This is a genomic window from Pseudomonas sp. FP603 (assembly GCF_030687415.1).
GTDB classification, from domain to species: Bacteria; Pseudomonadota; Gammaproteobacteria; order Pseudomonadales; family Pseudomonadaceae; genus Aquipseudomonas; species Aquipseudomonas wuhanensis.
Genome location: NZ_CP117431.1, coordinates 5,219,921 through 5,335,263 on the forward strand (window position 1 = coordinate 5,219,921; position 115,343 = coordinate 5,335,263).

The 115,343-nt window shown below is 57.6% G+C and carries 98 protein-coding genes, 4 tRNA genes, 6 pseudogenes and 1 riboswitch (2 of these 109 running past the window's edge); of the genes and pseudogenes, 49 read left to right on the plus strand and 59 right to left on the minus strand.

The features are described 5' to 3' along the window. The 4 genes from PSH65_RS24130 to PSH65_RS24145 form a co-directional block, all read right to left on the minus strand. Positions 1–728, minus strand: partial view of an MFS transporter gene (locus PSH65_RS24130; protein WP_305422797.1) — the 5' portion only. The gene continues 655 nt to the left of window position 1, outside the view; the window shows 728 of its 1,383 coding nt (coding positions 1–728); its start codon is at positions 726–728; its stop codon lies off the left edge, out of view. Positions 729–799: 71 nt separating this feature from the next. Next, positions 800–2,041, minus strand: coding sequence for a glutamine synthetase family protein (locus PSH65_RS24135; protein WP_305427044.1), 1,242 nt, complete (start codon positions 2,039–2,041; stop codon positions 800–802). Positions 2,042–2,240: 199 nt separating this feature from the next. Beyond that, positions 2,241–2,933, minus strand: a complete 693-nt coding sequence (locus PSH65_RS24140; RefSeq protein ID WP_305422798.1) for a sensor histidine kinase KdpD — start codon at positions 2,931–2,933, stop codon at positions 2,241–2,243. Then, on the minus strand, positions 2,930–4,534 hold the full coding sequence (locus tag PSH65_RS24145; RefSeq protein WP_052966588.1) for a tetratricopeptide repeat-containing response regulator: 1,605 nt from the start codon (positions 4,532–4,534) through the stop codon (positions 2,930–2,932). The genes PSH65_RS24140 and PSH65_RS24145 overlap by 4 nt, the downstream gene beginning before the upstream one ends. A 361-nt stretch (positions 4,535–4,895) precedes the next feature. On the opposite strand from PSH65_RS24145, the gene PSH65_RS24150 reads away from it, so the two are divergent. After that, positions 4,896–9,044 carry a CheR family methyltransferase gene (locus PSH65_RS24150; protein WP_305422800.1) on the plus strand — a complete coding sequence of 1,383 codons (4,149 nt, stop codon included), beginning with the start codon at positions 4,896–4,898 and terminating at the stop codon, positions 9,042–9,044. A 1-nt stretch (position 9,045) separates the two neighbouring features. Here the strand turns inward: PSH65_RS24150 and PSH65_RS24155 are convergent, their stop codons facing one another. Continuing rightward, on the minus strand, positions 9,046–9,585 hold the full coding sequence (locus PSH65_RS24155) for a hypothetical protein (RefSeq protein ID WP_305422801.1): 540 nt from the start codon (positions 9,583–9,585) through the stop codon (positions 9,046–9,048). A 728-nt stretch (positions 9,586–10,313) separates the two neighbouring features. Between PSH65_RS24155 and PSH65_RS24160 the strand changes: the two genes are divergently transcribed. The 8 genes from PSH65_RS24160 (at position 10,314) to PSH65_RS24195 (ending at position 22,667) form a co-directional block, all read left to right on the plus strand. Further along, positions 10,314–17,300, plus strand: a complete 6,987-nt coding sequence (locus tag PSH65_RS24160) for a VCBS domain-containing protein (RefSeq protein ID WP_305422802.1) — start codon at positions 10,314–10,316, stop codon at positions 17,298–17,300. 256 nt (positions 17,301–17,556) lie between these two features. Then, a complete protein-coding gene (locus PSH65_RS24165; RefSeq protein ID WP_305422804.1) occupies positions 17,557–18,768 on the plus strand; it encodes a site-specific integrase in 1,212 nt (403 codons plus the stop codon). Positions 18,769–19,504: 736 nt separating this feature from the next. Continuing rightward, positions 19,505–19,645, plus strand: a complete 141-nt coding sequence (locus tag PSH65_RS24170; protein WP_370694666.1) for a helix-turn-helix domain-containing protein — start codon at positions 19,505–19,507, stop codon at positions 19,643–19,645. Between the two features lie 118 nt (positions 19,646–19,763). Continuing rightward, positions 19,764–20,000, plus strand: a complete 237-nt coding sequence (locus PSH65_RS24175; protein ID WP_026067396.1) for a helix-turn-helix domain-containing protein — start codon at positions 19,764–19,766, stop codon at positions 19,998–20,000. 64 nt (positions 20,001–20,064) lie between these two features. Beyond that, positions 20,065–20,469, plus strand: coding sequence for a hypothetical protein (locus PSH65_RS24180; RefSeq protein ID WP_305422805.1), 405 nt, complete (start codon positions 20,065–20,067; stop codon positions 20,467–20,469). A 989-nt stretch (positions 20,470–21,458) separates the two neighbouring features. Then, positions 21,459–21,647 (plus strand): YodC family protein, encoded by a 189-nt coding sequence (locus PSH65_RS24185; RefSeq protein ID WP_305422807.1) that lies wholly within the window; start codon positions 21,459–21,461, stop codon positions 21,645–21,647. Further along, complete coding sequence (locus tag PSH65_RS24190; RefSeq protein ID WP_305422809.1) at positions 21,647–21,913, plus strand: hypothetical protein; 267 nt, start codon at positions 21,647–21,649, stop codon at positions 21,911–21,913. Before PSH65_RS24185 ends, PSH65_RS24190 begins: the two co-directional genes overlap by 1 nt. 94 nt (positions 21,914–22,007) lie before the next feature. Next, the gene (locus tag PSH65_RS24195; RefSeq protein WP_305422810.1) at positions 22,008–22,667 is read left to right on the plus strand and encodes a DUF4145 domain-containing protein; all 660 of its coding nucleotides are present in this window, start codon (positions 22,008–22,010) and stop codon (positions 22,665–22,667) included. 376 nt (positions 22,668–23,043) lie between these two features. On the opposite strand, the gene PSH65_RS24200 is transcribed toward PSH65_RS24195, so the two are convergent. From PSH65_RS24200 to PSH65_RS24210, 3 genes are read right to left on the minus strand one after another with little or no spacing between them, the layout of a single operon-like run. After that, on the minus strand, positions 23,044–23,535 hold the full coding sequence (locus tag PSH65_RS24200; RefSeq protein ID WP_305422811.1) for a hypothetical protein: 492 nt from the start codon (positions 23,533–23,535) through the stop codon (positions 23,044–23,046). Continuing rightward, positions 23,532–24,029, minus strand: a complete 498-nt coding sequence (locus tag PSH65_RS24205) for a toxin-antitoxin system HicB family antitoxin (protein WP_305422812.1) — start codon at positions 24,027–24,029, stop codon at positions 23,532–23,534. The genes PSH65_RS24200 and PSH65_RS24205 overlap by 4 nt, the downstream gene beginning before the upstream one ends. Continuing rightward, positions 24,026–24,244, minus strand: a complete 219-nt coding sequence (locus PSH65_RS24210) for a hypothetical protein (RefSeq protein ID WP_305422814.1) — start codon at positions 24,242–24,244, stop codon at positions 24,026–24,028. Before PSH65_RS24210 ends, PSH65_RS24205 begins: the two co-directional genes overlap by 4 nt. Positions 24,245–25,491: 1,247 nt before the next feature. Here PSH65_RS24210 and PSH65_RS24215 point away from each other — a divergent pair. From PSH65_RS24215 to lgt, 4 genes are all read left to right on the plus strand, one after another. Continuing rightward, entirely contained in the window at positions 25,492–25,710 is a 219-nt protein-coding gene (locus PSH65_RS24215; RefSeq protein WP_305422815.1) for a hypothetical protein, read from the plus strand. Between the two features lie 482 nt (positions 25,711–26,192). After that, a complete protein-coding gene (locus tag PSH65_RS24220; RefSeq protein ID WP_305422816.1) occupies positions 26,193–26,366 on the plus strand; it encodes a hypothetical protein in 174 nt (57 codons plus the stop codon). A 257-nt stretch (positions 26,367–26,623) separates the two neighbouring features. Continuing rightward, complete coding sequence (locus tag PSH65_RS24225) at positions 26,624–26,929, plus strand: hypothetical protein (RefSeq protein ID WP_305422817.1); 306 nt, start codon at positions 26,624–26,626, stop codon at positions 26,927–26,929. Between the two features lie 612 nt (positions 26,930–27,541). Next, positions 27,542–28,351, plus strand: coding sequence for a prolipoprotein diacylglyceryl transferase (lgt, locus tag PSH65_RS24230; RefSeq protein ID WP_305422818.1), 810 nt, complete (start codon positions 27,542–27,544; stop codon positions 28,349–28,351). Here the strand turns inward: lgt and PSH65_RS24235 are convergent. From PSH65_RS24235 to PSH65_RS24245, 3 genes and pseudogenes are all read right to left on the minus strand, one after another. Next, a pseudogene (locus PSH65_RS24235) lies at positions 28,348–28,485 on the minus strand (transposase domain-containing protein); the annotation flags it as partial. The gene lgt and the pseudogene PSH65_RS24235 overlap by 4 nt on opposite strands. Positions 28,486–28,642: 157 nt before the next feature. Further along, a complete protein-coding gene (locus PSH65_RS24240) occupies positions 28,643–29,188 on the minus strand; it encodes a hypothetical protein (protein ID WP_305422820.1) in 546 nt (181 codons plus the stop codon). 86 nt (positions 29,189–29,274) lie between these two features. Continuing rightward, the gene (locus tag PSH65_RS24245; protein WP_305422822.1) at positions 29,275–29,835 is read right to left on the minus strand and encodes a hypothetical protein; all 561 of its coding nucleotides are present in this window, start codon (positions 29,833–29,835) and stop codon (positions 29,275–29,277) included. 76 nt (positions 29,836–29,911) lie between these two features. On the opposite strand from PSH65_RS24245, the gene PSH65_RS24250 reads away from it, so the two are divergent. After that, a complete protein-coding gene (locus PSH65_RS24250) occupies positions 29,912–30,085 on the plus strand; it encodes a hypothetical protein (protein ID WP_305422823.1) in 174 nt (57 codons plus the stop codon). A 211-nt stretch (positions 30,086–30,296) separates the two neighbouring features. Here the strand turns inward: PSH65_RS24250 and PSH65_RS24255 are convergent, their stop codons facing one another. From PSH65_RS24255 to PSH65_RS24270, 4 genes and pseudogenes are all read right to left on the minus strand, one after another. Further along, entirely contained in the window at positions 30,297–30,518 is a 222-nt protein-coding gene (locus PSH65_RS24255; RefSeq protein ID WP_305422824.1) for a ribbon-helix-helix protein, CopG family, read from the minus strand. Between the two features lie 1,239 nt (positions 30,519–31,757). Further along, complete coding sequence (locus tag PSH65_RS24260) at positions 31,758–33,215, minus strand: hypothetical protein (RefSeq protein WP_305422825.1); 1,458 nt, start codon at positions 33,213–33,215, stop codon at positions 31,758–31,760. A gap of 785 nt (positions 33,216–34,000) precedes the next feature. Further along, complete coding sequence (locus PSH65_RS24265) at positions 34,001–38,254, minus strand: cadherin-like domain-containing protein (protein WP_305422826.1); 4,254 nt, start codon at positions 38,252–38,254, stop codon at positions 34,001–34,003. A gap of 224 nt (positions 38,255–38,478) precedes the next feature. Beyond that, positions 38,479–39,807: pseudogene (locus tag PSH65_RS24270) on the minus strand (MFS transporter); the annotation flags it as partial. A gap of 143 nt (positions 39,808–39,950) precedes the next feature. On the opposite strand from PSH65_RS24270, the gene PSH65_RS24275 reads away from it, so the two are divergent. Continuing rightward, positions 39,951–40,874 (plus strand): LysR substrate-binding domain-containing protein, encoded by a 924-nt coding sequence (locus tag PSH65_RS24275; protein ID WP_305422828.1) that lies wholly within the window; start codon positions 39,951–39,953, stop codon positions 40,872–40,874. Between the two features lie 210 nt (positions 40,875–41,084). Here the strand turns inward: PSH65_RS24275 and PSH65_RS24280 are convergent, their stop codons facing one another. Beyond that, a complete protein-coding gene (locus PSH65_RS24280; protein WP_305422829.1) occupies positions 41,085–41,900 on the minus strand; it encodes a DUF3427 domain-containing protein in 816 nt (271 codons plus the stop codon). 387 nt (positions 41,901–42,287) lie between these two features. On the opposite strand from PSH65_RS24280, the gene PSH65_RS24285 reads away from it, so the two are divergent. After that, on the plus strand, positions 42,288–42,905 hold the full coding sequence (locus tag PSH65_RS24285) for a recombinase family protein (protein ID WP_305422830.1): 618 nt from the start codon (positions 42,288–42,290) through the stop codon (positions 42,903–42,905). Here the strand turns inward: PSH65_RS24285 and PSH65_RS24290 are convergent. Then, positions 42,891–43,706, minus strand: coding sequence for a hypothetical protein (locus tag PSH65_RS24290; protein ID WP_305422832.1), 816 nt, complete (start codon positions 43,704–43,706; stop codon positions 42,891–42,893). The two genes, PSH65_RS24285 and PSH65_RS24290, sit on opposite strands and share 15 nt — an antisense overlap. 141 nt (positions 43,707–43,847) lie before the next feature. Beyond that, a tRNA-Arg gene (locus PSH65_RS24295) sits at positions 43,848–43,924 on the minus strand. Between the two features lie 292 nt (positions 43,925–44,216). Between PSH65_RS24295 and PSH65_RS24300 the strand changes: the two genes are divergently transcribed. Both PSH65_RS24300 and PSH65_RS24305 read left to right on the plus strand, forming a co-directional pair. Next, positions 44,217–44,450: a hypothetical protein gene (locus PSH65_RS24300; RefSeq protein ID WP_305422834.1), complete on the plus strand. Its 234-nt coding sequence runs from the start codon at positions 44,217–44,219 to the stop codon at positions 44,448–44,450. Between the two features lie 22 nt (positions 44,451–44,472). Next, positions 44,473–44,652: a PA3371 family protein gene (locus tag PSH65_RS24305; protein ID WP_305422836.1), complete on the plus strand. Its 180-nt coding sequence runs from the start codon at positions 44,473–44,475 to the stop codon at positions 44,650–44,652. Here PSH65_RS24305 and phnN read toward each other — a convergent pair. Further along, the gene (phnN, locus tag PSH65_RS24310) at positions 44,627–45,199 is read right to left on the minus strand and encodes a phosphonate metabolism protein/1,5-bisphosphokinase (PRPP-forming) PhnN (protein ID WP_305422837.1); all 573 of its coding nucleotides are present in this window, start codon (positions 45,197–45,199) and stop codon (positions 44,627–44,629) included. The two genes, PSH65_RS24305 and phnN, sit on opposite strands and share 26 nt — an antisense overlap. 387 nt (positions 45,200–45,586) lie before the next feature. On the opposite strand from phnN, the gene PSH65_RS24315 reads away from it, so the two are divergent. Continuing rightward, positions 45,587–45,913, plus strand: coding sequence for an Arc family DNA-binding protein (locus tag PSH65_RS24315; RefSeq protein ID WP_003178899.1), 327 nt, complete (start codon positions 45,587–45,589; stop codon positions 45,911–45,913). Between the two features lie 117 nt (positions 45,914–46,030). Here the strand turns inward: PSH65_RS24315 and mgtE are convergent, their stop codons facing one another. Further along, positions 46,031–47,473 carry a magnesium transporter gene (gene mgtE / locus PSH65_RS24320; protein ID WP_095630443.1) on the minus strand — a complete coding sequence of 481 codons (1,443 nt, stop codon included), beginning with the start codon at positions 47,471–47,473 and terminating at the stop codon, positions 46,031–46,033. Between the two features lie 321 nt (positions 47,474–47,794). On the opposite strand from mgtE, the gene PSH65_RS24325 reads away from it, so the two are divergent. After that, positions 47,795–48,310, plus strand: a complete 516-nt coding sequence (locus tag PSH65_RS24325) for a cell envelope protein SmpA (RefSeq protein WP_305422840.1) — start codon at positions 47,795–47,797, stop codon at positions 48,308–48,310. A gap of 19 nt (positions 48,311–48,329) precedes the next feature. On the opposite strand, the gene PSH65_RS24330 is transcribed toward PSH65_RS24325, so the two are convergent. The 7 genes from PSH65_RS24330 to ltaE form a co-directional block, all read right to left on the minus strand. After that, a tRNA-Arg gene (locus PSH65_RS24330) sits at positions 48,330–48,406 on the minus strand. A gap of 71 nt (positions 48,407–48,477) precedes the next feature. Further along, positions 48,478–48,554: transfer RNA gene (locus PSH65_RS24335), tRNA-Arg, on the minus strand. Between the two features lie 107 nt (positions 48,555–48,661). After that, positions 48,662–48,752, minus strand: a tRNA-Ser gene (locus PSH65_RS24340). 62 nt (positions 48,753–48,814) lie between these two features. Next, the gene (gene csrA, locus PSH65_RS24345) at positions 48,815–49,003 is read right to left on the minus strand and encodes a carbon storage regulator CsrA (RefSeq protein ID WP_002554426.1); all 189 of its coding nucleotides are present in this window, start codon (positions 49,001–49,003) and stop codon (positions 48,815–48,817) included. Between the two features lie 186 nt (positions 49,004–49,189). Then, complete coding sequence (locus PSH65_RS24350; RefSeq protein WP_253553734.1) at positions 49,190–50,431, minus strand: aspartate kinase; 1,242 nt, start codon at positions 50,429–50,431, stop codon at positions 49,190–49,192. A gap of 90 nt (positions 50,432–50,521) precedes the next feature. Beyond that, entirely contained in the window at positions 50,522–53,143 is a 2,622-nt protein-coding gene (gene alaS / locus PSH65_RS24355; protein ID WP_305422845.1) for an alanine--tRNA ligase, read from the minus strand. A gap of 146 nt (positions 53,144–53,289) precedes the next feature. After that, a complete protein-coding gene (gene ltaE / locus PSH65_RS24360) occupies positions 53,290–54,294 on the minus strand; it encodes a low-specificity L-threonine aldolase (RefSeq protein WP_305422847.1) in 1,005 nt (334 codons plus the stop codon). Positions 54,295–54,593: 299 nt separating this feature from the next. After that, a riboswitch (FMN riboswitch) is annotated at positions 54,594–54,764 on the plus strand. A gap of 100 nt (positions 54,765–54,864) precedes the next feature. Between ltaE and PSH65_RS24365 the strand changes: the two genes are divergently transcribed. Then, the gene (locus PSH65_RS24365; protein ID WP_237884060.1) at positions 54,865–55,374 is read left to right on the plus strand and encodes a 6,7-dimethyl-8-ribityllumazine synthase; all 510 of its coding nucleotides are present in this window, start codon (positions 54,865–54,867) and stop codon (positions 55,372–55,374) included. Positions 55,375–55,502: 128 nt separating this feature from the next. On the opposite strand, the gene astE is transcribed toward PSH65_RS24365, so the two are convergent. The 7 genes from astE to PSH65_RS24400 form a co-directional block, all read right to left on the minus strand. Further along, positions 55,503–56,513, minus strand: coding sequence for a succinylglutamate desuccinylase (gene astE, locus PSH65_RS24370; RefSeq protein ID WP_305422849.1), 1,011 nt, complete (start codon positions 56,511–56,513; stop codon positions 55,503–55,505). A 12-nt stretch (positions 56,514–56,525) separates the two neighbouring features. Beyond that, a complete protein-coding gene (locus PSH65_RS24375) occupies positions 56,526–56,816 on the minus strand; it encodes a hypothetical protein (protein ID WP_007904718.1) in 291 nt (96 codons plus the stop codon). A 54-nt stretch (positions 56,817–56,870) separates the two neighbouring features. Then, positions 56,871–58,217 (minus strand): N-succinylarginine dihydrolase, encoded by a 1,347-nt coding sequence (astB, locus tag PSH65_RS24380; RefSeq protein WP_305422850.1) that lies wholly within the window; start codon positions 58,215–58,217, stop codon positions 56,871–56,873. 167 nt (positions 58,218–58,384) lie between these two features. Next, complete coding sequence (gene astD, locus PSH65_RS24385) at positions 58,385–59,854, minus strand: succinylglutamate-semialdehyde dehydrogenase (RefSeq protein ID WP_305427045.1); 1,470 nt, start codon at positions 59,852–59,854, stop codon at positions 58,385–58,387. Then, positions 59,851–60,876, minus strand: coding sequence for an arginine N-succinyltransferase (astA, locus tag PSH65_RS24390; protein ID WP_095051595.1), 1,026 nt, complete (start codon positions 60,874–60,876; stop codon positions 59,851–59,853). Before astA ends, astD begins: the two co-directional genes overlap by 4 nt. Positions 60,877–60,963: 87 nt before the next feature. After that, complete coding sequence (gene aruF, locus PSH65_RS24395; RefSeq protein WP_095634598.1) at positions 60,964–61,983, minus strand: arginine/ornithine succinyltransferase subunit alpha; 1,020 nt, start codon at positions 61,981–61,983, stop codon at positions 60,964–60,966. A 202-nt stretch (positions 61,984–62,185) separates the two neighbouring features. Next, on the minus strand, positions 62,186–63,406 hold the full coding sequence (locus PSH65_RS24400; RefSeq protein ID WP_007904683.1) for an aspartate aminotransferase family protein: 1,221 nt from the start codon (positions 63,404–63,406) through the stop codon (positions 62,186–62,188). 304 nt (positions 63,407–63,710) lie between these two features. Here PSH65_RS24400 and PSH65_RS24405 point away from each other — a divergent pair, with 304 nt between their 5' ends. Next, a complete protein-coding gene (locus PSH65_RS24405; protein ID WP_348529741.1) occupies positions 63,711–68,756 on the plus strand; it encodes a dermonecrotic toxin domain-containing protein in 5,046 nt (1,681 codons plus the stop codon). A 23-nt stretch (positions 68,757–68,779) separates the two neighbouring features. Here the strand turns inward: PSH65_RS24405 and argR are convergent, their stop codons facing one another. The 8 genes from argR to acs all read right to left on the minus strand — a co-directional run bounded on the left by argR (position 68,780) and on the right by acs (position 78,059). Next, complete coding sequence (gene argR, locus PSH65_RS24410; protein WP_305422854.1) at positions 68,780–69,760, minus strand: transcriptional regulator ArgR; 981 nt, start codon at positions 69,758–69,760, stop codon at positions 68,780–68,782. 200 nt (positions 69,761–69,960) lie between these two features. Next, positions 69,961–70,890: a transposase gene (locus PSH65_RS24415; protein ID WP_305421584.1), complete on the minus strand. Its 930-nt coding sequence runs from the start codon at positions 70,888–70,890 to the stop codon at positions 69,961–69,963. A 359-nt stretch (positions 70,891–71,249) separates the two neighbouring features. Next, positions 71,250–72,014 (minus strand): ABC transporter ATP-binding protein, encoded by a 765-nt coding sequence (locus tag PSH65_RS24420; protein ID WP_305422855.1) that lies wholly within the window; start codon positions 72,012–72,014, stop codon positions 71,250–71,252. Between the two features lie 27 nt (positions 72,015–72,041). Continuing rightward, the gene (locus tag PSH65_RS24425) at positions 72,042–73,154 is read right to left on the minus strand and encodes a M14 family metallopeptidase (RefSeq protein WP_305422856.1); all 1,113 of its coding nucleotides are present in this window, start codon (positions 73,152–73,154) and stop codon (positions 72,042–72,044) included. Between the two features lies 1 nt (position 73,155). Next, positions 73,156–73,854: an ABC transporter permease gene (locus PSH65_RS24430; RefSeq protein WP_305422857.1), complete on the minus strand. Its 699-nt coding sequence runs from the start codon at positions 73,852–73,854 to the stop codon at positions 73,156–73,158. Beyond that, positions 73,851–74,540, minus strand: coding sequence for an ABC transporter permease (locus PSH65_RS24435; protein WP_305422858.1), 690 nt, complete (start codon positions 74,538–74,540; stop codon positions 73,851–73,853). The genes PSH65_RS24430 and PSH65_RS24435 overlap by 4 nt, the downstream gene beginning before the upstream one ends. Before the next feature lie 90 nt (positions 74,541–74,630). After that, positions 74,631–75,404 carry an ABC transporter substrate-binding protein gene (locus tag PSH65_RS24440; protein ID WP_305422859.1) on the minus strand — a complete coding sequence of 258 codons (774 nt, stop codon included), beginning with the start codon at positions 75,402–75,404 and terminating at the stop codon, positions 74,631–74,633. Positions 75,405–76,103: 699 nt separating this feature from the next. Next, positions 76,104–78,059, minus strand: coding sequence for an acetate--CoA ligase (gene acs, locus PSH65_RS24445; protein ID WP_305422860.1), 1,956 nt, complete (start codon positions 78,057–78,059; stop codon positions 76,104–76,106). Between the two features lie 469 nt (positions 78,060–78,528). Here acs and PSH65_RS24450 point away from each other — a divergent pair, with 469 nt between their 5' ends. The 8 genes and pseudogenes from PSH65_RS24450 to PSH65_RS24485 form a co-directional block, all read left to right on the plus strand. Further along, a complete protein-coding gene (locus PSH65_RS24450; RefSeq protein ID WP_305422862.1) occupies positions 78,529–78,792 on the plus strand; it encodes a DUF2790 domain-containing protein in 264 nt (87 codons plus the stop codon). A 187-nt stretch (positions 78,793–78,979) separates the two neighbouring features. After that, positions 78,980–79,213, plus strand: a complete 234-nt coding sequence (locus PSH65_RS24455; RefSeq protein ID WP_305422863.1) for a hypothetical protein — start codon at positions 78,980–78,982, stop codon at positions 79,211–79,213. Positions 79,214–79,684: 471 nt separating this feature from the next. Then, positions 79,685–80,935: a ribonucleotide-diphosphate reductase subunit beta gene (locus PSH65_RS24460; protein WP_007934889.1), complete on the plus strand. Its 1,251-nt coding sequence runs from the start codon at positions 79,685–79,687 to the stop codon at positions 80,933–80,935. Positions 80,936–81,326: 391 nt separating this feature from the next. Beyond that, on the plus strand, positions 81,327–81,860 hold the full coding sequence (locus PSH65_RS24465; protein ID WP_305427046.1) for a Bro-N domain-containing protein: 534 nt from the start codon (positions 81,327–81,329) through the stop codon (positions 81,858–81,860). A gap of 115 nt (positions 81,861–81,975) precedes the next feature. Beyond that, positions 81,976–82,689: an HNH endonuclease signature motif containing protein gene (locus tag PSH65_RS24470; protein WP_305422865.1), complete on the plus strand. Its 714-nt coding sequence runs from the start codon at positions 81,976–81,978 to the stop codon at positions 82,687–82,689. A 191-nt stretch (positions 82,690–82,880) separates the two neighbouring features. Continuing rightward, entirely contained in the window at positions 82,881–84,071 is a 1,191-nt protein-coding gene (locus PSH65_RS24475; protein ID WP_305422866.1) for an S-type pyocin domain-containing protein, read from the plus strand. 10 nt (positions 84,072–84,081) lie between these two features. After that, complete coding sequence (locus tag PSH65_RS24480) at positions 84,082–84,333, plus strand: pyocin S6 family toxin immunity protein (RefSeq protein ID WP_305422867.1); 252 nt, start codon at positions 84,082–84,084, stop codon at positions 84,331–84,333. A 56-nt stretch (positions 84,334–84,389) separates the two neighbouring features. Continuing rightward, a pseudogene (locus PSH65_RS24485) lies at positions 84,390–84,458 on the plus strand (hypothetical protein); the annotation flags it as partial. Between the two features lie 17 nt (positions 84,459–84,475). Here PSH65_RS24485 and PSH65_RS24490 read toward each other — a convergent pair. Both PSH65_RS24490 and PSH65_RS24495 read right to left on the minus strand, forming a co-directional pair. Further along, on the minus strand, positions 84,476–84,664 hold the full coding sequence (locus PSH65_RS24490; protein ID WP_305427083.1) for a type II toxin-antitoxin system Phd/YefM family antitoxin: 189 nt from the start codon (positions 84,662–84,664) through the stop codon (positions 84,476–84,478). Further along, complete coding sequence (locus PSH65_RS24495; RefSeq protein WP_305422868.1) at positions 84,661–85,086, minus strand: helix-turn-helix domain-containing protein; 426 nt, start codon at positions 85,084–85,086, stop codon at positions 84,661–84,663. Before PSH65_RS24495 ends, PSH65_RS24490 begins: the two co-directional genes overlap by 4 nt. 393 nt (positions 85,087–85,479) lie before the next feature. Here PSH65_RS24495 and PSH65_RS24500 point away from each other — a divergent pair, with 393 nt between their 5' ends. Further along, positions 85,480–86,469 (plus strand): hypothetical protein, encoded by a 990-nt coding sequence (locus PSH65_RS24500; protein ID WP_305422869.1) that lies wholly within the window; start codon positions 85,480–85,482, stop codon positions 86,467–86,469. Positions 86,470–86,472: 3 nt separating this feature from the next. Here the strand turns inward: PSH65_RS24500 and PSH65_RS24505 are convergent. Beyond that, positions 86,473–87,662: pseudogene (locus tag PSH65_RS24505) on the minus strand (hypothetical protein). Between the two features lie 114 nt (positions 87,663–87,776). Next, positions 87,777–88,595, minus strand: a complete 819-nt coding sequence (locus PSH65_RS24510; protein WP_305422870.1) for a sulfite exporter TauE/SafE family protein — start codon at positions 88,593–88,595, stop codon at positions 87,777–87,779. Between the two features lie 111 nt (positions 88,596–88,706). Here PSH65_RS24510 and PSH65_RS24515 point away from each other — a divergent pair, with 111 nt between their 5' ends. Next, positions 88,707–89,474, plus strand: a complete 768-nt coding sequence (locus PSH65_RS24515; RefSeq protein ID WP_305422871.1) for a helix-turn-helix domain-containing protein — start codon at positions 88,707–88,709, stop codon at positions 89,472–89,474. A 157-nt stretch (positions 89,475–89,631) separates the two neighbouring features. Here PSH65_RS24515 and bglX read toward each other — a convergent pair whose 3' ends face one another. Continuing rightward, a complete protein-coding gene (bglX, locus tag PSH65_RS24520) occupies positions 89,632–91,860 on the minus strand; it encodes a beta-glucosidase BglX (RefSeq protein WP_370694715.1) in 2,229 nt (742 codons plus the stop codon). A 338-nt stretch (positions 91,861–92,198) separates the two neighbouring features. On the opposite strand from bglX, the gene PSH65_RS24525 reads away from it, so the two are divergent. Together PSH65_RS24525 and PSH65_RS24530 are read left to right on the plus strand one after the other, a co-directional pair. Next, positions 92,199–92,516, plus strand: a complete 318-nt coding sequence (locus tag PSH65_RS24525) for a helix-turn-helix transcriptional regulator (protein ID WP_305422874.1) — start codon at positions 92,199–92,201, stop codon at positions 92,514–92,516. 11 nt (positions 92,517–92,527) lie between these two features. Further along, a complete protein-coding gene (locus PSH65_RS24530) occupies positions 92,528–92,779 on the plus strand; it encodes an XRE family transcriptional regulator (RefSeq protein ID WP_305422876.1) in 252 nt (83 codons plus the stop codon). Between the two features lie 61 nt (positions 92,780–92,840). On the opposite strand, the gene PSH65_RS24535 is transcribed toward PSH65_RS24530, so the two are convergent. Continuing rightward, positions 92,841–93,899: an MBL fold metallo-hydrolase gene (locus PSH65_RS24535; protein WP_305422878.1), complete on the minus strand. Its 1,059-nt coding sequence runs from the start codon at positions 93,897–93,899 to the stop codon at positions 92,841–92,843. A 215-nt stretch (positions 93,900–94,114) separates the two neighbouring features. Here PSH65_RS24535 and PSH65_RS24540 point away from each other — a divergent pair, with 215 nt between their 5' ends. Together PSH65_RS24540 and PSH65_RS24545 are read left to right on the plus strand one after the other, a co-directional pair. Further along, positions 94,115–94,723, plus strand: a complete 609-nt coding sequence (locus tag PSH65_RS24540; protein WP_305422879.1) for a TetR/AcrR family transcriptional regulator — start codon at positions 94,115–94,117, stop codon at positions 94,721–94,723. A 141-nt stretch (positions 94,724–94,864) separates the two neighbouring features. Further along, positions 94,865–95,410 carry a DUF1003 domain-containing protein gene (locus tag PSH65_RS24545; protein WP_305422880.1) on the plus strand — a complete coding sequence of 182 codons (546 nt, stop codon included), beginning with the start codon at positions 94,865–94,867 and terminating at the stop codon, positions 95,408–95,410. Between the two features lie 6 nt (positions 95,411–95,416). Here the strand turns inward: PSH65_RS24545 and PSH65_RS24550 are convergent, their stop codons facing one another. Further along, positions 95,417–96,358 (minus strand): LysR family transcriptional regulator, encoded by a 942-nt coding sequence (locus PSH65_RS24550; RefSeq protein ID WP_305422882.1) that lies wholly within the window; start codon positions 96,356–96,358, stop codon positions 95,417–95,419. Between the two features lie 15 nt (positions 96,359–96,373). Here PSH65_RS24550 and PSH65_RS24555 point away from each other — a divergent pair, with 15 nt between their 5' ends. Both PSH65_RS24555 and PSH65_RS24560 read left to right on the plus strand, forming a co-directional pair. Next, positions 96,374–97,081, plus strand: a complete 708-nt coding sequence (locus tag PSH65_RS24555) for a CTP synthase (protein WP_305422883.1) — start codon at positions 96,374–96,376, stop codon at positions 97,079–97,081. Continuing rightward, entirely contained in the window at positions 97,078–97,401 is a 324-nt protein-coding gene (locus tag PSH65_RS24560) for an antibiotic biosynthesis monooxygenase (RefSeq protein ID WP_305422884.1), read from the plus strand. The genes PSH65_RS24555 and PSH65_RS24560 overlap by 4 nt, the downstream gene beginning before the upstream one ends. 142 nt (positions 97,402–97,543) lie before the next feature. Here PSH65_RS24560 and PSH65_RS24565 read toward each other — a convergent pair whose 3' ends face one another. Continuing rightward, a complete protein-coding gene (locus PSH65_RS24565) occupies positions 97,544–97,870 on the minus strand; it encodes a DUF2025 family protein (protein WP_030132586.1) in 327 nt (108 codons plus the stop codon). A gap of 236 nt (positions 97,871–98,106) precedes the next feature. On the opposite strand from PSH65_RS24565, the pseudogene PSH65_RS24570 reads away from it, so the two are divergent. The 3 genes and pseudogenes from PSH65_RS24570 to PSH65_RS24580 all read left to right on the plus strand — a co-directional run bounded on the left by PSH65_RS24570 (position 98,107) and on the right by PSH65_RS24580 (position 101,042). Next, positions 98,107–99,235: pseudogene (locus PSH65_RS24570) on the plus strand (glycerophosphodiester phosphodiesterase). A 162-nt stretch (positions 99,236–99,397) separates the two neighbouring features. After that, entirely contained in the window at positions 99,398–99,703 is a 306-nt protein-coding gene (locus tag PSH65_RS24575) for a PepSY domain-containing protein (protein ID WP_305422887.1), read from the plus strand. Positions 99,704–99,863: 160 nt separating this feature from the next. Next, complete coding sequence (locus PSH65_RS24580; RefSeq protein WP_305422888.1) at positions 99,864–101,042, plus strand: GAF domain-containing sensor histidine kinase; 1,179 nt, start codon at positions 99,864–99,866, stop codon at positions 101,040–101,042. On the opposite strand, the gene PSH65_RS24585 is transcribed toward PSH65_RS24580, so the two are convergent. The 3 genes and pseudogenes from PSH65_RS24585 to PSH65_RS31945 all read right to left on the minus strand — a co-directional run. Further along, a complete protein-coding gene (locus PSH65_RS24585; protein WP_305422890.1) occupies positions 101,039–101,473 on the minus strand; it encodes a hypothetical protein in 435 nt (144 codons plus the stop codon). The genes PSH65_RS24580 and PSH65_RS24585 overlap by 4 nt on opposite strands. Before the next feature lie 196 nt (positions 101,474–101,669). Further along, on the minus strand, positions 101,670–102,353 hold the full coding sequence (locus PSH65_RS31940; RefSeq protein ID WP_370694716.1) for a methyl-accepting chemotaxis protein: 684 nt from the start codon (positions 102,351–102,353) through the stop codon (positions 101,670–101,672). A gap of 165 nt (positions 102,354–102,518) precedes the next feature. Next, positions 102,519–103,226: pseudogene (locus PSH65_RS31945) on the minus strand (methyl-accepting chemotaxis protein); the annotation flags it as partial. Positions 103,227–103,486: 260 nt separating this feature from the next. Between PSH65_RS31945 and PSH65_RS24595 the strand changes: the two are divergent. From PSH65_RS24595 to PSH65_RS24610, 4 genes are all read left to right on the plus strand, one after another. Continuing rightward, on the plus strand, positions 103,487–104,509 hold the full coding sequence (locus tag PSH65_RS24595; RefSeq protein ID WP_305422891.1) for a transporter: 1,023 nt from the start codon (positions 103,487–103,489) through the stop codon (positions 104,507–104,509). 278 nt (positions 104,510–104,787) lie between these two features. Next, positions 104,788–106,404 (plus strand): inorganic phosphate transporter, encoded by a 1,617-nt coding sequence (locus tag PSH65_RS24600; RefSeq protein ID WP_305422893.1) that lies wholly within the window; start codon positions 104,788–104,790, stop codon positions 106,402–106,404. 254 nt (positions 106,405–106,658) lie between these two features. Continuing rightward, the gene (locus PSH65_RS24605) at positions 106,659–107,525 is read left to right on the plus strand and encodes a hypothetical protein (protein ID WP_007898748.1); all 867 of its coding nucleotides are present in this window, start codon (positions 106,659–106,661) and stop codon (positions 107,523–107,525) included. Beyond that, complete coding sequence (locus tag PSH65_RS24610; protein ID WP_007898747.1) at positions 107,522–108,244, plus strand: TylF/MycF/NovP-related O-methyltransferase; 723 nt, start codon at positions 107,522–107,524, stop codon at positions 108,242–108,244. Before PSH65_RS24605 ends, PSH65_RS24610 begins: the two co-directional genes overlap by 4 nt. A gap of 113 nt (positions 108,245–108,357) precedes the next feature. Here the strand turns inward: PSH65_RS24610 and PSH65_RS24615 are convergent, their stop codons facing one another. Beyond that, on the minus strand, positions 108,358–108,795 hold the full coding sequence (locus tag PSH65_RS24615; RefSeq protein WP_305422894.1) for a multidrug/biocide efflux PACE transporter: 438 nt from the start codon (positions 108,793–108,795) through the stop codon (positions 108,358–108,360). A gap of 89 nt (positions 108,796–108,884) precedes the next feature. On the opposite strand from PSH65_RS24615, the gene PSH65_RS24620 reads away from it, so the two are divergent. Beyond that, a complete protein-coding gene (locus PSH65_RS24620) occupies positions 108,885–109,739 on the plus strand; it encodes a LysR family transcriptional regulator (RefSeq protein WP_305422895.1) in 855 nt (284 codons plus the stop codon). Positions 109,740–109,878: 139 nt separating this feature from the next. On the opposite strand, the gene PSH65_RS24625 is transcribed toward PSH65_RS24620, so the two are convergent. The 4 genes from PSH65_RS24625 to PSH65_RS24640 form a co-directional block, all read right to left on the minus strand. Continuing rightward, complete coding sequence (locus PSH65_RS24625) at positions 109,879–111,114, minus strand: RNA polymerase sigma factor (RefSeq protein WP_305422896.1); 1,236 nt, start codon at positions 111,112–111,114, stop codon at positions 109,879–109,881. Further along, entirely contained in the window at positions 111,114–111,605 is a 492-nt protein-coding gene (locus PSH65_RS24630) for an SRPBCC family protein (RefSeq protein ID WP_305422898.1), read from the minus strand. Before PSH65_RS24630 ends, PSH65_RS24625 begins: the two co-directional genes overlap by 1 nt. A gap of 26 nt (positions 111,606–111,631) precedes the next feature. Further along, complete coding sequence (locus PSH65_RS24635; RefSeq protein WP_305422899.1) at positions 111,632–111,976, minus strand: YciI family protein; 345 nt, start codon at positions 111,974–111,976, stop codon at positions 111,632–111,634. 116 nt (positions 111,977–112,092) lie between these two features. Further along, complete coding sequence (locus tag PSH65_RS24640) at positions 112,093–112,518, minus strand: nuclear transport factor 2 family protein (protein WP_305422900.1); 426 nt, start codon at positions 112,516–112,518, stop codon at positions 112,093–112,095. Positions 112,519–112,659: 141 nt separating this feature from the next. Between PSH65_RS24640 and PSH65_RS24645 the strand changes: the two genes are divergently transcribed. From PSH65_RS24645 to PSH65_RS24655, 3 genes are all read left to right on the plus strand, one after another. Beyond that, positions 112,660–113,145, plus strand: coding sequence for an N-acetyltransferase (locus PSH65_RS24645; RefSeq protein ID WP_305422902.1), 486 nt, complete (start codon positions 112,660–112,662; stop codon positions 113,143–113,145). 18 nt (positions 113,146–113,163) lie between these two features. Next, positions 113,164–113,769: a pyridoxamine 5'-phosphate oxidase family protein gene (locus PSH65_RS24650; protein WP_305422904.1), complete on the plus strand. Its 606-nt coding sequence runs from the start codon at positions 113,164–113,166 to the stop codon at positions 113,767–113,769. Between the two features lie 220 nt (positions 113,770–113,989). Further along, on the plus strand, positions 113,990–114,919 hold the full coding sequence (locus PSH65_RS24655) for a transposase (protein ID WP_305421584.1): 930 nt from the start codon (positions 113,990–113,992) through the stop codon (positions 114,917–114,919). 134 nt (positions 114,920–115,053) lie between these two features. On the opposite strand, the gene PSH65_RS24660 is transcribed toward PSH65_RS24655, so the two are convergent. Beyond that, a protein-coding gene (locus PSH65_RS24660) for a GNAT family N-acetyltransferase (RefSeq protein WP_305422905.1) crosses the window boundary here: on the minus strand, positions 115,054–115,343 show its final stretch. The gene runs 835 nt beyond the window's last position; only the last 290 of its 1,125 coding nucleotides appear in the window; the start codon falls outside the window, past its right edge; the stop codon is at positions 115,054–115,056.

Consider the following 115,343-nt stretch of genomic DNA (forward strand, 5'->3'; position numbering starts at 1 on the left):
ATGCAGCTACCCATGAACAGACCGACCTGTTCGGTGGACAACCCTTGCTGCGAGGCATACAGCGGCGCCAGACCGTAGAACGAACCGACGATCAAACCCGACCCCAACACCGTACTCAGTGACTGCGGCACGCGCTTGATGAAGAACCGTGGCTCCATCGGCGCCGGGTGCAACGGCGCCGGGTGAATCCGCCGCGTCAGGGCCACTGGCACCAGACACAACGCGAAACACAGTGCGACCAGCATCAGCAGTTCCAAGCCCAGGCCAGGGTGCATGACCAGAATCAGCTGCCCCAACACCAACCCCAGGTACGAGGCGATCATGTAGCCGCTGAACACCACGCCACGTTGCTTGGCTTCTGCCTGCTCATTGAGCCAGCTTTCGATCACCATGTACTGGCACATCATGCCCAGGCCAACGATCACCCGCAGGAATAGCCACGCGGGCAGCCAGTCGACCAGGCCGTGGCCGAGCACCGCCGCGCCGACGATCCCGGCGCAGGCTGAATAGGCTCGAATATGCCCGACCCGGGCAATCAGCCGGTGGCCGATCTTGCCGCCCAGCACCAGGCCGAAATAGTTGGCTGCCATCAACGCACCGACCCACAGGCTGTCGACGTTATCGGCCGCCAGGCGCAGGGCAAGGTAAGTACTCAACAGGCCCGAGCCGATCAACATCATCAGCGAGGCAAAATAAAGCCCCCGAAAAGATTTCAAGATTTGGCGCATCGGCGTTCCGAGCGGCTCCTTGCAGTGAGTATCGGGCTATCGACAAACGATAGCCCGACGGCGACGGATCGTCAGGCCTGGGCTGCTAGAACACGCCGTTCCCAGGGAGTAATTTCATCAAAGAAGCTGGTCAACTCCATGGTCTTCGAAGCGATGTAGCCTTCGATGAATTCCTTGCCGAACAGTTCCTTCGCCAGCTGGCTACGTTTCAGACGTTCGAGAGCGGCATGCAAGGTACACGGCAACGAAAGATTGTCCGGCACAACGAACTCACCCTGGATCGGCTCGCTCGGCTCCAGTTTGTGCTCGATGCCATACAACCCCGAGGCCAGGCTCGCGGCAATCGCCAGATACGGATTGGCATCGGCCCCCGGCAAGCGGTTTTCGACCCGACGAGCGACCGGTGAACTGGCCGGAATGCGCAGCCCCGCCGCGCGATTGTCGTGGGACCAGCAAGCATTATTCGGCGATGCGAAAGGATGGCACAGGCGCTGATAGGAGTTCACGTTCGGCGCAAACAGCGCGGTGAAATCCGCCAGGCCGGCCTGCTGACCACCGATAAAATGACGGAAGGTCTCGGTCGGCTCGCCGGCCTTGTCGCTGAACACGTTACGCCCGGAGCCGATCTCGACGATGCTCTGGTGAATATGCATCGAACTTCCAGGCGTGTGGGCCAACGGCTTGGCCATGCAGACCACGGTCAGGCCATGCTTGAGCGCCACTTCTTTGAGCAGATGCTTGAACAATAAGGTCTGGTCGGCCAACAGCAACGGATCACCGTGCAGCAGGTTGATCTCGAACTGGCTGACGCCCATCTCGTGCATGAAGGTATCGCGCGGCAAGCCCAGCGCCGCCATGCATTCGTAGACTTCATTGAAGAACGGCCGCAAGCCGTTGTTGGAACTGATGCTGAACGCCGAATGGCCATCCTCGCGACGACCGTCCAGACCCAGTGGCGGCTGGAAGGGTTGCATCGGGTCAGGGTTGGGCGCGAAGACGAAGAACTCCAGCTCGGTCGCCACCACCGGCGCCAGACCGAGAGCGGCGTATCGAGCGATCACGGCCTTGAGTTGGCCGCGGGTCGACAATGGCGAGCTCTCGCCAGTCAGCTCGTGCGCATCGCAAATGGCCAGCGCCCGAGGCTGTGAGCTCCAGGGCAAGCGGTGGATCTGCGCGGGATCAGGCACCAGCGCCAGGTCGCCATCATCGCTGCCATAAAAGCGCGCTGGCGGATAACCACCCATGATGCATTGCAGCAGCACTCCTCGCGCCATCTGCAAACGCCGCCCTTCAAGAAATCCTTCGGCGGTCATCACCTTGCCGCGTGGTACGCCGTTCAGGTCCGGCGTGACACATTCAATCTCATCAATGCCCGTCAATCGCTGCGCGAGTGAGCGATGGCCATCGGTTGTCATGACGCAATCCTTGTTGTTGTACGAGCCGCGAACGGCGACCCGTACAAAATAGGCTCCAGCTGTTCAGAATATCAAGCAGCGTCAAACAAAAAGATATTCAGGGAAGGTAAAGGCTGAACACACCGCCGCCCAATGGGCCGCCATTGCTGATTTCGGTGCGGCCGCCCACGCCATTGCGCTGATGCAAGGCGGCAATCCGCCCGGCAAAGTACAGGCCCAGGCCGGTGCTGCCACTGCTGTGGTTGATGCCCTGTACATAATCGGCCTGACGCTCGATCATCTCGGGCGGGTAACCCTCGCCATCGTCATTGATGGTCAGCACCAGTTGCCCGGCCTCATCGCTGACGCTGATCAACAAGGCATGACGGGCATAACGAATGGCGTTGTTGATGCTGTTGGCGAGCACCGAGGCAATCAGCTCCCGGTCGAAGAAACCCAGCGGGCTCAACGGGTCCACTTCGTACGTCGCGATGATGCCGCGGCTGGCGAACACTTCTTGATGAGCCGCCAGTTGCGCCTCAATGAAATCATCCAGCTCATGGTAGGCGGGCTGCAACGGCATCTGGTTGACGCCGAGTTTGTACAACCCCAGCAACTGCACCAGCATGCCATTGAGGTGGGCGAACTCGAAGTCGATCACGCCCTGCTCCGGGGTGTGCTGCTCGGGATCGGGCAAACGCGCCAGCCATTGACTGTGCGCCTGCATCAGCATGGCCAGAGAGTTCTTCATGTCGTGCACGGTGGAGGCAATCACCGTGGAGAAGTCGAGTGACGGTTCGCTGTCGATCATTCGCCGAACGCCTTGATTTTCAGTTTCTGGTAGCGCGGATAACGCGCGTCGGTATCGGGCATCAGGCCGACGGTTTTCAGGCAAGCGCGACACTCTTCCAGTTCGGCCGACGGCACGCTGGTGTCGGTGCCATGCAGCAACGATTGCGCCATGTTCAGGGCAATACTGATGTTCTTCGGCTGCAGCGCCAGGGCTTTGCGGAATACATCCCGGGCTTCCACCAGGTTGCCGGTCTTGTACACCCGTACGCCCTGACGGTTGAGGTCGGCGGCCGCGTTGCCGGAGTTGAGAATCGTCGGGTCGTCGGTCAGCTTGGCGATGCCTTTCATCACGGTGGGATCATCGCCGTAGATCTCCGCGCAGTTTTTCAGCATCGAAGCACCGGCACTCGCCTGCCCCAGCATTTGCAGCTGCTTGGCCACCAGCAGCGCCGCTTCGGCGCTCATGAACTGCTCCATGCCATCGAGGCGCATCATCGCCTGCTCGGTGAGCTTCTCGGCGGTTTCGGCATCGTTGAGCAGCAAGCTGGTGGCTTTCATCAGGCGCGCACGAATTTGCAGGCCTGGATCGGAAGGGTTCTCCTTCGCCACCGCACTCAGCGTTGTGTTGATTTCAAGGCGGGTCCGGGTGTCCAGCCCCTTCTCACTGCCTTTGCTGATCAAGGCATGGGCCAGGCCGAGGTTGCTTTCCGCATCCTTGAAACGCGACTGCGCCCCTTGGGCCACGGCCTGGCGATAAGCTTTGGAGGCAGTATCGAAATCCTCGTTGGCCATCGCCAGCTTGCCCAACAACGCTTGCCGACGCACCGCCAGCGGCGACAGGCGAATAGCCTCTTCCAGGACTCTCTGCGCCCCCTTGGTGTCCCCTTCGGCAACCAGCACATCGGCCATGCCGTCGTAGAGGGCCGGCATCATCGGGAAGACTTTCAAGGCTTTTTCGTAAATGCCCTTGGCCTGGCTGACCTGCCCACGCTTGAACAGCAATTGGCCCAATCCGGCAAACGCCCAGGGCAAAGGCCGATCCGCAATGATGCTGTCGTAAAGACGCTCCAGCGCTTCGTTCTGGTTCAAGTCGCGCAACGCATCGGCGCGATAACGCAGGCACAGCGGCGAATATCGAATGTCCTGTTTGCACAGGGCGATGCAGGCATTGAGCACTTCAACCGGTTTGCCCCGGTCAAGCGCTTGCAGGATCGGCTTGAGCAAGGTCTTGCGCTGTTCCAGTCGCTCCAGGCGCTGAGCCAGGCCGGAGCGGTTGAACGGTTTGGTCAGGTAAGCGTCGGGCTCATGCTCCAGTGCGCTAAGCACCATGGCCTGGCTGGTTTCGGCGGTGACCATGACAAACACACTTTCATGGCTGATCAGCTTCTCGATCATCAGGTCTTCGAGCACCTGCTGACCGTTTTTCTTGCCATCACCCAGGTGGAAATCCTGCAGGATGAAGTCGTAGGACTTCTGCGAGCACATGCGCAGCGCCTGCTCACCGGTATCAGCGGTGTCGACGTCCTTGACGCCCAGCTCCCGCAGCATGGACCTGACGGAACTGCGGAAATCCGAGAAATCATCGACGATCAAAAAGCTTTTTTGGTGATACGACAGCATCGAAGATTTCCAGGCAATTTAAGAAGAAAACCCAAAGACAACTGCACGGGCGGCGTTTTTGGCGCGCAGATGATAGCGAGAGGCCATAGGCTATCAAGTCATTTCGCAGAAGCCCGTGATTGCCGGCCGCCAGCAACGAAAATCACAACGACCGTCAGGGTTATCGGCCACTAGTCGCGTTCCCTTGAAGCAGCGGGAGCGCAATCGCACTTTTTACTGCCAAAAGATCATACGGCTGCGCGTGGGCGCGCTAAATATTTGAAGGTACTATTGAAAAACGGGATTATCCTGATTCATTGAACACGCTAATTATTGTCCGCTTGAACTCACTACGTTCTGAATCGCCGGTAAAGGCCAAGAAATGACCACCACCCCCAAGCACTCGGCCATGGCTCCCGAGCGAAAGGCCCTGACTCCCAGCACCCTGGACTTTCCGGTCGTGGGTATCGGCGCGTCGGCGGGCGGACTGCAATCCATCAAACTTTTTTTCGAGAACATGCCTCACGACAACGGCATGGCGTTTGTGATCATTCTTCATCTGTCACCCGACCACCAAAGCGTCGCAGACAAGATCATCCAGGAATCGACCCGAATGCCGGTTCTGCAGGTCACCGAAACTGTGCCGATCGAGAAAAACCGGGTGTACGTCATCTCACCGGCACAGCGGCTGACGATGAATGGCAATAACCTTGAGGTCAGTGAAAACGACCCACAACTGGGGCGCCACGCCTCGATCGATTTGTTCTTCCGCGACCTGGCGCAGGTGCACCGCGAGCGCGCCTTCTGCCTGGTGCTCTCGGGCAGCGGTTCCGACGGCGCCGTCGGCCTGTCGCGTATCAAGGAACAGGGCGGTATTACCCTGGCACAGGTGCCGGAAGACGCCGAGTTCGACGGTATGCCTCGAGCGGCCATCGAGACCGGCATGGTCGATCTGGTATTGCCCGTCGTAGAAATGCCGCAAAAGCTGCTGGACCTGTGGCACAACTCCCGGGAAATCAGCTTGCCTGCCGCCAACGATCCGGAACTTCAATCCTTCGCTTCGGTGCCCGAACGTGATGCAGCGCTCGCCGAACAAACGCTGCACGACATCCTGATCCTGTTGCGTACCGGCACCGGCCATGACTTCAAACACTATAAACGCGCGACAGTATTGCGGCGGATCGAGCGCCGGATGCAAGTCACCGCCCAGCCAGAGCTGGGGGCTTATTACCGCTACCTGCAAAACAACCCCGAAGAAACCAAGGCGTTGCTGGCAGACATGCTGATCGGCGTGACCAACTTCTTCCGTGATCGCGAAGCCTTCGAAGCGCTGGAGCGCGATATCGTGCCGCAACTGGTCAGCGCCGCGGTGGGGGCGCAGCCTGAAAAAGAAGAAATCCGCATCTGGTCGGCTGGTTGTTCCACCGGCGAAGAAGCCTATAGCCTGGCGATGCTGGTCAACGATCAGCTGCAACAGGAAGCCAGCAAGGCCTCACTGCAAGTTTTCGCCACCGACATCGACGAACGCGCCATCAGCTTCGGCCGGGCCGGCCTGTACCCGCAAGCCATCGTGACGGACGTACCGCCAACGCGGCTGCGGCACTATTTCATCAAGGAAGACGACCACTATCGGATTCGCAAGGAAATCCGCGAAAAGGTGCTGTTCGCCAAACACAGCCTGCTGTCCGACCCGCCCTTTTCGCAAATCGACCTGATCGTGTGCCGGAACCTGTTGATCTACCTGGATCGCGAAGTACAGCGCGAAATCCTGCAGATGTTCCACTTTGCATTACGGCCCGGTGGTTTCCTGTTCCTGGGGTCTTCCGAAAGCGCAGACGCTTGCCATGAGCTGTTCACGCCGGTGGACAAACGCAACCGGATCTTCCGCGCCAAGACCGGCACTGCCAACAGCCGACGCACGCCGACTGTGCCGCGTGGTGGTTACGTGCGCTCCAATATTTCCCATCAGGCACCGCAACACACCGTGCAGCGCAAACTGTCCTTCGCCGACATCCACCAGCGCGCCCTCGAACGCGCGGCTCCGCCGAGCATGATCGTCGATGCCAACGCCGACATCCTGCACATGAGCGAAAGTGCCGGGCGTTTCCTGCGGCATGTGGGCGGTGAGCTGTCACGCAACCTGCTGACGCTGATCCTTCCGGAGCTGCGCCTGGAAATCCGCACCACGCTGTTCCAGGTCCAGCAAAGTGGTCTGGCGGTGAAATCCCGCGAAGTACCGTTCAAGCGCGAAGAGCGGCGTTACAAGGTCAGCCTGGAAGCCCAGCCCTACAAGGATGAAGAGTCGGACGGCGAGTTCGTCCTGGTGATTTTCGAGGAAGTTGAAGTCGATCCTTCGCAAGCGACGGCCACGACCCTGCTGCAAACCGAAAGCCAGGTGCTGTCCAACCTGGAGCGTGAACTGCAACGCACCAAGCTGCACTTGCAGGACACCATAGAACAATCGGAAATCTCCAGCGAAGAACTGAAAGCTTCCAACGAAGAAATGCAGGCGATCAACGAAGAACTGCGCTCGGCCACCGAAGAGCTGGAAACCAGCAAGGAAGAGCTGCAATCGATCAACGAAGAGCTGCTGACGGTCAACTACGAGCTAAAGACCAAAGTTGAAGAAACCGACAAGATCAACGACTACCTGACTAACCTGATCGCCTCCACCGACATTGCCACGGTGTTTGTCGACCGCAGCATGCGAATCAAATGGTTCACCCCGCGCGCCACTGACATTTTCAGCATGTTGCCGATGGATACCGGCCGCTCCCTGCTCGACATCACGCATCGCCTGCACTACGACGACCTGGCGAGTGATGCCGCACAGGTGTTCGAATCATTGAACATGATCGAACGCGAAGTCTGCAGCACTGACAAGCGCTGGTATATCGCTCGCCTGCTGCCCTACCGCTCCAGCGAAGACCGTATCGACGGCACCGTACTGACCTTCATCGACATAACCAAACGTCACGAGGCCGAAGAAGAACTGCGCCGAGGCGAAGAACGAATGCGCCTGGTAGCGGAAAGCACCCGCGACTACGCAATCATCACCCTTGATGAACAAGGCGTGATCACCACCTGGAACAAAGGCGCCGAACTGATCTTCGGCTACAGCAAGGCCGAGGCCGAAGGCGCTTACTACGACTTCATTTTTTCCGCCGAAGACCGCGCCTCCGGCGTGCCTGAAACCGAACTGCTGGGGGCTCGCACCCATGGCCGCTCCGAAGATGAACGCTGGCACCTGCGCAAGGACGGCAGCCGCTTCTATTGCAGCGGCGAAGTGACCCTGCTCAGCGGTGACAACCTTCGCGGCTACGTGAAAATCGCCCGTGACCTGACCGGTCACAAACGCCAGCATGAAGAGCAAAGCCAACAACTGGCCGAGACGCTTAACACCAATTACCTCAAGGATGAGTTCTTCGCGGTCATGTCCCACGAACTCAAGCATCCTCTGAACCTGATCCAGCTCAACGCCGAACTGCTGCGGCGCTTGCCGGTGACCAAGTCGGTGGCACCGGCTGCCAAAGCCGTGAGCACCATCTGCGATGCCGTCAGCAGCCAGGCACGGATCATCGACGACCTGCTGGACGTCGCCCGTGTGCGCACCGGCAAGCTCAAGCTCAAACCGATTGTCGTGGATCTGGCCAGTGTGCTGCGCGATATTTACACCGTTGTCCTCAACGATCAGCACGGCACCACTGTCGAGCTGCAAGTACCTTCGGAGCCGTTGATGGTCCATGCCGATCCGACGCGCCTGGAGCAGATCATCTGGAACCTGGTGAACAACGCACTGAAATTCACCCCGCCCGATGGCCGCGTGCAATTGATCGCCAGCCAGGTCGGGAACATGGCGCGGCTGGACGTCAAGGATAATGGCACCGGCATCGCAGCCGAGAACCTCGAACACGTATTCGATCTGTTTGGCCAGGCTGAAACACAGCACACCCATCACCAGCGCGAGGGGCTGGGCATCGGCTTGTCACTGGTGCGTCAATTGACCGAGGCACAACATGGCACGGTTGAGGTGAGTTCGCCGGGCGTTGGGGAAGGCTGTACCTTCACTGTCTATTTGCCGCTGGCCAGTCGTGAAGGTGAAACCCAAACCACAACGCCAACCGACGAGGTATCAGGAAAACTGAGCGGCTTGACGATTCTGCTGGTCGACGACTCTGCCGAGGTACTGGAAACCCTGAAAATGCTGCTGGAAATGGAAGACGCCGAAGTCGTTGCCTTTGATCGTCCGAAGGACGCTCTGGATGCAGCCGCAAGCAACCACTTCGACCTGATCATTTCGGATTTGGGCATGCCGGTCATGAATGGCCATGAACTGATGCAAGCATTACGTCAGTTGCCGAATGTCAAGAATGTGCCGGCCATTGCCCTGACGGGTTATGGCGCCAACAGCGATATTCAGAAGGCCCGCCAATCGGGGTTTAACCAGCACATTGGAAAACCGGTGTCCTACGATGACCTGATCGCAACCATCGAAGCCCTGCGCCAGCCCCAGACACCAGGTTCTCAATAGTTCAGCGAAAATAGGCGCGTTGCACGCAGACGCGCCGGTCAATCGCCTGTTTCAATCGCTCCTTGTGGTCTGCCCAAATCTTGGGATCGACCTTTTGCGCACGCATGAGGTTCAGCATGGCTGCTTTGGCGGCCAGGTATTCCGACCACGCATCTTCGCAACTGAGCTTGAAACGCTCACGTTCGCTCATTTCCATCCGCCGTAGCGCCAGTACCGACTCATCGGTGATGACCGGTCCTAGCGTCAGTTGCACCCGATGCGGTGCGACGAAGCCCTGCGTGTCCGCCATAATTTCTCCTGCTCGCTGAGCCCCCCACCTCAACGCATCACAGTAAGGTTCATCGCGAGCCCTGTCGTGAGACTCTTCACACAGCATGATCCCATGGTCATCGTAAATACCTACGAACACTTGGGTGACCCCCTCATGGCTCACCCGCGCCCGCACTTCCACCTGCATCCCGTCGCTGAGCACTTCTTCATGAATGTGGAGAGGTAACCGATTGTCGGTCCATAACCAGAACTGCGCACCTCTGTGTCGCATTGCTTGGCTCCTTATGGAGTGAGCAGTAAGGCACAGCAATGACAGACTTTCCATGTAGGTCGTCGGGTGGTTCGAGTCTGAAAAAAAACTGCTGGAGGAATGCTCTGGCGGGGTCTTTTTAACAGCTGACGTTATGCTCCGGCACTGGCATGACGCAGCCAGCCCTTGCCGTGCAAGGGTTTCAGCTGATTTCAGCCTTATCAGCGTTGAGTGCTTGTGGCCATTCGCCAAAAACAGATCGACGTAATATTGACACAAAAACATCCGCCTGTCGGAATATTGGCACTTCGTACTGTTACCTTCGCTTTACACCTTTACAAAGCCTGACCCCACAACTAAACACACATCAAACTGATATCAGGAAAGGCCGTATCCCTGAGTCGGTGCTGTACCAAAACACGGCCTCACCCAGCCTTCACTTCAGGAGTCCCTTCCCTATGGGTACTCTCAGATTATTGCGCGTCATGCGCAACGCAGCCCCAGGTTTGGGCCCACGTTCGCCCGACCGGTCCTGTGATTCGCTCCTCAAGTGCAGCGAACATCTTCACTCCCGCAATAGCAGCGCCCCTCTGCCGGTAGCGCCTGTTCCGTCAGGCCCGGACGGCCGACGATGTCTGGCAGCTGCCTCGCACCACTCCTGAACTCCCGGAGCGGCGCAAAAGCACGGGACTTCGTCCTGTTAGCAGTCCCTGGCGATTCCAATAAAAAAGCATTCTCCGGAGAAAGACATGGCTACCACCACAACGACCAGCGGCGGCACCGTTACTTCGCTTTCCAATACACCGCAGGCTCAGGACGACATTTTCACTACAGGTGTCATTGGCACGAGCAGCGCGGCCATCACTGAAGACCTGCTGGGAGTCGTGTACCTGGACGTCATGTCCAATGACCTCGGCGGTAGCGCAAAGACACTGTGGTCACTCGATGACGCGACCAGTCTTTCTACGGCCACCAAGGTTTATGCTCCGGCCGATCTGCTGGTCCAGGACACGGGCAGAATTGAGGCGACGAGTACCGACACCAGTTTCAACGGGGCAAAGATCTGGATTACCTCGGATGGAAAAGTCGGCTACGACGCCGCTACGTTGTCGACCGCTTTCAAGGCGCAACTCCAGGCGCTTGCTGGCGGAGCGTCCCTGACGGACAGCTTTACGTATGCGATTCGCCTCGGCAATGGCACCCTCAGCTGGGCCACTGCGCAGGTGCAATTCGCAGGTGCGAATGACAGTGTGACGATGAGCCTTGGCGCACAGGCCGGCACGGTAACCGAAGATGCGACCGCGACCCCGAGCCTGACCGATTCGCTGAGCGCGACAGGCACGATTGCGTTTAGCGATGTCGATCTGAGTGACACGCATACCGCCTCATTCGTGGCGGCGGGAGGCAATACCACAGCGCTGGGCAACTTCGCCCTCGCCTCTGTGACTGAAGCGGCCAACGCGGCTAACGGCACCGTTGACTGGACTTACACCCTGAACAATGCGGCAGCCCAGACCCTGGCCCAGGGTCAGACTGCTACCGAAACCTATGTGGTCACCATCAATGATGGGCATGGCTCATCGACCACGCAGAACGTGACGATCACCATCACCGGCACCAACGACCAGGTGCAGATCACCAGCGGCGTGCAGGCCGGCGATGCAGGGGAAGACAGCGGCGACTACGCAGCCAGCGGCAGCATCACCTTCACCGACGTCGACCTGATCGACACTCACAGCGTCACTGTCACGCCGGGCGCTTCTGGCTATTTGGGCAGCTTCACCACCGATCCATTGAGCGACAGCACCGGCACGGGCAGCGGTTCGCTGGGGTGGAACTTCGCGGTGAACAACGCCGCGCTGCAGTTCCTCGGTGAGGGCCAAAGTGTCACTCAAACCTATAACGTGGCGATCGGTGACGGCGCGGTGCAGACTGTGACCATCACGATTACCGGCACCAATGACCAAGTGCAAATCACCAGCGGCGTGCAGGCCGGCGATGCCGGGGAAGACAGCAGCGATTACGCGGCCAGCGGTAGCATCACCTTCACCGACGCCGACCTGATCGACACCCATAGCGTCAGCGTCACGCCGGGTGCATCCGGCTATTTGGGCAACTTCACCACCGATCCACTGAGCGACAGCACCGGCACGGGCAGTGGTTCGCTGGGGTGGAACTTCGCGGTGAACAACGCCGCCCTGCAGTTCCTCGGCGAAGGCCAGAGCGTCACCCAAACCTATAACATGGCGATCGGTGACGGCGCGGTGCAGACCGTGACCATCACGATTACCGGCACCAATGACCAGGTGCAAATCACCAGCGGCGTGCAGGCCGGCGATGCCGGGGAAGACAGCGGCGACTACGCAGCCAGCGGCAGCATCACCTTCACCGACGCCGACCTGATCGATACTCACAGCGTCACTGTCACGCCGGGCACTTCTGGCTATTTGGGCAACTTCACCACCGATCCATTGAGCGACAGCACCGGCACGGGCAGCGGCTCGCTGGGGTGGAACTTCGCGGTGGACAATGCCGCGCTGCAGTTTCTCGGTGAAGGCCAGAGCGTCACTCAAACCTATAACGTGGCGATCGGTGACGGCGCGGTGCAGACCGTGACCATCACGATTACCGGCACCAATGACCAGGTGCAAATCACCAGCGGCGTGCAGGCCGGCGATGCCAAGGAAGACAGCGGCGACTACGCGGCCAGCGGCAGCATCACCTTCACCGATGTCGATCTGATCGACACTCACAGCGTCACTGTCACGCCGGGCGCTTCTGGCTATTTGGGCAGCTTCACCACCGATCCATTGAGCGACAGCACCGACACGGGCAGTGGTTCGCTGGGGTGGAACTTCGCGGTGAACAACGCCGCCCTGCAGTTCCTCGGCGAAGGCCAGAGCGTCACCCAAACCTATAACGTGGCGATTGGCGACGGCGCGGTACAGACCGTGACTATCACAATTACCGGCACCAACGACCAGCCGACGCTGACGATTACCGACACCACCGGCGCGATGAACGAAGGCAACGGCACGGCCACCCTGAGCGACAGCGGCGCCCTGAGCTTTGCCGATCTGGACAGTACCGACACGGTGACCGTGTCGCAGACCGCCAACGGCGACATCGCCTGGAGCGGCGGCGTGCTCAATGCGACCATGGCCTCAGCACTGGTGGCCGGTTTCTCGGTCGACCAGAACAGCTGGGACTACAGCAGCAATCAGAACCTCGACTTCCTCGGTGCAGGTGAAACCATCACCTTCTCGTACGCGGTGGTCGCGACCGACGATAGCGGCGCGGCTAACGCTGCCTCGGCGACGCAGACTGTCACCATCACTATCACCGGCACTAACGACGCGCCCGTGCTCAGCTTCGCAACGGGCAATGATGCCGGCGCGGTGCAGGAAGACACCACGCTCAGCGTCAGCGGCCAGTTCAGTTCGGCTGACATTGATCACGCTGCCACGGCCACCTGGACCATTGCCGGGTCGAATACCGGCACCTATGGTTCGATCGCGGTGGATAGCACCGGCCAGTGGACTTACACCCTGGCCAATGGCACCGATGGCGTCGCCAGTGCGGTGCAGTCGCTGAAGGTTGGCGAAAGTCATGATGAAGTGTTCAGCGTGCAGGTCAGCGATGGCCTCGGCGGCGTCGACACTCAGTTGGTGACCGTCACCGTCAGTGGTACTAACGACGCACCCGTGCTCAGCTTCGCAACGGGCAATGATGCCGGTGCAGTGCAGGAAGACACCACGCTCAGCGTCAGCGGCCAGTTCAGTTCGGCCGATATCGATCATGCTGCCACGGCCACCTGGAGCATCGCCGGGTCGAATGCCGGCACTTACGGCTCAATCGCAGTCGACAACACCGGAAAATGGACTTACACCTTGGCCAATGGGACCGATGGCGTCGCCAGTGCGGTGCAGTCGCTGGGGGCTGGCGAAAGTCACGATGAAGTGTTCAGCGTGCAGGTCAGCGATGGCTTCGGCGGCGTCGACACCCAGCTGGTGACCGTCACCGTCACCGGCACTAACGACGCGGCCGTGTTGTCCTCGGCCAACGTCACGCTGACCGAAACCGATGCCCCGCTGACCACCGGCGGCAGCCTGACTGTCAGCGATATCGACAGCCCGGAAAGCTTCCAGGCGCAAACCAACACCGCCGGCGGCTACGGCCAGTTCTCCATTGGCACCAATGGTGCCTGGAGCTATGTCGCCGACTCCGCCCACAACGAGTTCGCCGCTGGCACCACCTACACCGATACCTTCGCGGTGAGCAGTGCCGATGGCACCCTCACCTCGGTCACTGTGCATATCCTCGGGAGCAACGATGCTGCGGTATTGTCCGCCGACATCGTCAACCTGACCGAAAACGATGCCCCGCTGACCACCAACGGCAGCCTGACCATCAGCGATGTCGACAGCGCCGCGACCTTCGTCGCCCAGTCCAACACCGCCGGCAGCTACGGCCAGTTTTCCCTCGGCACCGACGGTGCCTGGAGCTATGTCGCCGATAGCGCCCACAACGAGTTCGTTGCCGGCACCACCTACACCGATACCTTCGCGGTGAGCAGTGCCGACGGCACCCTCACTTCGGTCACCGTGCATATCCTCGGCAGCAACGATGCCGCGGTGTTGTCCTCGGCCAGCGTCACGCTGACCGAAACCAATGCCCCGCTGACCACCGGCGGCAGCCTGACCATCAGCGACGTCGACAGCCCGGAAACCTTCCAGGCCCAATCCGGTACCGCCGGCGTCAACGGAACCTTCGCCATCGATGTCGCAGGTAATTGGAGCTATACCGCCAACTCGGCCTTCGACACACTCAATGTCGGCGACAGCCTGACCGACACCTTCACGGTACTCAGTACCGACGGTACCGCGACTGCGGTGACGGTGACCATCAACGGCAGCAACGACTCGCCGACGATCACCTCCAACGGTGGAGGTGTGACGGCTTCGGTCAGCGTGGCGGAGAACAGCACGGTGGTCACGACAGTGGCGGCGAGCGATGCCGATCTTCCGGCGCAACCCCTGAGCTACAGCATCGTCGGCGGAGCGGATGCCGCGAAGTTCTCGATCGTTTCGGGCACAGGCGCACTGACCTTTGTCTCTGCACCTAACTTTGAGTCCCCAACTGATTCGGGAACGAACAACGTCTATGACGTGATCGTGCGGGCATCGGACGGCACGCTGTTTGACGACCAGGCGATCGCGGTGAGCGTGACGGGCGTCAACGACAACAACCCGGTGATCACCTCCAATGGTGGAGGTGCGACGGCTTCGGTCAGCGTGGCAGAGAACACCACGGCGGTCACGACAGTGATGGCTATCGATGCTGATCTTCCGGCGCAAACCCTGAGCTACTCGATCCTGAACACGGCCGGAACGGACTTCAGCAAGTTCTCGATCAGTTCGAGCGGGGTGCTGACGTTCAATTCGGCGCCGAATTACGAGAATGCCCAGGATGTCGGTGGTGCTGACGGTGACAATGCCTATGTTGTGGACGTTCTGGTGTCCGACGGCAATGGCGGAACCGACACCCAGACAATTACGGTAAACGTGCAGAACGTAGTTGATACTCCAGTTGATACCGTGGCACCTACAGTGACAGTGACGGGGACGGCCTTAGGGAATTCAATCGGCTCAGTGTCGACAGTCACATTCCAGTTCAGTGAGGCAGTGAGCGGTTTCAACCTTTCGGACGTTACGGTGAGTGCATCAGGGGCAACGCCCCGGGGAACCTGGAGTAATTTCACGCAGGTAGACGGCGATACCTACACGGCGACACTGACTAGAACGCTGGGCGGTAGCGTGAAAGTCGACGTTACCGCGAACAGCTACACCGACCTGGCGGGTAATGCTGGTGCTGCCGGGAGCAGTGCAAACCTTCCGGCAGGCGTTGCCGGCGAACCCATCAATCTAGCCCTCAATACTCCATCGGCCGATATCAGCGGCCCGATAACCGTGTCAATCAGCGGTGTTCCCTCGGGATGGATATTCAATGCGGGAACCGACAACGGCGACGGCACCTGGACCGTGCAGACCAGCGATCCTGGCGCATTGACGGTGACAACCCCAAGCGACTTCGCGGGAGCGTTGGTGCTTGATGTCAATATGTACTGGAGCAATAGTGACGGCAGCGACGGCAGCGCCTATGTGTTCAACAACATCGAAGTCTATGCCCCCGGCTCGCCGATCTTCGCCTTGTCCGCTGACGACAACCTGACCGGCTCGTCCGGTGCCGACACTTTCGTCTTCGCCCAGCCGATCGGCAACAATCAGATCTACAGTTTCGATGCCACGGCGGACAAGATCGACTTGATCGGCTTCACGGGCATCACCAGCTTTGCTGATCTGAGTATCACTAACGACGAAAACGGCAATGCGCTGGTCAGCATAAGCTCCGGCCAGTCGGTCACCCTGAAAGGTGTCGACGCGGCGGACTTAAGCGAATCGAACTTCCAGTTCGATGTGGACCCGGTCATGACCAATACCGGCACCCTCACCATTGCCGACGGCGCGATCATGCCGTTCGGTGGCAGCATTCATAACAGCGGCACCCTCGAACTCGGTTCCACCGGCAGCGAGACCAATCTTGAGATTCTGTTCCGCGGCGCGACATTGACCGGTGGCGGCCAGGTACTGCTATCCGACAGCGCACAAAACGTGATTTTCGGCGGCAGCGCCGACACCGTGCTGACCAACGTCGACAACCGCATTTCCGGCGCCGGCCAGTTGGGCGCCGGGCAGATGGTATTGGTCAATGCGGGGCTGATCCTGGCCAGCGGACTGAACAGCCTTGTGCTCGACACTGGCACCCACACCATCACCAACAGCGGGGTACTGGAATCTACGGGTGAAGGCGGCATGACAGTGGCCAGTGCGGTCGACAACTCAGGCCACTTGTGGGCCAACGGCGGCGACATGCGCCTGCTGGCCGACGTGATGGGCAACGGCAGCGCCACTATCGACGGCGACGCGACCCTGACCTTTTCCGGCGCCGCACACGGGTCCGTCGCCTTCCACGGCGAAGGCGCGGGCACGCTGGTGATCGCACAGGCCGAAGCGGCGGGTTCCTTGGTCGGCATCCTCGGTCTGGAGAGCGATGACATGCTGACCTTCGGCGATCTCGCCTTCGGCGCCAACACCCAGCTCAGATATAGCGCCAACGCCTCGGGCACCGGCGGCCTGCTGACGGTGGACGACGGCATGCACCGGGCCGCGGTGAACTTGCTGGGGCACTACACAGTGGAGGACTTCCAGGCCACCGACGGCGGCGAGACCGGCACCCAAGTCAGTTACAACGGCGCATCCAGCGGCACACTGGTGGGCAGCATGGCGGCGGACGTACTCAGTGGTGGCGACGGTAACGACATCCTGGCGGGTCGTGGCGGGGAGGACACGCTCAGCGGTGGCGCGGGAGCCGATATGTTCGCCTATCTCAACGAGGCTGAAGGCGGGGACACTATCCTCGACTACAACTTCGCCGAAGGTGACGCACTCGACCTCTCCGCACTGCTCAGCGCCAACTTCGTTAGCGGTATCAGCCAGGCGTCCGACTTCGTTCAACTGGCGCAGTCCGGCAGCGACATCACCGTGAAGGTGGATGCCGATGGTGCCGCCAATGGTACGAACTTCGCCGATGTGGCGGTGCTTGCCAACACGGGCACGAGCGGTACCGATCTGGTGCGCACCTGGTTTGGGGAGGGTGACCATACGCTGACGGCTTGATGTTGGGTTGGAGTTGAATCCACCGCTGCAGACGGCCACAAAAAAGCCCCACCAGATCACTCTGCGTGGGGCTTTCAAATATATGGTGTCCCAGGGCAGGTTCGAACTGCCAACCTTCCCCTTAGGAGGGTCAATTTAGAAACCGCCAAGCTTGAGACAGACCAGCAATTACTGGGCTTATCGTCCGGTTGCGTCCGTAAAAACAGCCCCGTATAGTTCTTTTTGCTGCCACGGTGCTGTCACGGAGCTGGATTGCTTGAAAACGAAGATCACTCAAAAGCTCATCAACGGCCTACACTCGGAGCCTAAAGCCTACCGCGTGCATGACACTGTACAGCCCGGCCTATTCATTCGCGTGCTGCCGAGCGGGCATAAATCGTACATGGTCACCTGGGGTCGCAACAAGAATGCCACCCTTGGCCGCGTTGGGGTTGTGACTCTCGATCAAGCGCGCACCGAGGCCGCCCAGTACCTGGCCGATGCGCACGCCCACGGGGAGCCACTGGCCGTCGCCCAAGGGCGGAAAGGTGCCGCCCTGCCCTCCTTGCGCCAGTTCATCGACGACACCTATATGCCCTGGTTCAAGACGCACCACAAAGGGCATGAGAAAACCCTGCACACGCTCGACAACAACTTCGAGGCGATCATGTCTCAGCGTCTCGACGCGATCACCGGCCGCGACCTGGACCAGATCCGCACAGGATGGATGCAGTCAGGCAACAAGCCATCGACGGTAAACCGCAAAATGGGCTCGATCAGCGGCCTATTCAGTAGAGCCGTTGAATGGGAGTACATCAGCGCCCATCCGATGAACAAGCTCAAAGCCCTCAAGGTCGACTCCATGGGGTTGGTCCGCTATCTGGATGCCGACGAGACCAAGCGCCTGCGCGAAGCTCTGGATGCGCGCCAAGACGAAGCGCGGGCCGAACGCGAAAATGCAAACAAGTGGCGAGCAGACCGCGGCAAAGAGCAGATGCAAAGTTTGCTGCAACTGCCCTTCACTGACCACCTGAAGCCCATGGTGCTTGTGTCGCTGAATACCGGCATGAGGCGTGGCGAACTGTTCGACCTGAAATGGTCAGCTGTGAACTTCCATACGAAGACGATCACCGCCAACGGCGCCACCACCAAAACGAGCGACACGCGGCATATCCCAATGAACAAGGAAACGTTCGGCGTGCTGGAAGATTGGAAAAAGCAGGCTGCGAAGTCTCGGTACGTTTTTCCGAGCCAGGCCGGCGGCCGCCTGGAAGATGTGAAGAGCGCGTGGCTTAACCTACTTGAGCGAGCCAAGATTGAAGGCTTCCGCTGGCACGATATGCGTCACGACTTCGCGACACGCCTTGTTATGGCGGGCGTACCGCTCAATACGGTACGGGATCTGCTAGGGCACGCCGATATTAAAATGACGCTTAGGTATGCCCACTTAGCGCCGGGTACCAAGGCGGCAGCGGTGGAGCTCATCTAGGAGGAAAGCCAAGCCCTAAATCGTCATCGGTCATAGGCAATATAGTCGGGGATGCTTTGTTCCTCTCAACGTGATCAAGTATTTCTTGCCAGAAAGAGCGTACATGCGATGCAAGCAGCCGAGATTCTGTTGACCTCGATCCGTTACTGTATTGCTCCCAAAAATGCTCAGTTGCCTTGATGGTTTCCCAAATCCTGAGCTCATCGTACGTCAAGGCTTCAGGCATATGAATGGCCAACTGCACTAGCCTTGAAGACTCGTCAGTAGACCAGATTTTATCGAGAACAGTGGACAGATTACTGCCATCAAAGTCGACTGATTGCTGGGCTATCGCCTGCGCAATTGCCCACTCAATTACGGCTGTCAAAGAGCGCTTTTTGCAGTCTCCCCATTATGTCCAAAGCGAACTTTATCTTCGGATCAATTCTGATCCCAACACTGACTGTTGTGCTCGTCTCGCCGGTGCGCTTGCTCGTCTTAGTGGCCATAGCATTCCATCTGTTCTGTAGTCGGCTCAGCCGACCTGATAGGTGCAGCTTGCTCGACGCGCAAACCACTGTCAATCCATGCAAGTACAAGACTGTATAGCATTTGCTTGCACTGTTAGATTTATGCGTTGTAACCTAGCAACATCTGGCATCCTCTTCGGTGCCGGAATTTAGGGAGACGACCATGGAACAAACCCCACAACAAATGGCTCCGCTGTCGGTGAGCGTCGAAGAATCTGCCCCGCATTTTGGGCATTTCGCGCTCTGCTACTTACGAGCTCATCGCCCAAGGCGAAATCAAGACTTTCAAAATTGGTCGTCGGCGCCTGGCACTGGCGTCCGAACTGAAGGTGTTCATTGAACGTGCAGCTAAGGCCGGCGCACGGTGAAGCACGAAAAGAAAAAAGGGGAAGTATTGCGCAGGACTGCGCGGAGAATTGCCAAGGCGGTGCTCGAACACCGCCTTAGCGAAAACACACTGGATAGCACCAACGTGAGGGGCAAACTATGACACGCCATTCTTCAACTGAGCAAGACCGCAAGATGATGGAGGCGCTGCGAAACGGTCCAGTTTCGACCATCGAAGCGGCAAAAGATCTGGATATCGTCCAGCCACCAAACACCATTCGCCGCCTCAGGAAAAAGGGACATGAAATCCGCACCTACTGGACGCATCAGTCCACTGAGCCGGGCCGCCCACCGCATCGCGTTGCAAAGTACATCTTGATGCGCGAAGCGTCGTAAACCAGATATGCAGCGCTCTCCCCATTTTTGGGGCGAGCGCTCGCACCTGCCTGTGAGCCGCTGAATGGCCAGAAAGAAATCCTACAAGGTCGACTTTGGGGGCGGTCGAGTGCTGGCCCTACCTTATCGACTGCTGATCAGCGACGCCTTCGACAATCTGTCGCCCAAGGCAGTAACCGTGCTGATCAAGCTGGCCAGGAATTACAACGGCCGCAATAACGGCGATCTGTCTTGCACGGCCTCGATGATGGCCAAGGGAAAGTCTATGGATGCCAAAACGCTTGCTTCCGCCCTTTCCGAACTTATCGATGCTGGCTTGATTGTCCGAACCCGGGAGAGCCGCAAGGGAGGGCGGGAACAGGGAATGGCACGTTGTGCGCTTTACGCGCTCACCTGGGCAGCAATAGACGATTGCCTGGGAAAAGAGCTCGAATTATCCCCTGGCCCGCCGCGCTTCAAGTTCATCTGATTTTCGAGTTTTTCGGTGGGAATTTTTCCGCCTAGTACTGGGAATTTTTCCCAGTTAACACGCCTTCATTGTCCGGTTGCGTCCGGTTGTTTTTCTGAAATGGTGAAGTACTGGGATTTTTTCCCAGTACCTTTCAATGAAACCGGGGCCTCCAGAGGGGTATGTAAACGGAAAAAATCCCACCCTTTATAAATTACCACCACCAGGGTTTATAAGATGGGACCTAAGACGTACCAGCAGGCACGATGCACCCATGGGCACGCAGGGAAATGTAAACGTATAGGAGGCTTCACCTTTCTTGTTGTGGACTTCCTCCCTTGGACGCTGATCGGTATGTGTCGTCCATGCGCGGAGGAAGTGAGGAAGGATTTGATCTACCAGGTTGAAAAGGGTCAAGGCCGATAGTCGCCGATCCGCCACCCTAGAAGTCGAGCAGTGTTTCAAACCAAAAAAAAGGCACCACCCTGTTGCGGGGTAGTGCCTTGGTTATTACGAAGCTTTCGCTGTTTGCTTGCTTAGACTTCAACCTCTAGCCGAGTCCGATCAGCACCAGGGTCGTCTGAACCGAAAAGCGCCTGATTCAATGCCTTCCTGCTCTCACACCACAGGTCGTACTCAGGGTGGCTGCCCGCTCCCACAGTATTCACCCATTCTGGCAACTCTTTGCGCCACCGCATCTCATTCAAGTGCGACTCGCGTGACGTTGCTCCGCGACTATTAGCTCGGCCAGCAGCGCGCGTTGTGCGCCGGTGTGCACAAGTAACGTTCCAACCTGAAGGGACGCATTATCGATAGTCATTGCTCACCTCCTTTCAGCCAGAACTTGCGGAAGACGACATAGCTCGCATCGTTCAGCCCGGGGTTGAAGCGTTGGCGAGTCATAGTGCTGACCTGAGTCTCGACAGCACCTACTGGCCACTTGAAAGCAATTGGCCAGTCCCCATATGACAGGTACAGGGATGTCCCCTGCCAACTGAGGTGTAAGCGCTATGGCCAAAGGAAATGAGTTCAAGAGTGGTGACATCGTCAAGCTGAAGTCGGGGGGGCCTGAGATGACACTGAGGCACTGGTCTGCCCTCCAAGCGGGTTTTGAGTGTCAGTGGTTCGCTGGAAAAAAACTCGAGAAGGGCTACTTCAACGCTGAATCTCTTGAGCTCGTAAAGCCTGAGAAAAGCTGATGGACGCTGACTCGGTTTCAAAATGGATGCTAGCTAAGATCGAACGAGATTCGTGCGTCTATCAAGACGACGTTGTGGACTTCCTTGTCAAATCAGGCCGGGAGGATCTGTTGATCGAAAATGCAGACGGCAACCAAGTACTCGGGAAGGCTTTATTAGCCGCTTTCCGGAAGCTCACTCCCGATAACGTTGTCTGGGTGAAACCAGATCGCTACTGGCGTTTCAGGGTCGCAGAAGACGAGCCAGGTCGTGACGCTCGGGGCTAATGTGGTACTCGGGCCGCCCCATTTGGATTGCGGCCCGTTTTGGCCTGACAGCACCTCAGAACACGTACACAAAAAATAGAAAAAGGAGTTCGAAATGACGAAGCTGTTCGAAAAGCGGTTCTCTGAGCTTGAATCTCAGCTATTGGCACTTGAAGCCACCAAGACGATGAAACACAGCGAAATGATGGGGTCATTCCCTTCCATCGATGCGAATTCATTGCTTAGTTGGGGGGTAAAGGCAAAATCCCTCCTATCCAACGTTTGCGGCGAAAAGTCGCACCACATGATGACGTTTATAGAGGCAGAGAAGCCGCGCTCATACTCGAATAATTTCGAAACGCTTCAGCGCGTTAAAGCCGTCTTCCTCGCTGCCAAAGAAGATTATGAAGGTGGCTACCTCAACACCGTACGCAATTTAGTTCAGGCGGAAGTATTCGGAAGCGAGCTTGAACAAGCCGGCGAGCTACTGACCGCAGGATATGCTTCCGCAGCCGCAGTGATTGCCGGAGTGGTACTGGAAACCACCATCCGCAACCTTTGCACCGATAATGGTATCGATCATGGGAAGCTCGACAAGATGAACGCCGACCTGGCGAAAGCGAACGTTTACAACTCAATCCAGCAAAAACGCATCACCGCGATAGCAGGCATCCGCAATGCCGCAGCTCATGGCGATGTCGAGAAGTTCAACCCTGGAGATGTAAAGGGGATGATCGATGACGTTGAGCGCTTCCTCGCTACGACCCTGCAGTGATCAACACTCCAAAGAGACGCGCTCAAATCTGAGCGCATCGGGCGCCTGGACAAGATGCGAGCAGAATTGCGTGCATCTCACCAATGTACTCAGATTTGAGTGTATCTCTGGAGGCCAGGAAAAAACCCTGCAAAATCTCGCTCCCACAGTGGAATATCGCGATGTGTAACGATTTGGTCTCACTGAGACGATTTGAGCTCTTTGGCAGATCAAGTTTGTAGCGACTTTCTCTTTATTTCTCCCGAACGGCGAAAGGACAGCCGTCGCTGCGACTATCGGGCATCTGCCGTTGCGCGCAGATAGCAAGCGCCAATCGCGTCTTTACCCTGCGCTCGAGCCACCGTAGCCAAAAACAAAAAACCCTGCCTCAGCAGGGTTATTCATCGTTTTTAGCTCTGAGTCGCATGGGAAGCACTAACTTTGGCATATTCATGCGTTGAAGCTGAGATGTGACGTATTCTCGCCAATAAGGCCACACGTGATAAGAGACGTTCTTAAGAGCGAAAGCATCGAGAGCTTCTTGATCCTCGGCAATAGCATAATCTACGATATCGTAATCAGCCTCCATCGTAGCTTCGACCAGCGCTAGAACCTCAATATCGTCATCTTTCTTATCTACGTCATCTTTGCAAATAATTCTAACCCCCAGTTCAGAAGTAACTCGAAACATTCTGAACGGACCATCCTCGGCTTCAGCCTCTATAACGGCAGAAGCCGTGATAAAGTTTTTAGTCTGAAAACTCAAACGCTCACTGCGAGCATCAAACTTGGGGTCAAAATCATTACCGAGACTAGATGTAGAGTCTTTTATAAAAATATCAACTAGCTTCAGCGAAGCTATGGCCTTATTGAGCGCATCAGTACTCATGCTGCTTCTGCCGGCGAATAGCTCTTACCGCCCACAACACGCAGCGCAGACTGTCGCACAGTCTTACGCTCAATATGCGCGTTAGATACCGCATAACTCATCGCCACGCTCTGATAGTAACCCCTGCTTCCCGCATCCTGACCAACATCAAACCCGTGAAAATCGGACAGCACTGAAACTACTAACGAATTTAAACTTACATCTTCGCTTTCAGCGACATGAGTTAGATAACGATGCAGTGTTTTTGGGAGACGCAATGTCATCCTGCCGCTATAATCTTCAACGGTGGAAATCGGCGGCGGCATTGTTTTACCCGACGCTTCCATTTCTAAAGCTGTTTGCTCAATACTATCAATAACCAGCGCATATGCCTCCTCATGGGTATCGGCATATTCTTCCAGATAAGGAATTTCTTTAACGCGCGCTTGGAAGCACTCCTCGCCTTCAAAATTCCCTCTACGAATTTCGATGGAGTAGCTGCTTGCATTAATCATTTATTTCTCTCCAGTTTGTCGAGAAGGTCCTGAAAGTCACTCAAAACCCTTATCACCTTGACCACGTAAGGGGTCTTGATGATCGAATCCTTTCCATGTCCACAATTGTAGCTTGAGGACGTAAATTCCTTCAGATCGTGGTGAAAAAAAACCTTGTGCCCAGGCGTCTTTCCTTCCTTGATCGTGAAACCAAATCCTTCAAGAATGCTTCTCATTTCACCACACCTTACACCCGCTTTCCGCGAACGCAGGTCTGCGATGACGGGGCCGACTTTACAACACATATGACACCGCCGGTAGTGTCAGTTCCGAAAATTTCATCGAAATCCATCTCGGTTGGTGAGCGATTAAGGTACGCCGCAATGATGGCGCATCATACGCCAGCGCCTTCAAAATAAAAAAGCTTGCGAAATCGTAAGCTTGCGAAATCGACTCTCGCTTGAAGCGATCCTTTCGCGGTGGGCGGCGCCATTGGCAGCGTGGCGATATGTCGCAGCCAATTATTAAATTTGAGATGCGCTGGCTTATCGTCCCGGCCCGACGAGCGCGTAGTAAACGCCACGTCATTTTTTACACAGTGTGTTGAAGCCACACAGTGCGCGTCGAGACAGACCAAATGGGCCGAGTCGGACCAAATTGCCTGTTGAGAAATGTTGAAGTTGCGCGGCCGCATTCGCTAGGCGAGCATGAGTGAATTCTTGACAGACCCTAGACAGATCCAGCTCATGGCCGCGCTCGATCACGAAATCAAAACCAGATCGCCCTGGGCGCCGCTGTAGAGGAACTATCCAATTGGGTCGAAGCCTGCGGCTCAGCAGATATCGCCGACAATGTGCGCGGCGCGCTTGCCACCCTGGACGATAATCTGGACTTCATCAGGCTCGGCATCGCAAAGCTATCCACGCCGGGCAGCTCACACGCCTAACAGCAGGTTGAAGCAGGCGTAGCGCAATTGTGATCGTGGCTCACCTTTGGCCCATCCAACTCGAGGTGGGATTTCCTCACATTGCCTCGGCACCTTTTCCGCGACACGTTTTCAAAATTCGCAAAACGTGTCGCGCACTCCACTTCTTAGCGGATCTTCCTTGCGTAGCCTTTCCTAACTACGCGCGAAATGTAGCTATTTAGCCCTCTACCGGCTCTCGCCAATCGATGCATTTCCGAGATAGATCCAGGTCCTGCACTTTGATTTGTGTACAGGTACTGCGACCGGTCATTGAATTCAACTGTGATAGACCCGTTCCCTATCTCAAATGCGGCCACATTTGAGTCACCTCCCAGATTCCCATAGCGTTCCATCGTCGTTCCTTTGAGCAAGAAGTTCATCGGCAGGCCAACCATTTGCCCTGCACTCATGACGCTAGCCCAGGATCTCTGCATGCCCAAATAATGGACTGAATAACGTCGACGCTTTCGTCGCAAACCGTCCCTGCTACTCTTCGAGTTCACATGGAGGGATGCAATGAACAACACTCTGATCGCCGGCTTACTCAACGCACAGAATCAAAACCAGATCGCCCTGCGTGCCGCAGTGGAGGAGCTTTCCAATTGGGTAGAGCAGCGCGGATCGGCCGACATCGCCGACAACGTGCGCTGCGCGCTTGCCACGCTGGATGAAAACCTGGAGTTCATCAGGGACGGAATCACGGAGCTTTCAACCTCGGGCCGGCCACGTACCTGACAGCAGGCTGGAGCAGGCGTGATTCAATTGTGATCCAGGCTCACATTTGAGCCATCCGGACCAAAGTGGGATTTTCTCACTTTGCCTCGGTCAGCTCCGCGACACGTTTTCATAACTCGTCAAACGTGTCGCGACACCTGCCCTACCGAAATGGGAGGCCAGGTTGTTGTCGGAAATTCTGACATCCAGCCAACTCCCACCACCACCACCACCACCACCACCACCACCACCACCACCACCACCACCACCACCCTGTTGCAGGGTAGTGCGCCGCCCTATAGAAGCTATTCGTATCACTTTGCCTCACTCCGACTTACTGCAACAAAAACGCCCTCCTCGACCTGCTGCAAACCAACTATTTCAGTCCCATTTAATCCGGTTACGTGTAGCACCTTAGGTGCACCCTAAAAGCACTGGATATACACTCAGATCAGGCCTAATGTGAGCCTTGAACGGCTTTTACAGCTCATAGAGGACAAATCATGTCGACCCCTACCAAGCTCCGCGGCCACCAGGCCAAACCAACCCGCGCCGAAGTCAAAGCCGCCTGGGGACGCCTGCGCAACGCAGCGGATCAAGGCTGCGTCCAGGCAAATGCTCTGCTGATCGCGCTCGTTGAAAATCATCCCCTGATCGTCCCTTTGGTCACTCGATAAAGCAAAAGGCGCACAAGCGCCCCATAAGAACGCAGGCGCTTTTTTTGTGCCTGTCGTTTCGAGTTATGGCGGCTGTTTGTGGGTGGCGTTCGCGCCTGCCGGTTTTTTTTTGCCCCGCTTGACCAACCTGCATACAGTCCGCCTCCATTCGTTTGATCGCGAAGGTGGCGGCTTCCCAGCAAAAGGAGCTGTACCTCATGCAACATGACGCCAGCTCAACCATTAACAGTTTTGTCAGGTAATCCCAGGAGCTAACTATGAGCAGGAAAACGTTAATCAGTGCAGTTCTACTGGAGACGGATCGTGTCTGGGGGGAGGATGGCTTTGGGGGCGAGCCTGATGAGTATGCTTGGCTTGCTGTGACGTTTGGCATTACTTATGACCAAGATGTGCAATGGCAACTTATTCTGGATCACGCTTGCGATTGTCTGGAGGATGATGACTTCGAGGACGAAAAGTTGATGTTATTTCTAGAGGACGAAGGTGCGGTGATGCGTTTTCTTAATACATTCCTTGAAATGTACCAATGCTCATCAGCGGTATTTCCTCGTCCAGTATCTTGAGGGCCTGCTCCAGCCCCACGGGTGTCCCCAAAACCGGGGAGCCCGCCAAGTCAGATTTCAAATCCAGCGTGGATAGAGGTTGGGAGGGGATGCGCTGGGGGCGGTGTGATGACGCCACACCAGCCTACGCAAATCAGATCTACGTCCAGTCGTTCAGATTTGGGTGCCCCTTCCATGGTCCGTTGATGACATCTCCCATCGCTGGAAGAGCTACGCACGGGGCTCTACAGGAGAGGCGGCCCGTGGGGGCAATTGACGACTCAATGTTAGTAAAAAACAAGACCAGGAACTATATGCGTGATGGGGTTTTCAGCCAAAACACCTGCTTTTGGGTGTAAACCACAGCGGGGGTTTCGTGTCTCGAAACCTCTTGGTTCGCGGTAAGCGTCCGCCCAACTCACATTGTGTGACTCAGGCAGCTATCAATCACCTCTATGCCATTTGCCCTGATCCCTGCGGCTAAGTGCTCCATGGCCGATGAACTGGTATGGTTGCGAACTGATTTCTGTGACAGAGCTTGCGGCCCACGAGGCTTCATCTGTAGCGCATTGATTTACAGGGAACGGGATAACTGCAAGTGGAAGCGTCTGCTAGCCAAGGAGAGATTGCGCGATGGAGCAGTATTTTGTATGGAACACCGACCCTGTACTGATGCGGTTCGGAGTGCTCGATATCCACTGGTACGGCCTCCTGTTCGCAGCCGCGTTTGGCTTCGGTATGGCGATCATGAGGTTTATCTTCAGACGAGAAGGTAAGCCTGAGGGTGACCTGGACGCTCTGCTGATCTATCTCGGCTTGGGTACAGTGCTCGGCGCCCGGCTTGGGCACGTGCTGTTTTACGATCCAGCGTTTTACTTCAGCAATCCTGCGGAAATCCTAGCCATCTGGAAAGGCGGTCTAGCAAGCCACGGCGGCGCTATTGGACTCGCCCTTAGCCTCTATCTATTCTGCCGACGTCGTTCCGACATAGGCTATCTCTGGCTGCTGGACAGGATTGCCATAGTAGCTCTTTTGGGCGGCTGCCTGATCAGAGTGGGCAATTTCTTCAATTCTGAGATCGCCGGTGTTCCGACGGATATTCCGTGGGCAATTGTATTCTCCCGAATTGATACGCTGCCTAGGCACCCCACACAACTCTATGAAGCATGCGTCTATCTTGTAATGTTTTTGCTGATGTTCTTGCTGTACCAGAAACGCCGCGCCCCCCTGGAACCGGGGTTCCTGAGCGGGTTGTTTTTGTCAGCAGTTTTCTCGGCGAGATTCCTGCTTGAATTCACCAAGATGCACCAAGCCAGCTATGACTATTCCCTGCCACTAAACGTTGGCCAACTGTTGAGCATTCCGCCTGTTCTCGTCGGGCTAACGCTCATGGTTCTAGCCAAACGGAGTGGCAGAAAATTGCTATGTGAGCAAACGAGTTAGGCAATAGGCCGGCTGTGGGCAAGAAGGGTGAAACCTTGCCACCTGTGTGGCAGCAACTGATCGATTTCACTCGCCCGCTGCGTAGGCAGCCGCGTGAGGACGTCCTTCAAATAGGCATAGGTGACTTGGCCGGACGGTTACAACCATAGCGGGGGTTCGTGCCTCGAAACCTCTTGGTTCGCGCAAGTAACTTGACGTTGGAAAACGACCCAGAAGCCTCACTGAGTAATCTGGGAAACATTAGGTTTTATTACCAAAGCACTGAGCACTCCGCTTGAGCATTAGCTTTCGTCAATCACAAAACCCGAATCGCGTGGGCCTAAGTACAGCAGTTTCGATATCCCCCAGCTCAAGACGTTCACGTCTTTCACGGACGCTAAACTCAACCGCGGCTGTCGAGAGCTGACCTAGCAAAGTGACCAGCTTTGCACCACCACAGATCCGGTCATCAAACTGGGAATGTCGCGCTCGAATGCGAGCAAGGGTTTCGCTGGCTTGCCTAGCGATTTCGAGTGCCTTGCGCAGCCCAACCCTATCTTGACCGAAGCCGACCATCAATACGCCAACGCGGTTCGCCGTAAGGTGTGTTAGCGACTCAAGTGACTCGGTCATGCCCCTCTGAACAGCGCCAGCGATTGCCGCGCTGGGAACATTCTCAGGCGTCGGTCGGCGTGTTGGCACACCCGTCAATCCGAGCAGAAAATCTGCACTCACACCATACAGGCTGGCATACCGCAGAATCTGAAGGGTGCCAGGCAAGCGGCGGCCTTTTTCATGTTGGCAGACCTGTCCAAGATTCCGCTGACTTAAAGCTTTCCTAGCATCATCAAGAGTCATTCCTGCCGCTGCCCTGGCAAGCTTAAGCCTCCTACCCAACTGAGCTGCCAACGTACTCTCAGCTTGGGGATCAATCCGAATTGCCATTAAGCTGAGTGCCCCGCAGCTATACGCTGCGGCAAGGCTTCGATACGGGCTAACATTTGGGCTGTCTCGCGAATGGCTTGACGGCGACCTTCAGCATTATGCCGCAACTCCTGCGCTCGCAAAGTCAGCGCCTTAACATCTGGCTCCGGTCCGATAGCGGCCAATACCTGAGATTCGGTCAAACCGGTTTTAATTAAAGCGGCGAACTTGCGCTGGTACTCAGAACTCGCCACCCTGCACTTAAGCTCGAGGTGCTCCGCCTCGGCATCGAGCTCCCGGGAGTTAACCCTTTCAGCCATCGCAACCTCATCATTAAGCAGACGGTGAGCAGTCTCGCTTTCGACTTTACGCGCCTGTTGAGCAACCTTGCGCCTAACTTCCAGATCGTCCAGAACCCCTTTTTTGAATGCGCGAATATCGCCCCCAGCATCGTCAAAAGCGAATCGGAGCTGGTCGATAGTTTCATCATACCCACCCGCGTCAACGACTGCGGCGCGCGCCTTCAAAACAGCGACGGACAACGCTAGGATATCTGCCTGTGCTTGCTGAGCATCGCTCATGATTGACCCTCCGGTCATTTGATTGAGACTGAAGTTTGACCTATTGGCTCGATGATCGAATGGCCAGTATTCCGGCTTGCTCAAGCTCAATGGTTACAGCTATACCCAAGAGGGCGAACTCAACCAGACGCGGGTGCTCATCGGCGCTATGTGCATTGGTAGCAAAGCCGTTGCGGTGGGCGTTGTGGTCCGCGAGAAAAAAGACGGGCGCCATCACCGCTACCACTTCGAACTGCGCGACAAAGCGTAACGCCAGAAACGCAAAACCCCGGGCAAGGCCGGGGTTTGTGGGGGTTGCTAGAGGTACCTTCTGACGCCGATACCAGCCCCACTCAGCTGGCGTTAGGAATTCAGACCTGCTCTTCGCAACGACTTCAACTTACGCCTGATCACAACACTTGTCGAATGACTGCTGAGTTATCGATTACCGCCCTTGCAGCAAAGCTGCCCGAAGGCGTGCGTTATCGCCCGCGCCTATGCGTTAGCACCTGCTCTAAAGGTATTGTCTCTGAGCTACCGGCTCGAATATCAAGCAGACGCCGCTCTGCGATACTCAAATCTTCAATATCGTCGAGATGTAGCGCAATGGCTTGGGTGACGTAAAAAGCTGTGGACCTGCCAGTAGCTTTAGCGAGCTTTTGAAGGCGTTCTTCAAGATCGGGTGGCAAATGGAGAGTAAGCATGGGTGGGCCCCTGAGCTAATCATTACGCCAGCATAGCAAATGGGCTGATCCCTCACGGTCAGTTTACGACTATGTCGGCACTTCGCTGTTTTCTGCCTGCCTAGGTTACGTAACGCGACTTCAGCAAGCGCTTACAGCGCAAGGGCTTTGAGTGATGGAACACACCTGGCTCTCTAGCAATTATCTCACTGCCCTCTAGACGCAATGGAGCCTCTGAACGGCATGGCGTCCAGTCTCTATATGTGGAGAAATTCCTTGTCCATATGTGGGGAGATGTCTTGTGCCGTCCGTGTACAAAGTGTGCAGAACTACTAAATAGATAAATTTCTTAAAAAAATCTCTATATCTAGAGAAAAATCTTGTCTTTGGCCTATTTTTTAGGGGAAACATTTTCTGGTTGGTCGCTCGGGATGGCGTTGGCCAGGAGATATATGTGGAGAAATACCTTGGCCATATGTGGAGAGATGTCTTGTGCCGTCCACAGACCAAGTATGGATAGACGGAAGTGAAAGCCCGCTGTTCAATTCGAAACCATGTAGTGCAGTACTTTTTTGGCGATCCGGCTCTTGTTGGGTCACGTGCAAATCGAAGAGGTTGCGGCGCGCATCCGCGTCCTTTCGTTGACCAGCAAAATTCTCGCTCTTGTCCAAAGGCTAGAAGTTCAATTTCAACCCCATCCCTCGTAATTAGGCACGCCTCCAGCATTGTCATCCGCAGGTAAGCAGTAGTAGAGCCATTCATCATGTGCTTGATCTTGAGGTCTTTTGCGTGAAGCAATGGCAAGAGCTGACTGCCGTATAACCCCTATCACGCTGGAGGACGCTGATGGGGTGTAAACCATAGCGGGAGTTTCGAGCCTCGAAACCTCTTGGTTCACGCATGCAACTTGACATTGGAGAACGACCCAATGCTTCGTTGGGTAATCTGGGAAACATTAGGTTTTATGTCCAAAGCACCGTGTGAAGTGGGTCGCTGGTGGTGGTCACTGCGCTCGGCGGGCCGCCCGTCGACATCAGCTGCTTGTTGCGTAATTGCATCGCACATGACCACCAAATTGCATTACTACTGACCAGTCATTTGCATTCGTGGTGACCACCGTTTGCATCCGGTTGACCAATGCGCGCACAAGAGACGAGCGACAGAGAGCGGCCATTCTGAGCCATTCGCGACAGGCAGCAATCGGCCAGAACCGTCTATCCATCAGTAGCCGCTGTGGCCGCTAAAGTTTGAGGCCTCCGCTCATGCGAAATGGCCTCTCGACATCAAGGATGCACCTCCGTCTGTGAGCGGCTGCGAAACGAATCGTTCGCTGATCCCAATCCTGGCGCAGTTGTACTCGACGACCAGGCACCGGCGTTGGTCATCGCTAAGCCAAAGCTGGTCTCCTATCGCGTGAGTCAGACCGGGACCTCCTTCCATGATGCGGTCCACTGCCTCCCGAAACGTAGCGGCATCAATGCGTAGATCGAGCAGGTTGCCGATGTAAACCTCAACGCCCCACTTGTCTGCTAGCTCGTAGGCGAGTCGTACCTTCCTGCATGCTCTCTGCACTTCCTGCAGCCGATCTTGGCTGTGCACCAGGCTGATCCCGAAGACTCCTGGGTGGAGATTATCCTTGATGCGCTCCTCAGTACTACGTAGACCTATCCGCCCAACGATGTCCCATCCCGCCGCAATTCTGTCGATGAGAGTCGCGTAGCTCTCGAATGCTTCGCGCTCACGGAACAGAGTGGGCGGTTGCCGGGTGCTCTCCGGCCAGTAGTAGGTACCAAGCTTCATTTCGCTGGCGATGGTGAAAGCGTCAGGTCGGCCGTTGATCTCCATCAACCACTTTACGCCCCCTACCGTGCTCGCCCGGAGGAAGACATCGCCCTGAGATGATGTCGGGTTGTACTTGCACATGATCGTCGCCTTAAGATCAACAGCCTCCAACGCTAGCTCCCCCGTCTCAGGAACGCGTGCCGATATGCTGACCTGGCCATAATCGATCAGCCTGACGTCGTAGGTGCCGGCCTCATACAGTCTCTGGTTGAACTGCGTGGCAATCTCGGTGGCCCATCGGTATTCGCTGGCAATCGCCGTGGTGATAATGGCAGTCTGATCAGAACGCCCAACTTGCTGAATCACGATTGGAAGGGGCTTTCGGGAGAATGAGGACGGGGGCTTCGCGATCGGATGAGCGTCCAAACAGAGGTCGCCGATAAAGCGCTTTCCGACCTCACGGATCTTCTCGATAATCGAGGCTACCACCAAATCAGGAAGATGGTCCCGAACGATCTGATCAAACCGCTGAACGCCCATCCATCGAACCAGATAGGCGGCATCAAACTGGGTAACGGTGAGATGCTGGGCAAACTCCCTTACACGCTTCATCTCATGAATACGCGGGGCAGGGTATTCCCAGCGGAACTTGTCGATCAAGTCGCTGCAGTAAATACACATCCAGGTGCCGTTGGATTGGTCTTTGATCTCCTCCTCAGTCATGCCAACTGGAGGTCTAGGACCATTCTCAGAAGCGGCATAAATGTGAGCGGCCACACCTGTGCCGATGAGGCCATCCTTCCTTTTCTTGCTCTGCCCTGGGGCCTTGGTATTCCGCAGGCAGTCATAGTGCGAGCAGATGTACCCCGCTCTGCCGGCCAGCACTTTTTTTGTGGGCATGCTGAACTCGACCCGGTCGTCCTTCGCCTCACTCATCTACCAGTTCCTTTAAACACGATGGATCAAGGATGGCAATGACGTGCGGGTTCTTCAAGCGAATTTGGGGGGAGGCGACGCTTCCGATAGGGCCTCTAGGCTCATCTGGTTAGCCCGAGCTAGTCTGGCCGAGCCGACTGCCGACTGCCGCCGGACGTGAAGGACTGCTATGGGTTTTCTGCCATTCGCGACGGGCAGAAAACGGCCGATTCTGTTGAAAAAGTCGGCCATGGTTTGCTCAACGGAAAAGTGCGCGTCTGAGATTGAAATCTTTACTTTGAGCAGAGGCTTCCGGATTCAGATTTCACGTAGAAGCGTGCAAAAAAGGCGTTTTCACCGGTCAATGATCAGGCAGTTTGGGCGGACCGACTTTTTCAACAGAATCGGCCAAAAGGAGTCAGTCGCAGTGTCCAAAATCTGTGAGTAAACTTGGTCGTCTCGTTCACGGTTTATCTGTCGAGCTTCCGCCGTCGTTGAAGAAATCGTCCGCTACAACCATGCCGAAATTGTCAGTTAATTTGTCCTATTCATTTTCACTGAACATCGTTTGGGTACGCCTTTCCTGCTTAAGTCTGGCAACTGCCTGGAAAAAGCAGCGTTCAAAGAGGTGTATCTCATCTGACCCTGGAAGGCTGCGCCGCGCGCCTGAACGTCTCTAACACCGTGCGGACCCAGCTGCGTGCACTGTTTCGCAAAACCGGCCCCCCCGCCAGGCGCAACTGATCAACCTCTTTACTCGGCTGATCGGGGGTTGAGGACTTGTTTGTCCTGCAACCCCCGGCATCTTAGACGTACAGCTGCACATCGTTCGCCGTCAGAGTCGCTACTCCGGTCAGGGTCAACACCGCGACGGCGTTGCCATTGGCTGCGCCCTCGGCATCGTAATAGAGCGTGTGGTCATCCTGGTTGAATACAAGATGCGCGCCTGCCGTCTCATGCTGCGCACCGCTGACATTGGCCAGTGACTCGCTGACGGTCTGGGTATAGGCGGAGTCTTCACTGCCAGCGGCCAAGGTCACCGGGCCGCTCACCAGCGGCGCGGTAGTATCGAGGGTGAGTGTGCTGCCGGTGCCATTGACGGTGTTGCCGGCCGTGTCGCTGGCCGTTACCGACACATTGATCGGGCCATCGCTCAGGCTGGACAGGTCGGCGCTGCCGTCGACGCCGACGACGCTTTGGCTGCCATCGCTGAAACTGACGGTGGCGCTGGCGTCCGCGTCGAGGCCGGTAACCGTGTAGGCGACCGCCGTTTTCTCGGCGTTGTTGATAAGGGAATCGGCCAGCGTGACCGTCAGGTCGCCGCTCATGTCGGCGGTGGTGTCGAGTGTCAGGCTGCCGGCGCTCGTGAAGGTAAGATCATCCACCGCGAAGTTCGAGCCCCCGTCGTGGATCGCCAGAAACGCGATCGGGTCGCCCGGGGAGGTCACGCTCATCAGCATATTATTTGTTGCCCCAGGCGTCGATGCTTGCCCTACCAGCACGCCTGAGGCGTTGTAAGCATAGAGGCCGATACTCGTTGAACCCGAAACATAGGCCGACACCGATTGGATATTGCCGGTAATGGCCAAATCGAAGGTGAAGGTCATTAATCCCGTTGGAGCTGAGGAGAGGTTCGATCCTGAGGAAGCAGGCCATGGGGAAAAAATAGCATCAAGAGTTGTGCAGCCAGACAAGATGACGCCAAGACCCTGGTACTGCGACGTCAACGGAGTACCATTTGCATACTCATCGAACGTCAGAGTGGTAGTCGGGCCGCTGTTGCTGGCGCTGTTGCCGACGACATCGGTGGCGACGATCGACACGTTGATCGGGCCATCGCTCAGACTGGACAGGTCGGCGCTGCCGTTGACGCCGACGACGCTTTGGCTGCCATCGCTGAAACTGACGGTGGCGCTGGCGTCCGCATCGAGGCCGGTAACCGTGTAGGCGACCGCCGTTTTCTCGACGTTATTGATAAGGGAATCGGCCAGCGTAACCGTCAGGTCGCCGCCCGTGTCGGCGGTGGTGTCGAGCGTCAGGCTGCCGGCGCTCCTGAAGATAAGGTCATCCACTGCGAAGGTTGTGCCCCCGTCGTGGATCTCCAGCCGCGTGATCGGGCTGCCAGCGGAGGTCACGGTCAGCAGGGTATTAGATGGAGCCCCAAGCGGCAACAGCGCTTGCCCTACTAGCGCGCCCGCGGCGTTGTAAGCAAAGAGGCCGGTATCCTGTGAACCCGAAACATAGGCCGACACCGTTTGGATATTGCCGGTAATGGCCAAATCGAAGGTGAAGGTCATCAAACCCGATGGAGCATAGGAGATGTTCGTTCCTGAGTTAGCAGGCCATACGGAATCAGCAGCATTAATATTTATGGCGCCAGACACGGTGACGCCAAGACCCGCGTACTGCGTACTCAACGAACCATGTGGAATATCATCGAACGTCAGACTTTTAGTCAGGCTGTTAGTCAGGTTGCTGGCGCTGTTGCCCGCAACATCGGTGGCGACGATCGACACGCTGATCGGGCCATCGCTCAGACTCGACAGGTCGACGCTGCCGTTGACGCCGACCACGTGGTGATTGCTCGTGTCGCTGAAGGTGATTGTGGCGCTGGCGTCCGCGTCGAGGCCAGTAACCGTGTAGGCAACCGCGGTCTTTTCGGCGTTGTTGATCAGGCTGTCGTCGAGCATGACCCTCAGGTCGTTACCGACATCGGCGCTGGTATCGAGGGAGTAGCTGTGGCCGGTGCCGGCTTGGCTGTTGCCGGCGGCATTGATGGTCTGGACCAGCAAGCCGGTGCCGCTGCTGATGAGGGTGACGTCGCTGGCGATCCAGCTATGGGTGGCGCTATCGGCCGCCGCATTGACCCAGGTGGTGCCACCATCGGCGGAGACCTGGATGGTCTCGCCGCTGTTCAGTATGCCGGTGTAAGTGCCGCTCACGGTCTGGGTTTCGAAGTTAGTGATGAAGTCGCCGGCGGTGCCGCTGTCATCGCTCAGCGCGGTCACCGTGGCCACTGCGGAGGGTGCATCGTCAACCGGCGCGAGACTGAGGTTGGCCGAAGTGGCAACCGTCGCGCCAGCGCTGTCGGCAATCACTAGTGCAAAATTCACCAGGCCGTTGCGATCCAGCGTCGGGGTGAAGGTCCAGCTACCGTCGGGGTTGGCGGTGATCGAGCCGTCGGCCGGGTTGACGCTGACACTCTGCACGCTCAGGCTGTCGCCGATATCGACGTCGCTGGCGTTGGCCAGCAACTGGGCAGCAGTGAAGGTGTAGGCGCTGTCCTCCACGCCGTCCGGCAAACTAACCGGCCCCGATACGGTCGGCGCATCATTGACCGGCGTCACATTGACACTCAGGATATTGGCATTGACCGCGAAGGCCGTGCCGTCGCTGACCTTGAAGCCGATGCTGACGTAGCCGTTGCCATTACCATTGAGGGCCGGGACGAATTGCAGTTTGCCGGCGTCAAGGTCGGCCTTACTGATGACCTGGTCCTGAACCACCGCGACCCAGGCACTGCCGTTGTTGTACTGCAGGCTGCCGAGCAGCGGCAGGCTGGTGATTTTCACCGCGGCCAGCGGGGTATTTTCCGGGTCGCTGTAGGTGCCGAAGTCGGCGCTGCCTAAGATGACCAGCGTGTCCTCCAGGGTGGTCTGGCTGTCGTTGGTGGAGGTCGGCGCGACGTTGCCTGGGCTGGTAGCCGCGGCCTTGAGGGCGGCGGTGTTCCAGACCACGTTGTTGCCGAAGCGAAGCTGGTCGATCTCGTAATCGGTGCCCAGATAAAAGTTTTTCAGGGTCAGGGTCTGTGAGGTCGCCAGCACCACCATCTGCAGGTCATTGCCGGTGTGCACGAAGCGCACGTTGTTACTGTTGAGCCCCACCAGTTGCACGGTATCGACGTCGGCGTTGGCACCGCCGCTGTTATCGATCACGTCGTTGCCATAGTTGGTGCCATAGAGGTAGGTGTCGTTGCCGCGGCGGCCGGCGAGAAAGTCATCACCGGTACCACCATCGAGGAGGTTATTGCCGGTGTTGCCGGTCAGCTGGTTGGCCAGGGCATTGCCGGTGCCATTGAGATTACTTTTGCCGGTGAGTTCGAGATTTTCCAGGTTGGCGCCCAGGCTGTAGTTCAGCGAAGCGCGGACAGTATCGTTACCGCCACCTGCCAGTTCGGACACGCTGTCGCCACTCTGATCGACGATGTAGGTATCGTCACCGCTGCCGCCCGCCATGCTGTCGGTGCCAGCACCGCCGTCAAGCAGGTTATTACCGGCGTTGCCGATCAGGCTGTTGGCCAGCGAGTTACCGACGCCATTGATGTTGGCGCTGCCGGTCAGAGTCAGGCGCTCGACGTTGTTACCCAAGGTGTAGCTGATACTGGCCTGGACCAGATCATCGCCGGCGTTGTTGGCCTCCACCACCACATCACCGGCGGCATCAACCACATAAGTGTCATTGCCCACGCCGCCTTCCATGCGGTCGTTGTCGCTGCCGCCGTCCAGCGTGTCATTACCGCCGTTGCCATACAGCGTATCGTCTCCACCCAGGCCGAGGAGACTGTCATCGGTGGGATTACCGTTGATCACGTCGGCGCCATCGGTCGGCACGACGGGCGGGTAATAGAGATTGGCCAGCACCACGCTGGCACTCCAACGGCTGCCATCAGCGAACTGGATTCGGTCGATCGCGTGATCCGCATCGAGAAAGTTCTGGCTCACGGTGAGGGTCTCGCCACTTGCCAAAACGCTGAGCACCAGATCGTTGCCGATGCGGGTCAGGCGGATCTGGTTGGCATTGAGGTTGGTCAGCAGGAGGGTGTCGACGTCGTTGTTGACGCCACCGGAATTGTCGATCACATCGAAGCCATAGCCCTGGCCGAACCGATAAGTATCGCTGCCGCGTCCACCAACAAGCAGGTCATTACCAGTGCCGCCGTCCAGCGTATCGTCACCACCGTTGCCGTAGAGTGTGTCGTTACCGCCCAGGCCATTGAGGGTGTCATTGCTGGCGCTACCCGTCAGGATATTGGCATTATCATTGCCATTTACAGTGGCCATGAGCAAACCCCTCTAGAGTTAATGGCATTTTGACGGTTTGAGTGTAGTTCGCGGCAAATACCCAGCCTCATTCATTTGAATGATCAGTAAGCCTTTCGTCTGATGTCCCAACGAACCTGCAATACCGCGCACAACTGTCCCCTCTCGCGCTGCGATTAGTGGTGAATACATCGGAGCAACACAGAGATGAAGCGAGGTGCAGCCGGTACTCAGGAAAGAGCGCAAGCAATAGTTGAATAGTCAACGGCGGACAGTTTGACCAAGGTACTGATGCTCAGATGGTGTGCGACCAGAGCCGTCAGCACCGCAACAGTGATCGCCAGGGCGACACCCTCGCTGGCCACCCGCGTCGTGTTGAAAATACCGGCGGCCATCCCCGCCCGTTCCTTGGGGATCACGCTGATCGACAAACCATCCATCAAGCCCCAGGGCAGGCCTGTACCGATACCGGTCAGCAGCATGGCCGCGATGATCTGCGCGTGCGTGCCGACCGGGATCGTACTCAGCCAGTAGAGCCCGGCCGCTGCGATCACGAAGCCGATTGCGCAGAGTACGCCCGCCGACAACCAGCGAGTTAGCGACGCGGCAATGATCGGGACAATCAGCATCGGGGCAGAGAGTGCCAACATCATCAGCCCCGCTTCAAAGGCACTGGCCCCTTCTACGCCGATAAACCTAAACGGCAGCAATACGATCAAGACGATGTAGCAATAGCAGGTGCCGATCGGCAGGATCTGTACACCGACAAAGCGTGGAAACAAAAATAGCCCCAGTTCCAGCATCGGATGTTTTGCCCGATTCTAAACAATGATAAACAGCAGCAAAAAGACCGCCGACGTTCCAAGCAGTACATGGATGACCGGCGAGCCCCAGCCTTGCTCAGGTGTCAGGATCACCGCCGTGGTAAACATGATCAGCAGGCCGGAAAACGTCAGCACGCCGGGCGTATCCAGTCGCTGTGCTTGCGGGTCGCGGCTTTCGCGCATTTTCGGCAGGGCAAATATCAAGGAAAGGATGGCGAGCAGGGCCGTGAAAAGGAAAATTGCGCGCCAGCCCAAGTACTCGATCAGCAACCCCGATAACAACGGACCGAAGGCCAGGCCAACCCCGAAAGTGGTGCCCAGAAGGCTGAAAGTACGAGTTCTGGCATGCCCATCAAACTCCTGTGCCAACGCCGCCGATCCGCTGGCCAGGGCTGCCGCCGCGGCAATGCCTTGCACGCCACGCAACAGGTCCAGCCAGAAAATATCGGGGACCGCCGCCAACAGGGTCGACACCAGTGCAAACAACGCCATGCCGCACATGAACAGTCGCTTGCGTCCGTAGAGGTCAGCGAGGGTGCCGGCGGCCATCAGCAGGCTGCCGAAGCTAAGCATGAAGGCATTGGTGATCCAGGCCAGTTCCGTGGGATGGGCATCAAAGGTTTGACCAATGAACGGCGTGGCCACTGCCCCGCCGGTAAAGCTCATGGGCAATACCAAGGCGGCGAGGCAAATTGCAGCCAATATGGAGTGCCGGCCATGGGCCGGCAGCGGTTCGGTAGCTGAGTTCATTAGGTGATTCCCTGCATATCTATGAAGTATCCGTGCTGTCCAGGCCGAGGCGCGCGATCGTTCGTACACTCTAGTTAGGATACAATTGAAGATAAACTGGCTCTTATTCCACTTATAGTGAACTAAAAGGATGTAATCGAGTTGTGGACAGTCTTAGTGGGGTGATCTCATTCGTAAAAACCGCCGAGGCGCTCAGTTTCATCAGCGCCGCCAGGGCGTTGGGGATTTCTGCCTCGGCCGTAGGCAAAAACGTCGCCAAACTTGAGGCTTCGCTGAATGTGCGGTTATTGCACCGCAGCACCCGCAAAGTCAGCCTGACTGCGGAGGGACAGTTGTTCTATGAACGCTGCCGCAAGATCCTCGACGATCTTCAAGATGCCCGAGCGATGCTTTCCCATGCCACACAGGAACCCCGTGGAAAGTTACGCGTCAGCTTGCCCACCATCGGTTATCGCTTTCTCTTGCCCCATATGGCGCGGTTCCGCAAAGCCTATCCGGAGATTGAGCTGGAACTGGACTTCAACGACCAGTTGGTGGATGTGATTGATGAAGGCTTTGACGTGGTGATTCGCAGCGGCGGGCAGGCCGACTCCAAGCTGATGGCCCGCAAGCTGGGGCCTTTTAAGTTTGTCCTGTGCGCATCGCCTGACTATTTGCAGCGTAAGGGACGGCCCGTCACTATCAGCGACCTGGAGCGTCACGAGTGCTTGCGTTACCGATTTGTCACGACGGGTAAAATAATGGACTGGAGTATGTCTTCGGCCCCCCAGTTCACGCAGTTACGCCTGCCAACCGCCCTGACATTGAACAACATGGAAGCCATGCTGATGGCCGTGGTGGATGGGCACGGTATCGCATTTGTCCCGGACTTCCTGGCCCGCGAAGCTATCGCCCAGGGGCACCTGGAAACGGTGCTCGACGGGCACAGCGAAGATCAAGGGCAGTTCTGGGCGTTGTGGCCGTCCAGTCGCCATCTTTCACCGAAGATCCGCGTATTCGTGGACTTTGCTGCCGAGTATCTGTTTGCTATCCCTTCCGTCGACAAACCAGCTGTAACTCGCTCATGAAGCCGGTAATCGCTGACCGTCCGTTGTGGGTCGCTTTCTGCCTCACGCGACTGGCAGAGAACCGCCAGAAGGAGACCGTGAGCATTACCCACTACAAGGAGCTAGCGTCGTCCATTCAATTCGAGGGCTGTGCCATGGATGCTATTGCCGACTAAACACCATTGCCTTCAGGCCGCGACCAGATAGGGCCGCCGCGCCTGCAGAGAATGGTTAGCTGCGACCGATCATCTTCTTCAGTTCATCGATAGACAGCGGTGGTCGACGCTGATGAAGCATTGAGTGGCAGTTTGGACACACCGGGCGAAGATCCTTCACCGGATCCACCTTGTAATCTTTGCCGATATCAGCAAGCTGCACGAGGTGGTGGACGTGAATGTAGCCGCGACCAATCTCACCGTACACCTTGCCAAAATCGAAGCAGCATATGACACACGCGGTGCCGTAATGTGCTTTGCACGCTGAAATTGCTTTAGCGCTCCGCTCGTATGCGTTTACCGAAACCTGTTTTACAGCGCCTTCTCCATAGGTTGCGGCACCCGCGACCTCCTCTGGGAATTGCAATTCGCCTGACGCTTGAGATGCTTGCGGTTGTGTTTCAGCCGCAGCCGCACCTGTGAATCCGTGCTGCGGTGCCCCAACTTGAAATGACCAAGTGATTTGTACGGGCGTCGTCCGTTGAAAGCTAGCCGGGGCTGCCTCGCCAGCGTATTTAAAGGGACTCCTATCGTCGGTACGATAGAACACATGAACTCCCCCCTGACGGCTCAGGAGACTCTTAATGGATTCCTGTCCCACATGCGACGCGGTCTTCCCGTACCAATGGAGAAGACCTTCTTCAAAGCGGTTTGCATAGTCATGACCCGTTCGGCCCGCTGTGCCAATATTGCAGAAGATGAACCAATCGCCGCTCCATTGGGTATAGCCCGTGTTCCAGTTGCCCTTCTGCTTGCCCGGCGGAACGCGGCAGATTCTATAGATGTCATCCTTTGTATATCGTTGGCCGACGACGAACGTGAAGTGTGCCAATGAAACTCTCCAAGTTTGAGGAGCAGCTACCTGGCCGTTCTCTGCCGGTCATGGCCATGCGGCTTGCTGGTCAAATCCGATGCAAATAACTGGTCAGGTGGAATGCAAATGGGTGGGCAAATCTGTGCAATTACCCAACTTGTTATTGAGCGCACACCAGAACCTTACAAAACCTAGCGTTTGGACCGCCAGTAGCATAGTAATTTTTTTATCAAGCGAGAGGCCGGAAGCATCACACAGCCTTGATACTTGCTGCATAGGGTGTTCTCCATGGTATGCCTATCCAGATACAGGCTTATTTTATCTTTTTCAGGCTTTCCGCTTGATAAGGAACACCCAAAGTGCAACAGTATTAGTAGAACGCCCTAACTGATACAGGCACCCATCATGTTCATCCGCGCATACCTCCGAGCCTCCACCGAAGAGCAAGACGCTGGCCGCGCCCGAGCCTCGCTTGAGCAGTTCGCCAGCGACCATAATAAGGTCATCGCCAGCGCATACCTGGAGAACGCCAGCGGTGCCACCGCTGACCGGCCGGAGTTGCTGCGCCTGCTGAAAGATGCGCGCAAAGGTGACGTGCTGCTGGTGGAGTCGATAGACCGCCTATCCCGCCTCCCTGTGGAGGACTGGCAAAGGCTCAAGGCTGCCATCGACTCCAAGGGCCTGCGCATCGTCGCGCTTGATCTGCCGACCAGCCACCAGGGAATGCAGGACACCAAAGGCGACGAGTTCACAGGGCGAATGCTGGGGGCGATTAACTCGATGTTGGTGGAAATGATGGCCGCTATTGCTCGAAAGGATTACGAGCAGCGACGCGAGCGCCAAGCGCAGGGTATCGAGAAAGCCAAGGCCGCCGGCAAGTACCTGGGGCGGCCAGTTGATGCTGACCTACACAAGCGAGTTACCGAGCTTCTCCGTGCCGGTCTAGGCATACGTGCGACGGCGCGGCACGCCAGTTGCTCCACTACAACGGTATTGCGTATTAGGGATTCAAGTTGCCTTTGAAGATAAAAGGCCGAGCGTATGCTGAGCGTGAGCCAAAGACTCTGCCCCGAACGCCTTGCCACTGAGCAGGTGGTCAATGGAATTCAGTAGCATTGAATCGAATTGACCATTCATCCAGGTCAATCGGCTGTTGGATAAGTGCTCGAAATCCTCTGACTTACCCTCTCCGAATACGCTCCGAACCAGCCGCTTTATAGTCTCATCTTCGTACCAAACCATTTTCGTCTGGTCCGTTTTTCCCTGAATAAACAAGTAAACGATACGGCTGAGGAGGGCGTGATAGGTAGCAAAATGAGCCCACACAACCTCTCCCAAAAACGGGCGATATTTAGCCAGATCTCCGAAAAATTCGGTAACCATCCCGAATTTTAAGCCGAGAAGCTCTCCCCTCATTTCACCAGAGTAAAGATTCATGATCTCCGACCGTGTAAGGGCGTCGGTAAGTACAATTATCGGGGGAAAGGCCTTGCGCGCGCTAAGAACTCCGATCCAGAGGGCGTCGACAGCTTCGATTTTGCGGACGATCGTCGCCTTTTGCACCTCTGAGAAAGAGGATGCAGCTATTCGAAGCTGCTCAGCTTGACGGTCGACTTCTGACTTTAAAAGAGTGAGGTTAGCTTCACCTTGCCCCTTCAATTCAGCCTTCAGTTGCTCGAGCTGGTGATCATAGTGGTGCTTGAGGCCAGCTTTGAGACGCTCACTAAGCCACGTCCTAAAGAGCCAACCCAAAATTGCTATCAGCCCCGCGGTACCCAGGGAGGATGTAATCGCGGTTATGACGAATTCACTCGGTTCTGCCATGACGACCTTCTCCCTTTGGACGTTCACGAAAAAGCCCCGCCAGGTCATCCTGTGCGGGGCTTTTTTCTACCTGCTGCTGCCACCCTGCTGTCACGAAAAAATCTAACTGTCAGGGATATGGCTGGAGAGGCCCGTAAAATATGGTGTCCCAGGGCAGGTTCGAACTGCCAACCTTCCCCTTAGGAGGGGGATGCTCTATCCAATTGAGCTACTGAGACACAAGTCGCCCGCAAAGGAATGCGCAGCGATGGACGGCGTGCATGTTAACGGGCAGGCCCGCTTTTGTCATGTCGTCCGTAGGGCTTTTTAAGTGTAGGCAGACGCCTCACGGTAGCGTGGCTTTGTTTACCGTGCAAATTGCATCACCGCAAAATGCCATCATTGCAAATTGCAATGTGGGAATTTTGCAGAAATATCTTAATTCGTTGTTTTTAAAGGATTTAATAGCCGTTAAACTTTTGGCATGCGGGCTGCTTCGACTGTTCTCTCAGAACACAGGAGGTCAGCTCCATGAACAGCGCTCTTATAGTCGCAAACGCGGTCGCTTTGGCGGTTCTGGTGGGTTTTCATTTCTTCCCCGAAAACGACGTTGCGACAATTGCTCAACGCATCCCCCATTACCTGCAACTGCAAAAAACACCGCAGTTGGCAGTCATGAGCGATCAACGCGGTTTGGTCAGCCAAGAGGTAAGCCTGGAGACTATTCAGCTGCGCACACAGTCTTTTGAACGCTTGGTATTTTGAATCACCCCATCAGGAGCACAGCATGTCCAAATCAGCCGCAGGATTTTTCATCCTCGCTTTACTGAGTGGCATCCTTCATCTGTCATTGGTCGAGGACACAATCATCACCCTGCCCCTGATTGCTTGCGGCGTGTTCGGCGCACTGTTCGTGCTGGTGCTGATCGCCGGGCGCAAGATCAAGTTCGATCCGGTTTTGCGCTGAAGCTCAGTAGTTTCAGAAGATTGGCGACGGTGCCAGCAAGGTCGCCGGAGTTATCGAGTCGGCGGATCTGAATATTACTAATTGAATCATCAGCCATAAACAACCCATTACGGCGCAATCTTGCTTCAACTTCTGCCGGGTTCTCTCGCCCCCGCCGTAGCAGACGCTCGCGCAGGGCTTCATCCTTGACCGTCAATAGCACCGGCAATAGCGTGGGATAACGCAGTTGCGCCTCTGTCAGGTGCCCGCGCGAACCGTTGATCAACACATGGCGACCCTCCGCGAGCCATTGGTCTATGCGCACAGGAATACCGTAACTCAGCCCATGGGCTTGCCACGACAATGCAAAATCCCCTTTGGCTCTGCGTCGTTCGAACTCTTCGCGGGAAACCTCGATGGCGTCTTCACCCACGGACTCCGCCGAGCGCGTGATAACGCGGCGCACCACTTCACAATTGCCTGCGCGCAACGGCTTGCGAGCGGCTTCGATGAGGCTATCCTTGCCGGATCCCGAAGGCCCCATTAAATAAATCAGCCTGCCACCCATCCTGAAATCAACCCTCGCCACGTGCCCATACTAGTAAATCGGCCATTTGCCACTATCCTGTATAAGGTAAGGAACAAGGATCGAATCCGCATAGCATGCACCTTCAGACGTCTTCGGGCATCACCTGTCGGGCAAGAGGACGCGGTTCAGCGATACGGACTCATGGATTATTTTCAAACCAGTCCGCATTTCTGATAATAGGTGCTGGCATTAAGCCTTTACCCAGATCAATATTTGTCACAGAATTGACGCCAATGATCTGGCTAATTTGAGGCATGATGCGCGCCTCTATCAATTCAGGTTGAACATTTGGCCGGAGTGCTTGTCCTATCTGACATCCTGCGGCCTATCCCGAGAACCGCTCCCCTGAACTAACCGGTTAAATATATGCGCCCATTGAAACAGGCAATTTATTCCAGCCGTACGGCTGACAAGTTCGTCGTACGTCTGCCAGACGGAATGCGTGAACGCATTGCCGAGGTGGCTCGCAATCATCATCGCAGCATGAACTCCGAAATCATCGCGCGCCTTGAGCAGAGCCTTATTCAGGAAGGCGCGTTGGGTGAAGAATTGAGCATGCGCCTGGACAGCCCCGAGCTGTCTTTGCACGAACGCGAACTGCTGCAACGCTTCCGCCAACTCTCCCACCGTCAGCAAAACGCTCTGGTTTCGCTGATCGCCCATGACGCCGAAATGGCCGCAGACGCTTCCTGATTCATCCCGAAAGCTCAAGCCAGCGTAATTGCTGGCTTTTTTTTGCCTGAAATTTGGCTAAAAAAACCCGCCGATTGGGCCATTGGCCAATCAGGCGGGTTGTTTTGAAACAGGATGTTAAAGCAGGAAAATCGTCGCCAGCCCGAGGAAGATGAAAAAGCCGCCACTGTCAGTCATGGCCGTGATCATCACACTGGCACCCATTGCCGGGTCGCGCCCAAGCCGCGCCAGGGTCATCGGAATCAAAACCCCCATCAATGCCGCAAGCAACAGGTTAAGCGTCATCGCGGCGGTCATCACCACGCCCAGGGACCAACTGCCATAAAGCAGATAGGCCACCACACCAATTACGCCGCCCCAGACCAGACCATTGATCAGGCCGACCGCCAACTCCTTGCGCATCAGTCGCGACGTATTGCCGGTACTGACCTGGTCCAGCGCCATGGCCCGAACGATCATGGTGATCGTCTGGTTACCCGAGTTGCCACCGATACCGGCGACGATCGGCATCAATGCCGCAAGTGCTACCAGTTTCTCGATCGAACCTTCGAACAGGCCGATCACCCGGGATGCAATGAACGCGGTGATCAGGTTCACCGCCAGCCAGGCCCAACGGTTGCGCAGGGATTTCCAGACTGACGCGAAAATATCTTCTTCTTCGCGCAGACCCGCCATGTTGAGAACTTCGTTTTCGCTCTCTTCACGAATCAGGTCGACCATTTCATCGATGGTCAGACGACCGATCAGCTTGCCGTTCTTGTCGACCACCGGGGCCGAGATCAAGTCGTAACGCTCGAATGCTTGAGCGGCCTCGTAAGCGTCTTCGTCCGGATGAAAACTCACCGGGTCGCTGGCCATGACTTCCGACACTTGCTTTTCCGGGTCGTTGACCAGCAGACGCTTGATCGGCAACACGCCCTTGAGCACACCGTCGTAATCGACCACGAACAGTTTGTCGGTGTGGCTCGGCAGCTCTTTGAGGCGACGCAGGTAACGCAAAACCACTTCGAGACTGACATCCTCACGGATGGTCACCATCTCGAAGTCCATCAGCGCACCGACCTGCTCCTCGTCATAGGACAACGCGGAGCGGACGCGCTCACGCTGTTGGTTGTCGAGGGTTTCCATCAGCTCGTGGACGACGTCTCGCGGCAGCTCGGAGGCCAGGTCAGCGAGTTCGTCGGCATCCATGTCCTTGGCCGCTGCCAGGAGCTCGTGATCGTCCATGTCGGCGATCAGGGTTTCACGAACCGAATCGGATACTTCGAGCAGAATGTCGCCGTCGCGATCAGCCTTGACCAATTGCCAGACCGTCAGGCGATCGTCCAGTGGCAAGGCTTCGAGGATGTAGGCAACGTCGGCGGAGTGCAGATCATCGAGCTTGCGTTGCAACTCGACGAGGTTTTGCCGGTGAACCAGGTTCTCGACCCGGTCGTGATGCGGACCTTCCTGGCGATGAGTCAGGTCTTCGACCACCCGCTGGCGCTGCAGCAGCTCAACGACTTGAGCGAGGCGGTCCTGCAAGCTTTCCTGCGTTTTCTTTACTTCAACTTCAGACATAGGCGAACTCCACTCCCAGCAGCGGGGCACGCCGGAAGGATCAATCAGTCAATTCATGATTGTAGAAACGGGGTACTGAGTAACTACTGGGTAAGTCCATGGAGGTATTCCACAAGCCCCGGCGGGGCTGACGGGCGCAATGATAACACCGCCTGACGGTTTTAAACGTTAAAAAATCGCGGCTGAAACAAGTGCTTGCGAGACAAACTTGAGCGCCATCCTGATCCATGAAACTGCGACGACTTATCCTGAAAAGAAAACACACTGTCGCCCGAAAATGTAATGACTACCCTTGATGGAGACCGTCATGGAGGACGTCGAATGCCATCCAATGTTCATTATTTGCTTGCCGCCCTGCTCTGCCTGCCGCCCCAGGCGCTTGCTATGACCGTTCACCGGTGCGAAGCCGCCAATGGGCACATCACTTTCACGACCTTGAGCTGTACGGCCGGAGAAAGCCTCTCACTTCAGGACGTACGCACGTTTTTGCCAGGTAGCGCGACGCCCCTGATGCCAGAAGCCGAGTTTCGCGAAACATCAGGTACGAAAATTCAAAGGAGGGAGCCAACGGTCGTTGGCCAGTCCGAGGGCAAATGTGGAAATCTGCTCAGCACGAAGGAACGCCGCATAGCGATCATCAATCAGCGGGTCGTTGCCGGCATGAGCCAGCAGGATGTCGAAAGTGCTCTCGGCAAACCAGACAAGATCAGCACGCGCAATTCAGCCACAAGCTATCGCTACGACAACAAGCGAGGGCGCAGTGCTCACATCGAGTTCGACGAGAAAGGTTGTACCAAAGAAAAAGCCAAATCGCAGACGGCAAAAAGCCCGCGTTAAACGCGGGCTTTTTGGTGTTTGGTGCACTCGACAGGATTCGAACCTGTGACCGCTCGGTTCGTAGCCGAGTACTCTATCCAGCTGAGCTACGAGTGCATTTGTGTTTTTATACCAGATCACAACTGGTTGAAGTCAAGTTATTCACATTACTGCAAACAACTCTTAAATGGTGCACTCGACAGGATTCGAACCTGTGACCGCTCGGTTCGTAGCCGAGTACTCTATCCAGCTGAGCTACGAGTGCATTTGTTGCCGCGCATTATAGGCCGTTGAATCTATTTGTAAAGCACTTTTTCTAGTAATTTCAACAACTTACCGAAGAAGCCAGATTACAACGTACTACGCAAATAATGGCGGAGAACGGGGGATTCGAACCCCCGACACCCTTTTGAGGTGTACTCCCTTAGCAGGGGAGCGCCTTCGGCCACTCGGCCAGCTCTCCGCAACACGGGGCGTATCTTAACCAACCTTTTCCCCGTTTGCAAACATAAAAAACGATAAAAATTAATGGCTTGGTTCTTCGTCCTTCTCTTTCTTTATACGCAGGTAAATTTCTTCACGGTGCACAGCAACCTCTTTCGGGGCGTTAACACCGATACGCACTTGATTTCCTTTAACGCCGAGCACGGTCACAGTGATTTCGCCATCACCAATAATCAGGCTTTCTGCGCACCGACGAGTCAGAATCAGCATACCTTTCTCCTCACGCAATTCATTTCAGGGACAACAGTCTGCAAAAAAAAGGCATTCGACCTACAACCAGAACGATCGCAGCCCTACATGCCTGAGTATTGACTAGCGCGAGCAAAAGAACAGTTTTGGTACGCGCCATTCAAAAAAACGAAGGGCGCGGTCAGACCGCGCCCTTGGGGAAACGCATTACTCGCCCTGTCGGACCGGCGCATCCAGTTCGAAAGCCGTGTGCAGAGCGCGCACAGCCAGTTCCAGGTACTTCTCTTCGATCACCACGGACACCTTGATTTCCGACGTCGAGATCATCTGGATGTTGATGCTCTCTTTCGCCAGGGATTCGAACATACGGCTGGCCACGCCTGCGTGGGAGCGCATGCCGACGCCGACGATCGAGACCTTGGCAATCTTGGTGTCGCCAATGACTTCACGGGCACCGATCTCGCGAGCAGTGTTTTCCAGCACGGTTTGCGCAGCCTGGAAGTCATTGCGGTGCACGGTGAAGGTGAAGTCGGTGGTGTTATCGTGCGCAACGTTCTGCACGATCATGTCGACTTCGATGTTCGCGGCACTGATCGGGCCGAGAATCTTGAACGCTACGCCCGGGGTGTCTGGCACGCCACGGATGGTCAGCTTGGCTTCATCGCGGTTGAAAGCGATGCCGGAAATGATCGGCTGTTCCATGGTTTCCTCTTCATCAATAGTAATGAGGGTGCCCGGACCCTCCTTGAAGCTGTGCAGTACGCGCAGCGGAACGTTGTACTTGCCGGCGAATTCCACCGCACGGATCTGCAACACCTTGGAACCGAGGCTGGCCATTTCCAGCATCTCTTCGAAGGTAATCTTGTCCAGACGCTGAGCCACGGAGACCACACGCGGGTCGGTGGTGTAGACGCCATCGACGTCGGTGTAGATCTGGCATTCGTCAGCCTTCAGGGCTGCCGCCAGCGCCACACCGGTGGTGTCGGAACCGCCACGACCGAGGGTGGTGATATTGCCGTGCTCGTCGACGCCCTGGAAACCGGCGACAACCACCACACGACCGGCCTTCAAGTCACCGCGAATCTTCTGGTCATCAATCTGCAAGATACGCGCTTTATTGTGCGCGCTATCCGTCAGAATCCGTACCTGGTTGCCGGTGTACGATACCGCTGGCACGCCACGCTTGATCAGCGCCATGGCCAACAGTGCAATCGTCACCTGCTCACCGGTGGAAACGATCACATCCAGTTCGCGAGGAACCGGCTGGCCGTCGCCACTGATTTGCTTGGCCAGATCGATCAGACGGTTGGTTTCGCCGCTCATTGCAGACAGCACAACCACCAGGTCATCGCCCGCATCGCGGAATTTCTTAACCTTGTCGGCGACCTGCTCGATTCTCTCGACAGTGCCGACCGAGGTGCCTCCAAATTTCTGTACGATCAAAGCCATTTCAAAGCCGCCTCTGCCCATGAAGGGCGCCCAATAATCACTCAAACAGCGTTCTGGCCCGCCACTAGACCGCGGGCCAGGCACACTGCCTTATAAACCCTGCTCTACAAATGGAACAGTCAGGGCCAATGCGGCATCCAGTGCGCCAGCGTCAGTACCACCGCCCTGCGCCATGTCTGGACGACCGCCGCCCTTCCCGCCCACTGCCGCAGCAGCCTGTTTCATCAAATCACCGGCTTTGAGTTGGCCAGTCAGGTCTTTGGTCACGCCTGCAACCAGGACGACCTTTTCCTCATGGACACTGCCGAGCAGGATCACTGCGCGGCCGAGTTTGTTTTTCAATTGATCGACCAGCGCCAGCAGCGCCTTGCCGTCCTGACCGTCCAGACGCACGGCCAGCACTTTCACGCCTTTGACGTCCAGGGCAGAAGCCGACAGATCGTCGCCCGCCGCGCTGGCCGCCTTGGCCTGCAACTGCTCGAGTTGCTTCTCCAGCAGACGGTTGCGCTCCAGCACAGCCGACAGCTTGTCGATCAGGTTATCGCGGCTGCCCTTGACCAGGTTGGCCGCTTCCTTGAGTTGCTCTTCAGCCGCGTTCAAGTAGGCCAGCGCTGCTGCGCCGGTCACTGCCTCGATACGACGAACACCGGAGGCCACACCGCCTTCGCTGATGATTTTCAGCAGGCCGATGTCGCCGGTACGGTTGGCGTGAATACCGCCGCACAGCTCGACGGAGAAATCGCCCATGCTCAGCACGCGTACGCTGTCGCCGTACTTCTCGCCGAACAGCGCCATGGCGCCTTTTTGCTTGGCGGTTTCGATATCGGTTTCTTCGGTTTCAACCTCGGAGTTCTTGCGAATCTCGGCGTTGACGATGTCTTCCAGCGCCTTCAATTGCTCAGGCTTGATCGCTTCGAAGTGGCTGAAGTCAAAGCGTAGACGCTGACTGTCGACCAACGAGCCTTTCTGCTGAACGTGCTCGCCCAGCACCTGGCGCAATGCCGCGTGCAGCAAGTGAGTGGCCGAGTGGTTCAGCGAAGTCGCGTGACGCACTTCGGCATCGACATGAGTCTCGACCGGAGCACCTACGATCAGACTGCCCGAATCCAGCACGCCGTGGTGCAGGAACGCACCGCCGGTCTTGGTGGTGTCGCGCACGTCGAAACGCGCAGCGCCAGCCTGGAGGAAGCCGCAATCACCAATCTGACCACCGGATTCGGCATAGAACGGCGTCTGATTGAGAACGACCACGCCCTCTTCGCCTTCGCTCAGTACGTCAACCGATTGCCCGTCTTTATAGAGAGCAACGATTTTGGCGGAGCCGCTGTGCGCGGTGTAACCGGTGAACTCGGTGGCCACATCAACCTTGACCAGGCTGTTGTAGTCCATGCCGAAGGAGCTGGCGGAGCGAGCACGGACGCGCTGGGCTTCCATTTCGCGCTCGAAGCCTGCTTCGTCGATGGTCAGGCTGCGCTCGCGAGCGATGTCGCCGGTCAGGTCCATCGGGAAGCCGTAAGTGTCGTAAAGCTTGAACACCACGTCGCCCGGCACCACGTCGCCTTTGAGTTCGGCCAGATCCTGCTCGAGAATCTTAAGGCCTTGCTCCAGGGTCTTGGCGAATTGCTCTTCTTCGGCTTTCAGGACGCGCTCGATGTGCGCCTGCTGGGATTTCAGCTCAGGGAACGCTTCGCCCATCTCAGCGACCAGGGCCGCAACGATCTGGTAAAAGAAACTGCCCTTGGCGCCCAGCTTGTTGCCGTGGCGGCAAGCACGACGAATGATCCGGCGCAGCACATAACCGCGACCTTCGTTGGACGGCAGCACGCCATCGGCAATCAGGAAGCCGCACGAACGGATGTGGTCAGCCACGACTTTCAGCGAAGCCTGAGCGTCGTTGGTGCAACCGATGGCTTTGGCCGATGCGGTCAGCAGGCTCTGGAACAGGTCGATTTCATAATTCGAGTGAACGTGCTGCAGCACGGCACTGATCCGCTCAAGGCCCATGCCGGTGTCCACCGACGGCGCCGGCAACGGGTGCAACACGCCATCGGCGGTGCGGTTGAACTGCATGAACACGTTGTTCCAGATCTCGATGTAACGGTCGCCGTCTTCTTCCGGCGAGCCCGGTGGGCCACCCCAGATGTCGGCGCCGTGATCATAGAAAATCTCGGTGCAAGGACCGCACGGGCCGGTATCGCCCATGGTCCAGAAGTTGTCGGAAGCGTACGGCGCGCCCTTGTTATCGCCGATGCGAACCATGCGCTCGGCCGGAACGCCGATGTCTTTGGTCCAGATGTCGTACGCCTCGTCATCGCTGGCGTAGACAGTGACCCAGAGCTTTTCTTTGGGCAGGTTCAGCCACTTCTCGGAGGTCAGGAAGTTCCAGGCGTAGGTGATGGCGTCACGCTTGAAATAATCACCGAAGCTGAAGTTACCCAGCATTTCGAAGAAGGTGTGGTGACGGGCGGTATAACCGACGTTTTCCAGGTCGTTGTGCTTGCCGCCGGCCCGCACGCATTTCTGGCTGCTGACGGCGCGGGTGTACGCGCGCTTTTCCTGGCCCAGAAAGCAGTCCTTGAACTGGTTCATCCCCGCGTTAGTGAACAGCAGGGTTGGGTCGTTGCCCGGAATCAAAGAGCTGGAGGCTACACGGGTGTGGCCTTGCTCTTCGAAGAAGCGAAGGAAGGCTTCACGGATTTCTGCGCTTTTCATTAGGTTCTTCCACGGAGGCTGCGGCCAAAGGCCTGTGCGAAACGTCAACAGACGAAGCGACGGCAAAGGGCCGCATTATATCGGCGTTAGTGGCTAGGTACAGCGTGTTTGTACGTTACAAACAGTCAATTGGACGGCTAACACGGTCAGTTGTGAGAAAAGTCGGCAAATGTGGCGACGACTTGCTCGATTTGCGCACGACTGACGTCCATGTGCGTGACCATTCGCAGACGACCGGCAGCGCTGAGCTTGATCCCGCGTGTCGCGGCAAAGGCCTTGATCGCTTCGGCCTTGTCGCCCATCTGTACATAAACCATGTTGGTCTGCACCGGCTCGACCTCATAGCCTGCCGTTCGCAGGCCTTCGGCCAGCATTTGTGCGTTGGCATGGTCATCAGCCAAGCGCTGAATATTGTTATCCAGCGCATAAAGCCCTGCCGCGGCGAGAATCCCGGCCTGACGCATGCCGCCGCCGACCATCTTGCGCAGACGTCGCGCCTTGGCGATCAACTCGGCCGAGCCGCACAGCACCGAACCGATCGGCGCGCCCAGGCCTTTGGACAGGCAGACCGAGACCGAATCGAAATGCTGAGTGATCTCCCGGGCATCGACATCCAGCTTGACCGCCGCATTGTAGAGCCGCGCGCCATCCAGATGCAGCGCCAGGCCGTTTTCACGAGTGAAACGGCGAGCCCGGGCCAAATACTCCAGCGGCAGAACCTTGCCCTGCATGGTGTTTTCCAGCGCCAGCAAACGGGTGCGGGCGAAGTGGAAGTCATCCGGTTTGATCGCGGCGGCGACCTGCGCCAGGTCCAGCGAACCATCGGCCTGCACTTCCAGCGGCTGCGGCTGGATCGAACCGAGCACTGCCGCGCCACCACCTTCGTACTTATAGGTGTGGGCCTGTTGACCGACAATGTATTCGTCACCGCGATCGCAGTGGGCCATCAGGCCCAGCAAGTTGCTCATGGTGCCCGTCGGGACAAACAAGGCCTCGGCAAAACCCAACTGATTTGCAAGCTCGGCTTCCAGTCGGTTGACCGTCGGATCTTCGCCATAAACGTCGTCACCGGTGGCCGCATTGGCCATCGCGTCGAGCATCCCTGCGGTCGGTTGGGTGACGGTGTCGCTGCGAAGATCGATAACACTCATGAATCTGGCCTCGGTAAGCAGGGAAAATCCCTTTTGGATTGGAATTACTGCGGTCATGTCGGCGAATAATCAAGCCTTGAACGAGGAAAAGGCACGTTACTTCTCGAGAAAGCACAATCCATGTGGGAGCGGGCTTGCTCGCGAAGGCGGACTGACAGTCAACATTTGCGTTGAATGTTAAACCGCTTTCGCGAGCAAGCCCGCTCCCACAGGTTCTGCATTTTGATTGACCGGTATTGGCCATGCACGCCCTGGGAATATGTGTTAAAAACGCTTCGCCGCCAAACAATCTGGCGGCAAAACGTTCTCAGGGCGGGGTGTAATTCCCCACCGGCGGTAATTGCGCGCAATGCGCATAGCCCGCGAGCGCTTGGCGTCAGGTACAGCAATGGCTGTGATGGCGGCAAGGTCAGCAGACCCGGTGTGATTCCGGGGCCGACGGTCATAGTCCGGATGAAGAGAGAACGGGATTAACGCCAAAGGGCCGCCTGCCGCTGATGCGAGCGTGCGTACCCTTAAATCCCATTCGATTCATAACGCCCTGTTTTTCACACAAACAGGAGTCAGAACATGCAACCCACCGCAATCGATAGCAAAAGCAAAAACCATCAGGGCGAGCGCGTCGCGTTCATCCAGGCCTGCTGGCACAAGGAAATCGTTGATCAGAGCCGTAAAGGCTTCGTCACCGAAATGATTGCTCAGGGTTATCAAGAGTCGGACATCGATTTCTTCGAAGTCGGCGGCGCCTTTGAAATTCCGCTTCACGCCAAGTTGCTGGCCAAGTCCGGCCGTTATGCCGGCATCGTCGCCGCGGGCCTGGTAGTCGATGGCGGCATCTATCGCCACGAATTCGTCGCCCAGTCGGTGATCAGCGGCCTGATGCAGGTTCAGTTGGAAACTGAAGTACCGGTGTTCTCGGTGGTTTTGACCCCGCACCACTTCCATGCTGGCGAAGAGCATCAGAAGTTCTTCTTCGAGCATTTCGTGCATAAAGGTCAGGAAGCGGCGAAGACTTGTGCGGATACGCTGCACAAGATGCGTGCGTTGCGTCGTAGCGAACCCCGCGCAGTAGCGGTCTAGTCGTATGATCGTTCCCACGCTCTGCGTGGGAATGCCTAAATGGACGCTCTGCGTCCGCTTCGGCAGGGACGCGGAGCATCCCGGGCTGCATTCCCACGCGGAGCGTGGGAACGATCATTGCGCGGAAGTCAGGCGAGGTTTTCGTCGGTGGTCGGCACGATCAGGATGCCGGCGCGCAGGCCGTTCTTGACCTTGGGGTTCGGGAAGATGATCCGGGCGCCCTTCTCTTCGATGACCCAGCGGGTATTGGCGATATCCTCAGCCAGCACATAACCCACCTTCAACTCCGAAAAGTTTTCGATATCCGCCGGCAGGTTCAGGCGGAAGTTATCGCTGTGCTTGATGACTTCCCGCGCGACGCTGAACAACTGCAAGCCATCCAGCCCTTCGTCGGTCATTGGCGGCTCGGTGCCTTCGATGATCTGCTTCAGGCGGGTCTCAAGAAGGCTGACGTTGACCCCATCGTTCTGCCCGAACGGCCGGGCCTTGCCCAGTTCCAGGGTGAAGGACTCGGCATCGAGCTTGTCGTAGGTGTAGGAGCTGAAGACGATGGAAGGCTTGTTCTGCAACAGCACCGCCTCCATACCGGCGGCGCGCAGGCGAGCCAGCTCCTGGCGTGAATGCTGACGGCCTTCCTTCCAGGGGTACAGGGCGAACTGCTCGATTTTCGAGCCACGGATCGCCGTGTGCAGGTCGTAGTGCAGGCGATTGCGATCCGGCAGGCTGAAGAAAGTCGCCGCCAGCCGCTCCAGCTCACAAGCGCGCAACGCCTCGGAACCGCTGGTTTGTTCGTGCCGACCGTTGAACAGCCGATTGACGTCCTGCTCGATGAAACGCTCACCGCGACGGATGGCCTCGGGATTGCCGAACAGGAACAGAATACGTGCGCGCGGCTTCAAGTCACCGCGGGCGATGTCATGCAACAGGCGATCGAGCAGCTCGATCGGCGCTGTTTCGTTGCCATGGATGCCGGCTGAGAGCAGCAGGTCCAGGCCATTGTCGCGGGCTTCAGGTGGCCGGACTTCCAGCGCACCTTCGCTCAACCAGCGCATCCGCACGCCTTCGACAGTCAGTTGAGTCTTCTCCGCCGGTTCGCGGCCGGCGAGGGTCAGTTCAAGCAGTTTGCCGAGGGCGAGCATAGAGCGGTTTCCTTAGTGGTCGTGATTGCAATCCGGGCCGTGTACGTGGTCCTCATCATCACCGACGTCGGCCGGTTCCATCTCCAGTTGCAGACTTACCAGATTAGTCGCCAATGGGCGCAGCAGCAGGTTGGCGTATTCAGCGTCACCTTCTTCGACGTCCACGCCGATCAGCAACTGGCCGCGGCCGTCCTGCTGGATCCACAGCTCTTTGCCTTGCCACATGACCGCGACACGGGTGCAGGAAGTTTCCAGTTGCGTGCCGTCGGTGTCTTCAAGGATCAGCTGCAGGGTATCGCTCATGTTTTACGCTCTCGTCTGGAGATAGCGCGGCGCATTCAATTCATGCGCCGACTTTCAATTGATCTGGAATGGATAAACCGCGCCCAGTTTAAGGATTTGCGTCAGTTCATCCAGTGCCGTCCGGCACTCAAGCAGCAATTGCGGGTCCGCCAGATCGTTTTCGGTCATGCGGTCGCGGTAGTGCTTGTCGACCCATTCGGTCAATGTGCCGTACAACGGTGCCGTCATGATAACCCCTTGGTTGACGGCCGCCAGTTCGGTTTCGTTAAGTGCGACGCGTAACCGCAGGCAAGCCGGGCCACCGCCGTTCTGCATGCTCTGCTTGAGATCGAAAACTTTTACTTCGCGGATCAGGCCGCCAGAGCTGGTCAGGCCTTGCAGGTACTGCCAGACACGCTCGTTGCCACGGCATTCTTCCGGCACGATCAAGAGCATGGAGCCGTCAGGACGCGACAGCAGTTGGCTGTTGAACAGGTAGGAACGAACGGCGTCTTCAACGGTGACCGCGGAACGCGGTACACAGATCGACTGAAATTTCCCACCGACTTTGGCGAGTTTGCCTTGCAGCTCAGCGAGCATCTGGTCAGTGTCGAGGAAGGCGTCCTCGTGATAGAACAGCACTTCGCCATTACCCACGGCGATCACGTCGTTATGGAACACGCCCTGATCGATCACCGAAGGGTTCTGCTGGGCATAAACCACGCCGTCATCACGCAGACCGTGCAGACGCGCGACGGCTTGGGAGGCTTCGAGCGTCTGGCGCGCCGGGTACTTCTGCGGGGCCGGGTAACGGGTGTCGAACGCGCTGCGACCGAACACGAAAAACTCGACGCCGGCTTCACCGTAGTCACGGCAGAAACGGGTGTGGTTGGCCGCGCCTTCGTCACCGAACTGCGCCACGGCCGGCAACGCGGCGTGGTGAGCAAAGTGCTTCTGGTCGGCGAACATCGCGCCCAGCACACGACTGGTGGTCGGGTGCTCGATGCTGCGGTGATATTTGCAGTTCAGGTTGGCAGCCGTGAAATGCACGCGGCCGTCGGCGGTATCGGCGCTCGGGCTGACCGTGGCGGCGTTGGCCACCCACATGCTCGATGCCGAGCAACTGGCAACCAGCAGCGGCATTGCCTCCTTGGCAGCGCGCTCTATCACTTGCGCGTCGGTGCCGCTGAAACCCAAGCGGCGCAGTGCGCCGACGTCCGGACGTTCTTGTGGCGCCAAAACGCCTTGCTGAAAGCCCATCTCCATCAGCGCTTTCATCTTCGCCAGGCCTTGCAGCGCGGCTTCCTTCGGGTTCGAGGATTGCTGGCTGTTGCTCTGGGAGGCAACGTTGCCGTAGGACAGGCCACCGTAGTTATGGGTCGGCCCCACTAGACCGTCAAAATTGACTTCATAGGATTTCATCAGCGAGGCTCCACGAGAATCTGTTTTTTTAGGCATCAGTAACTAACTGTTCAGTGCGACCGTGTCGCGGCCATCGCGGGCAAGCCCGCTCCCACAGGTTCAGCAGTGTTCACAGATTTTGTGTTCCACGCAGACCTTGTGGGAGCGGGCTTGCCCGCGATTGGGCGTTACGCCATTTTCACGCCGGGCGTCAGGGCCGCTGGCAACACCAGGCTCGGGGTTTCCAGCGAGGCCACCGGGTACGCGCAATAATCTGCGGCGTAGTAGGCGCTGGCGCGATGGTTACCCGAGGCGCCGACACCGCCGAATGGCGCGCTGCTCGCAGCACCGGTCAACTGCTTGTTCCAGTTGACGATACCTGCGCGGCTTTCCAGCCAGAACTGCTGATAACGCGCTTCGGAATCCGACAGCAAGCCAGCCGCCAGGCCATAAGCAGTGTCATTGGCTTCAGCGATCGCCGCTTCAAAATCAGCGTAGCGGATCACTTGCAGCAGCGGACCGAACAGCTCTTCGTCCGGGCGATCAGCAACCGCTGTCACGTCCAGAATACCGGGGGTCAGCAAGGCAGACTGAGCCTGAGGCTGAGTCATTTCCAACAGCGCCACGGCGCCATTGGCCAGCAGATGTTCTTGCGCATCCATCAGCGCTTTCGCAGCGCCGAGGGAAATCACCGAGCCCATGAACGGCGCCGGTTGCTGATCGAACGCCCCGACTTCAATCGTCGAACTGACCGCCACCAGACGCGCCAGCAGCGTATCGCCCCAGGCGCCTTGTGGCACCAGCAAGCGACGGGCACAAGTGCACCGCTGACCGGCAGAAATGAATGCCGACTGAATGATGGTGTAAACGGCGGCATCGAGGTCCGCGACCTGATCCACCACCAGCGGGTTGTTGCCACCCATTTCCAGCGCGAGGATCTTGTCCGGACGACCTGCAAACTGCTGGTGCAGGTGATTGCCGGTACGGCTGGAACCGGTGAAGAACAGACCGTCGATGCCCGGGTTCGCCGCCAGGGCGATACCGGTTTCGCGAGCGCCTTGCAGCAGGTTCAGCACGCCAGCCGGCAGACCGGCTTCGATCCAGCACTTGACCGTCAGCTCAGCGACTTTCGGGGTCAGCTCGCTGGGCTTGAACAGCACACTGTTACCGGCCAGCAGCGCCGGTACGATGTGACCGTTCGGCAAGTGGCCGGGGAAGTTGTAAGGACCAAACACTGCCACCACACCGTGTGGCTTGTGACGCAACACCGCCGTGGCGTCGCCCAGCGGGCCGCTCTTCTCGCCGGTGCGTTCGCGGTAGCTCTGCACCGAGATCGCAATCTTGTTGACCATGCTGGTGACTTCAGTCGCCGCTTCCCACAGGGGTTTGCCGGTTTCTTCGCCGATGGTGCGAGCCAGCTCGTCAGCGTGATTCTTCAGCGCAGCGGCAAAGGCTTCCAGCACGCTGATGCGTTCTTCCAGGGTATGGCGAGCCCAGCTCGGGAACGCCTGACGTGCAGCTTGCACGGCCGACTCGACCTGACCGGCCGTGGCACCTTCGCCGGCCCACAGCACTTGCTGGGTCACCGGGTTTACCGATTGAAAGCTTTCACCCTGGCCAGCCAGCCATTCACCGGCGATGTATAGCGAATTCATTATTTCGACTCCCGAGCAGCAGACAACGGAACGGCGCGCACTTGATCGCCAGCGTTGAGTTGAAGACGTTTGGCGGTCAGCGGATCGACCACCAAAGTGCCGGCGGCGAAGCGTGCTGGTGCGGCAGTGATCCGGCAGTCTTCGCGCTTGCGGTTATGAATCAGGAATGGCGTGGCATCGTCACCCGGGGTGCCGATGGCCAGCACCAGCGCCTGGCTGTCACGCACTGCACGGATCTTGGTGGTTTCGCATTCCACCGCAGGGCCGGCATCGAAAATATCGACATAGCCTTGATAGCTGAACCCTTCACTCTTGAGCATCGACAGGGCCGGCTCGGTATCCGGGTGAACCTGGCCGATCACGTTGCGCGCGTCTGGCGACAGGAAGCAGGTGTACAGCGGGAATTTCGGCATCAGTTCGGCGATGAACGCCTTGTTGCCCACGCCAGTGAGGTAATCGGCCTGGCTGAACTCCATCTTGAAGAAGTGCCGGCCCAGGCTTTCCCAGAACGGCGAACGCCCGGCGTCATCGGACACACCGCGCATTTCGGCGATGATCTTGTTGCCGAACAGTTGCGGGAACTCGGCGATGAACAGCATCCGCGCCTTGGCCAGCATGCGACCGTTGAGGCCAGTGCGGAAATCGGCGTGCAGGAACAGCGAGCACAGCTCAGAGTTGCCAGTCAGGTCGTTGGCCAGGAACAGCGTCGGGATTTCGCGATAGATGTTCAGTTCTTGCGAGGCGCTGACTGTCAGGCCGACCCGGAAGTTGTACCAGGGCTCACGCAGACCGACGGCGCCAGCAATGGCGGAAATGCCCACCACGCGGCCGTTGTCGTCTTCGAGCACGAACAGGTAGTCCGCATCGCCCCGCCCGGCTTCGCCGCGGAAGGTCTTCTCGGCCCAGCCGACCCGATGGGCCAGACGCTCTTCGTTGGCCGGCAAGGTGGTCAGGCCGGTGCCGGTGCTGCGGGCCAGGTCGATCAGAGCGGGTAAATCGCTGCTGCGTACGGGACGAACGATCATGCTATCTCCTCAAACGGGCCGCTGACGCCACCCGTGAAACTCGCTGCTTTACTAAGCATTCATTCTTTATAGGCATAGCAGCAGGCGTTAAACCGCCACCAGGCGCACGCTGGCACCTTCACCGACGCCCAAGGCTTCGGCCGCTTCAAGATCCAGGGTTACGGGTTTGCCCGGCGCGTAATCGAGCTCAAGCAAAACGGCGCGGTAATCCTGCAACTGGGCGTTGGCCACCAGATATTGACGACCGGCACCTTTGACCGGCTCACCGATCTTCACCGGCACTACACGGCTCTGGGCGATCGAACGGATCCCCGAGACGCGGGCGTGCAGAGTCGGGCCACCGTCGAAAATGTCGATGTAGTGATCGGTCTCGAAGCCTTCGCGCATCAGGATGTCAAAAGTGATCTGCGCCCGTGGGTGCACCTGGCCCATCGCCTCTTGAGCGGAGTCCGGCAGCAACGGCACGTAGATTGGGTAATGCGGCATCAGCTCGGCCAGGAACGTGCGGCTTTTCAGGCCACACAGACGCTCGGCTTCGGCGTAGTTGAGGTCGAAGAAGTTGCGACCGATGGCATCCCAGAACGGCGAGTCGCCATTTTCGTCGCTGTAACCGACGATCTCGGTGACTACCGAATCAGCAAAGCGCTCCGGATGGCTGGCCACGAACAACAGGCGACCACGGGAATTGAGCTCAGCCCAAGGCGACCCCACCAACTCCGGCTTCACGTAGAAACTGGTCAGCAAGCTGTTGCCGGTCAGGTCGTGGCACTGGGAGAGCACGTGGATTTTGTTGTGGATCTTCAGTTCGCGGGAAGCGTGCACGAACGTTTCGTTACGAAAGCTGTAGAACGGCTCGGAATAACCGGCCGAGGCAACGATGGCCGAACAGCCGACCAGCTTGCCGGTGGCCGTGTCTTCGAGGACAAAGAAATAACTCTCTTCACCGTTGAAGCTGACTTCGGCGGCGAACGAGGCTTCGCTTGCCGCGATCTTGTCGCTCAGGCGTTCAACGTCATCCGGCAAGGAAGTGACACCAATCGGGCTGTCCGCAGCCAGACGCTGTACCTCGCCCAGATCAGCCATTTGCGCGGGGCGCATCACCAGCATGGTGTCACTCCTTTCTCGAAAAAATTCATTAGAAAAATGCCCGGCTCATGTGGGAGCGGGCTTGCCCGCGATAGCGTCCTGTCAGATAACAATGAAGTCGGCTGTCAGGCCCTCATCGCGGGCAAGCCCGCTCCCACATTTACGGTGCCCGGCACATAAAAATTGGTTCGACGCCTGAACAGTTCAGGCGTCGAAGGGACTATCAGGCTTGCGTCAGCTTCGCCGCGGCGCGTTCGAAACGGTCCAGGCCGGCATCGATATCGGCGTCTTCAACCACCAGGCTTGGCGCGAAACGAATCACGTCCGGGCCGGCTTGCAGAATCATCAGGCCTTCACGCTCGGCGGCGTTGAAGATGTCCTTGGCCTTGCCTTTCCAGGCATCGCTCAGTACGCAACCGAGCAGCAGGCCCAGACCGCGGACTTCAGTGAAGAGGCCATACTTCTCGCCGATCTGCTCAAGACGGGTCTTGAACTTGTCGTGCTTGGCATTGACGCCGTTCAGCACTTCTGGCGTGTTGATCACATCGATCACCGCTTCAGCAACAGCGCACGCCAGCGGGTTACCGCCATACGTGGTGCCGTGGGTACCGACGACCAGGTGTTTGGCCAGGTCTTCGGTGGTCAGCATTGCTGCGATCGGGAAACCACCGCCCAGGCTCTTGGCGCTGGTCAGGATGTCCGGGGTCACGCCGTAATGCTGATAGGCGAACAGCTTGCCGCTGCGACCCATGCCGGTCTGGACTTCGTCGAAAACCAGCAGCGCGTTATGCGCGTCGCACAGTTCACGAGCACCTTGCAGGTAAGACAGCTCGGCCGGCAATACGCCGCCTTCGCCCTGGATCGGCTCCAGAACCACCGCGCACGTCTTGTCGGAAACAGCGGCTTTCAGCGCGGCCAGATCGTTGTAAGGCACGTGGGTGATGCCAGTGATCTTCGGACCGAAGCCGTCGGAGTACTTCGACTGGCCACCAACGTTCACGGTGAACAGGGTACGGCCGTGAAAGCTGTTGAGCGCGGCAACGATTTCATACTTCTCGGTACCGAAACGGTCATGGGCCACACGACGGGCCAGCTTGAAAGCGGCCTCGTTGGCTTCGGCGCCAGAGTTGCAGAAGAACACACGCTCGGCAAACGTGGCGTCGACCAGCTTATGGGCCAGACGCAAGGCCGGCTCGTTGGTGAACACGTTGGACACGTGCCACAGCTTGTTCGCCTGCTCGGTCAATGCAGCGACCAGCGCCGGATGCGCATGGCCCAATACGTTAACGGCAATCCCGCCGGCGAAGTCGATCAGCTCGCGGCCAGACTGGTCCCAAACACGGGAACCGGCGCCACGCACAGGAATGAAAGCGGCTGGCGCGTAGTTGGGAACCATTACCTGGTCGAAATCGGCGCGTTCTACCGCAGCGTGCTCAACGGACATCGGAGTCTCCTGAAGAGGAACGCTCGCCTGAAACTGGCGAGCGATGGGGGGATTGTAAGGACAGTTTTCAGCCGGGCCTTGCCGCCAAGCGACAACTTCTTATAGCGCGAACACAGGTTTTGCCCGGGTTTACGGCAATGCGACAAATAGCGTCGCAAAGGCGCAGTTTAAACTGCCTGCGGGGTTTGCGGCAGGTTGCGAGGATCTTACTCATCCGGATTTTACGGTGGCGGTACATATGTACCGCACGTCGCTGGCGCTCATGGTGTTTTCTGAGGTCTTCTTAACGCCAACGGCAACCTTCATGAGCCTTACCAACGAAAATCCGGACGCTGTCCATCTCGATCCGATGTCACCCTTCAACAGGGACAGCCATTACCAGCCTCTGATAAACGTCATCCCCCGCTGGCTGACGCAGGCGACCGCGCAAAAGCGCGAAGCCTTGAGCAAGGCCAAACCCCGACTGCCGGCCGGACTCAACAACGCGTCCCGCAGCCAGCATGCCGAATTACGCACACTCAATGCCTTGCACTGGCAAGCGCAGAACCGCGTCGATCAGTCCCTGGCCAAGGTGAAAAATGCCAGCGCCTTTGCCGAACCGTTGCTGGTTGCAGCGCTCAAGAAGCGCTTCGGTCTGGAGCTGGACGTCCACCAGACCTTTTTGCGTCTTTATATTCCCGCCCATATCCCGTGGCTGCGGCTGAAGTCGGGCGCGGCGCGCATCTGGACGGTGTCGCTGCTGGATGCCGCGCTGCACAACTTCGAAAGCAGCGAGACCGAGGACGACGCCTTTGAGCCCGCCTCGACCTACATCAGCGCACCGTCCTCTGCGGGGCAATTCAATGAGCTGCCGCACGTTCTGCAAAAAATGCCCATCACGGCATTCACCCAACTGTGCCGGGAGCTGGATATTGGCGAACACTACAAAACCCACCTCGAAGAAAACCTGGGCATCAGCAATCCCGTGGTCGCGGCGCCCCTGCAATCCAGCGTCCGCGACAGCCAGAAAACGGCCCTCAACACCGCCCTGCAAATGGCCTACCTGCAAAACAAGCTTGGCGGCGATGTCCATGGCCTGATCCTTGGCTTACTCGACGGCCTGCAACATTTACGTCTGCGCGGACAGGCATGGGGCTGTCATGAACTGACTATCATGAACGCACGCCTGACCGGCATCGTGGTGTTTTTTCCGGACCTGGAACGTGCGCGTGAAGTGGCCCGAGTGGTGGCCTATATCCCCGACGATCCCGAACATCCGATCAAGGAATATGCCTCCTCCGGCGCCTTCGCCCAGGAACTGACCCAACGTTTGCGCCGTCATGACTATCAACAGTTCTTTAGCCGCTTTATCGATCATGAGGATCGCGGGCACTTCTTCGCTCAGTTAAACGACCGACTTGTCTCCATTACCTGGCAACCGGTTCAGCCTGGCGACCCACGCCCCACCTGGAGAGAAAAACCAAACCAGCGCGCCGACCTGCAAATGACGGCGACGCCGATCAAAGGCGATCTGTGGGTTCATCTCTACCAACGCAAACTCGACAAGATCCTCAACGATGCCCGAGTCATCGCAGTATCCACGGCGACGGTCGATCAGAAAGCTCGCTGGGCGTTATGGGACTCCTTTACGGAAATCGCCTCGGCACTGCTAAACATCGCAGCCTTTGTCGCCATGCCGTTCGTGCCCTTCCTCGGTGAACTGATGCTGGCTTATATGGCGTACCAGTTACTCGACGAAACCTTCGAAAGCATCGTCGACTGGGCAGAAGGTCAGACGACCGAAGCCTTCGAGCATTTGATGGGCGTGCTTGAGTCGGCCGTGCAACTGGGCACTTTTGCTGCCGGCGGCGTCGTGGCAGCAGGCGAATTTCGCGCCGTGTTGCCGCGTGAAATCGTTCAGTTCATCGACCGCTTCCACTCTGTCAAAACGCCTCGGGGTGAAAGCCGCTACTGGAAGCCGGATCTGAGCACCTATGAACAGCACGGCCCACTCCCTCAGACTGCCAGACCCGATGAACTCGGGCTGTACCGCCACGACGGCAAAACCCTGTTGTCACTGGACAACAAACCCTACGCCGTCAGCCAAGACTCCGTGACCGGTGAGCACCGCATCGATCACCCGAGCCGTCCGCAAGCCTATAAACCCGTACTCAAACACAATGGCGCCGGAGCCTGGCAGACCGAAATCGACCAGCCGTTGAGCTGGGATCAAGCCACGGTGCTGCGCCGCCTGGGCCCTGACATGGAACGGTTCGCACCCTCGGTGCGTGAACGAATGCTCCAGATCAGCGGCTGCCACGAGAATGCCTTGCGCAAGATGCATGTGAACTCCAGTCAGATGCCTGCGCTGCTCGCCGACACGCTGCTGCGTTTCAAGATCGATCAGGACATCCAGACCTTCATTGAGCTGATCGGCAGCGAACAACCGACCGACTACCTGAAAGCCGACCCCATCACACAACTGGAACTGCTGCGTGACAACCATTACTGGCCGGCCAAAAAAGGGCTGCGCCTGGTCGACAACAAAGCACAAACCCTCTGGGAACACAGCGCCCCCGGCCAACCCACGGTCCAGATCAATCAGGCGCACCTCAGCAACGGCGACCTGATCCATACGCTACTGCTGACTCTGGGGGAAACCGAAACCAGAACGCTGATGGGCGAACAGTTCGGCACACCCTCCCCCAGTTTGGGCACCCGCGCCCGCACATTACGCAGGGAACTGAAAGCGCTCGCCGAGAGCAGGCGAGAAACCCTGTTCGACCATCGATACCGCCGACTGGATCGAGCCGCCTCTGGGCTGACGCAAAAACTCATCGACGCCGAACACGGTTTGCCGAGCAGCGTGGCAGAAGCACTGCTGCAAACCGCCAGCGACAAAGAGCTGCAACAACTTAAGCGCGGTATCTTGTCCAAACGCCTCGAACAGCTCACCCGTGAAGCCCGATTGCAAGTCAGGGTCACCCGGGCTTATGAAGGTCTGGAGATCCGTTCAAGCGCCAACAACCCCGACACCGATCGACTGGCCCTGCACACCTTGCAGCGACTGCCTGGCTGGTCGGGGCAAATACGTCTGGAAATCCGCGAATACGCCCATGATGGACGTCTGCTCGACAGTGTCGGCACTGCCGATGCGCCAATCCGCAAAGTGCTCGTTCTAAATGCCGATGGCAGCTATCAGGCCTTTGACGATGCCGGCCTTGAGCTCAGCGGCGCGAGCACGTTCTATCTGGATTTATTGCAGGCGCTACCGGACAGCGAGCGCTCGGCGCTAGGCATCCACATGGGTGAAGGTGAAAAACTCAAGCGACTGATTCGCACTCATGCCCTGAACCGCGAGGAACTGCACTCGGTCCTGGCGCAACATCCAATCCTGAAGCCCACCTACGATCCGACCGTCATGCGTTTGCTCGGTGGCACGGATGGCTATCATCGCGGAGTGTTCAGTGCGCCAACGTTACAGGCCTACGCCCATGAACTATTCCCGCACTTGTCAGGCGAGGAACTGCAAGCCTTTGTCGAACGCTTGCAACGGCACCCGACCGGCCCACGGGCAGAGCTGACCCGGCTCATGACCGAACGCGCCCGGCTCAGCAATGCCCTGAACCTCTGGCGTAACGAAATCCCACTGTTCATGCCGGATACCCGGATCCGAATTACCCCTGAACAATTCAGCATTCAGAAGCGAAATCGCCGACACCTGGCAGAGGCATTACTCGATTGCTGGCGAAAACAAGCCACACCGCCCCAGGGTGAGGACCCTGTGGTCGAGTTCCGTTTCTCCCAACCGATAGTGGGTGAGTTTCCGGTGCTCGGCGAGGGCTTCAGACACGTGACAAGCCTGTCACTGGACGGCCATCGCGCCACACGTGGGATGCATGATTTTTTGCGAGGTTTCTCAGGCTTGCGTCGCCTGGCCTTGCGCGATTTCAGGCTCAATCACCTTCCGCAAGCCATTGTGCAATCGCCGAACCTCACCGAACTGATTCTCAGCGACTGCGCCATTACCCTCACACCAGAGAGCCACGCCACCCTGTCAGCGCTGAACAAACTGGTGATTCTGGACCTGTACAAAAACCCGCTGGGGCTCAACCCCACTGTCGAGAATATGCCGCAGCTGAACTACATCGACGTATCGGACACCGGCATTTCCAGCTTCCCCCCCGGTTTGCTGACCCGGCCACACCTTCGAACTGTTCTGCTCAATGACAATCAGATCCAGGAACTGCCCACCGCGCTCTTTGATCTCCCCACCACCGTCAAAGAGGGCGTCGACCTGGGCGGCAACCCGATTTCGGCCGCGACTCGCGAACGCATAAAAATCCATTTCGGCCGTACGCGTCAGGACTTCGCAGTATTTGCCGAACAGGCTGATATCGATCGGGTGCAAGCGCTGTACCCAGGCATGGACCAGGAAGAAGCCAGTGAGTTTATCTATCTGCGGCCTGGGACACTGGCCGACGGCAAAGCGGCGATCACGCGCCTGGAAACCGAACTCAACACCCTCAACAACGACCTGTCAGCCTGGACAGCAGACGTCCCGGCGGTGCACCCGGTGAGCGGCGCCCCTTTCACCGCGCAGGAGCTGCTCAGCGAACATTCGATTCGGGATGAATTCAAACGGATTGTGGAACGTTGCTGGCGCCGGCAAACCGCTCTGGACGACTTCAATCAACAACTTCAACCCACCTACGAGCTGAGCCTGCCCACCATTATTGTCGGTAACTTGCCGGCGCTGCGGGCCGACTTCAGTCACGTCTCGCTGCTGTATTTACACACCGTTGATGGACTGACTTCAGGGGCCGAGCGTTTTCTGGAGAGCTTTCCTCGCCTCAAGGGACTGACCCTCCGTAACTACCGACAGCAGAACTTTCCCGAATCGATTTCCAGGATGGGCGATCTGACCGCATTGACGATGACCGATTGCCAACTCACCCTGACGGCGCAAAGTGCACTGGAACTGGCACAGATGGAGCAGCTTGATTATCTGGATCTGAGCGACAACCCGCTGGGCGCCACACCCGACGTGAGCCAGATGTCCCGTCTCACCACCCTGTTGCTGAACAACACCGGCATTACTGAATTGCCGCCGAGCCTGTTGCGACTCAAATCCCTGGACACCGTGGACCTGAGCGAAAACGCGATCACCCACATACCCGCCGACATTATGGAATTGCCGCTGGAAATCGGCGAGAGCATCAATCTGAGGGACAATCCGCTGTCAGAGGAAAGCGTACAAACACTGATCAATTATTTCAGGCAGACAGGCGTCGACTTCGGCGTCGATGCGGTCATTGATCAAGCGGAAATGGAGGTGTCGTCGTCCGGAAGCTCTGACGTCGATGAGTAATCGACGCCAGATTTAACAACGGATCAACCGCGTTCGGACGGCACCGACGACAACTCGAACGGGCTGCTGCTGCGCCGCTGGTTGCGATCTTCCCGCGGCGTGGCGCCGAAGAAGTTGCGGTAGGCGCTGGAGAAATGCGGCCCCGAAGAGAAGCCACACGACAGGCCGATCTGGATGATCGACTTGCTGGTTTGCATCAACATCTGCCGGGCCTTGTTCAGACGCAGCTCCAGGTAATACTGGCTCGGCACGCGGTTGAGGTATTGCTTGAAGATCCGTTCCAGCTGCCGACGGGACACGCACACGTGCTGGGCGATTTCGTCGGTGGTCAGCGGTTCTTCGATATTGGCTTCCATCAGCAACACCGCTTGGGTGAGCTTCGGATGGCTGGAGCCGAGACGGTTTTGCAGTGGAATGCGTTGGCGCTCGCCGCCTTCGCGGATGCGTTCGACCACCAGTTCTTCAGATACCGCACCGGCCAGTTCGGCGCCGTGATCACGGGCCAGCACTGCCAGCAGCAAATCGAGCACCGACATGCCGCCGCACGCGGTCAGTCGATCGCGATCCCAGTCGAACAGATGACTGGTGGCGATCACCTTCGGGAAACGCTCGGCGAAATCGTCCTGCCAGCGCCAATGCACGGCAGCGCGGTAGCCGTCGAGCAAACCCAGTTGCGCCAACGGGTAGACACCGGCCGACAAACCGCCAATCACACAACCGGCTCGCACCAGTTGTTTCAGCCCACTGCTGAGCGCCGGCGCGAGAGCGGTCGGTGGCTCGTCGGCGAGCAAGAACAGTTTCTGGAAATTTTCGAGCTTGCCGGCCCAGGGTTCACCCGGCAATTGCCAAGCGCCTTCGGTCGATGGTTCGGCCTGCAAAAACGACAGTTCGTAAACAACGTCCGGGTGCACACGCTGGGCAACACGCAAGGCCTCCTCAGCCAGCGCAAGCGTCAGAGCTTTAGTGCTGGGCCAAATCAGGAAACCAATTCGATGGGCAGTCATGGGCGGGCGATCCGAAGCGAAGAACAGTGATGAAGGCATGGGCCAATGCTAGCCCGTAAATGAACACAAATCGCAAAATCAGCAAAGATCAAATGTGGGAGCAACTGTCTTGATGTCTTTTATTTTGAAGTTTGATCAAAGGGCAGCCGAACTTCCACAGTCTCAAACCATGTGATTTCCCAAATGAGCAAGCAGTCTGTTTAGGCTGCCTGCTCTCTCCACTCAGTTTGGTCACGGATCATCGCGTTCAGCCTTATCAACAACACCCGCATGCAGGCGATCAGCGCCACTTTCGCGCATTTACCTCTCAGGCGAAGCGCGTCATATCGGGCTTTGAACTCGGGTTGTCGCAAAATCACAGCCCAACTGGCCATGTACATCGCACGTCGCACGGCAAATCGGCCACCGCTTATATGACGAGGCCCTTCGTGGTTGCCGCTGTCGTCGTTGTAAGGGGCGATCCCTGCCAGTGCTGCGATCTCGTGCCGTCCAACCTCTCCCAGCTCAGGCAGGTAGGCCATGATGCTGGCTGCGGTCACGAGCCCTAGTCCCTTAACCGAGCGCAAGCGGGCAATTTTTTCACTGTCCAGGTCTTTGGCGCTTTGGCAGATCAGCTGTTCTATCGACTTTATTGCCTGATCTAAATAGTCGATATGGCTTTGCAACAAGGGTTTTATCGAGTCGACAGAAGCCGTTTTGATACGCCGCCTGTCGTCACTTTGCTGCTGAACAAAGTTTTCGCGTTGCTGTACCAGCGCACGCAAATTGTCCTGTTCGGCGCTGGTGATACGGCTATCGGCGTCCTTTATAATCGTTGCAAATTCGGCGAGAAGCCGCGCATCTATCGCGTCTGTTTTAGCGCGATAACCCATTGCCTTGGCAAAATCTTTCGCCCGACGAGGATTGATTCGTAAGACGTCAAAGCCGCCCCTTTGAAGCACCTTCATGGGCCCCCGCTCGTAGCCACCGGTGGCTTCCAGTAACACGCGGGTGACTTCGAAGCCTTTTAACCAATCAATCAGCACCGGGAAACCACTGGCGCTGTTCGGAAAACTCGCACCAATGCCTTGCGAATTAATCCAGACTTCCAGACTGTCTTTGGAAACATCAATGCCTGCGCAGGAAAACATGGCTAAACCCTCTTACACTCATAAATGAGAGCGCTCTGGTTGGGCTCCACGCTTGTAATGTTCGAGGTCGGCTCGTTCAACTGTTCGGGCTCAATAACCAGAGTGGAGAGGTGAATGGCAGCATGGGCTCCCACACGTGCTGCTAGCACTCCGGGCGTTCAGCTTGCCACTCACCGCTCTCATCTTCAGTCTAAGTCCTGCGCAAGACACAAGCGGGCTTGCCTGCGATAGCGGTGTGCCAAATTGCATTTCTGGTACAGACACACCGCGATCGCAGGCAAGCCAGCTCCCACAGGGGATCGGGGTCAGCTTCTAGGTTGCGAAGCATGCACTATCCCGGTGCACAACGGCAGTTCTGATTATTTCAAGCTGCCGGACAAAAATTGTTGCAAACGTTCAGACTGCGGATTGACCAGCACTTCGCGCGGGTTGCCGCATTCTTCGACGACGCCTTTGTGCAGGAACACCAGTTGGTTCGACACTTCACGGGCAAAGCCCATTTCGTGCGTCACCACCACCATGGTCCGGCCTTCCTGTGCCAGGGCCTGCATGACTTTCAGCACGTCACCGACCAACTCAGGGTCGAGGGCCGAGGTCGGCTCGTCGAACAGCATGACCTCAGGTTCCATCGCCAGCGCACGGGCAATTGCCACACGCTGCTGCTCACCACCGGACATGTGGCCAGGGTAGGCGTCTTTGCGATGCGCAACACCGACCTTGTTCAGGTAGTGCTCAGCCTTCTCACGGGCTTCGGTCTTGGACATGCCGAGCACGTGGACCGGCGCTTCCATGATGTTTTCCATCGCAGTCATGTGCGACCACAAGTTGAAATGCTGGAACACCATCGACAGGCGCGAACGCATGCGTTGCAGCTGTTTTGGGTCGGCGGCTTTCAGCGCGCCGTCCTTGTTGGCGACCAGTTTCAGCTCTTCGTTGTTGAGCAGAATCCTGCCCGCGTGCGGCTGCTCGAGCAGGTTGATGCAGCGCAGAAAAGTACTTTTGCCGGAGCCACTGGAGCCGATGATGCTGATCACATCGCCAGCTGCCGCTTTCAGGGACACGCCCTTGAGCACTTCGTGACTGCCATAGCGTTTATGCAGGTCTTGGACTTCAAGTTTGTACATGCGGTCGGTTCTCACAAAAACAGTCAGTCAGTCGTTGAGCAAGCGCCCGTGACGAAGCGCTTCGCGCCCCGCCACCTTGGCCAGCCAGAAACCGGGTTGGGCGTAACGCAGCCGCTCAATGGCAAACAGCACCCCGGACGTACCAGCACACACCGTGCTGACCCGATCCGATAACGGATCGATCACTTCAAAAATCTCGTCGCCGGCTTCAACCCACTCACCGGGCCTGCGCAGAAAACTCACCACGCCAGGATGCGGCGCGAACAGCATTTCGGTGCCTTCGAACGGCATACCTTCGCAAGCATCTTGCGCAGGTTTTGGCCATTCGCCGCTGATCAAGCCTTGTTCAGCGAGGAACGCCAGAATGCCTTCAGCGTAAGCCTGCGCCTCTGGGCGACCGGTATCGGATTGGCCGCCCAACTCGATGGTCGTCGCCAGGCAGGCCAGTGGAATCCGGGCATCCGGAAACAGACGCGACAGACGCAGCCAAGGCAGCGAACACGCTTCATCAAAGGAACTGCCGCCGGAATCTTCCGCCAGCAGCCCGACCTTGACGTTCAAGTGCGCGGCCAGTGAACGCCAATGCGGCCAGTGCTGCGGCAAGGCATACATGTGCAGCGCTGCCTCGCAATCGCAGTGCAAATCCAGCACCACATCGGCGGTGCAGGCATGGCTGAGCAAGATGCGCTGCATGCCTTGCAACTGACTGGCGGCCGGTGGCAATGCAGCCAGCACATCGCTCATGGTTTCACGGATCAAACGGATGTTGGCGTGAGGATCGTCACCCAAGTGCCCTTGGAGCTCAGCGGCCACGGGCTCGCTCAGTTCGACGAAATCCCGGTTGAAGTTCTTGCCGCTGCCGGCCTCGAAACGCCCCTGATGATTACCCTGAAGCAGTTGACCGAGGCCCAATGGATTGGCCACCGGCACCAGTTCGATCACACCATTGAGCAAGCCTTGGGCTTCGAGTTCGGTCAGGCGCTTTTTCAGCTCCCAGGCGGTGCGCATCCCCGGCAGTTCATCGGCGTGCAGGCTGGCCTGGATGTAGGCCTTGCGCTCGCCAGCGCCGAAGCGGAACACCGAAATCCGGCGCTCGCTACCCAGGTGGCTCCACGGCAATGCATGATCGATGCGTTCCATATCAGTGCTTCCGCGGGGCCAGATAGCCCAGCCAGCGGTGCTCGGCCATTTTGAACAGGCGCACCAGAATGAACGTCAGGCACAGGTAGAACACGCCGGCGGTGATGTAGGCTTCGAACGGCAAGTAGAACTGAGCGTTAACCGTGCGCGCGGCACCGGTGATGTCGATCAGGGTCACGATCGACGCCAGACTGGTGGTCTGCAGCATCATGATCACTTCGTTGCTGTACTGCGGCAGTGCCCGGCGCAGGGCCGATGGCAGCAGGATCCGCTTGTACATTTTGACCCGCGACATGCCCATGGCCTTGGCCGCTTCAATCTCGCCATTCGGCGTGGCGCGCAGGCTGCCAGCGATGATTTCAGCGGTGTAGGCGCTGGTGTTGATGGCGAAGGCCAGGCACGCACAGAACGTGGCGCTGGACAGCCATGGCCAGAGGAAGCTTTCACGTACCGCTTCAAACTGCGCCAGACCGTAGTAGATCAAAAACAGCTGCACCAGCATCGGCGTGCCGCGGATCACGTAGGTGAACAGCCAGGCACTCATGTTGACCAGCGGCTGCTTGGAGACGCGCATCAGCCCCAGCGGCAGTGCCGCCAGCAAACCGAAAAACAGCGACAGCGCGAGCAATTTAAGGGTGGTCACCAGGCCGCCGAAGTACAGCGGCAAGGCCTCCCAAATGACGTTGTAGTCGAAGATCATAGCTCAGCCGCCCTTACGCCTACCGAGTAGCGCTTCTCAAGATGACGCAATGCCAGCAACGAGACACTGGTGATCACCAGGTACATCGCCGCCACTGCGAGGAAGAAGGTGAAAGGCTCGCGGGTAGCGTCTGCCGCCTGCTTGGCCTTGAACATCATGTCTTGCAGACCGACCACCGAAATCAGCGCGGTCGCCTTGGTCAGTACCAGCCAGTTGTTGGTGAAACCCGGAATCGCCAGACGAATCATCTGCGGCACCAACACCCGGAAGAACACCTGAAAACTGCTCATGCCGTACGCCATGCCGGCTTCCGCCTGCCCCTTGGGGATGGCCATGAACGCACCACGGAAGGTTTCCGACAGGTACGCACCGAAGATGAAGCCCAAGGTGCCGATACCGGCGGCCAACGGGTTCAGGTCGATGTAGTCGTCATAGCCGAGCATCGGCGCGACGCGGTTGAGCAGGTCCTGGCCACCGTAGAAAATCAGCAGGATCAGCACCAGGTCGGGAATACCGCGGATCACCGTGGAATACAGATCGCCCAGCCAGGCCAGCCAGCGTATTGGGGACAGACGCAGCGCAACGCCGATCAGACCCAGAACAATGGCCAAGACCATGGACGACAAGGCGAGCTGAAGCGTCAGCCATGCGCCATCGAGGATGACAGCCCCGTAGCCTTTCAACATGATTCAGGTCCTCGAAAGTTGGGATGAAAAAATGGCGCAAACCTCAGAGATCCTGTTGCTTGCGCCATTTCGGACTTGTTGCGGGGACGATTACTTGCCGTAGATATCGAAGGCGAAGTATTTGTCCTGGATTTGCTTGTACTTGCCGTTCTCGCGAATGGCCGCGATCGCGGTGTTGATCTTGTCTTTCAGACCATCGCCCTTGCGAACCGCGATACCCACGCCGTCGCCGAAGTATTTGACGTCGGTGAAGGCCGGGCCAACGAAGGCGAAGCCCTTGCCGGCGTCGGTTTTCAGGAAGCCGTCATCCAGCAGCGTAGCGTCTGCCACGGTGCCGTCGAGGCGACCGGCGGCAACGTCGAGGTAGATTTCATTCTGCGAACCGTAAGGCTTGATCTCGGCACCCAGTGGGGCCAGGACTTCGCGGGCGAAACGCTCGTGGATCGAACCACGTTGTACGCCGATGTTCTTGCCCTTCAACTCAGCCAGGCTTTCGCTGACCTGAGTGCCGGCCTTCATGACCAGGCGAGCCGGGGTGTTGTAGTACTTGTTGGTGAAGTCCACGGACTTCTTGCGGTCTTCAGTGATCGACATGGACGACAGGATTGCGTCGATCTTGCGCACCTTGAGTGCCGGGATCAGGCCGTCAAACTCTTGCTCGACCCACTGGCACTTGACCTTCATCTCTTCGCACAGGGCGTTGCCGATGTCGTAGTCGAAACCCACGATGCTGCCGTCCGGTGCTTTGGAGGCGAACGGAGGGTAAGCCGCTTCGATACCGATTTTCAGAGGTTTTTCATCGGCGAAGGTCGGCAGGGACAGCACGGACAGTGCCAGGGCGCCAAGCAGCACGAGTTTCTTCATCTTGGGACTCCATCGGTAAAGGGCAAAAACGGCAGAGTGAGCGACAGCCCAATATGCGAATGGTTAAACCAAAAAACGGTGCTGCGTCCTAGGAACCGTGCGCTGATTTCAACGCAGGCAACGACGAGCGAGTGATCGGCATTCTAACGACAGGCCCGAAGCCGATATTTCTTCAATGCGACAACAAATTACAGATGCACCGAGAAAGCCGCTTGAGCGCGTTGACAGTCTTGCAATTTCATGCAAGAGCAAAAGACAGTGAACCGATCTATATTGCAAATTGCGGGCCTATTATTCGCAAACCCTTCTAATCCGGCAAGCGCAGCGTTGTGTCTTATTTTTCATGGCGGGTTTAGAGGCCCTGTGATGGGGCTTTGCGTTTCCCAATGCCTCGTTGTCGGGCGTGCGGTTACACATTCAGTAACTTGAAGGGGGGTGGGTAACAGTGGGAATTGACCTACGGCTGACACCGATAATTATTGGCCGTTGTTTATGTTGCGCCTGACAGGCCGCCATCGCGGGCAAGCCCGCTCCCACAGGTTTTTGGGAGGTGGTTCAGATTGCATGCACGCCACAAATCCTTGTGGGAGCGGGCTTGCCCGCGATGAGGCCTGGACTGCCGATACAAAAACATCAGGCAATAAAAAGCCCCACCAGGCTCAACGCCTGGCAGGGCTTCGATGACTCAGGAATCAGCGCTTACGCGACGTTCATGGTCTTGTGCGTATCAATCAAATGCTGCACCACACCCGGATCGGCCAGGGTCGAAATATCGCCCAACCCGTCGTATTCCGCCGTCGCAATCTTGCGCAGAATCCGGCGCATGATCTTGCCCGAACGGGTTTTCGGCAGCCCCGGCGCCCACTGAATCACATCTGGCGAAGCAATCGGGCCGATCTCTTTACGCACCCAGTTTTTCAGTTCCAGACGCAATTGCTCGGTCGGCTCTTCGCCACCGTTCAGGGTCACGTAGACATAAATGCCCTGCCCCTTGATGTCATGCGGCACCCCCACCACCGCCGCCTCGGCGACTTTCGGGTGAGCGACCATCGCGCTTTCGATCTCGGCGGTACCCATGCGGTGCCCGGAAACGTTAAGCACGTCATCCACACGCCCGGTGATCCAGTAGTAACCGTCTTCGTCGCGACGTGCGCCGTCGCCAGTGAAATACATGCCACGGAAGGTCTTGAAGTAAGTATCGACGAAGCGGTCATGGTCGCCGTACAGCGTGCGCGCCTGGCCTGGCCACGAATCGAGAATCACCAGGTTACCCTCGGCCACGCCTTCGATGATGTTGCCCAGGTTGTCGACCAACGCTGGCACCACACCGAAGAACGGACGCGCCGCAGAACCCGGCTTGAGGGCATGAGCGCCCGGCAGCGGGCTCATCATGTTGCCGCCGGTTTCGGTTTGCCACCAGGTGTCGACGATCGGGCAACGGGACTGGCCGACGTTCTTGTAGTACCAATCCCACGCTTCCGGGTTGATCGGCTCACCGACCGAACCCAACAGACGCAGGCTGCTGCCATCGGCACCTTCCACAGCGGCTTTGCCCGACGCCATCATTGCGCGGATCGCGGTTGGCGCCGTGTAGAGGATGTTGACCTTGTGCTTGTCGACGATCTTCGCCACCCGGGTGATGTCCGGATAGTTCGGCACGCCTTCGAACAGCAGCGTGGTCGCGCCGTTGGCCAATGGGCCGTAGACGATATAGCTGTGACCGGTGACCCAACCGACGTCGGCGGTGCACCAGTAGATTTCGCCCGGACGGTAGTCGAACACACGCTCGTGGGTCATCGCCGCATACAGCAGATAACCGCCAGTGGTGTGCTGCACGCCCTTCGGCTTGCCGGTGGAACCGGAGGTATAAAGGATGAACAGCGCTTCTTCAGCGCCCATCTCTTTCGGCGCGCACACACTGCCCGCCACTTTCATCAGGTCTTCGTACCAGATGTCGCGATGCTGGTTCCACTTGATGTTGCCACCGGTGCGCTTGCACACGATGACTTTCTGAATGCTGTGGGTTTCCGGGTTGGTCAGCGCGTCATCGACGTTGGACTTGAGCGGGATCTTCTTGCCGGCACGAATACCTTCGTCGGCAGTGATCACCACTTTCGAGCGGCAGTCGATGATGCGACCGGCCAGGGCTTCCGGCGAGAAACCGCCGAACACTACCGAGTGAATCGCGCCGATCCGGGTGCAGGCCAGCATGGCGACCACGGCTTCGGGGATCATCGGCATATAGATCGTCACCACGTCGCCGCGGTGCACATCCTGGCCACGCAAGGCGTTGGCGAACTTGCAGACTTCTTCGTGCAGCTCACGGTAAGTGATGTTGCGGCTTTCGGCAGGGTCATCCCCTTCCCAAATAATCGCGATTTGATCGCCGCGCTCGGCCAGATGACGGTCGAGGCAGTTGTAGGAAACGTTCAGGGTGCCGTCGGCGAACCATTTGATGTCGACATGGTGATCGTCGAAGGACGTCTGCTTCACCGTGGTGAAAGGCTTGATCCAGTCGAGGCGCTTGGCTTGTTCACGCCAGAAGCCGTCCGGGTTGACGACCGACTGCTGGTACATGGCCTTATAGGTGGCCTCGTCAGTCAGCGTGTTGGCTGCTACCTCGGGACGAACGGGATACAAAGAAGCCGCACTCATCTTTCTTACCTCGGTGGAATAGTTGTTTTTGTATGGCCCCAGTTGTAGCCGGGGCGGGCCTATAGAACCATTCGACGATGGTAGTAACAAGCCCCTACAAAATGTGGCTATACCGCGACGAGGCGCTCAAACCCGGCTATTCCGGGGCTTCGTAGGAGCCGCCGGAGGCTGCGATCTTTTGATCTTCGGCATTTTTAGTCGAATGATCGCAATCTTCGGCAGATTCTGCGCAGTAGATACCGGGCGAACTCTTGGGGATTGTTACCAAATCTGCCAAAGGTGTTTATCAAAAGCACGGCTATATGCACGTCACCCCCAGGCCTAAAATCGGTCTCGCCAACACGGCAACGTGATTAACCCAGTTGCAGCCCCCACGAAGGCAGTTAATCCAAATCCCATTATTAAAGCTCCACACGCAATCCCAAAAAGATTGCGTGACCCCATTCGACCTCAGAAAGGTAAATTTGAAATGAAAGCTTTATTGGTTCTGGCCCTCAGCAGTCTGTGCGCAACCGCCATGGCGGATGAGGTCCCGACTGATGTTGCACAGCAACAACCCGCCATTGAGGAATACACCTACTCCACCCACCTGGACATCGCCAAAGTCATATCGATGAGCGAAATCCCGCATGTCTGCGAAGTGGTTCCGGCCAAAATGGTGTACGACGACTCCAAAGGCCAGCGGCATATTCTGCGCTACAGCGTCATGGGTAACGGCTGTTCTAACGGCTGATCCGCCCCACTCTTATTTATCAAGGCTCAACCCACCCGCCCACTTTAAAGGCAGGTGAAGCGCTGAGCATCACATCGATAAATACGATTGCTTTAAGCATTTATTTGCGCTTTTTAATCAAATTAGTTGGCGTAGGATGAATTCCACACCCAAGGCACACAACGCCAACGAACCTGGAGCCACTACCATGAAAACCAAACTGATCCTCGCCCTGACCCTTTCCGTCCTGGCCGCCAACACCTTCGCCGCCGACGGCTACGACCGCACTGGCTCGGCTGCTTTCAACGACGCAGCTGTCGCTTCTGACGGTTACGACCACACCGGTTCGGCGTCTTTCGCTTCTGATGGCTTCGATCACACTGGCGCTGCCAAGGTTGCTGCTGATGGTTCTGACCACGTAGGCGCAGCTCGTTTTAGCTGATGGCTGAACACAACATTAAAGCCCGACTTCCGTCGGGCTTAGTCATTTCCAGCTAGAAAAGCTGACGAAATACATTTTTTGTCTCCCTCCTGCCTTCAGACCCAGCACACGCTAGCCTCGCGTCATTTCCCTCTTGTCTCTTTCCACAGGTGCGGCAATCTGATCGAAAAAAACGGTCCGAAACCTCATCAAAAGTCTTATACTCACCGCCGTTGATTTGACCGTAAAATATTCTCATATAGGTCTCAACCCTCGGTAAGCTAAGCCCCAGGCGGCTGGTAGGCAATTTGCCCTACCACAACGCGACTAGTCGGCTTGCTCCGTACAGAATCCATGTATTGCGTGCGTAAGTTTTACTACTGCAAGCTACATTTCCTTATAGATCCAACGCGGCCAGAAACGGCTGTGTGAAAAACCAACCTATCAGTTTTCACACGGGCAATCTGGCCCTCACGCAGGAGACGACACGTCATGCTGAGCTGGGACGAATTCGACAAAGAAGATGACGGCGAAGTCGCTGTAAAAGGCGCCAATGCCGGCCACGCTTCTGAAGCCAACATGGACCGCCTCGACAGCGCCGGTGGTGCCGCCGCTCAAGAGGCCCGCGCCGTGACCGCGACGGACTCCGCCGCAATCGCTCGCGCCAAGGCTGCCCTGGATTCCCTCGACGTCGCCGAAGGCCTCGCCGAACTGGAAGGCGCCTCTGCCCGTGTCGCTGTCGATGAAAAGCGCATGATCAACTGCCGCGCCGACCTCAACCAGCTCGTCCCATTCAAGTACGACTGGGCATGGCAGAAGTACCTGGACGGCTGCGCAAACCACTGGATGCCGCAAGAAGTCAACATGACCGCCGACATCGCCCTCTGGAAAAACCCGGAAGGCCTGACCGACGATGAGCGCCGCATCGTGATGCGCAACCTCGGCTTCTTCTCCACCGCCGACTCCCTGGTTGCCAACAACCTGGTCCTGGCCGTGTACCGCCTGATCACCAACCCGGAATGCCGCCAGTACATCCTGCGCCAGGCCTTCGAAGAGGCGATCCACACCCACGCCTACCAGTACTGCATCGAATCGTTGGCCATGGATGAAGGCGAGATCTTCAACATGTACCACGAGATCCCATCGGTCGCGAAAAAAGCCACCTGGGGCCTGAAATACACCCGTTCGATCTCCGATCCGAAGTTCGAAACCGGCACCGTCGAAACCGACAAAGAATTGCTGCGCAACCTGATCGCCTACTACTGCGTTCTGGAAGGCATCTTCTTCTACTGCGGCTTCACCCAAATCCTCTCCATGGGCCGCCGCAACAAAATGACCGGCGTCGCCGAGCAGTTCCAATACATCCTGCGCGACGAATCCATGCACCTGAACTTCGGCATCGACGTGATCAACCAGATCAAAATCGAAAACCCGCACTTGTGGGATGCTGAGATGAAGGAAGAAGCGAGCCAGATGATTCTGCAGGGGACTCAGCTGGAGATTGAATACGCTCGTGACACCATGCCTCGCGGCGTACTCGGTATGAATGCGGCGATGATGGAGGACTACCTGAAGTTCATCGCTAACCGTCGTCTGTCGCAGATTGGTTTGAAGGAAGAGTATCCAGGGACGACTAACCCGTTCCCTTGGATGAGCGAGATTATGGACTTGAAGAAAGAGAAGAATTTCTTTGAGACTCGGGTTATTGAGTATCAGACTGGTGGGGCGCTTAGCTGGGATTGATTCCCAAGCTCGCCATGATTTGACGATGTAAATCGAAAAATCGAATTGCAAGAGGCCCCGATCTGATCGGGGCCTTTTTATTGGGTAAGAAAATTCTCACTAATTCGACCTTCACTACTAAAACTCCTACAACAATTCCAGCGCCGTCCGCATTGATGTCGTTTCAGAGCATCTCTAAGCTCTATAGCAGGTGCCTAAGAAACGCCCAACGTAGAAGCTAACTTCCTTTCCACAGTACGCGCGCTGATATCAGCGATATACGCGTATATCTTGTGAGGGGGGAGAAACAGCCTGTTGGGATTTCTTAGATCCTCTACGTTGGGTTCCGGCCCTCTTCCACTCATACGTAGAGGTAATGGATATGCCTGCAGAAACTCCACACCGATTGGTCATGCGTGATCCCTTTAGGCCGACTATCTTCACCCGCCACAACCTTCACCTCCACGCCCTTCTTCTTGAAAATCAACCATGGTTCTGCGCCCGCGATGTTGGCCGTTTGATGGGTGTCCATCTGAGTGATCGTATGGTCAGCAAGCTGGATAAAGATCAGCGTCGCATTTTGTGGATTGAGTGTTTCCGACAACCAGAAAAACAGCTAATGCTCAGCGAGTCCGGCGTGTATGCGCTGCTGGTGTATCACTACGTTCCAGGGAATCGGTTGCTGCGAGAATGGTTGACCCATCAGGTGGTGCCAGCCTTACGCGATGCAAAACCCTCGGAAAATTCGGATCGTCCGATGTTGAGTGTGTTGGATTGGCCGGAGATGTCGTTGAGTTTGCTTCATTGGCAGGATGAAAGTTGGATTCGGCTTCGGGACATGCCGTACCTGTTGAGCGATCAATCGCAGCGGCGCGTGACGGTGGTTATGCCTTGGTGGCGGAAGGTTGCGCAGGTATTTCAGTCGTCGAAGCATTCGATGGGTTAGAAGACGTATTTGTAGGATCTCTTGCGAGATCCATCGCTATTTTTTGTAGGAATTTTCGTAGACAGTCGTAATCGCCACTCAGTATCGTCCGAGGGTTTCAACCCTCGGCGATTGTATGGATACGGAAAAAAGCAATAGCGATTGGAGTGACGTGGAGATTCAGGCTGCGGTCGATGCCTATCTCAGCATGTTGTCACGCGAGCAAAGCGGTCAGAAGGTCAATAAGGCTCACGAGAATCGCGTCCTGCGCGAAGGTGCCTTAGCGGGCCGCACCAAAGGCTCGGTTGAGTTTCGAATGCAGAACATCTCTACCGTGCTGGTCGAACTCGAACGAGATCGCATTGAGGGATACAAACCTGCCAAGAATGTCGGCGCGAATGTTGCGCGTAGCATTCGTGAAGCGCTGAACGCGCCGAATACTGTAACGCCGGAAGACTTTGCCCCGACCGCCGATGAAGCAACGCTAGAAGAACGTGCTGCCAAACTTGAGAAGCGACCGTTCAAAGGCGAGCCGAAGGGGATATTGAAACCACAACAAGTGCCGAGCTCGAGCAACTCTTTTGTACGCGATCCTGAGGTTAGAGCCTGGGTGCGGAAAGAGGCCAAGGGTATCTGCGAGGGTTGCGGAAAACCGGCTCCGTTTGAAAAGGACGGCAAGCCGTTTCTTGAGGTTCATCACGTTAAGCATTTGGCGCAGGAAGGTTCGGATCGCCCGAGCAATGCCGTGGCGCTATGTCCGAATTGTCATCGACGTTGTCACCATTCGAGCGACCGGGATGAGTTCACAGCTTCACTGTTTCAGAAGGTGGAGCGGTTGAAGTTTGAGTGATTGGGCCTGGAAAACTTCATCGGCGCATGTACACAAAGGCGGCGAGTCGTAAGATTTGCGCTGCCGTCCTGAAAAAAAAGAAAACACCTAGAGTCATCCAGGACTCGTCCTACAGCCACGATTAGCCACGTTAGTTAATGTCGCGCAGCCCCTTTTCCGGGGCTGCCGATGAATGAACGAAAGGATGATCAGTGGCTGGCAACAAGGACATTCCGCGGATTAAGAATCCACCCTCCGGTGATGGGCATCACGTCACCAACCGCTACATGACTGCCACCGAATTGGCCGAGCGAGACGCCAGACAAAAAGCCTACGAGGCCATGCTGGCCAGGCAAGACGCCTTCGAACGCAGCCGTCAGGTCATAGCGGAAAAGCAGAGGCTCACTCAAGCAGGATGTGTCTTCGCCAAGTCCTGCAAGCTGCCGGACGCCATCATCGATTACTCGAATCCCTCAGGGATGGTGCCGACCGATAGCCTGAAAGACTACGGTGACCTGATTCTGCTGGGTGCTCGCGAAGCGGATGAATCAGGCGCAGTGCCACTGAAGAAGATCAGTGGCACTGCGATTCCCGTCGGTCTGGGCTCCCTCGCTTTGGCCGGCTCGGCATTCGCCGCTATCCCCGCCGCAGCCGCAGGCACCGTCGCAGCGGCGCTGGTTGGTCTCGTAGCTTTGGTCACACCCTCGAGTCTGGGCGACAGCTCGCTTTACACCGAAGACCAACTCCGTGCGCTCAAACAGGCCCGCACCCGCGTTCGCCTGCGGGTCGAGCAACAGACTGACGGCAGCCTAAAGGGATACGGTTTCTACACCGGCAAAAATCGCGACTGGGAAATGGTGGATGTCGCGCAGTTCACATTGCGTGGCAGCCAGCAGGTGGCTGACCTGGGTGACGGCATTGAACTGATCTGGACCCCGGCTGTAGATGGTTCCGACATCCTGGGCATTCCTGCGCTGGAGACTGCCCCGCAAGCGCCGCATATCTGGGTTTACCCCCCGACGAAAGCGGCTGACAGCATCATCGTGAACCCGGTTTATCCGCCGGAGTACAAGGATTTCATCCTCGTGTTTCCGGCTGATTCAGGGATTAGGCCGGTTTACATTGTTCTCAGCCAAATCGGTGATCATTCGTATTATGACCACCCGAAAACGCTTCCCGCATTTCCAGATACAACCCGAGTAAAGTCGAAGTCATCTGTTCAAGGGGGAGGAAAGAAACGCGCTCGTTGGGTTGACCGTAAGGGGCGAATTTATGAATGGGACTACAAAAGTAATGCTGTGGAAAAATACGACAAACTCGGAGTCCATTTAGGCGAATTCAACCACATCACAGGCGAACAAATAGAACCTGCGAAACCAGGCAGAAAAACCTCAAGAAATTAAGGATTACAGCATGCGCCACCTTTCAATAACTGGCTTTTATCCGGATGACAGACAGGACGACTCTTTGCAGTTTGAGCTGGATATCGAAGGAACTGAGCTCAATGAGAAAGTTGCCCATCTTATTGAATCGAAGCCACTAAACGAAGTGGAACCAGGAGAATTACTTTTAAGCGAGAGTCAGGTAATGACGCTGTCAGAACTTCTAGGCGTCAGTTTTCCTGAGGGTCTAGAGTACTTTATGGGCACTTGCGCCAAGCAATGAAATCCATTGTCACAATTAGTCAAATAAAGCCCTGACCAATCACACTGATCGGGCTTTTGCTCAAGAAAACCCAATACAAGGGAGGACTTCGGGATCGCAGGACGGATGCGAAGGGTAGAACAATTTACGAGTGGGATATTTTTCATGGTGAACTTGAAGCCCTGTCAAAATCCACCGACATCCGAATCTTCCCCTTTAATCGCCTAGGCTTGCGCGTCTGCGGTGAATCGACATGGGGCAGCAGGTCCAGATAAGGCTTGCCGGCCTTGGTGATCACCACCCTGCCGCCCTGCCATGCACGCGCACCTGCGGATTTTGCGTCATCACTCATTCGGTCGGGCTCTTGTCGCCATCCTTGGTCTTCGTTGCCGCTCGCAACGTAGCCACTCTACTAAGCTGCCCTGCGGACTTGCGTTTAGGATTGGCGCCGCGAACGGGCGCTTTGGAAACCGGCTTTTGCTGCCCAAGCGGCGGCGTGTAAAGGGTTGTGGCAATGGTCAGCCCCAGCCGCAGCCCGAACTTCCTCAGGATGGCTTCGAGGGTGCTGACGGTCGGATTAGCCTTGTCCTTCTCGATCTGGTACAGAGCCTTGGTCGACATCTTGCACATGGCTGCAAAGGTTTCCTGGTCGAAACCGGTCACTTCAAGCCTTAGCCGACGAATAGCGGTGCCCAGGGTTTCGATCCCCGTCACATGCTGCATGACGATGTCGTCAATGAGCTCCCTGCGCCATTCGTTGATGTTCTCTTTCATCGCAGCCCCCATTCAACCAAGCGTCCTGGCATGGCTTGCCACACAGTCGGAACTATAATGCCAACTATCGTGGCTCAACTCTCCACTTCCAGCAATATAATTCCGGTTATGCACGCGCGTGGTGAAGCGGGCTGCAATTGCAACGCTGTCATTCTTGTTCGGGCGGCGTTTTTTTATTGGCAATGGACTGGGGCTGCTTCGCAGCCCAGCGGGGATAAATCCCCTCGCCACAGGGTCAGCGTCGAGCTGAGCGTTTTTCAAAAGTAGCGTCTAAAGCCCTGCCCATTGACCGGTGCATCGCTACGGATTTTGCACCGCGTCGAAAACAGTCAGTGCAACCCGCCCCGCCTCCCGCTATTAATACCCTTCCCCACTCAAGGACCCGAGCCCACCATGAAATTCGACCTCGCCTACTGCCTCAGCCTCGACGACAAGCTGTCGATCTATGACGTGCGCGATTTGAATTTCGACGAAACCATGGATTTCGATTCCGCCAAGGAACACTTCCAGTGCCCCAACGATGCCTGCCGTTCGGCGTTTGATGCCGCCAACGTGCTGGGGACGTTCAACGCCAAGAATGTGAATTACGTGCGCACGCCGCACTTCAAGAACATGCCCAGCACGCGGCATGTTGCGGATTGTCCTTATGTCAGTCTGAAGACGCCGGCGTCGGGCCTGGAGGCGGATGGAGCGGAATCGGATGACAGTCGGGAGGAGCATTTCCCGTCGGAGTTGTTGCTGACTCGGCGTGAGTATGTGCGTAAGCCGTCGAACCCAACCGTGGCGGCGGATGTTATGCGGGATGACGCAAAACCAGCTTCAGCGGCCAGTAACGTCGAGCATCCGACTCGCGAGTCGGCGCCGGACAAGACCAGCGTCTTCGCCCATCCGGTGGAGTGTTTTGTGTCGAACTTCGAGGACAAGGAGCTGCTCAAGCGCATGCCGCTGAAGATTGGTGAGCACACGGCGCCCTATGGGTCGTTCTTCAAGAAGATCGAATACCTGCAGGACAATAAGGGGCTGATTTACTGGGGCAAGATCAAGGAGATCCAGGATTACACGCAGAGCTTTCGCATCGATTTCGAACAGAAGGTCTGGTTCAAGCAACCGGACGAGGCGAAGAAGAAGCCTTATTCGGTGAACGTTTATCTGAGCAAGAAGCTGATCGACAACTACCGCAAGCGCAAAGCGTTTTTGGAAGAGATCAAGCACGCCGTCGACAGTGAAGCGGAGTTGTATTGCTTCTTTTATGGCGTGACGCCGGAGTTGAAGCAGGTGCCGAGCAAGAAAAACCCCGAACAAACGTTCGGGGTGTTCAGTGCCAATATTGAGAACCTGGATCACTTCATTATTCGGGAAGCGCCGGGGTTGGCGTCGGGCTAAGGTTTAATTTTGTGACAGGTCGAGTTTGACCGCGCCGGGATGTTGCTTGACCACGGCGTACGGCAGTACAGACCAGCCCGGGTCATCGCAATTGCGTTGCACGCGGGCGAAGTACGGTCCCAGGTACAGGCCTTTATCGGTGAAGTACCAGTTGGAATACCCCCAAACGCTTTCGTCGGTGTAATCGCAACTGTCCTCGTCCACCGGCATCTGCATTTCGTCGGGGTACAGCGCGGTGAAACGTTTGATCAGCCATGGCACGAACACTTCGCGCTGATAGGTGAATCGTGCTTTGTCTTCTTCCTCGGTCAAGGCTGTGTCGCCCGCGCCGTCGCGATCGGCGTGCAGCAGCGGCTTGCCTTTGCCAATCCACAGCACGTCTTCCAGCGACAGATTATGACCGGTACGAACGTCGAGGTTGATCGGTGAATTGCCAAAGTCCGGGTGCGCGCCACCGCAGCTGTAGCTGGTGGAGATGTTCAGGCTGACCACATCGGGTGACAGGAATTTGGGGCCGACACCCTGGACGAACTCGGCATACTTTACACCGTGCAGCAGGCAGCCGTGGTAGCTGATGACTTCGCTCCAGAGCCGCCCCAACAATTGCTGATTGATCCGCTGCTGGTCGGCTTTCGGGTAGCCGGATTCGACGCTGAACATGGAGAGACTGGACTCGGGCTGCGTCCACCATTGCAGGTCGTAGCCCATGAAGGACTCTTTCTTGCCCGGCTTGAGTTTCAAGCCTGCAGGCGGAGATATTCGTAAGGGTCGCTTTTCGATAGCGAAGCAATGAAGGGCAAGGCGTCCGCCGCCGGGGCTGGGGGGTTGGCCTCGGTCAACTGCACTTGAAGGACTTTGCCCTTGGGGCTTTTCCATTCACCCTGCCAGCCGTTGGCCGTTTCTTGCAGCTTCAGGTTCGGCAGGGGGTTGTCGTCGCCGTAGCGGTTGTTGCCTTCGGTTAGCGTCAGCGTCTCTTCTTGCAGCGAGCCGCTCAGCGCCAGGTCGCGATGGTATTTCTCATAGAAGTAGCGGCCGGTGACTTCGTCCGGCTGATTGGTGTTGAGTTCCAGCACAATCGGCATGTTGCCCAGGGTGCCGGTGAACACCCGTCTCCCATCCTCGGCATGAGCAGTGGGAGACAACATGAATAACAACGCGGCGACTGGCGCCAGGCGTAACAATCCTTTGAGCATTGATCGATCCCTGAATGAGTCGGAAGCAGCGCCGAGCAGATTGAATGCGGCGCAGGTTGAACGAGGACGGATTATGGCGAGGTTGCCTGGAGGAATCGAGCCTCATTGCACGCCTCACTTCATCGCCATGCTGAGCATCACCACCACCAGCAAACCAATATAAACCCGCGCATGCACCCGATCCGGTATCCGCCCGATCCATGGCGTAGCCAGCCGAATCCCCACCAGCGCCCCAGCCGTCAGCACCGCAAACGCCAGCACATCCACATAACCGACAAACCACGACCCCAGATCAAACTCGGTAAACCCGGCCATCGCCATGTAAGTCAGCGTCCCAACCACCGCAACGGGCAGGCTCAATGGATTAGCCATGGACGTTGCCTGAGACATGCTCAACCCACAACGCCGCAACAACGGCACGGTCATGACGCTGCCGCCCACGCCGAGAAACGTGGCGATGGTGCCGATGCCTACGCCGCCGCCAGACATTTCTGCCCTGCCCAATCGCCGTGGGATTACGGCGTCAGACTGTGTGAGAAAACCGCGTCTAAACAGGCAATCCAGAATGGTCACGCCCAGATAAACGATGAAGGCCAAACGGATCAGCTCACCACTCGCCCACATCGCTGCAACGGCGCCGACGATCGTGCCCAGAGCAATGAACCCGCCCAACGGCCACAGGTAATGGCGAGTGAGATTTCCGGCACGGTGATGTTTTCCGGTGGCGATCAGCGCATTGACGATCATCACGCAGGTCGAGGTGGCCACGGCGATGTGCATCGCCGATTGGCTGATGGGATCGTCGGCGCTGTGACTGGCCGTGAGCATGCGGTACAGCAAGGGCACGACGACGAATCCGCCGCCGAAGCCGAACAGCACGGCGGTGACGCCGGTCATGCAGCCGAAGAGTGCCAGCAAGAGGTAGAAGAACATCGCGCATCGTCCGTTGGTTGAGAGTGGCCGACGATAGAGCGATGGGGCTTGGCCTGCTTCAGCAAGTCAGCCAATAATGTTTGCGTTTACGCCAACCGCTGGATCCGCTCGATGCGCAATGTTTCGATTGATCTGCTGGACGACACGCCACGGCCGGTGGTGGCGATCGGTACGGATTACCCCGACGGTCGTCTGTTACCGCGCCATACCCACCGGCGGGCGCAGTTGTTGTACGGCGCCACCGGGGTGATGCAGGTGAGTACGCATGACGGCAATTGGGTGGTGCCGCCGCAGCGGGCGGTGTGGATTCCGCCGGGGGTGGCGCATGAGGTGTTGATGCTCGGGGTGAGCACGCGCAGTTTGTACATCGAACCGGGGGCGGTTGATCTGGGCAATCGTTGCCAGGTGATCAGTGTTTCGCCGTTGATGCGGCATTTGCTGATGGAGGCGGTGGAGGTTGCGCTGGAGTACGACGAGGCCGGGCGCGACGGTGTATTGATTGACTTGCTGCTGCACGAATTGGCCCGTAGCGCTCACTTGCCGTTGCACATTCCGTTGCCCCTGGATTCGCGGCTGCTTGGGTTGTGTCAGTCGTTTCTCCAGCATCCGAACGCTCATCAATCGCCGCAACAATGGGCCGATCAGTTGCATATCAGTTTGCGTACGTTCAATCGTCTGTTCCGCCAACAAACGGGGCTGAGTTTCAGCCAATGGCGGCAGCGGGCCTGTGTGGTGCTGGCGTTGGCGCGACTGGCGGTGGGCACGCCGGTGACGCGGATTGCACTGGATTTTGGCTATGACAGCCCGGCGGCGTTCTCGACGATGTTTCGTCGTGTATTGGGGCAGGCACCGTCCGTTTGGTTGGAGGGGGCGAAATAGCGAGCTCGCGACCAAACGCAGAACCTGTGGGAGCGAGGCTTGCCCGCGAAGAATGCACCGCGGTTTTTCAGGTATTACGCGTCATCGTTCTTCGCGGGCAAGCCTCGCTCCCACAGGTTTCTGCGCTTGGTACTTTCATTTTCTTGACTCACTGGCGTTAGCCACTGCCTTGTTCTGGCAGCAACTCAAAACTCTGCTCCTTCACATTCTGAGAGTCCAGACCGATTTGCACCCGGAACTCGCCCGGCTCAGCGGCGTACTCCAACTGGGTGTTGAAGAACTTCAAGTCGTTCTCATTAATGCTGAAATGGACCGCTTTCTCCTCTCCGGCCTTGAGCATGATTTTTTGAAAGTTCTTCAGTTCTTTGACCGGACGGCTGACGGTGCCAACGACATCGCGGATATACAGCTGAACCACCGTTTCGCCGTCGCGCGGGCCGACATTCTTCACCATGATGCTGGCGACGAGATTGTCGGTCTTGCTCAGTGTGGTCGACGACAGGGCCATGTCGGTCAGGCTGAAGTCGGTATAACTCAGCCCATAGCCGAAGGGATAAAGCGGACCATGGGATTGATCGAAATATTGCGACGTGTAGTTGCGAAGCCCACCCGCTATGTAGGGGCGCCCGGTGTTCAAGTGGCTGTAGTAATTGGGGATCTGCCCCACGGAGCGTGGAAAGGTGATGGGTAACTTGCCGGACGGGTTGTAGTCGCCGAACAACACATCGGCAACGGCGTTGCCTCCCTCGGAGCCGCTGTACCAGGTTTCCAGAATCGCATCGGCCTGTTTCTGCTCCTTGCCGATGGACAGTGGCCTACCGTTCATCAATACCAGTACCAGCGGCTTGCCGGTGGCTTTCAGGGCAGTGATCAATTCACTCTGGCGCCCAGGTAGATCGAGGCTGGTTCGACTGGCCGCTTCATGAGACATACTGCGAGGTTCACCCACCACAGCAATCACGACATCGGCTTGTTGTGCAGCCTTGACCGCTTCGTCAATCATTTCTGCTGCCGGACGAGGGTCGTTCGCGATTTCGGACACGCCCTGGTATTCCAGGTATTTAACAACCTCCTGATCCTCCTCGAGATTGGCGCCTCGGGCATAGATCAGCGAGCCCTGGTTCATCGCGTTTTTCAGTCCGTCGTAGATCGTCACCGATTGTGCGGGCACGCCACTTGCAGACCAACTGCCCATGATGTCGACGGTACTTTTTGCCAACGGACCTATGAGCGCAATCACGCCCTCTTTTTTTAGCGGCAAGAGCCCGTTTTCATTCTTCAGCAGCACCAATGTCTTGCGTGCCACCTCACGGGCCTGGGCTCTGTGCAGACGGTGTTCGGCATTGTTGTCAGCGGGGTCTTCACTGGCAACGCCGATGCGCCGGTAAGGGTCTTCGAACAGGCCCATGTCGTACTTGGCCCCCAGCACTTCCCGCACCGCGTTATCGATATTGCTCTGGGAAATAGCGCCCGACTCAAGCAGCCCGGGTAGTTCCGGACCATAGGAGAAGTCGTTCATGCTCATAGCAACGCCGGCCCTGATCGCGAGCCTGGCTGCTTCGCGGTGATTCTTCGCAACACCATGCTGAACCAGATCGTTGATCCCGTTATGGTCGCTGATGACCAGTCCCTTGAAGCCCCATGCCTTGCGCAGCAGGTCTTGCATCAACCAGGCATTGGAAGCGGCTGGCACGCCATTTATCGAGTTAAGCGCCACCATCATCGCCCCCGCGCCACCCTCAATTGCCGAACGATAAGGTGGCAGGTAATCCTGGTGCATCCTGGCCAGGCCCATGTCGACGCTGTTGTAGTCGCGTCCACCTTCCACAGCCCCATACAACGCAAAGTGTTTGGCGCTGGCCATGATGCTGTCGGGTGCATTCGGGCTTGTGCCCTGGTAGGCCTGAACCATCGCTTTGGCAATGCGCGACACCAGGTAGGTGTCTTCACCGAAGCCTTCGGAGGTGCGTCCCCAACGAGGGTCCCGGGCGATGTCTATCATCGGGGCGAAGGTCATATCGATACCGTCGGCACTGGCTTCTTTTGCCGCTATCCGACCGCTTAACTCGATAGCGCCAATATCCCAACTGGAGGCCAATGCCAGGCCAATGGGGAAAATGGTTCGATGGCCATGTATCACGTCCCAGCCGAAAAACATCGGTATTTTCAGGCGGCTTTGTTGAGCCGCGTCCTGCATGGGTCGGTTTACGTAACGGCTTACAGAGCCGTAGGTACCACCGATTCGCCCGGCGGCGATCTCTTCGCGCATCTTTTCGGGCGTCATCTTTTCATCAATAGCGATCAACCGCAGTTGGCCGATTTTTTCCTCCAGGGTCATCTGATTTATCAGGTTGCTGACAAAGGCCTCTTTGCTCAACGATGCCATATCAGCCACGACGGGCAGACTTGTAAAACCGATCAGGGCACATAGCAGACGTAGTCTTTTCATGATTCCCTTCCCCGCATAACGCTGTACCGCACTGCGTCATAAACGCCACTTTCCTTGTATTGAAAATCAGAAAGCTGACGTTCAATCGTTGCTGCTGGCGGGAGTTGAAAACCCTGAGCCTTCAAGATCCCGCATAGAAACAGCGTAGTCGGTCCCAGGCGCCTGCCTGAGCGAAAAAAGGAATCGATCAAAAAAATGAGTTTGATCCGGGATCAAAACAACTGTACAAAAACACAGTACATTTTGAATCAGCACTCTCGATCCCGGAGAACACCATGGCCACTCTTGCGATGAAAATCACCCTGGAACGTATCGCCCTCTTCCAGTTCACCCCCGCCCACTGCGCCCAGGCCCGAGCGATGCTGGGCTGGAGTGTTGAAGAGTTATCCGAGGAATCCGGGGTTTCCGTTGATGCCATTCAGCGCTTCGAGGCGGAACGCGATGTGCTGGATGTCACCCGGCTGGCATTGGCGTATCGACTTGAGTCGCAAGGTCTGGTGTTCTTCCCGGGGTTTGCGCCGGGAAGAGGGATGAATGTGAAAGGGTCGACACCGGATCCGGTGGGGCGGGCGGATTATGCGATGGTTGAATGAGGTGTCAGCAGATGAATGAAATCGATGGAAGCAACAGCTGTGTTTATCAGGCGCTGGGCTATTCCGAGGCGGGTGAGATGCGGGCCAAAGCCGAACACGTCATGAAGATTGGCCTGCTCCTCGAAACCGGTCGGCTGAGTAAGACCGAGGCCGCGCAAAGGCTCGGACTGTCTCAGGAGGAGCTGGACGAAATACTGAGTGGAAAGTTTCGCGATTTGACCGTGGCAAAGATCTCGGAATATCCAAACCTGCCTACTGGATGAACGCAGATAGATGGGTTCAGAACTCGGGCCGCTCCATGGCAGGCGGCCCGGCAGCACAACATCAAGCGTTCTGAGGCTCCATCGGATCGCTTACACCCTCCAACCCCAGCCACCAGGTATGACCACGTTGCGGATACATCACGTTGAACGCCTCGCCCATCTGCGGCGTGGTAATCGACACGCTCCGCTCCCAGGCCAACGCCAAAATGCGGTCGAAAGGTTCGTACCAGACGTGCATCGACAGATCGAAGGTGCCGTTGTGGATTGGCAGCAACCAGCGTCCTTTAAGGTCAATGTGCGCTTGCAAGGTTTGCTCGGGCTGCATGTGAACGTGCGGCCACTCGACGTTGTAAGCGCCGGTTTCCATGAGCGTGAGGTCGAACGGACCGTACTGTTGGCCGATACGTTTGAAGCCGTCGAAGTAGCCGCTGTCGCCACTGAAGAAGATCCGCGTATCGCCGTCGATCATCACCCACGATGCCCAAAGGGTGCTGTTGCTGTCGAACAGGCCACGACCGGAAAAGTGCTGTGAGGGTGTGGCGACGAATTGAAGGCCATCGACTTCGGTGCTCTGCCACCAATCCAGTTGGCGCACTTTGCTGGCATCGATCCCCCACTTGATCAGGGTGTCGCCCACACCCTGTGGTGTGAGGAAGTATCGGGTCTTGTCCGCCAGTTTGAGGACAGCCTGATAATCGAGGTGGTCATAGTGATCGTGGGACAGGATCACCGCTTCAATCGGCGGCAGTTCTTCGAGGCTGATCGGTGGCTGGTGGAAGCGCTTCGGGCCGGCCCATTGCACCGGAGAGGCGCGCTCGGCGAAGACCGGGTCGGTGATCCAGAATTTGTCTCGCAGTTTCAGCAGGACTGTGGAATGACCGAGGCGATAGACGCTGTGGTTGGGCGCGGCGATCAACTCGGCCTGGGTCAGGGTTTGCACCGGGACGGGGGCGGACGGTCGGGTGTCGCGTGGTTTGTGGAAGATCATGTTCCAAATGATGCGCAAGGTTTTGCGAAAGCCCTGGCGTTCTACGGGCACATGATTTCGGTACTGACCTTGAGCCTGTCGTGAAGCTTCAGGCGTTGAGGCGTTATCCGCTGGAGAAGTTGAAGTGGCCATGTCTGAATGACTCCAGAAAAACCGCACGATTGACGATTTTCCGTTTGGGACGATAAATGGCCAAGGCACGCACGCATCAGCCGAAGATTCTATATTTCACCGCGCAGGATTAACAAAACATTACACTGCACAGTGTAGTTCCAAGGTTGCATCAAAGCGGATCACAAGTAAACTACCAAGTGTAGTTCCCCACTTCTTCCTGCCTAAGCGTATTTATGACAGCTCCACAGCGCCTCACTGACCGTAAACGCGAAGCCATCATTCAGGCGGCGATTGCCGAATTCCGTGCCAACGGTTTCGACATCACCAGCATGGACAAGATCGCCGCCACCGCTGGCGTGTCGAAGCGCACCGTGTACAACCACTTCCCGAGCAAGGAAGAGTTGTTCGCCGAAATCCTCAATCAATTGTGGGCGCGGGTAACGGCTGAACAGGAAGCGGCCTATCGCCCTGACTTACCCCTGCGCGATCAGTTGCGCCTGATGCTGCAGGCGAAACTGCAGATGCTGTCCGATGAAAATTTTCTCGACCTGGCGCGGGTAGCGATCGCCGCCGCCATCCATTCTCCCGAGCGTGCGCAAAACATGGTCACCCGGATGGGTGAGCGCGAAGAAAGCCTGACTGTGTGGATTCGCGCTGCCCAGGCCGATGGCCTATTAAAACCGGTCGCACCCGAGTTCGCCGCGCAACAGGTCCAGGGATTGCTCAAGTCCTTTGCGTTCTGGCCGCAGATTTCCATGGGCCAGCCAAGCTTGTCGCCCGAGATGCAGCACACCGTCGTGGAGTCGGCGCTAGACATGTTCCTGGCCTGTTATGAGCTCTGAATCGAGCTGCAAAAAATGACAATATCCGCCGCGTTATCGCTGACAGGTCGCTCTGAGTAGAAGCACCGAAATGTGTTTCAGAATGAAACTGGCGCCGGGGCTATAGTGAGCCTCAGTCCCAGCGGCCATGCAGAGAGCACCATGAGCACCCCGACCCGCGAAATCGAAACCGATACCACCGGCCCCGTCGATCACCTGCGCTTTCATCGCCCTCACGCTCATCTGGCACCTACTTTCGGTACCGACCGTTTTGCCCTGCGCGCCGAGGCCTTTGCGCGGTTCTTCGGCACGCCGACTTTTCTCGGCGCCCAAACCCTGATTGTGGTGGTCTGGATTTGCCTGAACCTGTTCGGTGTGACCGATTTCGATGTGTACCCGTTCATCCTGCTTAACCTGGCGTTCAGTCTGCAAGCGGCCTATGCCGCACCGCTGATTCTGCTGGCGCAGACGCGTCAGGCGGCGCGGGACAAAGCCCAGTCAGACGCCGATGCGCGACATCGTGAAGCCTTGGCCGTGGCCAACAGCGATCGTCAGGCCCAAGCTGCGCGACACACCGCGCAACTGTTGGAGCTGCTGGAGCAAAACACCCGGCTCACCGAAATCACCAAGACCCTGACCGAGCGTATCGAAAGCCTGACGTCGGAAATGCATCAACACTTTGTAGGCAAAGAGCCGCCAAAGGCGTGATCCGGCTCAAGGCAACTTCAGCGCCCGGCCCAACTCATCGAACAACGTCACCACCGAGCGCAACGCGCGGCAGTCCGGGCGAGTGAGCAACCACAGGGTGGTGTCGTAACCGTGCAAGGGATCAGTCAACGGTTGCAGTCCGTCGCCGATGAGGAAGTCCGGCAATGCCGCGACACCCAGCCCTGCCCGCACCAACTCAGTCACCGACAACATGCTGTTGCAGCGATAACCCGGTGTCACGCCGGGCAACTGCTGACGACGCCAGGCGACGGTGGGGTGATCAGGCAGGAAGTCGTCCGGGGCGATCCAGGTCAATGCAGCCAAGTCGTGGGAATCAACCGATTGCAGATAGGCCGCGCTGGCACAGACCCGGTAGGAAATATCCGCCAGCCGCCGGCCAACCAAATGCTCGGGTGGTGTGCGGGTCAGCCGCAAGGCGATGTCGGCATCGCGACGGCTGAGGTTGGCGAAATCGTTGGAGGTGCAGAGTTCAATGGTCAGCCCCGGGTAAGACGGCATGAACCGCGCCAGCGCCGGCAACAACAAACTTTGCAGGACCGAGTCGGTGCAGGTCAGGCGCACGGTGCCGCTGATGACCTCACCGCCCTGCTCCACGCCAATGCGCGCCGCCTCCAGCGCTTGTTCGGCGCGTTCAGCCTGCTCGGCCAGGGTCTGTGCCAAGGTGGTCGGCAGATAACCGGTACGGCTCTTTTCGAACAGTTGCTGACCCAGCGCGGCTTCCAGTCGGCGAACGGCACGAAACACCGTCGAGACGTCAACTTTCAACAACGCCGATGCCCGAGCCAGAGAGCCGCCGCGCACCAGGGCGAGGATCAGGGACAGGTCCGGGTAGTCCAGTCGATAGTGCGTCGGTGCATTGATCACTTGGGATAACGCCAATATTGATTGCGTGAACGCCAATCTATAGTGGGTACCAGGAATCAACAAGCGTCGAGATCACTCATGGAAACCAACGCCATCCGCATCGCCCTGATCGGCGATTACGACCCACAAGTCACCGCCCACCAAGCCATTCCCGTCGCCCTCGGCATGGCCGCCGAACACTCAGGCAGGGACATACAGTTTCAATGGTTGGCCACCGACCACATCAACGCCGATACGCCACTGGATGACTTCGATGGTTTCTGGTGCGTGCCCGCCAGCCCTTATCGCGACATGGACGGCGCGTTACGGGCGATCCGTTTCGCCCGCGAGCAGCAGCGACCTTTCCTCGGCACTTGCGGCGGTTTTCAGCACGCAGTACTCGAATTCGCCCGCAACGTTCTGGGCTGGAAAGATGCCGAACACGGCGAGACCTCGCCCGATGCGACACGGGCGTTACTCACGCCGTTGACCTGTTCGCTGGTGGAAGCCGTCGATAGCATTCATTTGGTTGAAGGCTCGTTGATCGCCAAGGCGTACGAAAACGCTGAGATTTGCGAGGGATATCGCTGCCGTTATGGTGTGAATCCTGAGTTTGAACGGGAGCTGCTGAAACAACAGTTGCACGCGGTTGGCCACGATTCGGCGGGAGGGCTGCGGGCGGTGGAGCTAAAAGATCATCCGTTCTTCGTCGCCACGCTGTTCCAACCGGAACGCGCCGCGCTCAAGGGGATTCTGCCGCCGTTGGTCCGCGCGCTGATCGAGGCTTGTGCGAGGCAAAAATCATGATCGCCCAGACACCTGCAACGCCTTACTACGCAGTGATTTTCACCTCGCTGCGCACCGACGGCGATCACGGTTACGAACAGGCCGCCGAACGCATGGTGGAACTGGCCCGGGAGCAACCCGGCTTCCTCGGCGTGGAATCGGCCCGGGGTGCGGATGGGCTTGGAATTACGGTGTCCTACTGGGACAGCGAAGCGGCGATCCTTGCCTGGAAGCACCATCCCGAGCACAGCGCGATTCGCGAGCGCGGGCGTTCGACCTGGTATTCGGCGTGTCATACGCGGGTGTGCAGGGTTGAGCGGGCCTATGCGTTCAAACAGTAAATGACGCAGTGTTCTGTAGGCCGTCTTCGCGGGCAAGCCCGCTCCCACAGGTTTTCGGGGTTGGTCCAGATTGCATGCACGCTACAAATCCTTGTGGGAGCGGGCTTGCCCGCGAAGAGGCCAGAACAGCCACCACAAACCCTCAACCCCGCACCAAACTCCTCACCGCCGTAATCTGCGGCACTTCCCGCCGATTCATATACACCCGCAACGGCTCGGTAATGTTGATCCGGTCGTCGATGTTCTGGTCCAGCAGCAACTGGATCAGTTCGCGCTTGAGCGTCATGGTCTGCTCGGGGCCGGGTGCCCAGACGAATTCACTGGTGGGGATGATGCCGTCGTCGGCCACGTCCATGCCGAACGAGTCTTCGCTGAAACGAACGATGTACTGGCCGGTCTTGCGATTGAGGCCGACGAAACCTTTGAGCTGGTCGGCGGCCTGGCAAATGAGCTGGGAAGTGATGCGCATGATAAACCTCACAAAAGGTCGAAGGACCGGTGATCGATGGTTTACACGCAGGGCAAGCAAACGGATTTCCCTCTGCCGGGGAAATTGCCGGGGCCAAGAGTACTGCAAAGAACCGCACAAAAGCGCTGAAAATAAAATTGCTTTAAATACGTTTATGTCGGTCTGGCGATAGCGCTAGCGGCGCTCAGTTGTTAAAAGATACGTCTTTGAAAACCCATCGCAAAAGGACTTCGACCATGCCTGTCACCTTCACCAAGAGCGCCTTGCTGCTGAGCCTGATGCTCGGCCTCGGCCAGGCACAGGCCGCCAACGAGCCTAGCCCCACCGCATTGGCGACCCGTCTGGGCATTCCGCATCCGGCGGTGATCGCCCACCGTGGCGCGTCTTTCGATGCACCGGAATCCACCGCAGCCGCCTACAAACTGGCTCGCGACCTGGGTGCCGATTACTTGGAACTGGATCTGCAGCGCAGCAAGGACGGCGTGCTGTTCGCCCTGCACGACAACAACCTGCAACGTACCACTGACGTCGCCACCAAGTTCCCTGAGCGCAAGGACAGCCCGGCCAACGAATTCACCATCGCCGAACTGAAAACCCTGGATGCCGGCAGCTGGTTCAACAGCGCTTACCCGGATCGCGCGCGTCCGTCTTATGCAGGTCTGAAGATCCTGACCCTGGACGAAATCATCGACATTGCCCAAGGCAATCCGCTGCACAAGCCGGGCCTGTACATCGAAACCAAAGAGCCGAAGCAGTTTCCCGGCATCGAGCGCGACCTCAAGGAGAAACTCCAGGATCGCGGCTGGCTGAGCCCGACTGGCTCGAAACTGGCGAAGAGCAATCTGGCGGTCGGGTCAGGGTAAAGGCAAAGTCGTGCTGCAAACTTTCGAGAAGAGCAGCCTCGAACTGCTTGAGAAGGAAATGCCGCAAGTGCCAAAAATCCTGCTGCTGTGGGTGGGCGAAGGCAGTATCGAGCCGAAATCCAAAGTGACGTTCGCCGAGTCCGGTGACAAGGACAAAGCGAGTTACTACGCCAAACAGGAGCCAAAAGACAAAGCCGAATTCCAGCAATGGGTCGACTACGCCAAAGCCCAGGGTGCGATCGGTACCGGGCCTTCTGCCGCACTGACCAAGGGTGGTGATCAGAGCTATTCGGACCTGGTGAAGCCGTGGATGAACCAGTACACCCACGATCAGGGCCTGTTGGTGCACGTCTACACCATCGATGATGCGGTGGATTATCAGAAAGTGGCGGATGCCGGCGTCGACGGCATCTTCACCAACCGCGCCAGCGAACTGCTGAAGTTCTATAAGCGTCCGGCAGCGGCGAGCGTTGCGCAGTTGTTGCAGAACAACGGGTATTGATTCGAGAACGTGGCGCTCCCATCGCGGGCAAGCCACGCTCCCACAGGTTTTACGCAGACCTTGTGGGAGCGTGGCTTGCCCGCGATTGCTTTTTTAAGGGTGAATTAAGTTGCGCGAACTAACCTGATCCCACTTAAACAGCTCATCCAAGGAAAGAACCTCATGAAAACCTTAACTGCCCTGTTCACCGCCGCTGCCCTGACCCTCACCGCTGGCCTGGCCCAGGCTGACGTTCGCGTCGACCAGATTCCTGAGTTGGTCAAGAGTGGCAAGATCAAACCCCTGGAAGAACTGAACCAGGCCGCCCTGAAGTTGCACCCGGGCGCCACGATTACCGACACTGACCTCGATAACCACTTCAACGGCTATGAATATGAAGTTGAACTGCGCAGGGCTGACGGCACCGAGTGGGACGTGGACTTCGATGCCACTACCGGCAAGGTTCTGAGCAACAAACAAGACAAGTGATTCATCTGCAAAAAAAGCCGCACGACTTTCGGGTCGTGCGGCTTTCTTGCGTTCGGCGTCAGGCGGTTCGCTGAAGCGACGAACGAAGCCGCGACAATTCGCGCAAGCCCGCTAGAATCCCTCAAAACCATTTGGCATGTTGAGGCAGAGAACCAAGGATATGGGGCAAACAGCGGCAGCAGACATCGCCACAATCAGCCGGATCAGCGCGGTGCCGGCGATGCTTCAGGTGATCAGTGAGTTGACCGGTTTGCGGTTCGCGGCGGTGGCTCGTGTTACCGAAGAAGCCTGGACTGCCTGCGCGGTGCTTGATCGACTGGATTTCGGTTTGGAGGTGGGCGATGAACTCGATCTGATGTCCGCCCTGTGCAACGAAGTCCGCCAAGGCCACCATTCGGTGGTGATCGACCAGGCCAGTGAAGACCCGCTCTACCGCGATCATCACACACCCCGCGCCTATCCATTCGAAAGCTACATTGCCGTCCCGATATTGCGCACCGACGGGCGCTTTTTCGGCACCCTTTTTGCCTTTGATCCCAATCCGGCGCCGCTCAAGTCCAGCACGATCCAGAGCACCATGGAGTCGTTCGCCCGGATGCTGGCGCTACAGATCGAGGCCGAAGAAAACCTGCAACGGAGCGAAGCGGCGCAGATCAAGAAACGCCAAACTGCCGAACTGCGCGAACAGTTCATCGCCGTGCTTGGCCATGACCTGCGCAACCCCTTGTTCGCCATCAGCGCCGGCGCCGAAATGCTCCTGCGCAAAGTCTCTGATCCGGCGAATGAGCAACGGGCCCGGCACATCCTCACCAGCGCCCGACGTGCGACCAAACTGGTGGACGATGTGCTGGACTTCGCGCGGGGGGCACTGGGTCGAGGCATCCCCGTAAACATTGAACCGTGCCCGGATCTGGCGGATGCCTTGCGGCATGTGATTGCCGAGATCCAGAGCATTCACCCTAAACGCATCATTCAGTCGTCGATTGGCGACTTGAGCAACATCCATTGCGATCGCGAACGGGTCACGCAATTGCTATCCAATCTGGTGGCGAACGCCGTTGTCCACGGAGATCCCAATGGCCCGATCGAGGTCAGTGCGCAGGTTGAAGAGGGACACTTTGTGTTGAGCGTGAAGAACCAGGGGCTGATCGCCGAGGATGCGCTGCCACATCTGTTCCAGCCCTACTCGCGACCGGCCGGCGGAACACCGCAGGCCGGCCTCGGGTTGGGGCTGTACATTGCCAGTCAGATTGCGCAGTCCCATGGGGGGCAACTGGAGGTGGTATCGACCGAGCAACAGGGCACGACGTTTACCTTCAGCTTGCCTTCACGGACTTAAGCGGTGGTGCTGACCACCGAACCCGACGTACTGCCCCCCTCATCCTGCAACGCCTGCAACAACGCCGCCGTTACTGTCTGCAACGAAGCCGAAGTGGCCGCAACCTGCGACTGAGCTGCCGCGACGTTCGCAGCTTTAGCTTCGGCGCTGTCCTGCCTGGCTTGGGCTGCTTGCAGTTGTTGCTGTTGTTCCTGCAATTGCTTTTGCAGCTCGGCGAGCTGCTTGCGCAGTTGTTTCACCGTATCGGATTCGCTGCTGCTGGAACTGCTGTCGCTCGACGCAGGTGCACCGCCAGCGGCAACCTTGGTGGTATCACTGGACGCCTCAGCCGTTGCTGCGACAGAGGTGTCTTCAGTGCCGTCGTTAATCGCGACTTTGCTTGAAGAGGTCGACAGGGTCTGGTTGATCGAAACGGAGCTGATGCTGACCATGGGATTTATCCAATGTGGTGTTTGGGTAAATCCGTCATCGACGGGCGCGGCATAAACTTGAGAACGACTGTGTACCGATTAGGTAACCAAACCGATACACAGCCCATTTCACTAGGCGCTCAACCGCGCCGTCACTTCATTCAACTGCCCCGACAAGCCATGCAGATTGTGGCTGGCCGCTTCGGTGCGCTGCACGTTATCCAGGTTGGTGCTGGCGATGCTGGGTGATTTCGGTGAGGTTGCGCGAGATGTCTTCGGCCACTGAAGTCTGTTCTTCAGCGGCGGTGGCGATCTGGCGGTTCATGTCGCGAATGGCCTCCACGGCATGGGTGATGCGCTCGAGCATGGCGCCGGCTTGGGTCACTTGCTCGACGCTTTCTTCGCTGCGCGACTGACCACTTTCGATGGCTTGGGCCGCGTCCACCGCACCGGTTTGCACGGTTTGAATGATCTGGTTGATCTCGATGATCGACGCCGCCGTGCGCTGGGCCAGGCTGCGTACTTCATCGGCGACCACCGCAAAACCACGCCCGGCTTCACCGGCACGGGCCGCTTCGATTGCAGCGTTGAGCGCCAGCAGGTTGGTTTGCTCAGCGATGCCGCGAATCACTTCCAGCACTTTACCGATGCGCCCGCTGTCTTCTTCCAGACGACGGATGACCGTGGCGGTATTGGCGATTTCGCCACGCATTTGAGTGATGGTGTGAATGGTGCCCTGCATGACCTTCTCGCCCTGCTGCGCCGACTGATCGGCATCGTCGGCCGCACGTGCCGCTTCGGCTGCGTGACGCGCGACTTCTTGCGCGGTGGCGGACATTTCGTTCATCGCCGTGGCCACTTGATCGGTGCGGTTGAATTGCTCGTTGGTGCCACTGGCCATGAGGCCAGCAATCGAATTCAGCTCACCGCTGGCACTGTCCAGGTCGGACGCACTGCGCTGCAAACGGTTGAAGGTTTCGGCAAGGAAATCGCGCAAGGTGTTGGCGGCCGTGGCCAGGTTGCCCAACTCGTCCTGACGGGTGCTGGCCACGCGCTCGGCGAAGCGCCCTTGGCTGAGTTGTGCCACGTAGTCGATCAGTTTACGGATCGGCTCCACCAGGTTGCGGTTGACCAGCCACAGACTCAACAGGCCAATCAACAGACCCGACACCAGCATCACCACGAGCCCCAGCAACACCGTCTGATCGGCGCCGGCACTGATCAGCTTTGATTGCTCGATGCTCTGCTTGCGCAGTTCGATGACCAGTTCACTCATCTGCTCGCTGGCTGCACGGTCCACGCCTTTGACCGCGTTGTCGCCGGCCGTTGGGTCGGCACCAGCCGCCACGTAGGCATCACGGCCCTTCTGATAGGCCGCACCTAATACACGATGTTCTTCACGCAGGCGTTCGATGCGGGTCTTGAGTTGCGGCTCGATGCCCTTCTGCCCGACCAGTTCACTGAGAATGCCCTGCACGTTGCGCTGACCATCCTCGAATTGCTTCCAGTATTTGTCCAGGTTCGCAGGTTCCTTGCCGCGCAGCAGAACGTTCTTCCACTCCTGAACCTGCACCTTGAATTGCAGGTTGGCTTCATCGATCAGTTGCGAGGTGTGCAACGGGCCTTCGATCAGGTTCGCGTAGTTCTGAACGCCATTGGACAAAAAGTGAAAGCAGGCCAAAGCGATCAGCAACATCGCCAACAGGCTGCCGCTCAACAGGGCGAGAATTTGTGCTCTGAGGGACTTTTGCAAAAACATCGAGTGATATCTCATGGCAGGGATGAAGCACGACTTACAGGCGTGCAAGGTGTCTGGACATCCCTGTCAGCGACGCTGGCTCACGACCAGAATCGCAAGATCGACATCAGCCTCATCGGCGGGCTAGAGCCTTTCTTTAGCCCCTTCCGACCACCGGTAGCAGGCGGATCTTCGGCGTTATCCAACCGTCACAAAACCTTCAAAATACGTTGCGATGATGGGGCTCAAGTGAACCTGTGAAACCTGCGACAGGCGCCTCCTCACAGCGAGACCTCATGAACCACAGCATTGACCAACGCCATCGCGATTCCGACCTGTTCGGCCTGCTTTACGGTTTCAGTTTTCGCCCCGGCGAGCGCGGCCGGGAAATCGATTCGGTCAAGGCGCTGCACTGTCTGCAACAACCGGACGACAGTGATGAATTCCTCTGGCTGCACCTGAACCTGGCCCACGCCGCGTGCGAGCGCTGGATGAAAAGCCATCTGGCATTGCCCGATGAATTTTTCGAGGCGCTGCACGAAGGTTCTCGCTCAACGCGCATCGAGCATGTCGATTCGGCGTTACTGGCGGTGGTCAACGACGTGGTGTTCAACCTCAGCAGCATGGTCTCCTCGGATGTCTCGACGCTGTGGGTCTGTGCCCGCAGTCGGCTGATCATCAGCGCGCGCCTCCAACCGCTGCACTCGGTGGACAAGCTGCGCTCTTCGGTGAAGGCCGGTGAATGCTTTCGCTCGCCGCTGGAATTGCTGGTGCATTTGCTGCGAGATCAGGGCGAAGTGCTGACGCAGATCGTGCGCAAGACCAGCCTCAGCGTCGATCAGATCGAAGATGAATTGCTGTCGTCGCGCCTGTCGACCAACCGGGCTGAGCTGGGCGCCAACCGCCGAGTGCTGGTGCGCCTGCAACGGTTGCTGGCGCTGGAGCCGGGCTCATTGCTGCGCCTGCTCAATCGCCCGCCGCACTGGCTGCAGAAGGAGGACGTCAAGGAGCTGCGCAAGTCCACCGAGGAGTTTGCGCTGATCATCAACGACCTCACGGCCCTCGGTGAACGGATCAAGCTGTTGCAGGAAGAAATCGCCGCCAACCTCAACGAACAGAGCAACCGCACGCTGTTCACCCTGACCGTGGTCACGGTGCTGGCGCTGCCGATCAACATCATTGCCGGCTTCTTTGGCATGAACGTCGGCGGCGTGCCGCTTGCCGGCGATCCGGAGGGGTTCTGGATTCTGGTGGCGCTGGTCGCGACGTTTACCCTGATTGCCGGACGCTGGGCGTTTCGCAAGCGGCGCGATTATTGAATCCTTCGACCCCACCGATACATTGTGGCGAGGGAGCTTGCTCCCGCTGGGTTGCGAAGCGACCCCAAATCCTGCAACCCGATTTCTTCAGATAAAACGAGGTTACCTATTTGACGACTGCTTCGCAGCCGAACGGGAGCAAGCTCCCTCGCCACAGATATTTGCCTGCATTAACTTCTAGCCCTACAAAAAAACCAAACACTGACCCAGCGCAGCCTCACTGTAATATTTAGCAACGATCATGGGCGACACTCCTTCTCTGCTCAGGATTGTCCGGCATGGCTACGCCTTCTTTCACCGCCGCTACACAGGCTCCCGCCAGCGGCGCCAGGCCGCAGTTCGATAAAAAGCCCGGCCTGCTCACCTTCGTGATGTTCTTTGCGGTACTGGGCAGCGGGCTGTTGTTTACCGCCTACAGCCTGATGCACGACATGAGCGAACTGGGCACGGCGATCACCACCTGGACGCCGTTTCTGCTGTTGGGCGTGGCACTGTTGATTGCGTTGGGCTTTGAGTTCGTCAACGGTTTTCACGACACCGCCAATGCCGTGGCAACCGTAATTTACACCCACTCCCTGCCGCCGAATTTCGCCGTGGCCTGGTCCGGGTTCTTCAACTTTCTGGGGGTACTGCTGTCGAGCGGCGCGGTGGCGTTCGGCATCATCGCCCTGCTGCCCGTGGAGCTGATTCTGCAAGTCGGTTCCTCCGCCGGTTTCGCGATGATCTTCGCGCTGTTGATCGCCGCCATCCTGTGGAACCTTGGCACCTGGTGGTTGGGTTTGCCGGCGTCTTCGTCCCACACGCTGATCGGTTCGATCATCGGTGTCGGCGTAGCCAATGCCCTGATGCACGGCCGCGATGGCACCAGTGGCGTGGACTGGGCCCAGGCGACCAAAGTCGGTTACGCGTTGCTGCTGTCGCCGCTGATCGGCTTCGCGTTTGCCGCGCTGTTGCTGCTGGCGTTGCGCGCCTTCGTCAAAAATCGCGCGCTGTACAAGGCGCCGAAGGGCGACACCCCGCCACCGTGGTGGATTCGCGGTATGTTGATTCTGACCTGCACCGGTGTGTCCTTCGCCCACGGTTCCAACGACGGCCAGAAAGGCATGGGCCTGATTATGCTGATCCTGGTGGGCACCTTGCCGATGGCGTATGCGCTGAACCGCACCATGCCGGCGGATCAGGCCTTGCAGTTCGCTGCGGTGGCGGAAGTCACCCAGCAAGCCCTGATGAAAAACTCGCCGCTTCCGGTGCCCGCCGATCCGCGCCCGGTGCTGACCGACTACATGCGCAGCAAGGAAGCCACGCCGCAATTGATCCCCGCCCTCGCCGCACTGGCGGGCCACATCGGGAACGAAGTGAAGGGGTACGGCTCGCTGTCGAAAGTCCCGGCCGAAGCGATGGGCAACGTGCGCAACGACATGTACCTGACCAGCGAAACCATTCGCCTGATGGACAAGAACAAGGTTGGCAACTTCGACGCCGACACCACCGGCAAGCTGCAACTGTTCAAACAACAGATCGACAACGCCACCCGGTTCATTCCGCTGTGGGTGAAGATCGCGGTGGCCATCGCCCTGGGACTGGGCACCATGGTCGGCTGGAAACGCATTGTGGTGACGGTCGGCGAAAAAATCGGCAAGACACACCTGACCTACGCCCAGGGCGCCTCGGCGGAAACCGTGGCGATGTTGACCATCGGCGCTGCCGATATGTTCGGCCTGCCGGTATCGACCACCCACGTATTGTCTTCAGGCGTGGCCGGGACCATGGTCGCCAACGGTGGCGGCTTGCAGATGAAGACCATCCGCAACCTGCTGATGGCCTGGGTGTTGACCTTGCCGGCGGCGATTGTGTTGTCGGGGAGTTTGTATTGGTTGTTCACCAAGCTGTTCTGACCAGCCTAAACACCCAACCCCTGTAGTAGCGAGGCTTGCCCGCGAAGAAGGCACCGCGGTCTACCCCAATGACCGCGTTATCGTTCTTCGCGGGCAGCCTCTCGCGCCTACAGGGATTTTTTTGCCCGGCGAAAGCATTTCGTCGCAAATTCAGAGGATTGCGCCTTCATTGATCCACCACCCGCCGGATTGCACTTCAGTTTGCTAACGTGTGGCCGACTCATAAGAGACTCGATGCATTCAGGAGTGGAATCGTGAATCTGTATATCAATCAGCTTCAGCACAAAGCTGACTTTAAAGAAGCCATCTACGCCGGCGACATCTTCCTGAACACTCAGCTGCGCGCCGCCAAAGAGCTGTGTGCGTTCGCCCAGGAAAGCATCACCGCCGCCTTCGACGGCGAGACCAATCACCAGGCGCTGCACACGCTGATGCCGGTGGAAGAATTCGTGGTACTGGTGACGCGCCTCAAAGGCCAGTTCACCAACAGCCAACGCGCCAAGGACCTGATCCTGTCGTTTATCGACGAGATCGGTGTCGACCCGCGTGAGTACATTTTCGACGTGCCGCGTATTCGCGTGGTGCCGAACTATGACTACCTGCACGCCGGTGTCAGCTACGCTTACAAGCCTCATCGCGACACGTGGTACGGCAGCGTCGATTGCCAGATCAACACCTGGATGCCGGTGCATACCATTCGCCCCGACCAGACCATGATGATCAACGCCGGTTACTTCGACGTGCCCGTGAAGAACACCTCCAGCGAATGGAGCCTCAACGACTGGATCAACAACCAGCGGCACAAGGCCAAGGACAACCTCAAAGAGGAAGTCCGCGTGCACCCGGTGCCGCTGGAGGCGATCAATACCGCGTCTGAAGTGCGCATCGCCGGCAATACCGGCGAGATGCTGATCTTCTCCGGCTCGCATCTGCATGGCACGGTCGCCAATCACACCGAACAAACCCGCTTCAGCGTGGACTTCCGCCTGATGCACCTCGACGACCTCAAGCACAAGCGCGGCGCGATCAACGTCGACAGCGCCTGCCCTGACGTCGGCGCCGGCTTCAAAGACTATTTTCACGCCCACGACTTTTCGAATTTCCAAGGAATCGACCAATGACCAAGCGTCGCATCACGCCTGCCGAGGCCCAGTACAACGAAACCCGTGCCAACGTCCTGAAACGGGTCGATGCCGAGTACGTGGCCGACGCACCGTTCGTCTTCGCCAACCGTATCGGCGTGACCGCTGCTCTGTCGCGCATGGAGCTGTTCAAGAAAGTCGCCGAAATCCCGGGCGCGATCATTGAGTGCGGCGTGTACAAGGGCAACTCGTTGATGCTCTACATGCACCTGTCGATGATCCTGGAACCCTACGCGATCAACCGTTCGATTATCGGCTTCGACACCTTCGAAGGCTTCCAGAGCATCGACAAAAAAGAAGACCCGGCAGACGTGAACGAGACCATGTTCTCCGACACCGACCAGTCGCTGATCCAGGACATGATCGACGCCAACGACTTGCTGCGCCCGGTCAACCGTATCCCGCGCTGTGAGCTGGTCAAAGGCGACATCGTCAAGACCGTGCCGGAGTGGGTCCAGACCCGTCCAGACTTGGTGGTGGCGATGCTGATCCTCGACACCGATCTGTACGAATCGACCAAAGTCGCTTTGGAAACTTTCCTGCCGTACATGCCAAAAGGCGCGATCGTAGTACTGGACGAAGTGGCTTATCGCAACTTCCCTGGTGAAACCAAAGCCCTGCGCGAAGTGCTCGACCTGAACAAAATCGAACTCAAACGCCTGCCGTTTGATTCGTGTGTAGGCTACTTCCACGTCTAACCCATCCCCCCTTTGTAGGAGCGAGGCTTGCCCGCGAAGAAGGCACCGCGGTCTACCCGAATGACCGCGTTATCGTTCTTCGCGGGCAAGCCTCGCTCCTGCAAAGGCGGGTTTTACGCTTCGCAAGCCCTGCGCACCAACAGCCGCTCACGCACCACGTCGTAACCCCAGTGGTAGACGTAGGTGTAGGGCAGGAAAAACAGCAGCACGCCGATGTCCAGCAGGAACGCCTGCCACAGGCTGACCTTCAGCCACCAGGCAATCAACGGCACGCCAAACGCCACCAGACCTCCTTCGAACAACAGCGCATGCACCACGCGGACCCACGCGTTATGCACAATAGCAAAGCGCTTGAGCAACCGGTCGAACACGCCGTTGAAGACCACGTTCCAGGCGAGGGCAAGGGCTGCAATGGCCATGGTTACCGCGCCCATTTCCAGCATGGGTTTTTCCATGACCCAGGCCAGTAGCGGGGTACAGATCAATATCGCCAGCAGTTCGAAACCGATGGCCTGGAAAATTCGTTCAGTGATGGATTTGTTGGCGTTCATGACCAGACTCCCTGAGTGACTATGGTTGCCATGATCTGTCATCGCACCGATACTTCATAACCAATAACCATCGATCAAGGCGATAGTTCATGGCATCCCACGAAGTGCTGCTGGCGTTTGTCCAGGCGGCGACTCAAGGCTCGTTTTCCGCCGCGGCGCGCAAGCTCGGTCGCAGTCAGTCGACCATCAGCGCCGCAGTGGCCAGCCTGGAAATCGACCTGAACCTTGCCCTGTTCGACCGCAGCAGTCGCAAGCCGAGCCTGACCCCGGCCGGGCACGTCATGCTGCAACGGGCCGAGGAGATTCTGGCCGCCACCAGCCGTCTGGAAATGACCGCCAGCCAACTGTCCCAAGGCGTCGAGCCGAAGCTGACCGTGGCGATTTCCGATACCTACCAGTCCGACCGCTTCGAAGCGGCGCTCAGTGCTTTCGAGCAGCGTTATCCAGACCTGGAGCTTGAATGCTTGATCGCCGAATGCGATGACCTGGTGGCGCTGGTGCAACGCGGTCGAGCGCACGTCGCCTTCGCCGAGATGCAAGACAGCTACCCACCCGACCTGGTCAATTCGACGGTGGACGAGCGCACGGAAATCGCCCTGTTCGTGTCCCATGCTCACCCGTTGGCGAAGCTGAAGGGAATCGATCAAGACGTGCTGCAACAGCACCGCGAACTGCGTCTGGCGACGATCGTCAATCCGTATGAAAGCCGGGCGAAGGGGCGCGTCTGGTCGGCGCCGAGCTATTTGATGCTGCTGGAAATGGCCCAGGGCGGGTTCGGCTGGGCGCCGTTGCCCCGCTGGCTTGTGGGGCGGTTCGGGGCGGGCTCATTGGTGGAGTTGAATGTGCGCGGCTGGCCGAAACCGGTGTGCGTCGATGCGCTGTGGTCGCGCCTGCACCCGCCTGGGCCGGCGGGGAGTTGGTTATTGAGCAAGATGCTGGAGTGAAGGTCCTGCGGCCCTTATCGCGGGCTAGCCTCGCTCCCACAGGGTTCTGTGTCGGACGCAGATTTTGCGCATATCATCAATCCACTGTGGGAGCGGGCTTGCCCGCGATGGGGCCCGCTGCCGCACCGCACATCCATGATCACTCCAACGCTTGGAGCCGCCCCTCGATAAACCGCCGCTCCGGCACCTGCTGCGTCAATTCCAGCGCCCGCTCGTACGCCGCCCGCGCCTCTTCCACCCTTCCCAACTGCCGGTAAAACTCCGCCCGCGCCGAGTGCGCGAGGTGGTAATCCAGCAACTCGCCCCGCGCCAGAATCCCGTCAATCAACGTCAACCCGGCCAACGGGCCATCGCGCTTGGCCAGCGCCGCCGCGCGGTTGAGTTCGATCACCGGCGACGGCACGGCCCGCAGCAGCACATCATACAAACCGACAATCTGCGGCCAGTCCGTCTCCGCCGCCGTCGGCGCTTCGGCGTGCACCGCAGCAATCGCCGCTTGCAGGCAATAAGGCCCGAAACGCCGCGTCGTCAGCGCCTGCTCCACCAGTGCACAGCCTTCGGCAATCAGCTCGGCGTCCCACAGCGAGCGATCCTGTTCATCCAGCACAATCAGTTCACCGCTCGGTGAAGTCCTGGCCGGGCGCCGGGACTCATGCAACAGCATCAGCGCCAGCAGCCCCATCACCTCGGGTTCGGGTAGCAATTGCATCAACAACCGACCGAGACGAATCGCTTCACGCGTCAGGTCTTCGCGGGTCAATTCGTTGCCGATAGATGCCGAGTAGCCTTCGTTGAACACCAGGTAAATCACCCGCAGCACGCTGTCGAGACGTTCAGGCAGTTCCGTCAGGGTGGGCACTTGGTAAGGGATTTTCGCGTCACGAATCTTGGCTTTGGCCCGCACGATGCGCTGGGCGATGGTGGCCGGTGCCGAGAGAAAGGCCCGGGCGATTTCTTCTGTGGTCAGGTCGCAGACTTCACGCAGGGTCAGCGGCACTTGCGCGTCCGCCGCCAGTGCCGGGTGACAACAGGTGAAAATCAGCCGCAAGCGATCGTCTTCCACATCTTCATCACTCCAGTCAGCCTGCTCCAGCTCTTGCAGTTGAGCGAGCAACATCGGCCGGGACGCGTTAAAACGCGCGCGCCGGCGCAACACATCGATGGCCTTGAAGCGGCCGGTGGACACCAGCCAGGTGCGCGGATTGTCCGGCACACCATCACGCTGCCAGCGTTCGACCGCGACGAAGAACGCCTCGTGCAGCGCTTCTTCGGCGAGGTCGAAATCGCCGAGCAGACGGATCAGGGTCGCCAGAATCCGCCGCGAGTCTTCGCGGTAGACCTGCTCGACTCGCGCCCGTACCGACTCGCCAGGCATCAGTCCGGCATGCCTTCAGTCACCAGCGTCTCCAGCCGATCAAGGCTTTGCCCCCAACCGTCATGAAACCCCATGGCCTCGTGCGCCTGACGATCTTCTTCGTTCCAGTGCATGGCGCGAGCGGTATAGAGGGTTTTACCGTCCCGCTCTTCGAGCGTCACTTCGGCGGTCATGAACGGCTTGCCGGTGGGAATCCAGCCGGGAAGAAAAGCGTCGGTGAACACCAGACGCTCCGGGGCGACGATCTCCAGAAACACGCCCATGGTCGGGTACTCGGAGCCATCCGGCGCCCGCATCAGGGTGCGAAACTGACCGCCCACCCATAGGTCCATTTCGCACTCGGGCGTGGTCATGCCGTGAGGCCCCCACCATTGGGCGAGCAGCGCGGGTTCAGTCCAGGCGCGGAAGATTTTGCGGCGCGGCGCATCGATCAGGCGACTGATGGACAGCTCGAATTTGGCCGGTTTTCGCTGGACGGATTGCGGACTCATGCAAGAACTCCTGTTGTGATTGTTATTCAGGGATTCAACTGGCGAACGGGCCGCACCTCGACACAGCCGACCCGGGCCGCCGGGATGTTGCCGGCGACCTGGATGGCTTCATTGAGGTCCTTGGCATCGATCAGGTAGAAGCCGGCCAACTGCTCCTTGGTTTCAGCGAACGGGCCATCGGTAACCGACATTTTTCCGTTGCGCATGCGCACGGTGGTTGCGGTCTGTACCGACTCCAGCGCTTCGGCGGCGATCATCCTGCCGCTGCCCTGGATCGACTCGGCGTAGGCCATGCACTCGGCGTCTTTGGGGCTTTCGGGCAGCGAGTGCAACTCGTGCTCGTTGCTGTAGACCAGGCATAGATACTTCATGGGGACTCTCCATTCTTTAAGGCTCTCCATCTCTTGGAGCTTTGCCCTGATCGAACTGATCAACTATGGCTGCAGATTGATGCTATGGCGCTGCTTTCCGATAAACAGCCCGACCATCAGGGTTTCAGGTCGAACAGCGCCGCGCCGCTCGTCATGTCGAACGGCGCCGACCAGTGTTCGTGGACGATCTGCCAGAGCCCCGCTTCCTGCCGATAGCACGCGGTGACGCGCATCCAGCAGGCCTGGGTTTCACCTTTTTCATTGGTGCCGCCGCAATGCGCCAGCCAGTGAGCGAAAGCGATCTCCTGCGACGGCACGATGTCGATCTCGTGGAACTCGAAAATGTGCGGGCCCGGGCACATCTCCATGCATTCCTGCCAATGCGCACGGTAGGCCGCCTTGCCCTTGAATTGCAGGGCTTTGACGGCATCGAAGGAGACAATGTCATCGGCGTACAGGGCCATGACCTTTTCCACATCCTTGGCGATGACCGCCTGGCGGTAGTTCTCGATCAGGTTATGGATTTGTGTCTGAGCATTCATGATGGTTCTCCGTGGTTTTTTTGTTGAAGACACCCTTAGTCGTCTGGCGAACAGCCAAATCGACCACCGAAATAAAAATAATCCATGGGAGCAAATTCGCTAGAATCCGAGGCTCAATTCCGTTGGAAAAAGGACACTCCAGTGACTGCCCGACTCGTGCCTTACGAAAGCCTGAACGCCCTGCAGCGCCAACAGGTCGAGGCCATCGAAATCAACGCCGAACAAATCAGGTTCTCTGGCGACATTCATGGTGCGTTGCACACTTTGCTGTCCAAGCCTGGCCCTGGCGTCAAAGGCTTTGCGCTACTGGTGGAGGATGCTCCGGTGGCCTTCCTGCTACTCAAGCGCCCGCCGGTACTGCCGGCCTGGGCCGACGAACACAGCGCCACCCTGCACGCCCTGCAGGTCGATCGCCGCGCCCAGGGCAAAGGCTATGGCAAGGCCTGCCTGCAAGCCCTGCCCGAGGTTGCGCGCCAGGCCTGGCCGGAAATCAAAGGGCTCGAGTTGTCGGTGGATGCAGACAATGAGTCGGCCATCGCGCTGTATGCCAAATATGGCTTTGTCGACAGCGGCGAAGCGTACAAAGGCCGGATCGGTTACGAACGACGGATGGGGCTGGTTTTCTGATTCGTAGAGGGATGAACGATGTTGAATTCAATCGAAGCGCTGGAAGCGATCTACGGCCTGCCCCATGACCGCGCGGTGCGCAAGCAGATCCCGTTTCTGAACGAGGACTATCAGGCGATGGTCCGCGCCTCGCCCCTGGTGATTATCAGCTCGGTCGGCCCCGACGGCATGGACGGCTCACCGCGTGGCGATACGCCGGGTTTCGTGCGGATCATCGATGAGCGCACGCTGGCGATCCCGGATCGACCGGGCAACAACCGCATCGACACGCTGCGCAATGTCGTGCTCGACTCACGGGTATCGCTGTTGTTCATCATTCCAGGGATTGGCGAGACGTTGCGGGTTAATGGCACGGCGCAGATCAGCGCCGAACCCGCATTGCTGGAGAGTTTTGCCGTTAACGGCAAACCGGCGCGCACGGTGATGCTGGTGACGGTGCAAGCGGCGTATTTTCACTGCTCGAAAGCGATAGTGCGTTCGGATTTGTGGAACCCGCACAAACACCTCGAACGCTCTGCCCTGCCGACCGCCGGGGCGTTTCACAAGCGCCTGAACGATGGGCAGTTCGATGCCGAGACGTATGACCGGGAAGCACCGGCGAGAGTGCGGGACAGTCTCTACTGATCACCCGCTTGTGTCTTGCGCAGGACTTAGACTGAAGATGAGAGCGGTGAGTGGCAAGCTGAACGCCCGGAGTGCTAGCAGCACGTGTGGGAGCCCATGCTGCCATTCACCTCTCCACTCTGGTTATTGAGCCCGAACAGTTGAACGAGCCGACCTCGAACATTACAAGCGTGGAGCCCAACCAGAGCGCTCTCATTTATGAGTGTAAGAGGGTTTAGCCATGTTTTCCTGCGCAGGCATTGATGTTTCCAAAGACAGTCTGGAAGTCTGGATTAATTCGCAAGGCATTGGTGCGAGTTTTCCGAACAGCGCCAGTGGTTTCCCGGTGCTGATTGATTGGTTAAAAGGCTTCGAAGTCACCCGCGTGTTACTGGAAGCCACCGGTGGCTACGAGCGGGGGCCCATGAAGGTGCTTCAAAGGGGCGGCTTTGACGTCTTACGAATCAATCCTCGTCGGGCGAAAGATTTTGCCAAGGCAATGGGTTATCGCGCTAAAACAGACGCGATAGATGCGCGGCTTCTCGCCGAATTTGCAACGATTATAAAGGACGCCGATAGCCGTATCACCAGCGCCGAACAGGACAATTTGCGTGCGCTGGTACAGCAACGCGAAAACTTTGTTCAGCAGCAAAGTGACGACAGGCGGCGTATCAAAACGGCTTCTGTCGACTCGATAAAACCCTTGTTGCAAAGCCATATCGACTATTTAGATCAGGCAATAAAGTCGATAGAACAGCTGATCTGCCAAAGCGCCAAAGACCTGGACAGTGAAAAAATTGCCCGCTTGCGCTCGGTTAAGGGACTAGGGCTCGTGACCGCAGCCAGCATCATGGCCTACCTGCCTGAGCTGGGAGAGGTTGGACGGCACGAGATCGCAGCACTGGCAGGGATCGCCCCTTACAACGACGACAGCGGCAACCACGAAGGGCCTCGTCATATAAGCGGTGGCCGATTTGCCGTGCGACGTGCGATGTACATGGCCAGTTGGGCTGTGATTTTGCGACAACCCGAGTTCAAAGCCCGATATGACGCGCTTCGCCTGAGAGGTAAATGCGCGAAAGTGGCGCTGATCGCCTGCATGCGGGTGTTGTTGATAAGGCTGAACGCGATGATCCGTGACCAAACTGAGTGGAGAGAGCAGGCAGCCTAAACAGACTGCTTGCTCATTTGGGAAATCACATGGTTTGAGACTGTGGAAGTTCGGCTGCCCTTTGATCAAACTTCAAAATAAAAGACATCAAGACAGTTGCTCCCACATTAGATTTTCGATAACCGTCACGAAGATCAGCCTTGTCGGTAGGGCAAGGCAGTCTTCGCCTCTTCTACATACCCCATGACCCCGACCCGCTCACGCTCAAGGAAGTCTTTCACCGCCGACTTCAAGCCCGGGTGGCGCAGGTAATGCCAGGAATGGGTGATCACCGGTTCGAACCCGCGAATCAACTTGTGCTCGCCCTGAGCGCCAGCGTCGAAACGTTGAAAGCCGTTGGCGATCGCGTAGTCCATGCCTTGATAGAAACAGGTCTCGAAATGCAGGCGATCGAACTCCGCGAGGCAGCCCCAGTAACGGCCAT

Coding starts and splice junctions, on each gene's coding strand:
- PSH65_RS24525 (WP_305422874.1), top strand. CDS start 92,199: ATGGCCACTCTTGCGATGAAAATCACCCTGGAACGTATCGCCCTCTTC.
- PSH65_RS24575 (WP_305422887.1), top strand. CDS start 99,398: ATGAAAACCTTAACTGCCCTGTTCACCGCCGCTGCCCTGACCCTCACC.
- PSH65_RS24450 (WP_305422862.1), top strand. CDS start 78,529: ATGAAAGCTTTATTGGTTCTGGCCCTCAGCAGTCTGTGCGCAACCGCC.
- phnN (WP_305422837.1), bottom strand. CDS start 45,199: ATGGGTGGCAGGCTGATTTATTTAATGGGGCCTTCGGGATCCGGCAAG.
- argR (WP_305422854.1), bottom strand. CDS start 69,760: ATGACTGCCCATCGAATTGGTTTCCTGATTTGGCCCAGCACTAAAGCT.
- PSH65_RS24205 (WP_305422812.1), bottom strand. CDS start 24,029: ATGATTAATGCAAGCAGCTACTCCATCGAAATTCGTAGAGGGAATTTT.
- PSH65_RS24625 (WP_305422896.1), bottom strand. CDS start 111,114: ATGCCTGGCGAGTCGGTACGGGCGCGAGTCGAGCAGGTCTACCGCGAA.
- PSH65_RS24650 (WP_305422904.1), top strand. CDS start 113,164: ATGTTGAATTCAATCGAAGCGCTGGAAGCGATCTACGGCCTGCCCCAT.
- PSH65_RS24150 (WP_305422800.1), top strand. CDS start 4,896: ATGACCACCACCCCCAAGCACTCGGCCATGGCTCCCGAGCGAAAGGCC.
- PSH65_RS24435 (WP_305422858.1), bottom strand. CDS start 74,540: ATGTTGAAAGGCTACGGGGCTGTCATCCTCGATGGCGCATGGCTGACG.
- PSH65_RS24600 (WP_305422893.1), top strand. CDS start 104,788: ATGGCTACGCCTTCTTTCACCGCCGCTACACAGGCTCCCGCCAGCGGC.
- PSH65_RS24465 (WP_305427046.1), top strand. CDS start 81,327: ATGCGTGATCCCTTTAGGCCGACTATCTTCACCCGCCACAACCTTCAC.
- PSH65_RS24610 (WP_007898747.1), top strand. CDS start 107,522: ATGACCAAGCGTCGCATCACGCCTGCCGAGGCCCAGTACAACGAAACC.
- PSH65_RS24555 (WP_305422883.1), top strand. CDS start 96,374: ATGGAAACCAACGCCATCCGCATCGCCCTGATCGGCGATTACGACCCA.
- PSH65_RS24290 (WP_305422832.1), bottom strand. CDS start 43,706: ATGGCAGAACCGAGTGAATTCGTCATAACCGCGATTACATCCTCCCTG.
- ltaE (WP_305422847.1), bottom strand. CDS start 54,294: ATGAGTGTTATCGATCTTCGCAGCGACACCGTCACCCAACCGACCGCA.
- alaS (WP_305422845.1), bottom strand. CDS start 53,143: ATGAAAAGCGCAGAAATCCGTGAAGCCTTCCTTCGCTTCTTCGAAGAG.
- PSH65_RS24325 (WP_305422840.1), top strand. CDS start 47,795: ATGCCATCCAATGTTCATTATTTGCTTGCCGCCCTGCTCTGCCTGCCG.
- PSH65_RS24210 (WP_305422814.1), bottom strand. CDS start 24,244: ATGAGAAGCATTCTTGAAGGATTTGGTTTCACGATCAAGGAAGGAAAG.
- PSH65_RS24635 (WP_305422899.1), bottom strand. CDS start 111,976: ATGAAGTATCTATGCCTGGTCTACAGCAACGAGCACGAGTTGCACTCG.
- PSH65_RS24490 (WP_305427083.1), bottom strand. CDS start 84,664: ATGAGTGATGACGCAAAATCCGCAGGTGCGCGTGCATGGCAGGGCGGC.
- PSH65_RS24285 (WP_305422830.1), top strand. CDS start 42,288: ATGTTCATCCGCGCATACCTCCGAGCCTCCACCGAAGAGCAAGACGCT.
- PSH65_RS24515 (WP_305422871.1), top strand. CDS start 88,707: ATGCGCAATGTTTCGATTGATCTGCTGGACGACACGCCACGGCCGGTG.
- PSH65_RS24655 (WP_305421584.1), top strand. CDS start 113,990: ATGTTTTCCTGCGCAGGCATTGATGTTTCCAAAGACAGTCTGGAAGTC.
- PSH65_RS24430 (WP_305422857.1), bottom strand. CDS start 73,854: ATGATCTTCGACTACAACGTCATTTGGGAGGCCTTGCCGCTGTACTTC.
- PSH65_RS24560 (WP_305422884.1), top strand. CDS start 97,078: ATGATCGCCCAGACACCTGCAACGCCTTACTACGCAGTGATTTTCACC.
- acs (WP_305422860.1), bottom strand. CDS start 78,059: ATGAGTGCGGCTTCTTTGTATCCCGTTCGTCCCGAGGTAGCAGCCAAC.
- PSH65_RS24375 (WP_007904718.1), bottom strand. CDS start 56,816: ATGAGCGATACCCTGCAGCTGATCCTTGAAGACACCGACGGCACGCAA.
- PSH65_RS24240 (WP_305422820.1), bottom strand. CDS start 29,188: ATGACTCTTGATGATGCTAGGAAAGCTTTAAGTCAGCGGAATCTTGGA.
- PSH65_RS24640 (WP_305422900.1), bottom strand. CDS start 112,518: ATGAATGCTCAGACACAAATCCATAACCTGATCGAGAACTACCGCCAG.
- PSH65_RS24405 (WP_348529741.1), top strand. CDS start 63,711: ATGAGCCTTACCAACGAAAATCCGGACGCTGTCCATCTCGATCCGATG.
- PSH65_RS24545 (WP_305422880.1), top strand. CDS start 94,865: ATGAGCACCCCGACCCGCGAAATCGAAACCGATACCACCGGCCCCGTC.
- PSH65_RS24155 (WP_305422801.1), bottom strand. CDS start 9,585: ATGCGACACAGAGGTGCGCAGTTCTGGTTATGGACCGACAATCGGTTA.
- PSH65_RS24510 (WP_305422870.1), bottom strand. CDS start 88,595: ATGTTCTTCTACCTCTTGCTGGCACTCTTCGGCTGCATGACCGGCGTC.
- PSH65_RS24200 (WP_305422811.1), bottom strand. CDS start 23,535: ATGAGTACTGATGCGCTCAATAAGGCCATAGCTTCGCTGAAGCTAGTT.
- PSH65_RS24530 (WP_305422876.1), top strand. CDS start 92,528: ATGAATGAAATCGATGGAAGCAACAGCTGTGTTTATCAGGCGCTGGGC.
- PSH65_RS24540 (WP_305422879.1), top strand. CDS start 94,115: ATGACAGCTCCACAGCGCCTCACTGACCGTAAACGCGAAGCCATCATT.
- mgtE (WP_095630443.1), bottom strand. CDS start 47,473: ATGTCTGAAGTTGAAGTAAAGAAAACGCAGGAAAGCTTGCAGGACCGC.
- PSH65_RS24455 (WP_305422863.1), top strand. CDS start 78,980: ATGAAAACCAAACTGATCCTCGCCCTGACCCTTTCCGTCCTGGCCGCC.
- PSH65_RS24460 (WP_007934889.1), top strand. CDS start 79,685: ATGCTGAGCTGGGACGAATTCGACAAAGAAGATGACGGCGAAGTCGCT.
- PSH65_RS24480 (WP_305422867.1), top strand. CDS start 84,082: ATGCGCCACCTTTCAATAACTGGCTTTTATCCGGATGACAGACAGGAC.
- PSH65_RS31940 (WP_370694716.1), bottom strand. CDS start 102,353: ATGGCCAGTGGCACCAACGAGCAATTCAACCGCACCGATCAAGTGGCC.
- astE (WP_305422849.1), bottom strand. CDS start 56,513: ATGCTCGCCCTCGGCAAACTGCTTGAACTGACCCTCGCCGGCCGCGAA.
- PSH65_RS24220 (WP_305422816.1), top strand. CDS start 26,193: ATGTCGACCCCTACCAAGCTCCGCGGCCACCAGGCCAAACCAACCCGC.
- PSH65_RS24415 (WP_305421584.1), bottom strand. CDS start 70,890: ATGTTTTCCTGCGCAGGCATTGATGTTTCCAAAGACAGTCTGGAAGTC.
- PSH65_RS24255 (WP_305422824.1), bottom strand. CDS start 30,518: ATGCTTACTCTCCATTTGCCACCCGATCTTGAAGAACGCCTTCAAAAG.
- lgt (WP_305422818.1), top strand. CDS start 27,542: ATGGAGCAGTATTTTGTATGGAACACCGACCCTGTACTGATGCGGTTC.
- PSH65_RS24300 (WP_305422834.1), top strand. CDS start 44,217: ATGAACAGCGCTCTTATAGTCGCAAACGCGGTCGCTTTGGCGGTTCTG.
- csrA (WP_002554426.1), bottom strand. CDS start 49,003: ATGCTGATTCTGACTCGTCGGTGCGCAGAAAGCCTGATTATTGGTGAT.
- PSH65_RS24630 (WP_305422898.1), bottom strand. CDS start 111,605: ATGAGTCCGCAATCCGTCCAGCGAAAACCGGCCAAATTCGAGCTGTCC.
- PSH65_RS24470 (WP_305422865.1), top strand. CDS start 81,976: ATGGATACGGAAAAAAGCAATAGCGATTGGAGTGACGTGGAGATTCAG.
- PSH65_RS24420 (WP_305422855.1), bottom strand. CDS start 72,014: ATGTACAAACTTGAAGTCCAAGACCTGCATAAACGCTATGGCAGTCAC.
- PSH65_RS24140 (WP_305422798.1), bottom strand. CDS start 2,933: ATGATCGACAGCGAACCGTCACTCGACTTCTCCACGGTGATTGCCTCC.
- PSH65_RS24305 (WP_305422836.1), top strand. CDS start 44,473: ATGTCCAAATCAGCCGCAGGATTTTTCATCCTCGCTTTACTGAGTGGC.
- PSH65_RS24225 (WP_305422817.1), top strand. CDS start 26,624: ATGAGCAGGAAAACGTTAATCAGTGCAGTTCTACTGGAGACGGATCGT.
- PSH65_RS24585 (WP_305422890.1), bottom strand. CDS start 101,473: ATGGTCAGCATCAGCTCCGTTTCGATCAACCAGACCCTGTCGACCTCT.
- PSH65_RS24565 (WP_030132586.1), bottom strand. CDS start 97,870: ATGCGCATCACTTCCCAGCTCATTTGCCAGGCCGCCGACCAGCTCAAA.
- PSH65_RS24160 (WP_305422802.1), top strand. CDS start 10,314: ATGGCTACCACCACAACGACCAGCGGCGGCACCGTTACTTCGCTTTCC.
- PSH65_RS24185 (WP_305422807.1), top strand. CDS start 21,459: ATGGCCAAAGGAAATGAGTTCAAGAGTGGTGACATCGTCAAGCTGAAG.
- PSH65_RS24365 (WP_237884060.1), top strand. CDS start 54,865: ATGCAACCCACCGCAATCGATAGCAAAAGCAAAAACCATCAGGGCGAG.
- astA (WP_095051595.1), bottom strand. CDS start 60,876: ATGATCGTTCGTCCCGTACGCAGCAGCGATTTACCCGCTCTGATCGAC.
- PSH65_RS24265 (WP_305422826.1), bottom strand. CDS start 38,254: ATGGCCACTGTAAATGGCAATGATAATGCCAATATCCTGACGGGTAGC.
- PSH65_RS24500 (WP_305422869.1), top strand. CDS start 85,480: ATGAAATTCGACCTCGCCTACTGCCTCAGCCTCGACGACAAGCTGTCG.
- bglX (WP_370694715.1), bottom strand. CDS start 91,860: ATGGCATCGTTGAGCAAAGAGGCCTTTGTCAGCAACCTGATAAATCAG.
- PSH65_RS24350 (WP_253553734.1), bottom strand. CDS start 50,431: ATGGCTTTGATCGTACAGAAATTTGGAGGCACCTCGGTCGGCACTGTC.
- PSH65_RS24400 (WP_007904683.1), bottom strand. CDS start 63,406: ATGTCCGTTGAGCACGCTGCGGTAGAACGCGCCGATTTCGACCAGGTA.
- PSH65_RS24615 (WP_305422894.1), bottom strand. CDS start 108,795: ATGAACGCCAACAAATCCATCACTGAACGAATTTTCCAGGCCATCGGT.
- PSH65_RS24620 (WP_305422895.1), top strand. CDS start 108,885: ATGGCATCCCACGAAGTGCTGCTGGCGTTTGTCCAGGCGGCGACTCAA.
- PSH65_RS24595 (WP_305422891.1), top strand. CDS start 103,487: ATGAACCACAGCATTGACCAACGCCATCGCGATTCCGACCTGTTCGGC.
- PSH65_RS24175 (WP_026067396.1), top strand. CDS start 19,764: ATGACACGCCATTCTTCAACTGAGCAAGACCGCAAGATGATGGAGGCG.
- PSH65_RS24135 (WP_305427044.1), bottom strand. CDS start 2,041: ATGACCGCCGAAGGATTTCTTGAAGGGCGGCGTTTGCAGATGGCGCGA.
- PSH65_RS24495 (WP_305422868.1), bottom strand. CDS start 85,086: ATGAAAGAGAACATCAACGAATGGCGCAGGGAGCTCATTGACGACATC.
- PSH65_RS24425 (WP_305422856.1), bottom strand. CDS start 73,154: ATGGAACGCATCGATCATGCATTGCCGTGGAGCCACCTGGGTAGCGAG.
- PSH65_RS24245 (WP_305422822.1), bottom strand. CDS start 29,835: ATGAGCGATGCTCAGCAAGCACAGGCAGATATCCTAGCGTTGTCCGTC.
- PSH65_RS24215 (WP_305422815.1), top strand. CDS start 25,492: ATGAACAACACTCTGATCGCCGGCTTACTCAACGCACAGAATCAAAAC.
- PSH65_RS24190 (WP_305422809.1), top strand. CDS start 21,647: ATGGACGCTGACTCGGTTTCAAAATGGATGCTAGCTAAGATCGAACGA.
- PSH65_RS24535 (WP_305422878.1), bottom strand. CDS start 93,899: ATGGCCACTTCAACTTCTCCAGCGGATAACGCCTCAACGCCTGAAGCT.
- astB (WP_305422850.1), bottom strand. CDS start 58,217: ATGAAATCCTATGAAGTCAATTTTGACGGTCTAGTGGGGCCGACCCAT.
- aruF (WP_095634598.1), bottom strand. CDS start 61,983: ATGCTGGTGATGCGCCCCGCGCAAATGGCTGATCTGGGCGAGGTACAG.
- PSH65_RS24315 (WP_003178899.1), top strand. CDS start 45,587: ATGCGCCCATTGAAACAGGCAATTTATTCCAGCCGTACGGCTGACAAG.
- PSH65_RS24440 (WP_305422859.1), bottom strand. CDS start 75,404: ATGAAGAAACTCGTGCTGCTTGGCGCCCTGGCACTGTCCGTGCTGTCC.
- PSH65_RS24180 (WP_305422805.1), top strand. CDS start 20,065: ATGGCCAGAAAGAAATCCTACAAGGTCGACTTTGGGGGCGGTCGAGTG.
- PSH65_RS24145 (WP_052966588.1), bottom strand. CDS start 4,534: ATGCTGTCGTATCACCAAAAAAGCTTTTTGATCGTCGATGATTTCTCG.
- PSH65_RS24195 (WP_305422810.1), top strand. CDS start 22,008: ATGACGAAGCTGTTCGAAAAGCGGTTCTCTGAGCTTGAATCTCAGCTA.
- PSH65_RS24260 (WP_305422825.1), bottom strand. CDS start 33,215: ATGAGTGAGGCGAAGGACGACCGGGTCGAGTTCAGCATGCCCACAAAA.
- PSH65_RS24580 (WP_305422888.1), top strand. CDS start 99,864: ATGGGGCAAACAGCGGCAGCAGACATCGCCACAATCAGCCGGATCAGC.